This is a genomic window from Pseudomonas sp. LF020 (assembly GCF_053456425.1).
In genome coordinates, this window is the sequence record NZ_JBRFIX010000001.1 from 686,584 (window position 1) to 798,860 (window position 112,277).

General features: G+C 61.0%; 108 protein-coding genes, 6 tRNA genes and 2 pseudogenes (1 of these 116 running past the window's edge). 86 read left to right on the forward strand and 30 right to left on the reverse strand.

What is annotated here, in order from left to right; translation table 11 throughout:
- The 3 genes in view from ACU680_RS03210 to ACU680_RS03220 are tightly spaced (at most 1 nt apart) and all read right to left on the reverse strand, a layout consistent with a single transcriptional unit that may run on beyond the window.
- Positions 1-470, reverse strand: partial view of an ATP-binding protein gene (locus ACU680_RS03210; protein ID WP_448178624.1) — the start only. It extends 1,435 nt beyond the left edge of the window; only the first 470 of its 1,905 coding nucleotides appear in the window; its start codon is at positions 468-470; its stop codon lies beyond the left edge, outside the window.
- Entirely contained in the window at positions 467-1,399 is a 933-nt protein-coding gene (locus ACU680_RS03215) for an ABC transporter substrate-binding protein (RefSeq protein ID WP_448178625.1), read from the reverse strand. The genes ACU680_RS03210 and ACU680_RS03215 overlap by 4 nt, the downstream gene beginning before the upstream one ends.
- Position 1,400: 1 nt before the next feature.
- Positions 1,401-3,524, reverse strand: coding sequence for a TonB-dependent receptor plug domain-containing protein (locus ACU680_RS03220; RefSeq protein WP_448178626.1), 2,124 nt, complete (start codon positions 3,522-3,524; stop codon positions 1,401-1,403).
- A 196-nt stretch (positions 3,525-3,720) separates the two neighbouring features.
- Between ACU680_RS03220 and ACU680_RS03225 the strand changes: the two genes are divergently transcribed.
- The 9 genes from ACU680_RS03225 (at position 3,721) to ACU680_RS03265 (ending at position 11,753) form a co-directional block, all read left to right on the forward strand.
- Positions 3,721-4,746 (forward strand): NAD(P)H-dependent glycerol-3-phosphate dehydrogenase, encoded by a 1,026-nt coding sequence (locus ACU680_RS03225; RefSeq protein ID WP_448178627.1) that lies wholly within the window; start codon positions 3,721-3,723, stop codon positions 4,744-4,746.
- 18 nt (positions 4,747-4,764) lie between these two features.
- Positions 4,765-5,112, forward strand: coding sequence for a DUF4389 domain-containing protein (locus ACU680_RS03230; protein ID WP_448178628.1), 348 nt, complete (start codon positions 4,765-4,767; stop codon positions 5,110-5,112).
- Positions 5,109-5,561 carry a phosphohistidine phosphatase SixA gene (sixA, locus tag ACU680_RS03235; protein WP_448178629.1) on the forward strand — a complete coding sequence of 151 codons (453 nt, stop codon included), beginning with the start codon at positions 5,109-5,111 and terminating at the stop codon, positions 5,559-5,561. The genes ACU680_RS03230 and sixA overlap by 4 nt, the downstream gene beginning before the upstream one ends.
- Positions 5,562-5,721: 160 nt before the next feature.
- Positions 5,722-7,377: an AMP-binding protein gene (locus tag ACU680_RS03240; protein ID WP_448178630.1), complete on the forward strand. Its 1,656-nt coding sequence runs from the start codon at positions 5,722-5,724 to the stop codon at positions 7,375-7,377.
- 31 nt (positions 7,378-7,408) lie between these two features.
- On the forward strand, positions 7,409-7,852 hold the full coding sequence (locus tag ACU680_RS03245; protein ID WP_448178631.1) for a hotdog fold thioesterase: 444 nt from the start codon (positions 7,409-7,411) through the stop codon (positions 7,850-7,852).
- Between the two features lie 211 nt (positions 7,853-8,063).
- Positions 8,064-8,870, forward strand: a complete 807-nt coding sequence (locus ACU680_RS03250) for an alpha/beta fold hydrolase (RefSeq protein ID WP_448178632.1) — start codon at positions 8,064-8,066, stop codon at positions 8,868-8,870.
- Positions 8,867-9,721 (forward strand): alpha/beta hydrolase, encoded by an 855-nt coding sequence (locus ACU680_RS03255; RefSeq protein ID WP_448178633.1) that lies wholly within the window; start codon positions 8,867-8,869, stop codon positions 9,719-9,721. Before ACU680_RS03250 ends, ACU680_RS03255 begins: the two co-directional genes overlap by 4 nt.
- A 115-nt stretch (positions 9,722-9,836) precedes the next feature.
- Positions 9,837-10,643 (forward strand): DUF4892 domain-containing protein, encoded by an 807-nt coding sequence (locus ACU680_RS03260; RefSeq protein ID WP_448178634.1) that lies wholly within the window; start codon positions 9,837-9,839, stop codon positions 10,641-10,643.
- A gap of 69 nt (positions 10,644-10,712) precedes the next feature.
- Complete coding sequence (locus tag ACU680_RS03265; RefSeq protein WP_448178635.1) at positions 10,713-11,753, forward strand: AI-2E family transporter; 1,041 nt, start codon at positions 10,713-10,715, stop codon at positions 11,751-11,753.
- Positions 11,754-12,486: 733 nt separating this feature from the next.
- Here the strand turns inward: ACU680_RS03265 and xopAW are convergent.
- From xopAW to ACU680_RS03280, 3 genes are all read right to left on the reverse strand, one after another.
- Positions 12,487-13,341 carry a XopAW family type III secretion system calcium-binding effector gene (gene xopAW / locus ACU680_RS03270; protein WP_448178636.1) on the reverse strand — a complete coding sequence of 285 codons (855 nt, stop codon included), beginning with the start codon at positions 13,339-13,341 and terminating at the stop codon, positions 12,487-12,489.
- Positions 13,342-13,575: 234 nt separating this feature from the next.
- Positions 13,576-14,625: a sensor histidine kinase gene (locus ACU680_RS03275; protein ID WP_448178637.1), complete on the reverse strand. Its 1,050-nt coding sequence runs from the start codon at positions 14,623-14,625 to the stop codon at positions 13,576-13,578.
- Complete coding sequence (locus tag ACU680_RS03280) at positions 14,625-15,374, reverse strand: response regulator (protein WP_041073744.1); 750 nt, start codon at positions 15,372-15,374, stop codon at positions 14,625-14,627. Before ACU680_RS03280 ends, ACU680_RS03275 begins: the two co-directional genes overlap by 1 nt.
- A 295-nt stretch (positions 15,375-15,669) precedes the next feature.
- Between ACU680_RS03280 and pyrF the strand changes: the two genes are divergently transcribed.
- Positions 15,670-16,368, forward strand: coding sequence for an orotidine-5'-phosphate decarboxylase (gene pyrF / locus ACU680_RS03285; RefSeq protein WP_448178638.1), 699 nt, complete (start codon positions 15,670-15,672; stop codon positions 16,366-16,368).
- An 85-nt stretch (positions 16,369-16,453) separates the two neighbouring features.
- Here the strand turns inward: pyrF and ACU680_RS03290 are convergent, their stop codons facing one another.
- Positions 16,454-17,458: an NADP-dependent oxidoreductase gene (locus tag ACU680_RS03290; protein ID WP_448178639.1), complete on the reverse strand. Its 1,005-nt coding sequence runs from the start codon at positions 17,456-17,458 to the stop codon at positions 16,454-16,456.
- A 239-nt stretch (positions 17,459-17,697) separates the two neighbouring features.
- Here ACU680_RS03290 and ACU680_RS03295 point away from each other — a divergent pair, with 239 nt between their 5' ends.
- From ACU680_RS03295 to ACU680_RS03310, 4 genes and pseudogenes are all read left to right on the forward strand, one after another.
- Entirely contained in the window at positions 17,698-18,459 is a 762-nt protein-coding gene (locus ACU680_RS03295) for an SDR family oxidoreductase (RefSeq protein ID WP_367085384.1), read from the forward strand.
- Positions 18,460-18,652: 193 nt separating this feature from the next.
- Entirely contained in the window at positions 18,653-20,005 is a 1,353-nt protein-coding gene (locus ACU680_RS03300; RefSeq protein ID WP_367085383.1) for an aminotransferase-like domain-containing protein, read from the forward strand.
- A 264-nt stretch (positions 20,006-20,269) separates the two neighbouring features.
- Positions 20,270-21,172, forward strand: a pseudogene (locus tag ACU680_RS03305) (HAMP domain-containing protein); the annotation flags it as partial.
- Between the two features lie 315 nt (positions 21,173-21,487).
- A pseudogene (locus ACU680_RS03310) lies at positions 21,488-22,081 on the forward strand (methyl-accepting chemotaxis protein); the annotation flags it as partial.
- Positions 22,082-22,701: 620 nt separating this feature from the next.
- Here ACU680_RS03310 and ACU680_RS03315 read toward each other — a convergent pair.
- On the reverse strand, positions 22,702-23,460 hold the full coding sequence (locus tag ACU680_RS03315) for a hypothetical protein (RefSeq protein WP_045122196.1): 759 nt from the start codon (positions 23,458-23,460) through the stop codon (positions 22,702-22,704).
- Between the two features lie 384 nt (positions 23,461-23,844).
- Here ACU680_RS03315 and ACU680_RS03320 point away from each other — a divergent pair.
- The 6 genes from ACU680_RS03320 (at position 23,845) to ACU680_RS03345 (ending at position 24,466) form a co-directional block, all read left to right on the forward strand.
- Positions 23,845-23,920, forward strand: a tRNA-Glu gene (locus ACU680_RS03320).
- A 2-nt stretch (positions 23,921-23,922) separates the two neighbouring features.
- Positions 23,923-23,998 (forward strand) — tRNA-Gly (locus tag ACU680_RS03325).
- 104 nt (positions 23,999-24,102) lie between these two features.
- Positions 24,103-24,178 (forward strand) — tRNA-Glu (locus tag ACU680_RS03330).
- A gap of 3 nt (positions 24,179-24,181) precedes the next feature.
- Positions 24,182-24,257, forward strand: a tRNA-Gly gene (locus ACU680_RS03335).
- A gap of 55 nt (positions 24,258-24,312) precedes the next feature.
- A tRNA-Glu gene (locus tag ACU680_RS03340) sits at positions 24,313-24,388 on the forward strand.
- Between the two features lie 2 nt (positions 24,389-24,390).
- A tRNA-Gly gene (locus ACU680_RS03345) sits at positions 24,391-24,466 on the forward strand.
- 131 nt (positions 24,467-24,597) lie between these two features.
- Here the strand turns inward: ACU680_RS03345 and ACU680_RS03350 are convergent.
- The 4 genes from ACU680_RS03350 to ACU680_RS03365 form a co-directional block, all read right to left on the reverse strand.
- Positions 24,598-26,337 carry a dipeptidase gene (locus ACU680_RS03350; RefSeq protein ID WP_448178640.1) on the reverse strand — a complete coding sequence of 580 codons (1,740 nt, stop codon included), beginning with the start codon at positions 26,335-26,337 and terminating at the stop codon, positions 24,598-24,600.
- A 198-nt stretch (positions 26,338-26,535) separates the two neighbouring features.
- The gene (locus tag ACU680_RS03355; protein WP_096797798.1) at positions 26,536-27,174 is read right to left on the reverse strand and encodes a LysE family translocator; all 639 of its coding nucleotides are present in this window, start codon (positions 27,172-27,174) and stop codon (positions 26,536-26,538) included.
- Position 27,175: 1 nt separating this feature from the next.
- Entirely contained in the window at positions 27,176-27,946 is a 771-nt protein-coding gene (locus ACU680_RS03360) for a 2OG-Fe(II) oxygenase (RefSeq protein WP_007967561.1), read from the reverse strand.
- Positions 27,947-28,035: 89 nt separating this feature from the next.
- The gene (locus ACU680_RS03365) at positions 28,036-28,662 is read right to left on the reverse strand and encodes an alanyl-tRNA editing protein (protein ID WP_007967562.1); all 627 of its coding nucleotides are present in this window, start codon (positions 28,660-28,662) and stop codon (positions 28,036-28,038) included.
- A gap of 90 nt (positions 28,663-28,752) precedes the next feature.
- On the opposite strand from ACU680_RS03365, the gene ACU680_RS03370 reads away from it, so the two are divergent.
- The gene (locus ACU680_RS03370) at positions 28,753-29,751 is read left to right on the forward strand and encodes a LysR family transcriptional regulator (RefSeq protein WP_027612331.1); all 999 of its coding nucleotides are present in this window, start codon (positions 28,753-28,755) and stop codon (positions 29,749-29,751) included.
- A gap of 98 nt (positions 29,752-29,849) precedes the next feature.
- Here ACU680_RS03370 and ACU680_RS03375 read toward each other — a convergent pair whose 3' ends face one another.
- The gene (locus ACU680_RS03375; RefSeq protein WP_448178641.1) at positions 29,850-30,257 is read right to left on the reverse strand and encodes a PA2817 family protein; all 408 of its coding nucleotides are present in this window, start codon (positions 30,255-30,257) and stop codon (positions 29,850-29,852) included.
- A gap of 89 nt (positions 30,258-30,346) precedes the next feature.
- A complete protein-coding gene (locus tag ACU680_RS03380; RefSeq protein WP_448178642.1) occupies positions 30,347-32,794 on the reverse strand; it encodes an acyl-CoA dehydrogenase in 2,448 nt (815 codons plus the stop codon).
- 248 nt (positions 32,795-33,042) lie between these two features.
- On the opposite strand from ACU680_RS03380, the gene ACU680_RS03385 reads away from it, so the two are divergent.
- From ACU680_RS03385 to ACU680_RS03400, 4 genes are all read left to right on the forward strand, one after another.
- A complete protein-coding gene (locus ACU680_RS03385) occupies positions 33,043-33,702 on the forward strand; it encodes a transglutaminase-like domain-containing protein (RefSeq protein ID WP_448178643.1) in 660 nt (219 codons plus the stop codon).
- A 43-nt stretch (positions 33,703-33,745) separates the two neighbouring features.
- Positions 33,746-34,369 carry a glutathione S-transferase family protein gene (locus tag ACU680_RS03390; protein ID WP_123588805.1) on the forward strand — a complete coding sequence of 208 codons (624 nt, stop codon included), beginning with the start codon at positions 33,746-33,748 and terminating at the stop codon, positions 34,367-34,369.
- A 133-nt stretch (positions 34,370-34,502) separates the two neighbouring features.
- Entirely contained in the window at positions 34,503-35,435 is a 933-nt protein-coding gene (locus ACU680_RS03395; RefSeq protein ID WP_448178644.1) for an ABC transporter ATP-binding protein, read from the forward strand.
- On the forward strand, positions 35,432-36,211 hold the full coding sequence (locus ACU680_RS03400; protein ID WP_098965044.1) for an ABC transporter permease: 780 nt from the start codon (positions 35,432-35,434) through the stop codon (positions 36,209-36,211). Before ACU680_RS03395 ends, ACU680_RS03400 begins: the two co-directional genes overlap by 4 nt.
- A gap of 142 nt (positions 36,212-36,353) precedes the next feature.
- Here ACU680_RS03400 and ACU680_RS03405 read toward each other — a convergent pair whose 3' ends face one another.
- Positions 36,354-36,872: a DUF2062 domain-containing protein gene (locus ACU680_RS03405; protein WP_258675646.1), complete on the reverse strand. Its 519-nt coding sequence runs from the start codon at positions 36,870-36,872 to the stop codon at positions 36,354-36,356.
- A 136-nt stretch (positions 36,873-37,008) separates the two neighbouring features.
- Between ACU680_RS03405 and ACU680_RS03410 the strand changes: the two genes are divergently transcribed.
- From ACU680_RS03410 to ACU680_RS03455, 10 genes are all read left to right on the forward strand, one after another.
- On the forward strand, positions 37,009-39,222 hold the full coding sequence (locus ACU680_RS03410; RefSeq protein WP_448178645.1) for a DNA internalization-related competence protein ComEC/Rec2: 2,214 nt from the start codon (positions 37,009-37,011) through the stop codon (positions 39,220-39,222).
- Positions 39,223-39,333: 111 nt separating this feature from the next.
- Positions 39,334-39,969 carry a MotA/TolQ/ExbB proton channel family protein gene (locus tag ACU680_RS03415; RefSeq protein ID WP_003227083.1) on the forward strand — a complete coding sequence of 212 codons (636 nt, stop codon included), beginning with the start codon at positions 39,334-39,336 and terminating at the stop codon, positions 39,967-39,969.
- Positions 39,966-40,394, forward strand: a complete 429-nt coding sequence (locus tag ACU680_RS03420; protein ID WP_025112998.1) for an ExbD/TolR family protein — start codon at positions 39,966-39,968, stop codon at positions 40,392-40,394. Before ACU680_RS03415 ends, ACU680_RS03420 begins: the two co-directional genes overlap by 4 nt.
- Positions 40,394-41,404: a tetraacyldisaccharide 4'-kinase gene (lpxK, locus tag ACU680_RS03425; RefSeq protein ID WP_448178646.1), complete on the forward strand. Its 1,011-nt coding sequence runs from the start codon at positions 40,394-40,396 to the stop codon at positions 41,402-41,404. Before ACU680_RS03420 ends, lpxK begins: the two co-directional genes overlap by 1 nt.
- 21 nt (positions 41,405-41,425) lie before the next feature.
- On the forward strand, positions 41,426-41,611 hold the full coding sequence (locus ACU680_RS03430) for a Trm112 family protein (protein WP_003174668.1): 186 nt from the start codon (positions 41,426-41,428) through the stop codon (positions 41,609-41,611).
- Positions 41,608-42,372 carry a 3-deoxy-manno-octulosonate cytidylyltransferase gene (gene kdsB, locus ACU680_RS03435; protein WP_400764411.1) on the forward strand — a complete coding sequence of 255 codons (765 nt, stop codon included), beginning with the start codon at positions 41,608-41,610 and terminating at the stop codon, positions 42,370-42,372. The genes ACU680_RS03430 and kdsB overlap by 4 nt, the downstream gene beginning before the upstream one ends.
- On the forward strand, positions 42,372-42,836 hold the full coding sequence (locus ACU680_RS03440) for a low molecular weight protein-tyrosine-phosphatase (protein WP_400764413.1): 465 nt from the start codon (positions 42,372-42,374) through the stop codon (positions 42,834-42,836). Before kdsB ends, ACU680_RS03440 begins: the two co-directional genes overlap by 1 nt.
- The gene (gene murB / locus ACU680_RS03445) at positions 42,833-43,849 is read left to right on the forward strand and encodes a UDP-N-acetylmuramate dehydrogenase (protein WP_448178647.1); all 1,017 of its coding nucleotides are present in this window, start codon (positions 42,833-42,835) and stop codon (positions 43,847-43,849) included. Before ACU680_RS03440 ends, murB begins: the two co-directional genes overlap by 4 nt.
- A gap of 172 nt (positions 43,850-44,021) precedes the next feature.
- A complete protein-coding gene (locus tag ACU680_RS03450) occupies positions 44,022-45,002 on the forward strand; it encodes an XdhC family protein (RefSeq protein WP_448178648.1) in 981 nt (326 codons plus the stop codon).
- On the forward strand, positions 44,999-45,589 hold the full coding sequence (locus ACU680_RS03455) for a nucleotidyltransferase family protein (protein ID WP_448178649.1): 591 nt from the start codon (positions 44,999-45,001) through the stop codon (positions 45,587-45,589). Before ACU680_RS03450 ends, ACU680_RS03455 begins: the two co-directional genes overlap by 4 nt.
- 125 nt (positions 45,590-45,714) lie before the next feature.
- On the opposite strand, the gene rne is transcribed toward ACU680_RS03455, so the two are convergent.
- Positions 45,715-48,951: a ribonuclease E gene (gene rne / locus ACU680_RS03460; RefSeq protein WP_448178650.1), complete on the reverse strand. Its 3,237-nt coding sequence runs from the start codon at positions 48,949-48,951 to the stop codon at positions 45,715-45,717.
- A gap of 699 nt (positions 48,952-49,650) precedes the next feature.
- On the opposite strand from rne, the gene rluC reads away from it, so the two are divergent.
- The 3 genes from rluC to sppA are packed head-to-tail and all read left to right on the forward strand — an operon-like array spanning position 49,651 to position 52,276.
- Positions 49,651-50,613 carry a 23S rRNA pseudouridine(955/2504/2580) synthase RluC gene (gene rluC / locus ACU680_RS03465; RefSeq protein WP_007950779.1) on the forward strand — a complete coding sequence of 321 codons (963 nt, stop codon included), beginning with the start codon at positions 49,651-49,653 and terminating at the stop codon, positions 50,611-50,613.
- A complete protein-coding gene (locus tag ACU680_RS03470) occupies positions 50,600-51,265 on the forward strand; it encodes an HAD-IA family hydrolase (RefSeq protein ID WP_400764900.1) in 666 nt (221 codons plus the stop codon). Before rluC ends, ACU680_RS03470 begins: the two co-directional genes overlap by 14 nt.
- Positions 51,266-51,286: 21 nt before the next feature.
- Positions 51,287-52,276 carry a signal peptide peptidase SppA gene (sppA, locus tag ACU680_RS03475; protein WP_329696144.1) on the forward strand — a complete coding sequence of 330 codons (990 nt, stop codon included), beginning with the start codon at positions 51,287-51,289 and terminating at the stop codon, positions 52,274-52,276.
- Between the two features lie 118 nt (positions 52,277-52,394).
- Here sppA and ACU680_RS03480 read toward each other — a convergent pair whose 3' ends face one another.
- Positions 52,395-52,973 carry a Maf family protein gene (locus ACU680_RS03480; RefSeq protein ID WP_448178651.1) on the reverse strand — a complete coding sequence of 193 codons (579 nt, stop codon included), beginning with the start codon at positions 52,971-52,973 and terminating at the stop codon, positions 52,395-52,397.
- Positions 52,974-53,078: 105 nt separating this feature from the next.
- Here ACU680_RS03480 and ACU680_RS03485 point away from each other — a divergent pair, with 105 nt between their 5' ends.
- The 27 genes from ACU680_RS03485 to ACU680_RS03615 all read left to right on the forward strand — a co-directional run bounded on the left by ACU680_RS03485 (position 53,079) and on the right by ACU680_RS03615 (position 78,281).
- Positions 53,079-53,606: a YceD family protein gene (locus ACU680_RS03485; protein WP_003204262.1), complete on the forward strand. Its 528-nt coding sequence runs from the start codon at positions 53,079-53,081 to the stop codon at positions 53,604-53,606.
- Between the two features lie 13 nt (positions 53,607-53,619).
- The gene (rpmF, locus tag ACU680_RS03490; RefSeq protein ID WP_003179396.1) at positions 53,620-53,802 is read left to right on the forward strand and encodes a 50S ribosomal protein L32; all 183 of its coding nucleotides are present in this window, start codon (positions 53,620-53,622) and stop codon (positions 53,800-53,802) included.
- 4 nt (positions 53,803-53,806) lie between these two features.
- Positions 53,807-54,817 carry a phosphate acyltransferase PlsX gene (gene plsX / locus ACU680_RS03495; RefSeq protein WP_367085365.1) on the forward strand — a complete coding sequence of 337 codons (1,011 nt, stop codon included), beginning with the start codon at positions 53,807-53,809 and terminating at the stop codon, positions 54,815-54,817.
- Positions 54,818-54,939: 122 nt separating this feature from the next.
- Positions 54,940-55,878 carry an ACP S-malonyltransferase gene (gene fabD, locus ACU680_RS03500; protein ID WP_448178652.1) on the forward strand — a complete coding sequence of 313 codons (939 nt, stop codon included), beginning with the start codon at positions 54,940-54,942 and terminating at the stop codon, positions 55,876-55,878.
- Between the two features lie 16 nt (positions 55,879-55,894).
- Positions 55,895-56,635 carry a 3-oxoacyl-ACP reductase FabG gene (gene fabG / locus ACU680_RS03505; protein WP_027612356.1) on the forward strand — a complete coding sequence of 247 codons (741 nt, stop codon included), beginning with the start codon at positions 55,895-55,897 and terminating at the stop codon, positions 56,633-56,635.
- A 196-nt stretch (positions 56,636-56,831) separates the two neighbouring features.
- Entirely contained in the window at positions 56,832-57,068 is a 237-nt protein-coding gene (gene acpP / locus ACU680_RS03510; protein ID WP_003175607.1) for an acyl carrier protein, read from the forward strand.
- A 108-nt stretch (positions 57,069-57,176) separates the two neighbouring features.
- Complete coding sequence (gene fabF, locus ACU680_RS03515) at positions 57,177-58,421, forward strand: beta-ketoacyl-ACP synthase II (RefSeq protein WP_003227039.1); 1,245 nt, start codon at positions 57,177-57,179, stop codon at positions 58,419-58,421.
- Positions 58,421-59,236: an aminodeoxychorismate lyase gene (gene pabC, locus ACU680_RS03520; protein WP_367085363.1), complete on the forward strand. Its 816-nt coding sequence runs from the start codon at positions 58,421-58,423 to the stop codon at positions 59,234-59,236. The genes fabF and pabC overlap by 1 nt, the downstream gene beginning before the upstream one ends.
- A 3-nt stretch (positions 59,237-59,239) precedes the next feature.
- The gene (gene mltG / locus ACU680_RS03525; protein WP_448178653.1) at positions 59,240-60,436 is read left to right on the forward strand and encodes an endolytic transglycosylase MltG; all 1,197 of its coding nucleotides are present in this window, start codon (positions 59,240-59,242) and stop codon (positions 60,434-60,436) included.
- A 19-nt stretch (positions 60,437-60,455) separates the two neighbouring features.
- Positions 60,456-61,088, forward strand: a complete 633-nt coding sequence (gene tmk / locus ACU680_RS03530; RefSeq protein ID WP_007967603.1) for a dTMP kinase — start codon at positions 60,456-60,458, stop codon at positions 61,086-61,088.
- The gene (locus ACU680_RS03535; RefSeq protein WP_448178654.1) at positions 61,081-62,064 is read left to right on the forward strand and encodes a DNA polymerase III subunit delta'; all 984 of its coding nucleotides are present in this window, start codon (positions 61,081-61,083) and stop codon (positions 62,062-62,064) included. Before tmk ends, ACU680_RS03535 begins: the two co-directional genes overlap by 8 nt.
- Positions 62,065-62,106: 42 nt before the next feature.
- Complete coding sequence (locus ACU680_RS03540) at positions 62,107-62,463, forward strand: PilZ domain-containing protein (RefSeq protein ID WP_007967607.1); 357 nt, start codon at positions 62,107-62,109, stop codon at positions 62,461-62,463.
- 15 nt (positions 62,464-62,478) lie between these two features.
- The gene (locus ACU680_RS03545) at positions 62,479-63,270 is read left to right on the forward strand and encodes a TatD family hydrolase (RefSeq protein ID WP_448178655.1); all 792 of its coding nucleotides are present in this window, start codon (positions 62,479-62,481) and stop codon (positions 63,268-63,270) included.
- 458 nt (positions 63,271-63,728) lie between these two features.
- Positions 63,729-64,367 carry a TetR/AcrR family transcriptional regulator gene (locus ACU680_RS03550; RefSeq protein ID WP_007950805.1) on the forward strand — a complete coding sequence of 213 codons (639 nt, stop codon included), beginning with the start codon at positions 63,729-63,731 and terminating at the stop codon, positions 64,365-64,367.
- 137 nt (positions 64,368-64,504) lie between these two features.
- Positions 64,505-65,473 (forward strand): GTP 3',8-cyclase MoaA, encoded by a 969-nt coding sequence (locus tag ACU680_RS03555; protein ID WP_064588674.1) that lies wholly within the window; start codon positions 64,505-64,507, stop codon positions 65,471-65,473.
- 249 nt (positions 65,474-65,722) lie between these two features.
- Positions 65,723-66,328, forward strand: a complete 606-nt coding sequence (locus ACU680_RS03560) for a DUF4823 domain-containing protein (protein WP_007950810.1) — start codon at positions 65,723-65,725, stop codon at positions 66,326-66,328.
- A gap of 15 nt (positions 66,329-66,343) precedes the next feature.
- Positions 66,344-66,904 (forward strand): DUF1285 domain-containing protein, encoded by a 561-nt coding sequence (locus ACU680_RS03565; protein ID WP_007967615.1) that lies wholly within the window; start codon positions 66,344-66,346, stop codon positions 66,902-66,904.
- 192 nt (positions 66,905-67,096) lie between these two features.
- Positions 67,097-67,813, forward strand: a complete 717-nt coding sequence (locus ACU680_RS03570; RefSeq protein WP_096794885.1) for a FadR/GntR family transcriptional regulator — start codon at positions 67,097-67,099, stop codon at positions 67,811-67,813.
- A 132-nt stretch (positions 67,814-67,945) separates the two neighbouring features.
- Positions 67,946-68,821: an SMP-30/gluconolactonase/LRE family protein gene (locus ACU680_RS03575; RefSeq protein ID WP_448178656.1), complete on the forward strand. Its 876-nt coding sequence runs from the start codon at positions 67,946-67,948 to the stop codon at positions 68,819-68,821.
- Between the two features lie 270 nt (positions 68,822-69,091).
- On the forward strand, positions 69,092-69,910 hold the full coding sequence (locus ACU680_RS03580; protein ID WP_448178657.1) for an SDR family oxidoreductase: 819 nt from the start codon (positions 69,092-69,094) through the stop codon (positions 69,908-69,910).
- A 277-nt stretch (positions 69,911-70,187) separates the two neighbouring features.
- Positions 70,188-71,192, forward strand: coding sequence for a substrate-binding domain-containing protein (locus ACU680_RS03585; protein WP_401281569.1), 1,005 nt, complete (start codon positions 70,188-70,190; stop codon positions 71,190-71,192).
- Positions 71,193-71,225: 33 nt separating this feature from the next.
- Positions 71,226-72,770, forward strand: coding sequence for an L-arabinose ABC transporter ATP-binding protein AraG (gene araG, locus ACU680_RS03590; RefSeq protein WP_448178658.1), 1,545 nt, complete (start codon positions 71,226-71,228; stop codon positions 72,768-72,770).
- A 12-nt stretch (positions 72,771-72,782) separates the two neighbouring features.
- Positions 72,783-73,751, forward strand: coding sequence for an L-arabinose ABC transporter permease AraH (araH, locus tag ACU680_RS03595; RefSeq protein ID WP_027612371.1), 969 nt, complete (start codon positions 72,783-72,785; stop codon positions 73,749-73,751).
- Positions 73,752-73,981: 230 nt separating this feature from the next.
- Positions 73,982-74,695: a GntR family transcriptional regulator gene (locus ACU680_RS03600; RefSeq protein ID WP_007967625.1), complete on the forward strand. Its 714-nt coding sequence runs from the start codon at positions 73,982-73,984 to the stop codon at positions 74,693-74,695.
- Positions 74,692-75,690, forward strand: a complete 999-nt coding sequence (locus ACU680_RS03605; protein WP_448178659.1) for an ADP-ribosylglycohydrolase family protein — start codon at positions 74,692-74,694, stop codon at positions 75,688-75,690. Before ACU680_RS03600 ends, ACU680_RS03605 begins: the two co-directional genes overlap by 4 nt.
- 202 nt (positions 75,691-75,892) lie before the next feature.
- A complete protein-coding gene (locus ACU680_RS03610) occupies positions 75,893-77,359 on the forward strand; it encodes a purine-cytosine permease family protein (RefSeq protein ID WP_448178660.1) in 1,467 nt (488 codons plus the stop codon).
- Entirely contained in the window at positions 77,352-78,281 is a 930-nt protein-coding gene (locus ACU680_RS03615) for a PfkB family carbohydrate kinase (RefSeq protein WP_448178661.1), read from the forward strand. The genes ACU680_RS03610 and ACU680_RS03615 overlap by 8 nt, the downstream gene beginning before the upstream one ends.
- Before the next feature lie 124 nt (positions 78,282-78,405).
- Here the strand turns inward: ACU680_RS03615 and ACU680_RS03620 are convergent, their stop codons facing one another.
- The 4 genes from ACU680_RS03620 to ACU680_RS03635 all read right to left on the reverse strand — a co-directional run bounded on the left by ACU680_RS03620 (position 78,406) and on the right by ACU680_RS03635 (position 80,323).
- Positions 78,406-78,786 carry a Rho termination factor N-terminal domain-containing protein gene (locus ACU680_RS03620; protein WP_448178662.1) on the reverse strand — a complete coding sequence of 127 codons (381 nt, stop codon included), beginning with the start codon at positions 78,784-78,786 and terminating at the stop codon, positions 78,406-78,408.
- Positions 78,787-78,928: 142 nt separating this feature from the next.
- The gene (locus ACU680_RS03625) at positions 78,929-79,183 is read right to left on the reverse strand and encodes a hypothetical protein (protein WP_007961959.1); all 255 of its coding nucleotides are present in this window, start codon (positions 79,181-79,183) and stop codon (positions 78,929-78,931) included.
- A gap of 44 nt (positions 79,184-79,227) precedes the next feature.
- Positions 79,228-79,572 carry a hypothetical protein gene (locus ACU680_RS03630; protein ID WP_367085349.1) on the reverse strand — a complete coding sequence of 115 codons (345 nt, stop codon included), beginning with the start codon at positions 79,570-79,572 and terminating at the stop codon, positions 79,228-79,230.
- Between the two features lie 97 nt (positions 79,573-79,669).
- Positions 79,670-80,323, reverse strand: a complete 654-nt coding sequence (locus ACU680_RS03635; protein WP_448178663.1) for an HD domain-containing protein — start codon at positions 80,321-80,323, stop codon at positions 79,670-79,672.
- Positions 80,324-80,544: 221 nt separating this feature from the next.
- On the opposite strand from ACU680_RS03635, the gene ACU680_RS03640 reads away from it, so the two are divergent.
- A complete protein-coding gene (locus ACU680_RS03640; protein WP_007961964.1) occupies positions 80,545-81,024 on the forward strand; it encodes a GNAT family N-acetyltransferase in 480 nt (159 codons plus the stop codon).
- 3 nt (positions 81,025-81,027) lie between these two features.
- On the opposite strand, the gene ACU680_RS03645 is transcribed toward ACU680_RS03640, so the two are convergent.
- A complete protein-coding gene (locus ACU680_RS03645; RefSeq protein WP_448178664.1) occupies positions 81,028-81,501 on the reverse strand; it encodes a hypothetical protein in 474 nt (157 codons plus the stop codon).
- 190 nt (positions 81,502-81,691) lie between these two features.
- On the opposite strand from ACU680_RS03645, the gene ACU680_RS03650 reads away from it, so the two are divergent.
- The 5 genes from ACU680_RS03650 to ACU680_RS03670 all read left to right on the forward strand — a co-directional run bounded on the left by ACU680_RS03650 (position 81,692) and on the right by ACU680_RS03670 (position 86,863).
- The gene (locus ACU680_RS03650) at positions 81,692-82,681 is read left to right on the forward strand and encodes a 2-dehydro-3-deoxygalactonokinase (protein ID WP_448178665.1); all 990 of its coding nucleotides are present in this window, start codon (positions 81,692-81,694) and stop codon (positions 82,679-82,681) included.
- A 19-nt stretch (positions 82,682-82,700) separates the two neighbouring features.
- Positions 82,701-83,321, forward strand: coding sequence for a 2-dehydro-3-deoxy-6-phosphogalactonate aldolase (locus ACU680_RS03655; RefSeq protein ID WP_448178666.1), 621 nt, complete (start codon positions 82,701-82,703; stop codon positions 83,319-83,321).
- Between the two features lie 48 nt (positions 83,322-83,369).
- Positions 83,370-84,518 (forward strand): galactonate dehydratase, encoded by a 1,149-nt coding sequence (dgoD, locus tag ACU680_RS03660; protein WP_016770960.1) that lies wholly within the window; start codon positions 83,370-83,372, stop codon positions 84,516-84,518.
- A 176-nt stretch (positions 84,519-84,694) separates the two neighbouring features.
- A complete protein-coding gene (locus ACU680_RS03665; RefSeq protein ID WP_448178667.1) occupies positions 84,695-85,999 on the forward strand; it encodes an MFS transporter in 1,305 nt (434 codons plus the stop codon).
- Between the two features lie 60 nt (positions 86,000-86,059).
- Entirely contained in the window at positions 86,060-86,863 is an 804-nt protein-coding gene (locus tag ACU680_RS03670) for an IclR family transcriptional regulator (protein ID WP_448178668.1), read from the forward strand.
- Here the strand turns inward: ACU680_RS03670 and ACU680_RS03675 are convergent.
- The gene (locus tag ACU680_RS03675; protein WP_095668610.1) at positions 86,860-87,912 is read right to left on the reverse strand and encodes an NAD(P)-dependent alcohol dehydrogenase; all 1,053 of its coding nucleotides are present in this window, start codon (positions 87,910-87,912) and stop codon (positions 86,860-86,862) included. The two genes, ACU680_RS03670 and ACU680_RS03675, sit on opposite strands and share 4 nt — an antisense overlap.
- A 190-nt stretch (positions 87,913-88,102) precedes the next feature.
- Here ACU680_RS03675 and ACU680_RS03680 point away from each other — a divergent pair, with 190 nt between their 5' ends.
- Positions 88,103-88,993, forward strand: a complete 891-nt coding sequence (locus ACU680_RS03680) for an AraC family transcriptional regulator (RefSeq protein WP_007961974.1) — start codon at positions 88,103-88,105, stop codon at positions 88,991-88,993.
- 182 nt (positions 88,994-89,175) lie between these two features.
- Here the strand turns inward: ACU680_RS03680 and ACU680_RS03685 are convergent, their stop codons facing one another.
- Positions 89,176-90,840 carry an electron transfer flavoprotein-ubiquinone oxidoreductase gene (locus ACU680_RS03685; protein ID WP_448178669.1) on the reverse strand — a complete coding sequence of 555 codons (1,665 nt, stop codon included), beginning with the start codon at positions 90,838-90,840 and terminating at the stop codon, positions 89,176-89,178.
- 525 nt (positions 90,841-91,365) lie between these two features.
- Between ACU680_RS03685 and ACU680_RS03690 the strand changes: the two genes are divergently transcribed.
- The 10 genes from ACU680_RS03690 to ACU680_RS03735 all read left to right on the forward strand — a co-directional run bounded on the left by ACU680_RS03690 (position 91,366) and on the right by ACU680_RS03735 (position 100,807).
- Positions 91,366-92,115 carry an electron transfer flavoprotein subunit beta/FixA family protein gene (locus ACU680_RS03690; protein WP_003226982.1) on the forward strand — a complete coding sequence of 250 codons (750 nt, stop codon included), beginning with the start codon at positions 91,366-91,368 and terminating at the stop codon, positions 92,113-92,115.
- Positions 92,116-92,117: 2 nt separating this feature from the next.
- Entirely contained in the window at positions 92,118-93,047 is a 930-nt protein-coding gene (locus ACU680_RS03695; protein ID WP_007961977.1) for an electron transfer flavoprotein subunit alpha/FixB family protein, read from the forward strand.
- An 80-nt stretch (positions 93,048-93,127) separates the two neighbouring features.
- The gene (locus ACU680_RS03700; protein ID WP_448178670.1) at positions 93,128-93,949 is read left to right on the forward strand and encodes a substrate-binding periplasmic protein; all 822 of its coding nucleotides are present in this window, start codon (positions 93,128-93,130) and stop codon (positions 93,947-93,949) included.
- Between the two features lie 9 nt (positions 93,950-93,958).
- Positions 93,959-94,315, forward strand: a complete 357-nt coding sequence (locus ACU680_RS03705) for a DUF4398 domain-containing protein (RefSeq protein WP_177325746.1) — start codon at positions 93,959-93,961, stop codon at positions 94,313-94,315.
- Positions 94,312-95,124, forward strand: coding sequence for an OmpA family protein (locus tag ACU680_RS03710; protein WP_127648898.1), 813 nt, complete (start codon positions 94,312-94,314; stop codon positions 95,122-95,124). Before ACU680_RS03705 ends, ACU680_RS03710 begins: the two co-directional genes overlap by 4 nt.
- Before the next feature lie 201 nt (positions 95,125-95,325).
- The gene (locus tag ACU680_RS03715) at positions 95,326-96,765 is read left to right on the forward strand and encodes an aminotransferase-like domain-containing protein (RefSeq protein ID WP_003226969.1); all 1,440 of its coding nucleotides are present in this window, start codon (positions 95,326-95,328) and stop codon (positions 96,763-96,765) included.
- Between the two features lie 78 nt (positions 96,766-96,843).
- A complete protein-coding gene (locus ACU680_RS03720; RefSeq protein ID WP_448178671.1) occupies positions 96,844-97,335 on the forward strand; it encodes a translation initiation factor 2 in 492 nt (163 codons plus the stop codon).
- A 165-nt stretch (positions 97,336-97,500) separates the two neighbouring features.
- Positions 97,501-97,755, forward strand: a complete 255-nt coding sequence (locus tag ACU680_RS03725; protein WP_027612393.1) for a YkgJ family cysteine cluster protein — start codon at positions 97,501-97,503, stop codon at positions 97,753-97,755.
- A 41-nt stretch (positions 97,756-97,796) separates the two neighbouring features.
- Positions 97,797-98,402 (forward strand): START domain-containing protein, encoded by a 606-nt coding sequence (locus ACU680_RS03730; protein WP_367085336.1) that lies wholly within the window; start codon positions 97,797-97,799, stop codon positions 98,400-98,402.
- Positions 98,403-98,713: 311 nt separating this feature from the next.
- The gene (locus ACU680_RS03735; RefSeq protein ID WP_448178672.1) at positions 98,714-100,807 is read left to right on the forward strand and encodes an LTA synthase family protein; all 2,094 of its coding nucleotides are present in this window, start codon (positions 98,714-98,716) and stop codon (positions 100,805-100,807) included.
- A gap of 58 nt (positions 100,808-100,865) precedes the next feature.
- On the opposite strand, the gene ACU680_RS03740 is transcribed toward ACU680_RS03735, so the two are convergent.
- Positions 100,866-101,024: a DUF3309 family protein gene (locus ACU680_RS03740; RefSeq protein WP_169432680.1), complete on the reverse strand. Its 159-nt coding sequence runs from the start codon at positions 101,022-101,024 to the stop codon at positions 100,866-100,868.
- A gap of 321 nt (positions 101,025-101,345) precedes the next feature.
- Between ACU680_RS03740 and ACU680_RS03745 the strand changes: the two genes are divergently transcribed.
- The 3 genes from ACU680_RS03745 (at position 101,346) to csrA (ending at position 102,889) form a co-directional block, all read left to right on the forward strand.
- The gene (locus ACU680_RS03745) at positions 101,346-102,161 is read left to right on the forward strand and encodes an SDR family oxidoreductase (RefSeq protein ID WP_448178673.1); all 816 of its coding nucleotides are present in this window, start codon (positions 101,346-101,348) and stop codon (positions 102,159-102,161) included.
- Positions 102,162-102,224: 63 nt separating this feature from the next.
- Entirely contained in the window at positions 102,225-102,557 is a 333-nt protein-coding gene (locus tag ACU680_RS03750; RefSeq protein ID WP_007965651.1) for a YnfA family protein, read from the forward strand.
- A 146-nt stretch (positions 102,558-102,703) separates the two neighbouring features.
- The gene (csrA, locus tag ACU680_RS03755; RefSeq protein ID WP_223007747.1) at positions 102,704-102,889 is read left to right on the forward strand and encodes a carbon storage regulator CsrA; all 186 of its coding nucleotides are present in this window, start codon (positions 102,704-102,706) and stop codon (positions 102,887-102,889) included.
- Positions 102,890-102,893: 4 nt separating this feature from the next.
- On the opposite strand, the gene ACU680_RS03760 is transcribed toward csrA, so the two are convergent.
- The 5 genes from ACU680_RS03760 to mnmC all read right to left on the reverse strand — a co-directional run bounded on the left by ACU680_RS03760 (position 102,894) and on the right by mnmC (position 110,333).
- On the reverse strand, positions 102,894-103,121 hold the full coding sequence (locus ACU680_RS03760) for a YheU family protein (protein ID WP_003192759.1): 228 nt from the start codon (positions 103,119-103,121) through the stop codon (positions 102,894-102,896).
- A 202-nt stretch (positions 103,122-103,323) separates the two neighbouring features.
- Entirely contained in the window at positions 103,324-104,514 is a 1,191-nt protein-coding gene (locus ACU680_RS03765) for an osmoprotectant NAGGN system M42 family peptidase (RefSeq protein ID WP_448178674.1), read from the reverse strand.
- A 165-nt stretch (positions 104,515-104,679) separates the two neighbouring features.
- Positions 104,680-106,428: an N-acetylglutaminylglutamine synthetase gene (gene ngg / locus ACU680_RS03770; protein ID WP_103484706.1), complete on the reverse strand. Its 1,749-nt coding sequence runs from the start codon at positions 106,426-106,428 to the stop codon at positions 104,680-104,682.
- A 3-nt stretch (positions 106,429-106,431) separates the two neighbouring features.
- Positions 106,432-108,204, reverse strand: coding sequence for an N-acetylglutaminylglutamine amidotransferase (locus tag ACU680_RS03775; protein WP_448178675.1), 1,773 nt, complete (start codon positions 108,202-108,204; stop codon positions 106,432-106,434).
- Between the two features lie 149 nt (positions 108,205-108,353).
- On the reverse strand, positions 108,354-110,333 hold the full coding sequence (mnmC, locus tag ACU680_RS03780; protein ID WP_448178676.1) for a bifunctional tRNA (5-methylaminomethyl-2-thiouridine)(34)-methyltransferase MnmC2/FAD-dependent 5-carboxymethylaminomethyl-2-thiouridine(34) oxidoreductase MnmC1: 1,980 nt from the start codon (positions 110,331-110,333) through the stop codon (positions 108,354-108,356).
- Between the two features lie 355 nt (positions 110,334-110,688).
- On the opposite strand from mnmC, the gene pap reads away from it, so the two are divergent.
- Positions 110,689-112,203, forward strand: coding sequence for a polyphosphate:AMP phosphotransferase (gene pap, locus ACU680_RS03785; protein ID WP_329696181.1), 1,515 nt, complete (start codon positions 110,689-110,691; stop codon positions 112,201-112,203).
- Positions 112,204-112,277 lie beyond the last annotated feature (74 nt).

The following is a 112,277-nucleotide window of genomic DNA, read 5'->3' on the forward strand; positions in this document are numbered from 1 at the left end:
TCGTTGGACAGACCGACGATCACCCGGCCCAGATAGTCCTCGCTGGTCACGTTGTTGCTGGCCTTGGCGTCGTGGAAAAAATCGCTGTTGAGGGCGATCCGTTGCAGGCGCACCGGGGCCTGGAACACCTCGACCTGATGCGGGCGGTTGTGCGCGTCGGCGGCTTGTTCAACGTAGGCGAGAATCCGGTTGGCGCTGTCCTGCACTTCCAGAAAACGCACGTTGGGTGTGGCCAGGGTCGCTTTGAGCAGGCTTTCCAGCACTTCGTTGTTGCCGGAAATCACTCCGTATTCGGTGGCGGGCGCCAGTTGGTTGGCGATCAGTTGCCCGGTGTGATTGAGCTCCTGCCGTAAATCCTGAATTCGTACGAAGGTAAAGAAACTGATCAGCAGCAGCGTGAGCAGCAAGGCCGGGCCGAGGCTGATCAATTGCGTGCGGGTGTTGATGTCCCAGCGGCGACGCAGATTCATGGGTGGCTTTCTCCTTCAGCCAACTGGCGGGCAACAGACACTTCATCGATTGGCTCGATACCCAGTGAACGAGCGACCTGCGCATTACTTGAAACTTTGAAACGATCGGGGTAGAGCGTGCGCGGCCACGTTGCCGGCGGGCGATCCAGCAACTGGTCGAGGATCGCCAGCCAGTCAGGCTGATCGCTGTAAGTGCTGGCGAGGCTCCCTGCGCGTACGAACGCCGCGTTCGGCCCGACCAGCGCCACTTGCCGGGAGTAACTGCTCAGCAGCAGGTTTTTTGCGGTTTTCGGGTTGTACAGATCGGGATCGTCGAGGCCCAGCAACACATCACTGTTTCTCAGCACGCTTTGCAACGGGCGACTGTCCTGGGTGTTGTGCCAACGCTGGCTGACGATTTGCAGATTCAGCGGCTCTGCGGCGTGGTGCAGCTCCTTGAGCAGAAATTCGCTGTGCTGATCGAACAGCACGCCGACCCGCCGCACCTGCGGCAGAATCCGCCGAATCAGTTGCAGTTGCCGCCCCAACGGCGGGTCGCTCCACAACAGACTCAAGTGCGGCGGTTGTGCGCCACCCAGGCGTTGCCGCGCTTGCAATCGGCTGATGCGCAACACCAGCGTCGCCGGCCCCTGGGACTCCTGCAGGCGCCAGTCGAGGCTGGGCAGGTCGAGCAGAATCATTCGCAGGTTGCTCGGCAACTTGCCCGGCGTCGGCAGGCTGGCCAAAGGCTGGAACCGCACGTTGTCAGTGGGGCGTAGCTCGCTTAATGCCTGGACGAAGGCCTGCACGCCAGGGCTTTCTTCGGCGCCGGTCAACAGAATGTCGGCCGCTTGCACCGCCACGCCGTGCAGCCACGCGGTCAAAAACAGACAGACACCGGCCAGCCAGTGGCCAAGGGTTGGCGTCTTGTTCAGCGTGCCGTAGCGCACCCTAGAACTCCAGCTCGGCGCTGAAGTACAGCACCCGGCGTTCGTCGTAATTGTTGTCGACGAAAGTGGTCGGCTGGTTGTCGAGCCGCTGTTGCAGCACGCCGGCCAATTGCAGTTGCGCCTTGCCCAGCGGGATGCGTTTGGCGATGCGCGTGTCGACCCGTTCGAAGCGGTAGCCGTTGAGCGCGTTGTCGCCGTAATAGAACAGGGCGCTGTTCCAGCCGTGGCCCCAGTCGCGCAGCCAGCCGGCAGAACCGCTGTTGCGCGAGGTAAATTGCTGATCCAGCGGATTGCTCGCCTCGGCATCGACGTAGGCATAGGTCAGGCGCAAGCGATCGATCAGGCTCAGGCGCCAGTCGAGCTGGGTTTCGGTGCCGCGAAAGCGTGAGCTGTTGGCGTTGCTGGCGATGTACTGGTTGTTGCGCAGCGGCTCGCTGATCATCCCGGTGATTTCGTCGTAGAACAGCTTCACGTCCACGGCCAGCCCCAGCTCGGCGAAATAGCCGTTGTAGCCCAGTTCGCGCGAGCGCATGTGTTCCTGATCCAGATCACCCGGGCCACGGGTCTTGACGAAGTAGCGCGCCGAAGACTGACCGTAGGCCGAGGGGCGCAGGTTGCTCACCTGATAGCTCCAGTTGACGTTGTTCTCGAACATGTCCGGCGAACGGATCGCCTCCGAGTACACGGCGCGCAGGCCATGGCGCGGGTTGATCAGATAGTTGACGGCGAATCTTGGCGTCAGCGAGCTGCCGATCAGTTGAGTGTTTTCGAACATCGCGCCGCCCTGCAACAGCCAATGTTCACTGGCGCGCCACTCCAGTTGGCCGAACGCGCGCCAGGTGGTGTCGTCCAGCGTGCCGTTGAAGTAGGTCTCGGAGTCGGCCCGGTCGTAACGATAGTTCATGCCGCTGACCAGCCGCAGGCTGTCGGACAGACTGAGGGTGTCCTGCAATTCGAGGTCGTAGCGCGACTCGCGGGCGCTTTGATCGATGTCGCCGCACAGGGTCTGGCTGGCACCGTTGCGCCATTGATCCAGCACCTGATTGGCCAGGGCCATTTCCTGCGGCGTTCCGGCTTCCGGACCGGGGCCGGTGAAGCGGTTGATGTTGCGCGCCAGGCGTTCGGTGTAGTTCGGGTTGAGTTGCCACAGCTGGGTCAGTTGCGGGCTGAACGACACTTCGGCATCGCAGGCGCGCCACACCTGCTGGCGATCCCAATGCTGGGCCGAGCCTTGTATATAAAGGCTGTGTTCGGGGTTGATGTCGAGATTCCAGCGCACCGAGCCGGCGTAATCCTTGGCGACCACGTCGGAATTGTTCCCGGCAGCGGTAATCCCCGAGAACACCGGACGGTAGGTGTAGGGCCGCTGGTTGCTGCCGTCCTTGGCGTTGACCTGCCAGTCGAGGCTCTGGTTGTCGCTCAGGGTCTGGCTGACGGCGAGACTGAAGCGGTTCAAGCGACGGCTGTCGCGGTAATCGGCGCCGGTGCGGTCGCTGTCAAAACCGTCGTCCTCCTGGCCGGACAGCGACAGGCGCAGATCACCGCCGTTCCACCCCGTGCCCTGGCTGGCGTAGAAGTCGTTGATGCCGCGCTGGCCACGGGTGTACTTCAGGCGCGTGCCGTGGCTGTCCGCCGGGTTGCGGGTGATGATGTTGACCACCGCCATCAGTGCGTTGGCGCCGTAGCTGACGGTGTTCGGCCCACGGAAAACCTCGATGCGCTCGATGTCTTCCATGGCCACCGGAATGTCGCTCCAGTCCACCGTGGCCAGGCCTGCGCGGTACACCGAGCGGCCATCGATCAGCACCTGCATGCGCCGCGCTTCACTGGCATTGGTTCCGTGATAATTGACCGCCGCCTGATTGCCGTTGATGTTGCCGACCATCATCCCCGGCACCAGCCGCAGCAGCTCGCTGATGTCTCGTGCACCGCTGGCGTTGATCAGCTCACTGTCGAGCACGGTCATGCTCCCTGGCACTTCCGCCGGCGTCTGCTTCAGGCGCGTGGCCGTCAGCACCTGCGGCAGCGCGTCGCTGTCGACAAACAGGTCGTCCGCCTGCAACACCGGGCTGAACAGCAGCGCCAGCAGCAGCGACGAACGCGAGGGGGGAGAGCCAAAAGACACGACACAGCCTTGATCACAGAGAATTGGCGCGCATGTTAACCGAGGACAGTGACTTTTCCAGTCACGATGCTGGCATTTTCCTCGGGTTTATTGGTCTTCTTCCTACAAGTGTCGGTAATTGACGCGGGGGCTGGCCGCGCTTCGGTCGCCCCGTATAATGCCGACATCGCCACTGGTATGGATTAACGGATTGCATATGACTGAACAGCGCCCGATTGCGGTCCTGGGAGGCGGAAGTTTTGGTACCGCCGTGGCCAATCTATTGGCCGAGAACGGCCATCAAGTCCGGCAGTGGATGCGTGACCCCGAGCAGGCCGAGGCCATCCGGGTCAACCGCGAGAACCCGCGTTACCTCAAAGGCATCAAGATTCTGCCGGGAGTGACTGCGGTCACTGACCTACAGGCCACCCTCGATGCCTGCGAGCTGTGCTTCGTCGCGCTGCCGTCGAGCGCGTTGCGCACGGTGCTGGCTGCCCACGCCGAGCGCCTGAGCGGCAAGATGCTGGTCAGCCTGACCAAGGGCATCGAAGCCCACACCTTCAAACTGATGAGCCAGATCCTCGAAGAGATCGCTCCGCAAGCGCGCATTGGCGTGCTGTCCGGGCCGAACCTGGCGCGGGAGATCGCCGAGCACGCGCTGACCGCCACCGTGGTCGCCAGCGAAGACGAAGAGTTGTGCAAACATGTGCAGGCTGCGCTGCATGGTCGCACCTTCCGCGTTTACGCCAGTGCCGACCGCTTCGGTGTCGAGCTGGGCGGCGCGTTGAAAAACGTCTACGCGATCATCGCCGGCATGGCGGTGGCGCTGGAGATGGGCGAGAACACCAAGAGCATGCTGATCACTCGCGCCCTGGCCGAGATGACCCGGTTCGCGGTGAATCAGGGCGCCAACCCGATGACCTTCCTCGGTCTGGCCGGGGTCGGCGACTTGATCGTGACCTGCTCGTCGCCGAAGAGCCGCAACTATCAGGTTGGGTTTGCCCTAGGTCAGGGCCTGAGCCTCGATGAAGCGGTGTCGCGCCTGGGCGAAGTCGCCGAGGGCGTGAACACCCTGAAGGTGCTCAAGGCCAAGTCCCAGGAGGTTGGCGTGTACATGCCGCTGGTCGCCGGGTTGCATGCGATCCTGTTTGAAGGGCGCACGCTGGAGCAGGTGATCGGTCTACTGATGCGGGCCGAGCCGAAAACCGACGTCGACTTTATTTCCACCAGCGGTTTCAACTGATTCAACAGGAAGCGAGCCATGAACGATCCGAAAACCGAAGCCAAGTACGAATCCATCCTCCTGCGGGTGCTGTGGATGATCGTCTATGTGCTGGTCTGGCAAGTGGCGCAGTTCATCCTCGGCGCGGTGGTGCTGGTGCAACTGATCTATCGTTTGATTTACGGCGCGCCGAGCGCCAGCCTGATGAACTTCGGCGACAGTCTGAGCCAGTTCCTCGCGCAGATCGGCCGCTTCGGCAGCTTTCACAGCGACCAGAAACCCTGGCCGTTCGCCGACTGGCCAACCCCGCGTGCTCCGGAAGGCGAGGCGCCGCACGCCGTGCCGCCAGCCCCGCATCCGGTCCGCGATGAGGAACCCAAGCTATGAAACTCTGGGTATTGCGTCACGGTGAGGCCGTGCCTTACGGCTCGTGCCCCGACTCCGAACGGGCGTTGACCGAGCACGGTCGTCAAGAAGCCTTGAAGAGTGCGGCCCGGCTGATCGGCCAGCCGCTGACGGCGATCTATGCCAGCCCTTATCTGCGTGCGCAACAGACTGCGCAGATTGTCCGCGAGGCGCTGGGGTTCGAGCCGGAGATTCGCACGGTCGAATGGCTGACGCCGGAGACTGATCCGGACAAGGTCACCGATCAACTGGTCTCAGTGAGCAATGTGCTGCTGGTCAGCCACAACCCGCTGGTGGGCAATCTGCTGAGTTATCTGCAGCATGGTGCCGGGTATCCGCCGGAGAAGGTCGGCACCGCTGGCCTTGCCGAGCTGGAAAGCCCTGAATTGCTGATTGGCTCGATGACCCTCAACAGCCTCAAGCACCCTTAAAAGCAAAAGATCGCAGCCTTCGGCAGCTCCTACATTGTTCCGTGTAGGAGCTGCCGCAGGCTGCGATCTTTTGATCTTGTTTCTTTTGGTAAAAAATCCAACCAAGCACTTGCTTGGTTGACTACGCTTGCTCCAGACCAAAAAAACAGGAGCGAGTCGCATGTCTGCCGCATTCCGTTTGCCGCTGGACGTGTTCTACGAACGTGAGGCCCGGCACCCGCGCCAACGCTTTCTGGTGCAGCCTATCGGTGGCGGGCAGGTCGAGACCCTGACCTGGGCCGATGTCGGTCATCAGGCCCGTTGTGCCGCGCACTGGCTGCGCGCACGTGAATTACCGCAGGGCAGCCACATCGCGCTGATCTCGAAAAACTGCGCGCACTGGATCATTGCCGATCTGGCGATCTGGATGGCCGGGCATGTGTCGGTGCCGCTGTATCCCAACCTCACGGCAGACTCGGTCAATCAAGTGCTGACGCATTCGGAAAGTGTGCTGGCGTTCATCGGCAAACTCGATGACTGGCCGGGCATGTCCGCCGGGATACCGGCGGACATGCCCACCATCAGCCTGCCGCTGCATCCGCCCGGCGAGTTTGATTTCAGCTGGGACGACTTGCAGAAAAGCTCGCCGATCCGGGACGATCCGCGCCCGGCAGGCGAACAACTGGCAACCATCATCTACACCTCCGGCACCACCGGGTCGCCCAAAGGCGTGATGCACAGCTTTGCCAATCTGGGGTTTGCCACCACTCGCGGGACGCAGTTATTTGGGCTCAACGAGAACGACCGGCTGCTGTCGTACCTGCCGCTGTGCCATGTCGCCGAACGCATGTTCGTTGAGCTGGCCTCGATCTACACCGGGCAAACCGTGTTTTTTGCCGAAAGCCTCGACACCTTCATCACCGACCTGCAACGGGCACGACCCACCGCGATGTTCGGCGTGCCGCGGATCTGGACCAAATTCCAGATGGGCGTGTACGGCAAGATCCTGGCCAAGCGCCTGGATTTTCTGCTGGGTCTGCCATGGATTGGCAAGCGGGTCGGGCACAAGGTGCTGGCCGGGTTGGGTCTGGATGCATTGCGCGTGGCCCTGTCCGGTGCGGCGCCGGTGCCGCAGACCTTGCTCAGTTGGTATCAGAAGCTTGGCCTCGATGTGCTGGAGGTGTATGGCATGACCGAGAGTTGTGGTTACTCGCACATCTGTCTACCAGGCCAGTACAAACAGGGCTGGATCGGCAAGCCGTGCCCGGAGGTCGAGGTGCGCATCGATGAGTCCGGCGAGGTGCTGGTGCGCAGTCAGGCGAACATGCTCGGCTATTTCAAGGAACCGCAGAAAACCGCCGAAACCCTCACCGAGGACGGTTTTCTGCGTACCGGCGACAAGGGCGAACAGGACGCCGAGGGGCGCTTGCGCCTGACCGGGCGACTCAAGGAAATCTTCAAGACCAGCAAAGGCAAATACGTCGCCCCGGCGCCGATTGAAAACCGTCTGGCAGTGCATTCGCGGATCGAGCAGGTCTGTGTGGTCGGCGATGGTTTGAGTGCGCCGCTGGGCTTGTGCGTGATCTCCACCGTCAATCAGGACGAGGGGCGGGCCAGTCTGCATTCGAGCCTGGAAAAACTGCTGGAAGAGGTCAACGCCGTGCTCGACAAGCATGAACGGCTGCGGCGGCTGGTGGTGGTCAAGGACAGTTGGGCGGTGGAAAACGGCTTTCTCACGCCGACCTTGAAGATCAAGCGTAATGTCATCGAAGACACCTATGGTGCACGTTTTGAGGAATGGAGCGAGCGCAGCGAGGCGGTGCTGTGGCAGGATTGACTGACGATCAAAACAACAAAGGAAGCCTGCGATGACCTTGTGGCGCACCACTCCAAACATCGAGCAGTTGAACGCAATCCAGAAAAACACCATCGGCGAAGTGCTGGATATTCGTTTCGAGTCTTTTGACGACGAGTCGTTGACGGCGAGCATGGTCATCGACCACCGCACCCACCAACCCTACGGTCTGCTGCACGGCGGTGCCTCGGTGGTGCTGGCGGAAACCGTCGGCTCGATGGCCAGTTATCTGTGCATCGATGCCAGCAAGTTCTATTGCGTGGGGCTGGAAATCAACGCCAACCATTTGCGCGGTTTGCGCAGCGGGCGGGTGACAGCGGTGGCTAAATCGATTCACATCGGTCGCACCACGCACGTCTGGGATATCCGCCTGACCAGCGACGAGGGCAAGGCCAGTTGTGTGTCGCGCCTTACCATGGCGGTGGTGCCGTTGGGTGAGCAGCCGCCGCTGCGGTGATGATCTATAAGATCAAAAGATCGCAGGCTGCGCCAGCTCCTACATGGGATCGTATTTCAATGCAGGAGCTGGCGCAGGTTCGGGCCGCGATCGGACGATCTTTTGCTTTTCACGACATCTCCACCACCCTTTCTGGCAGTTATGGTCATTGCTGCGGCTCCTGGTCTTACGGACAATCAACATCACGTTTCCCGTTCATGGATAAGCCCGCATGTCGCAACCGATCTTTTTCGCCCACGCCAACGGCTTTCCCTCGGGCACCTATGGCAAGTTGTTCGCGGCGCTGGCGCCCGAGTACCGGGTCGCGCATCTGGAGCAGCATGCCCATGACCCGCGTTTCCCGGCGGACGACAACTGGTACAACCTGGTCGACGAACTGATCCACCATCTGCAGCAGCAGGATCAACCGGTGTGGGGCGTCGGCCATTCATTTGGTGGCGTGTTGCACCTGCACGCGGCGTTGCGTTGCCCTGAGCTGTATCGCGGCGTGGTGATGCTCGATTCGCCGGTGCTGACTCGCACTGACCAGTGGGTGATCCGCGCGGCGAAGCGCTTCGGGTTCATCGACAGACTGACCCCGGCCGGACGTACGTTGGGGCGGCGCGAAGAGTTCGCCGATCTCGACACGGCGCGCAGCTATTTTGCCGGCAAGACCCTGTTCCGCGGTTTCGATCCGGAATGCTTCGATGCCTATCTGCAACACGGATTGCATACGGTCGGTGGCAAGTTGCGTCTGCGCTTCGACCCGGCCACCGAAATCAGTATCTACCGCGGCGTGCCACACACCAGTCCGGGGCGCACACGCCAATTGCAGGTGCCACTGGCCGTGGTGCGTGGCCACAAGAGCCGGGTGGTCATGCGTCATCACAGCCGATTCGTCGGGCGCCTGCCGCAGGGTGAAGCGCTGAGCATGCCTGGCGGGCACATGTTCCCGCTCGAGCGTCCGCAAGACACGGCGCGCCTGCTCAAAGAGCTGTTTACGCGCTGGGAGCGCCGCCAACAGAAGGACTGCGCATGAGCCCGATCTTCGAAGAAGTGCGCCTGAGCCTGCCGCATATCGAACTGGCCGCGCATTTGTTCGGGCCCGAGGATGGTCTGCCGGTGATCGCCCTGCATGGCTGGCTCGACAACGCCAACAGCTTTGCGCGCCTGGCGCCCAAGCTCAAAAGCTTGCGCATTATCGCGCTGGACATGGCCGGGCATGGGCATTCCGGGCATCGGCCCAACGGCGCCGGTTATGCGCTGTGGGACTACGCGCACGACGTGTTGCAGGTCGCCGAGCAATTGGGCTGGAAGCGCTTCGGCCTGCTCGGGCATTCGATGGGCGCGATCGTTTCGCTGGTGCTGGCCGGGTCGTTGCCGGAGCGCATCAGCCACTTGGCGTTGATCGACGGGGTGATTCCTCCTACGGACAAAGGCGAAAATGCCGCCGAGCGTATGGGCATGGCCCTGCAAGCGCAGCTGGATTTGCGCGAGAAGCGCAAGCCGGTCTACAACACCCTTGATCGTGCCATCGAAGCGCGGATGAAGGGGCTGGTGGCGGTCAGTCGCGAAGCCGCGGAACTGCTGGCGCAACGCGGTTTGATGCCGGTGCCCGGTGGATATACCTGGCGCACCGACAATCGCCTGACCCTGCCGTCGCCGTTGCGCCTGACCCAGGAGCAGGCGATGGCCTTCGTTCAGCGTGTCACCTGCCCGGCGCAATTGGTAGTGGCCGTCGACGGCATGCTGGCCAAACATCCGGAGTTGCTGGAGCGTCTACCCTTTAGCCAGGAACAGCTGGCGGGCGGGCATCATTTGCACCTGAACGAGGAGTCCGGTGCCGACCTTGTCGCAGACTGTTTCAATCGCTTCTTCGCCATTCCTTGACTTGCACCGGGCAACTGTCGAGGCTGGGCGGGTTGAAATGGGAGACAAACACGATGGATTTCTATACCGCTGCGCCCCCGACCCGCCAAGCCATGCCGATCCGATGAGCCTGACTATGCGGTCACTCAGTCTGTTGGCGCTGTGCTGTTTCAGTTCCTTTTCGTTCGCCGCCGACGTGCCCGGCAGCCAGGATCTGCAGATCGTGCCGCGTCTGGCCGATGCACAGATCGTCGACTATCGCCCTCCCGTTGAGCTTGAGCGGATCTATCCACTGGGCTCGATCCGCAAGATCAGCGGCCAGTTGCGCTTTGACGGCCAGGTCACGGCGCGCGGCCAGACCACTTCGGTCACTTACGAGTTGCCGCCTGAGCATTCCGCCACCGAAGCCTTCACCGCCGCCCGCGAAGCCCTGCAAAAGCAGGACGCCGAGTTGCTGTTCTGGTGTCAGGCCCGCGATTGTGGCGAAAGCAGCCTGTGGGCCAATGAAGTGTTTGGCAACTCCAAGCTGTACGGTGCCGACGAGCAACAGGCCTATCTGCTGTTGCGTCTGGCCGCACCGAAGGACAATACCCTGGTGGCGCTCTACAGCATCACCCGCGGCAATCGCAAAGCCTACCTGCATGTCGAACAGTTCGAAGCGGGCGCGCCGCTGGGCGAGTTGTTGCCGACCTCGGCCACGCTGTTGCGACAGCTCAAAAGCACCGGTGAACTGGACTTTCCCAAGCTGACCGGGGATCCGGATGACACCTGGCTGCGGCTGATTTCCCGTGGCTTGAACCTCGACACCACCCAGCGCGTGACGATTGCCGGACCCAAGGCCGAGGCCTGGCGTCAGGCGCTGATCGGCCAGGGTGTGCGGGCGGCGCGGATGGAGGCGGGGAGCGTCGACGGCCCTGGCCTGCGCATCGATCTGTTGCGATAAGCTGCACCGGGCGTGCACGCGTGGCGTGTTCGCCTACTCTTTGACCGACTGACTTCTTCGAGACTTTACATGCTCAATAACGATCGGCTGTTGGTGCAAATCCTCCTGCTGGTGCTGTTCGGTGCCAGCCTGTGGGTGATGGCGCCGTTCTGGTCGGCGCTGTTCTGGGGCGCGGTGCTGGCGTTCGCCAGTTGGCCGCTGATGCGTCTGCTGACCCGCTGGCTCAATGGCCGCGAATCACTCGCCGCAGCTATTTTGACCCTGGGCTGGATGTTGCTGGTGGCGGCGCCGCTGGTGTGGCTCGGGTTCAACCTGGCCGATCACGTGCGCGATGCCACGGCGTTCATCAAGGATGTGCAGGTCGATGGTCTGCCGGAGGCGCCGGCCTGGCTCGGCAGCGTGCCATTGGTGGGCGAGCGGCTGGTCGGGGTCTGGAACAGCATTGATCAGCAGGGCGCAGCGCTGATGGTGTCGATCAAGCCGTATCTGGGGCAGGTCGGGAACTGGCTGCTGGCGCGCAGTGCGCAGATTGGCGGCGGGATTCTCGAGCTGACCCTGAGCATTGTCTTCGTGTTCTTTTTCTATCGCGACGGGCCGCGCTTGGCGGCATTTGTACACGGTCTGCTGGAGCGGCTGATTGGTGAGCGTGCCGGGTATTACATCGAACTGGTGGCCGGTACGGTGCAGCGGGTGGTCAACGGGGTGATCGGTACGGCGGCGGCGCAGGCGGTTCTGGCGTTGATCGGCTTTCTGATTGCCGGGGTTCCGGGGGCGTTGGTGCTGGGGATCGTGACCTTTTTGTTGAGTCTGATTCCGATGGGTCCACCGTTGGTGTGGATTCCGGCCACGGCCTGGCTGGCGTGGAAGGGCGAGTACGGGATGGCGGTGTTTCTCGGGATTTGGGGGACGTTCATCATCAGTGGCGTGGATAACGTGTTGAAGCCTTATCTGATCAGTCGCGGTGGGAACCTGCCGTTGGTGATTGTGTTGCTTGGGGTGTTTGGCGGGTTGATTGCGTTTGGGTTTATCGGGTTGTTTATCGGGCCTACGTTGTTGGCGGTGGCTTATAGTTTGTTGACGGATTGGAGCAAGAGTCAGGCTCGGGTCTAGGTTTGGCTTGGCGGCCTTTGGGCCGACCAGGTTCCTGGGGGTTTGGGTGAATATCCGTTTTTTTGGGTGTTGCGGCTGGCGGTTTCGCCCTTACGGCGAGTCACTTTTTACAAACGCCTAAAAAGTAACCCAAAACGCTTGCTCCTACGTTCGGCCCGCTCGCTGGGGCTCGGGGTCCCTTCGCTCCGGGATTGATCCGGGCGCAGCGCCTACGGTTTGCTTCGCTGCACCTCCTCTCGCTGTGTTTGGCTGCGCCAAACGGTCGCTGCGCTCCCACCCCCGGATCAATCCCTCCTCTCAGCCTTCCGATGTCGCCCGTAGGTCAAGATCAAGAGCTTTCGGCGAGCGGACACTCGGCCATTGAGTGGGGCGGCTTTGCCGCATGCGGTGCAAACAGTTCAAAATTGTGGGAGCCAGCCTGCTGGCGATGGCGGCCTTATAGCCGACCAATTTCCAACTGAATGCCTTCAATCCCTGTGGGAGCTGGCTTGCCAGCGATGACGGTCTTACAGCCGACCAATTTCCAACTGAATGCCTTCAATCCCTGTGGGAGCTGGCTAGCCAGCGATGGCGGCCTTACAGCCAACCAATCTCTAACTTCCTGTACTCGATCCAATTGTAGGAGTGAGCCTGCTCGCGAAGAGGCCTATAAGGCAACCAGCCTCTCACGGTCACACCCAGATGACCGTTCCCACACCACTGCATGGAAACGATCACTCGTCACGACATCAACTCAAGTCGCCACATTCAGGTACTTGCCCACCGGCGCAGCATTGTCCAGCGAATACTGCTTGCTCAAGTTGGCAATCATCCGGTTCAGCGCTTCGCTGGTGGTCTGGGTGCTGGCGTCCTGTTGTGCGTGCGGGCGTTCCCGACCTGCTTGTAGCGCCGCTTTCAGTTCGTCGCTGCTCACGTCGCCACTGCTGTCACTGTCGAGGACTTTGAGCAATGCGGCGCTGGTATCAGTGTTACTCGTCGAAGTGCTGTCGCTGCTTTGCAGCGCGCTGCTCAGTTCGGAGGCGCTGATGCTGCCATCGCCATCAGCGTCCAGTTGGCTGAACAGTTCGTCGCTGGAGGCGTGTTGTGGCGGTGGAGGCGGTGGTGGGGTCAGGCTGGCGGTGAGTTCGTCCTGGCTGACGGTGCCGTCCTTGTTCTTGTCCAAGGCCGAGAAGATCTGGTTGCTGTCGGCGCTGCTGCCGGCGCTGGTCAGGCCGTTGCTTAGTTCGTCGCTGCTGATGACGCCGTCGCCATCGGTGTCGAGGGCGCTGATCAGGGCGTCGGCGAGGTCGGTGTTGGGCGCTTGATCCTGCAGTGGCGGTGGGGGCGCCATGGCGCTCATTTCTTCGGCGCTGAGGCCGCCGCTGGCATCGCTGTCCAGATCGCCGAATTGTTTGCTCAGGTTGACCAGCAGGCCGTCGTCGGATTTCTGCGACAGAGCACTTTTCAGTTCGTCCTGATCCACCGCGCCGTCGCCATTGCTGTCGAGTTTGGCGAACAGCTGCTTTTGCAATTGCTGGCTGCGGGCGTTCTGGGTGGAGGTGCTGCTGGTGCTGGTATAGCTCGTGTAATTGCTGACGCTACTGATCATGGGCTCACTCCTTGGACTGTAAAACCGGTGGGTATACCGGCTTGTGCAGACTCAATGGGCAAGATGTCCTGGGTGTTTTGGCTTTGTACCGGTGGGTATACACGATGGAGTGAACACCACTGAAACCTGTGGGAGCGGGCTTGCTCGCGAAGGCGGCCGATCATTCAACACAGAAGTCGACTGACACACCGCTTTCGCGAGCAAGTCCGCTCCCACGGGGGATAGGTGTGTTTCTCAAGTGCGCGGTAGGCGGATGATTGCGGTCAAGCCGCCGCCCGGGGTTTCTTCCAGATTCAACTGACCACCCAGACGCTGCGCGGCTTCGCGGGCGATGGTCATGCCCAGGCCGACGCCGCCGGAGTTGCGGTTGCGTGAGCCTTCCAGGCGAAAGAACGGTTCGAACACCGCTTCGCGTTTGTCTTCGGCAATGCCCGGGCCGTGGTCGATCACGCGGATCAGCAGTTGCTCGCGTTGATCCTGCAGTTCGATGCGCGCCTGTCCGGCGTAGCGCAGGGCGTTGTCCATCAGGTTGTTGATGCACGAGCGCAGCGCCATCGGCTGCACCTGCAGCGGTGCGCAATGGCCGCTGACTTCAACGTCCGCGCCTTGATCCTGAGCGTTCTCGCACAACGATTCGACCAGCGCCTGCACATCCATCAACTGCAGGGCTTCGCTGGTGCGTTGTTCGTGCAGGTAGGTGAGGGTGGCGTCGAGCATGCCGATCATGTCGTTGAGGTCCTGGCGCATCTGGCCTTGCAGTTTTTCGTCGGCGATCTGTTCCAGGCGCAGCTTCAACCGCGACAGTGGGGTGCGCAGGTCGTGGGAGACGGCGCCGAGCATGCGTGCCCGTTGCTGCACCTGTTCGCGAATGCGTTGTTGCATCAGGTTGAAGGTGTGCGCCGCTTGCCGTGCCTCGCGCGGGCCGGACTCGTCCAGCGGCGGGCTGTCGAGGTTTTCGCTGAGGCGTTCGGCGGCGTCGCTCAGGCGCTGGATCGGCCGGCTGAGCAGTTTGGCGCCGTACCACGCAGCAATCATCAGCGAGATGAACTGGAAGGTCAGCGGCACCAGCGGCCCGCCGAACCACGGACGCGGCGGGCGATGGGCGAAACGCGGATCCGGCGGCGGCCGCTGGCCGTCGACGTCCTCGGTAAACTCCGGCGGGGGTGGCGGTGGGGGCGGGCCGTAGTGGTGAAACCAGGCAAAGGCCAGCAGGTGCGCCAGGACGATCGCCACGAACAGCATGCCAAACAGGCGGCCGAACAGCGTGTCGAAGCGCGCTCGCATCAGCCGATGTCCCGCGCGTCGAACAGGTAACCTTCACCGCGTACGGTTTTGATCAACTGCGGGGCTTTCGGGTCGTCGCCGAGTTTTTGCCGCAGGCGCGACACCAGCAAATCGATGCTGCGGTCGAACGCCTCGATCGAACGGCCACGGGCGGCATCCAGCAGTTGTTCGCGGCTGAGTACGCGGCGCGGGCGTTCGATGAAGACCCAGAGCAGGCGGAATTCGGCGTTGGACAGCGGCACCACCAGGCCATCGTCGGCAATCAATTGGCGCAGCACACTGTTCAGGCGCCAGTTGTCGAAGCGAATGTTGGCGCGCTGTTCGGTGCGGTCATCGCGCACGCGGCGCAGGATGGTCTGGATCCGCGCCACCAGTTCCCGGGGTTCGAACGGTTTGGCCATGTAGTCATCGGCGCCCAGCTCAAGACCGATAATACGGTCGGTGGGTTCGCAGCGGGCGGTGAGCATCAGGATCGGGATGTCCGATTCGGCGCGCAGCCAGCGGCACAGCGACAGGCCGTCTTCGCCGGGCAGCATCAGGTCGAGCACCACCACGTCGAAATGCTCGGCTTGCATCGCCTGACGCATGGCTGCGCCGTCGGTGACACCGCTGGCGTGGATGTTGAAGCGCGCGAGGTAGTCGATCATCAGCTCGCGAATCGGCACATCGTCATCGACGATCAGCGCACGGATGCTCCAGCGCTTGTCGTCTTTCTGCTCATCAGTCACGGTGGTCTGGGTGTTGTGCATGGGGCTGTTCATCTGCCAGTAGGCCGCCAACCACAAAGATGGGCTGCGAGGTGGTGGTTTCAGCATAGGCGTCCTGCCGTGAGGCGGGAAGTGCTGATGTAAGGACGTGTTGCGGCTGGCGAGGCTAGCGCGGGCGCTTGTTGGCGGCGTGTCGGTTGTGTATCGGGTTCGACACAATTGCACCGAGCGCTATGCTGATCACGTTTGCGGCGACGATTTACCGATCATCGGGTGCCGCGCTGGCGCCGCTTCCGCTACAATGCGCGCCGATTTCGACTTGCCTGAGAGCCCATCCATGTCCGCCTGCCAGACTCCTATCATCGTCGCCCTGGATTTCCCCACCCGTGACGCCGCACTGAAGCTGGCCGACCAGTTGGATCCGAAACTGTGCCGGGTCAAAGTGGGCAAGGAACTGTTCACCAGTTGCGCCGCGGAAATCGTCGGCACCCTGCGTGACAAGGGCTTCGAGGTGTTCCTCGACCTGAAATTCCATGACATTCCCAACACCACCGCGATGGCGGTGAAAGCCGCCGCCGAGATGGGCGTGTGGATGGTCAACGTGCATTGCTCCGGTGGTCTGCGCATGATGGCCGCTTGCCGTGAAGAGCTGGACAAGCGCAGCGGCCCGCAGCCGTTGCTGATTGGCGTGACCGTGCTGACCAGCATGGAACGCGAGGATCTGGCCGGTATCGGTCTGGACATCGAGCCGCAGGAGCAGGTGCTGCGTCTGGCTGCGCTGGCCGAGAAGGCCGGGATGGACGGTCTGGTGTGCTCGGCACTGGAAGCCACTGCGCTGAAGTCGGCCCACCCGTCGCTGCAACTGGTGACCCCGGGGATTCGCCCGGCGGGCAGTGCGCAAGATGACCAGCGCCGTATCCTGACGCCGCGTCAGGCGCTGGATGCCGGTTCCGATTACCTGGTGATCGGCCGCCCGATCAGCCAGGCGGCGGATCCGGCCAAGGCACTGGCGTCGGTCGTGGCCGAACTGACCTAAAAAGATCGCAGCCTTCGGCAGCTCCTACAGGGGTTATGTGAACACCTGTAGGAGCTGGCGCAGCCTGCGATCTTTTGATCTTGCTTCAGACCTTCAGCACCAACTTGCCGAAATTCTCCCCGCTGAACAATTTCATCAGCGTCTCCGGAAAGGTCTGCAGACCTTCGACGATGTCCTCCTTGCTCTTGAGCTGCCCCTTGGCCATCCAGCCGGCCATTTCCTGCGCGGCACTGGCGTACTGCGCGGCGTAGTCCATCACCACAAAGCCTTCCATGCGCGCACGGTTTACCAGCAATGACAGGTAGTTGGCCGGGCCTTTGACCGCTTCCTTGTTGTTGTACTGGCTGATGGCGCCGCAGATCACCACCCGGGCTTTCGGTGCCAGACGGCTGAGCACAGCGTCGAGAATCTCACCGCCGACGTTATCGAAGTACACGTCGACGCCTTTCGGGCACTCGCGCTTGAGTCCGGCCAGTACATCTTCGTGCTTGTAGTCGATGGCGCCGTCGAAGCCCAGTTCATCGATCAGGTATTTGCACTTGTCGGCACCACCAGCGATGCCGACGACCCGGCAGCCTTTGATCTTGGCGATTTGCCCGGCAATGCTGCCCACCGCCCCGGCAGCCCCGGACAGCACCACGGTGTCGCCAGCCTTCGGTGTGCCGACGTCGAGCAGCGCGAAGTAAGCGGTCATGCCGGTCATGCCCAGGGCGGACAAATACACCGGCAGCGGTGCCAGTTTCGGATCGACCTTGTAGAAACCTCTGGACTCACCGAGGAAATAATCCTGCACGCCAAGGGCGCCGTTGACGTAGTCGCCGACGGCAAAGCCCGGGTTGTTCGAAGCGATGACCTGGCCGACGCCCAGGGCGCGCATGACTTCACCGATTTCTACCGGCGGGATGTAGGACTTGCCCTCGTTCATCCAGCCGCGCATGGCCGGGTCGAGGGACAGGTATTGGTTTTTCACCAGGATCTGGCCTGCGCCCGGTTCGCCGACCGGGACTTCCTGATAAGTGAAGGTCTCACGGGTCGCTGCCCCCACCGGGCGTTTGGCGAGCAGAAACTGGCGATTGGTCTGGCTGGTCATGGCAGGCACTCGAACTGAATGAAGCCTTGTTGATAGACCCTCGAGGCCAATGCCGCAAGGTTGGCTGATACGGCGAATGCGCGATGATCCAGTGCAGTGATAGTCCCCCGGCAGCTTTTATCACTGCGATGCATGAAGGCATAAACAGCCTTCTGATAGTGCTGCCGTGGGGCGCGCGTCGTTGGCTATGCTGCCATTCTGCAAATCCCTCCTGCATCTCTCCCTTCGAGGACATAACAATGAGCATGACGTTTTCCGGCCAAGTGGTCGTAGTCACCGGAGCGGCCAACGGTATCGGCCGGGCGACCGCCCAGGCATTCGCTGCCGAAGGTTTGAAAGTGGTGGTGGCCGATCTGGACGCGGCAGGGGGCGAAGGCACGGTGGCGCTGATTCGTACAGCCGGTGGCGAAGCGACCTTCGTGCGCTGCAACGTTACTGTCGAAAACGAAGTGAAGAATCTGATGGACGAGGTGATCAATACTTACGGGCGCCTCGACTACGCCTTCAACAATGCCGGGATCGAAATCGAGCAAGGCAAGCTGGCCGACGGCTCGATGGACGAGTTCGACGCGATCATGGGCGTCAACGTCAAAGGCGTGTGGTTGTGCATGAAGTATCAGTTGCCGTTGTTGCTCGCTCAGGGCGGCGGGGCGATCGTCAACACCGCGTCGGTGGCGGGGCTCGGCGCGGCTCCGAAGATGAGCATTTATGCGGCGTCGAAACACGCGGTGATCGGCCTGACCAAATCGGCGGCGATCGAATATGCGAAGAAGAAAATCCGCGTCAACGCCGTGTGCCCGGCGGTGATCGACACCGACATGTTCCGCCGCGCCTACGAGGCCGACCCGAAGAAAGGCGAGTTCGCCAACGCGATGCACCCGGTCGGGCGCATCGGCAAGGTCGAGGAAATTGCCAGCGCCGTGCTGTATCTGTGCAGCGATGGCGCGGCGTTTACCACTGGCCATTCTCTGGCGGTGGATGGTGGCGTCACCGCCTTCTGATGGGTTGCCGCAAGACTTGAGAAAGCCCGCCTTGCTGCGGGTTTTCTTGTTGTCGCCCGTCAATTCCGCGAATCCGTTAAACAATGTGTATCAAATAGTTAGAACTGTCGCTTTTGACGGCTTTGTCGCACAGCCTGCAGGCCGTGGCTGTGATTTACTGCCGCCAGCAAAACGGACAGGAGTTTGCGTGCTCATGGAATTGAGAATTGACCGACTGGCAATGGTGCCGGTCGTACAGCAGATTGTTGATGGCATGACCGAGTGGATCTCCCGAAGTGGTGTGGCGCCGAGCACGCGGCTGCCCTCCGTCAGGCAGATTGCGCGCGCCAATCTGCTCAGTCAGTCGTGTGTGGCCGAGGCCTGCGAGCGGTTGGTGGCGCAAGGCATTCTGGCTCCCCGTCAGGGCGCCGGGTTCATGGTGGCCGCCCACGGCGGCGGGTTGGTCGGGATTGACTGCGAGCAAGTGGAGGACGGCTTGAAACTCGGCGAGGGTGGCTTGCCGCAAAGCTGGCGGGAGTCCGATGACTTGAGTTACGCGATCCGTCAGGTGGCCCGTACCGACATGGCCAGTCTGTTCAATTACAGCAGCCCGCTGGGTCTGCCGGCCCTGCGCGAACAGATCGTCAAACGCTTGAGGCTGATCGGCGTCCAGTCCCGAAATGAGCAGGTGCTGACGACCTCCGGTGCCAGCCACGCGCTTGATCTGCTCGTGCGCACGCTGTTCAAGTCCGGGGATTGCGTGGTGGTCGAAACCCCCGGGTACGCGCAACTGTTTGATTTGTTGCGCCTGCACGGGGTGCAGATGCTGGAAGTGCGTCGCACCCCGAGCGGGCCGGACCCCCAGGGCCTCGAAGCGCTGTTGCGACAGTTCCGGCCGGTGGCGATGTTCATCAACAGCCACCACCACAATCCCACCGGCTCCTGCCTGACCCTGGGCGTTGCACAACAGATCCTGCAATTGTGCAACGCCCACGATGTGCGCGTTATCGAAGATGATGTCTACGCTGACCTGCACAATGGTAATGGCACACGCCTGGCGGCACTCGACGAGCGAGTGATCTACATCGGCAGTTTTTCCAAGACCCTGAGCAGCTCGCTACGTGTCGGGTTCGTGTATGCCGAGCCGCCGCTGATAGCGCGTCTGGCGCGGGTCAAGATGATCAGCAGCATGGGCACCTCGAGTTTCAATGAGGCAGTGCTGGCCAGTCTTCTGGCCAATGGTGCGTATCGCAAAATGGTCCAGCGTCAGCGTCAGCGCCTGAACACTGATCGGATTGCCGCGTTGCAGGCGTTGGAAGATGCCGAATGGGAGGTTTTCGGCAAGCCGTGTGGCGGCCTGTTCATCTGGGCCCGGGCACCGCTGAGCGATCCCGCCCGTTTGCATGGGCAGGCGCAATGCAGTGGCGTGCGCCTGTGTGCTCCGGGGGCTTTCAGCCCCAGTGGCGAAGTCGGTGAGTGGCAGCGGATCAATGTCGCCTATGCCTGTGATCCACGGGCCCGGCAGTTTTTTCGCAGCACTCGCGTGAATCGACCTCAAGCGTTCTGAAAACGACGCGTGCGTAGCTTTTTGCCATTATTCCGACTCCAGAGACTTGTGCTGCTCCATGGCCGTTGCGAATCTTCGGCAACAGACTTTGGCAGGGGACTACGCGCAATGATTTCCGCCGTGCAAGGACGTTTTGCCAACCTCGGTATGGCGAAGAAACTGGGTATCGGGTTCGTGCTGGTGCTGCTGTTGACCGCGCTGGTGGCCGCCATCGGTGTCTGGTCCCTGCTGACCATCAGTCAGCGCTTCGATGGGCTGAAGCAGATGTCGTCGCTCAACAGTGCACTGCTCAAGGTGCGGCTGCTGGAGCAGGATTATGCGCTGCACAGCAACCCGAAAACCGTCGATGCCTTGCACGAAGGCGTAGACGCTTTGCTGGCTCAGGCGGCGCAGCTCAAGGCGCAGTCACCGGCCAACGTGGCGGTGATGGGCGATGTCGAGCAGGCATTGGGCGCTTATCGCAAGGCTTTCGATGAGTTTGTCTCGCTGACCCAGGCCAAGGATCTGGCGCTGGAAATGGCCAGTTGGTCGGTGTCCAGCGTGGCCAATAACCTGGATGTGCTGCAAGCCGGGCTGGCCGATGACGGCGCGTATACCTTGAAGGACACCGAGGGCAAGGACGGCGCGCAATTCATCGAGCAGGCCAGTCAGGTCAGCCAGGTGTCGCGGCTGATGCTGCAGGCGATGAACGAGGCGCGGATTCGTCTCGACCAGAGCCGCAAGGGCGATGCCGAGAGTGCCGGCAAGGGCAACATCGAGCAGGCCGCTCAGGCCCAGGCTCAGGCCGAGCAGTTGAAGACCACGGTCAAGGATGAGGGCTACCTGACGGTCCTCAATGAAGTGTCCGGGCACATCGCCGGTTTCAACGACAAACTCGCCGAGTACACCGGCCTGCTGGCCCAGGAAAAAACCGTCTACGAACAGTTGCACCAGCGTGCGTCGCAGGTGATGGAGCGCGTGGATCAGGCCTATGGCGCCGAGGACGGCGCGATGCAGGCGGAACTGAAGAAGAACTCCGCGTTGATCATCGGTTCTTCGGCGCTGGCATTGCTGGTCGGGCTGATTGCCGCGTGGGTCATCACCCGCTTGATTGTCGCGCCGTTGCGCAGCGTGATGCGGGTTGCACAGCAGATTGCGGCCGGGGATTTGAGTGCGAGGGTAGAGGTCACCCGGCGTGATGAAATCGGTCAACTGATGCTGGCGATGCAGCAGATGGGCACCGGGCTGAGCACGATCGTCAGCGGTTTGCAGGCGGGGATCGAGCAGTTGGCCAGTTCCGCGCAGTCGCTGTCGGCGGTCACCGAGCAGACCAACCTCGAGGTCAATAGTCAGAAGGAAGAGACCGAGCAGGTGGCCACGGCCATGAACCAGATGACCGCCACCGTGCATGACGTGGCGCGCAATGCCGAGGAGGCGGCACTGGCTGCGCAAACGGCGGATGGCAAGGTCGAAAGCGGTCAGCAGGTGGTGCGCCAGAGCATGGCGCGGATCGAGCAACTGGCGGACTCGGCGACGTCGGCCAGTTCGAGCATCGAAAGTCTCAGTGCGCAGATCCAGAACATCGGAACGGTGCTGGATGTGATCAAGAGCGTTGCCGAGCAGACCAATCTGCTGGCGCTCAACGCCGCGATCGAGGCGGCGCGGGCCGGGGAGCAGGGCAGGGGCTTTGCGGTGGTGGCCGATGAGGTTCGCGCGTTGGCGCGGCGTACGCAGCAATCGACCGAGGAGATCGAGCGGCTGGTCAGTGCATTGCGTTCGGCGGCGCATTCGTCGGTGCAGCAGATTCAGAGCAGTGGTGAATTGGTGAAGCTGGCGGTCAGTGATGCGCTGCAGACCGAGAGTGCGCTGGGCAGTATTGCGGCGGCGGTTTCGTTGATTCAACAGATGAATCAGCAGATTGCGGCGGCGGCCGAGGAGCAGAGTTCGGTGGCCGAGGAGATCAATCGCAGTGTGACGAGTATTCGTGCGAGTGCGGATCAGTCTTCGATGGCGATGCGGGGGAATGCGGTTTCGAGTGTTGAGCTGGCGCGGTTGGGGGGGGAGCTCAAGGGGATGGTTGGGCATTTTCGGCTTTGACGCTTTTGACTTGGCGGCCTCTGGGCCGACCAGGTTCTTGGGGTTTTGGGTGTATATCCGTTGCTTCGGGTGTTGCGGCTGGCGGTTTCGCCCTTACGGCGACTCCCTTTGGCAAACGCCCCAAAGGAAGCAAAGGTCTGGGCCCCGGCGTTCGGCCCTCGCCTAGGCTCGGGTTCCTTCGCTGCGGGATTCATCCGGGCGCATCGCCTCCGGTTTGCTTCGCTGCACCTCCTCTCGATGTGTTTGGCTGCGCCAAACGGTCGCTGCGCTCCCACCCCCGGATAAACCCCTTCACTCAGCCTGCCGAAGGGGCCGGCACGGCAAGATCAAGAGCTGCAGTCGAGCTAACGCTCATCCTGTGTAGGAGCTGCCGAAGGCTCGGGCCGCGTTCGGACGATCTTTTGATCTTGATCTTGATCTTGTGGGAGCTGGCTTGCCAGCGATGGCGGCCTGACAGCCGACCAGTCTCCAAATGACCACACCCATTCCAACTGTAGGAGTGAGCCTGCTCGCGATGGCGCCCTGAGAGCCGACCATTCTCTAACTGAATATTTTCAATGGCAGCCAGCCACCACCCACAAAAAAGCCACCTCTCGGTGGCTTCTCTCAACTCTCGATCATCAGTCGTAGATCACTTTCTTCTTCCAGTCCGCATCGGCTTCGACTTCTTTGAGGCCTTCGGTCAACTGGTTCACTTCGCCCTCAACCGGAGCAATCTTGTCCATGACCTGGGCATTGGCGCGGGCCAGGAGTTTTTCCAGGTATTGCAGTTGTTCCGCGTACATCTGCGGATCTTGCTGTTTGCGCAGGTATTGCACGCCGCGTTCGAAGGCGAGGCGGGCCTGGCCGGGTTGGTTTTGTTGCAGGGACTGTTGGCCGAGGTTGTTGAAGAATTCGATGTGCAGCAGGACCAGGATGTGGCGGACTTCCTTGATCCAGTGTTTGGCTTCGTTTGGTGGCAGGAAGCCGTCGTGGGCGGCGCGGGTGATCTGGCCGTGCAGGGCTTCGAGCAGAAAGCGGACGTCTTTGGCTTTGGCCTCGGTCAGGATCGGTGCCGGCGGGTTGTTGACCGGGATCGATTCGCCCTGGGCCACCAGTGCGCTGAGTTCGGTGATCCGCGCTTTCAGGGTAGCGCTGGTTTTTTCCAGGTTCAGCAGGCGCTGGCAGACGTTCAGCTCCAGTCGGGTCAGCAGCAGCTTGAGTGCCGGGGTCATGAACTGGCCGGGGAAGGTTTCGGTCAGTTCGCCGCAGCGGCGCAGGCGGTCGTTGAGTTCGACTTTGGTGCGGGCCTTCTCCAGTTTGTTGTTTTCCACCACATGGTTCATGTAGCCAATGGCGATCAGAATTGCGATCCCGGCTATGACTAGCAGGGTGATCATGAGTGGTGTCACCGGTAAGACCTCTTTATAGGGTTCGCATGCGAGTGTAGTGGCTGGACATTCAGGCGCCCAGCGCCGCTCGACGAGTTGATTCAGCAGCTTCTGTCTATATCGGCTGCACACTGCTTATATGAATGCTGGCGCGAGGTGCGCAGATTGCCATCATTGTGTTGCGGACTATAACGCCTTGGCGAGTGGCGGAATATAGGCGTCAATCGTCGGGCGATGGAAAAGTCCGAATGCTCCCGTAAAGCAGGTCGAAGTCATTGATTTAAATAAATTTATATTCGGGGGTTGACGACCTCCCAAACCATCCATAGAATGCGCGCCACTTGCAGCGTAAAGCACACAGCGAAACGCGGCAGGGAGTGAATGTTGTAGCGTGTCCCCTTCGTCTAGTGGCCTAGGACACCGCCCTTTCACGGCGGTAACAGGGGTTCGAGTCCCCTAGGGGACGCCAATGCGGGAATAGCTCAGTTGGTAGAGCACGACCTTGCCAAGGTCGGGGTCGCGAGTTCGAGTCTCGTTTCCCGCTCCAATTTTAAACAGCACTGCTTTCGGGCGGGGCTGAGTGAAACCAGAACCAAGTCTTCGGATGCGGATCTGGACACCGAAACACACACCATGTGTTCCGGGTAGCGTGTCCCCTTCGTCTAGTGGCCTAGGACACCGCCCTTTCACGGCGGTAACAGGGGTTCGAGTCCCCTAGGGGACGCCATTTGCGGGAATAGCTCAGTTGGTAGAGCACGACCTTGCCAAGGTCGGGGTCGCGAGTTCGAGTCTCGTTTCCCGCTCCAAATTCTAAAAGCGCCGCTCAGTGAGCGGCGTTTTTATTAGTGAAAGTTGTAGCCTGTCCCCTTCGTCTAGTGGCCTAGGACACCGCCCTTTCACGGCGGTAACAGGGGTTCGAGTCCCCTAGGGGACGCCATTGCGGGAATAGCTCAGTTGGTAGAGCACGACCTTGCCAAGGTCGGGGTCGCGAGTTCGAGTCTCGTTTCCCGCTCCAATTTCACAAAAACGCCGATCAGTGATGATCGGCGTTTTTGTTTGTGCAGCGTTTTGTACGCAACAAAAAAGGACCTTCGGGTCCTTTTTTGTTTTCACGTCAGGCCCGCTGAAGCACGGGCCTGTGCCTTATCAGAGCTTCGGTAGCTGGCCGACACGGCCCATCATTTCAGTGACGATCTGCAGGTCGAGCAGGAACTGGTCAACCGTCTTGAACTCGCCATCGGTATGCCCGGTGTATTTCACCTCAGGTCGCGCCAGGCCGAATTGCACGCCATTCGGCAGTTCATGTACCGAGGTTGCGCCGGCAGACGTGCCGAACTCGTGCTTCATGCCCAGATTTTCGGTGGACACTGCCAGCAGGGCTTTGACCCATTCGCCTTCCGGATTGCGGTACATCGGTTCGGCGATCGAGTAGGTGAAGTTCACGGCAACGTGGGTTTTCTTGCTCCAGGCCGCCAGCTTGTCAGCGATTTCTTTCTTCAGCACTTCTGGCGATTTGCCCTTCGGCACGCGCAGGTTGACTGCCAGTTTGAAGGCTTTGTCGTCCACGCCAACGTAGGTCAGCGAGGTGGTCAGCGGACCCATGAACGAATCGGAGAAGCCCACGCCGAGTTTTTTCCCCAGGTAATCCAGGCCCCAGTTGTTGGACGCATAGCGTGCAGCGTCGGTGATCTGGTTGTGCTTGAGCGCCACCTTGCCGTCGAGGCTGTTGATGAAGTCGAGCATCCGTGCGACCGGGTTGACGCCGGACTCGGGCTCGGAGGAGTGCGCGGACACACCGGTGACGCTCAGCTTGACGTCTTTGCCATCAACCTTGGCCGCGACTTCGAAGTCACCACCGTGTTTTTTTGCGTACTCGTTGCCGGCCTTTTGCAGGCTCGCCGCCAGTTGCTCGGGCTGGTCGCTGACGAGGGTCGCGACCGAAACCGATGGAATCTGGTTGGTTGCCAGGCCGCCGGTCATCGAGATGATTTCTGCGCCGCTGCCTTCAGCCTTGCGCAGCGGGAAGTTGGCCATGACCGTGCCGTAGCCTTTTTCGGCAATGACCACCGGGTAGCCACCGTCCAGCGCCATGTTGTAGTTCGGCGTCGGGTTGTGTTCGAAGTAGTACGGGATCGCGTCGCCGGTGGTTTCTTCGGTGGTGTCCACCAGCAGTTTGAAGTTGCGTGCCAGCGGCAGTTTTTCTTCCTTGATCACTTTCATCGCGTACATCGCGACGACGATGCCGTTCTTGTCGTCCTCGGTGCCGCGACCGTACATGCGGTCGCCGATCAGCGTGACTTTGAACGGATCGAGTTTGGTGCCGTCCTTCAGCACCCAGTTTTCCGGGGTGACAGGGACCACGTCGGCATGCGCGTGGATGCCCACGACTTCGTCGCCACTGCCGTCGAGGGAAATTTCATAGACGCGGTTGTCGACGTTGCGGAACTTCAGGTTGAACGATTCGGCGAGGTTCTTGATCTTTTCGGCGATCTTGATGAACTCCGGATTGTCGTGCTGGGCCACGCCTTCTTTCTGGAAGGTCGGGATTTCCACCAGTTCGCGCAGGGTTTCCAAGGCGGCTTTGCCGTACTTGGCGCGGGTGTAGATGCCCAGCAGGCGATTGATCTCGTTCTGCTGCTCGGCGGTCAAGGTCTTGTTGTCGAGAAAACCGTTGATCGCCGGGGCGAGGTTGTCGGTCTTGCTCAGATCGCTTTTCGCTACGGCACCGAGAAACTGACGAAAATCGCTGACCGTCGTATCGTTGAAGGTCTTGAGGATCGCAGCACTTTGCTCAGGGGTGATGTTGGCCTGGGCAGGCAGGGTGAACGACGAAAGACTGGCCAGAGCCAGGCTGGCAGCGGCCAGGCGCTTGAGAGAAAAATTCATTGCGGTGGGCATTCCTTTGCAGGCAGTTGAGAGGGAAGTGTTTGAAAGTTGAAACAAATCTTTTCCAAACTAACACCACGAAGGTGTTGAAGGGGAGTCCCTGAAGTGGGATCCGTCGCACAGAAATGCAAAAGCGGCGCACAAACGAAAAAGGCCCGATCGGCGTTCAACCGATCGGGCCTTTGCTCTGAACGCGGCTTACATCGACAACACCAGCCTGCCGGCGAACAGAATCAGGATCACACCCATGCTGCGCTCGAACCAATGGCCCATGCGCATGAACAGGGTCCGCACCCGGCTGCTGGAAAAAAACAGCGCGACGATCACGAACCACAGCGCATTGACGAAGCACATCCAGACACCGTACAGCGCCTGGATATTCAGCGGGGTGCTGGCGCTGATGATCGTGGTGAAGATCGCCAGGAAGAACAGCGTGGCTTTGGGGTTGGTGGCATTGGTCAGAAAACCGGTGCTGAACGCCTTGAACAGCGACTGCTCGACCAGCGGCTCGTCAGCGCTCTTTTCGCCTTCTAGCGTGGTCTTCGGTTTACTGCGGATCAGACTGATGCCGAGGTAGAAGATGTACGCGCCACCGATCACCTTGGCCACCGTCAGCAACCACGGCGTGGTGTGCATCAGGGCGCCAACCCCGAGCAAAGTGTAGAGAACGTGCACGGAAATGCCGGCGCCGATGCCCAGTGCGGTGCAGATGCCTACCAGTCGGCCGAAGCGTACGCTCTGGCGAATGGTCACGGCGAAGTCCGGGCCGGGAGCGACCACGGCCAGAAAGTGAATGGTGGCCAGCGCCAGAAACTCGCCCAGGTAGTTCGATAACATCTCAGCTCCAGAAGGTCAGGGGTGAAGCATTGCCGCGATAGCCGACAAAGAACGAAAGGCTCAGTCGCGGATCCGTTACGCCCGGGGTCACCGAGTGCATGCAGCGCGAATTGAACATGATGAAATCTCCCGGCTGCGGCCGCACTTCCAGGGTCGGTGGACCGAGCAGCGCCGGGTCGATGCCGTAACTGTCGCCACGCATCTGGTCGAACTGATCCGGGGTGATGTCGTCGTCCCACATCTGCAGTGCGCCGCCCTCGGTCGGCATGTTCAGGTACACGTTGCAGGCGAATTGCGCTTCCAGGCTGCGGGCCTGAAAGCTGTCCGGGGCGTCCTTGGCGAAAATGTCGTGGTGGGCGAGGAAGCACACGCCGGGTTTGACCACCCGCGACAGGCCGACATACATCTTGCGCCCATAGAGGTTTTCCAGATGTGCGCCGGCCGGCCATGATTCGTCGAGCATGCAGCGCAGAGTGTCGACCGGCGAGGAGTAGGGCGCACAGCGCTCGCGCAGTTCGGCGATGTTGCGGGTGGCGCGTTCGAAGTAGTCCTCGATCAGCAGCGGCTGATTTTCCGCCTCGTAAAACGCCATGCCGATGCGGCCGATGCTCGGCGCGTTGATGTAGCCCTCGAAGCCCGGAGCAAGAATCTTGTCGCCAATCTCGATCGCCAGCGGCTCGGGCAAGAAGCCTTTGACGCGGATGGCGAGGACTTCTTCGTTGGCCAGTTTTTTTATGCACGTCTCATCGAGACGCTCGACGTCTAGCATCATTGTTTTTAGGTCCATCTATCGATAGTCAACGGAACCGGCGAGTGCGGTTCCCCGGCGTCGAACGCTGCGCGGAGCAGCGTCCGAGATGCTTAATCCACGCTGTAGTGGACGGATAACGTGCCTTTCTTCTGCGAAAGCGAGGCGATCGTGACTGTGCCCAAATCCTTCAGGCTGCGTACATGGGTGCCACCGCAGCCATAGGCCGGCAGCTCGCCGAAGCCGATTTCCCGTGCGCCTTCGCGCAGCGAGGTCAGGCGCGGCAGATCGTGTTCGATCCACTGACTGATACCGTGTTGAACGGTTGGCGCGTCGACTTCCTGAGCGGCATCGCCCGGCTTGAATTGCACCCGGCCCTCGTCCGGCCAGTGGTGCGCCTTGATCGGCGTCCAGCCCATGGCCTGCAGGAAATGCCCGATCAGGTGCCCGGCCGAATGCATGCGGGTGTTGTAGCGGCGACGTTGTTCATCCACGTGAATACAGGTCATGCCGGGTTTTACCGGGCGATCGACGTAATGCACGATCCGGTCAGGTTCCTGCACCACGCGCAGCACCTGGCTTTCGCCAATCATGCCGGTGTCACAAGGCTGACCACCGCCTTGCGGATGAAACAGCGTGGCGCGCAGCACCACGGCAAATTCGTTCTCGTGGGGCGTGCAGTCGAGGACTTCCACATTAGCCTTGAGGTCATCACTATGGAAAAAGAGGCGAAGCGTCATATTCCATGCCCTTATTAAAGTGTCTGTTTTTATTATATGAATCGTGCAATAACGTGATAATCCGTTCAAACATCAAAGGACTTGTGCGCTGTGAGCATCAATCTTCCGCTGCCACTGCTTGGTGAAATGGCGATCTTCGTCAAGGTCGTGGAGACCGGCAGTTTTTCCGAGGCGGCCCGTCAGCTGGGCTCGTCGCCTTCCGCGATCAGTCGCAGCATTTCGCGGCTGGAAAAGGCCCTGGCCACGCGTTTGCTGCAGCGCACCACGCGCAAACTGCGTCTGAGTGACGGAGGCGAGGAAGTGTTCAAGCGTTGTCAGGAGATGGTCAGCGCCGCCAAGTCGGTGATGGAGATCAGCGGGCAGTTCACTCACGAAGCGGAAGGGCTGGTGCGGGTCAGTGTGCCGAAAGCGGTCGGGCGATTCGTGATTCATCCGCACATGCCCGAGTTTCTGCGGCGTTATCCGAAGGTCGATGTCGAGTTGCTGCTGGAAGACCGTCAGGTTGATCTGATCGACGATCATGTCGACCTGGCGATTCGTATCACTGACCGTCCGCCGGCCGGGCTGGTCGGGCGGCAGTTGCTGACCATCGACCATTTGCTCTGCGCCACCCCGCAATACCTGGCCGAACACGGTACGCCGACTCACCCGCATGACCTGCTGAATCACAGTTGCATCTATCTGGGGGAAACCCCGAGCGATGCGCGCTGGAAATTCAAGAAGGGCAGCAAAGCGGTGACCGTCGGCGTGCGTGGTCGTTATGCCGCCAACCATACCGGCGTGCGGCTCGGGGCAGTGTTGCAGCACATTGGTATTGGCAGCTTGCCGTATTTCACCGCGCGTTATGCGCTGGAGCAGAAGTTGATTGTGCAGGTGTTGCCGGAGTGGACGTTTCTCGCTTCCTACCATGGCGGCCTGTGGCTGCTGCATTCACCGACGCGTTATCTGCCGCCGAAGCTGCGAGTGTTCATCGATTATTTGGTGGAATGTCTGGAGAAAGAGCCGACGTTGAGCAAGCCGGGCAAGGCGGGGGCGCCGAATAATCTGGCGCTGGCGTATGAATTGCCGGAGAGCGAGGGGCTGCTTTAAAAGCAAAAGATCGTCCGAACGCGGCCCGAGCCTGCGGCAGCTCCTACACAATCCCTGTAGGAGCTGCCGCAGGCTGCGATCTTTTGATCTTTGGACGCTTAGTGCTTGCTGTCCTGGGCAGACATCGCCAGCAACTGTTTTTCCTGACTCCAGTCGAACGGTTCGTCGTTCTGTTCGGCTTCGTAGCGACGTTCTTCCAGTGCCTGATACAGATCGATTTCTTCATCAGACAGATAGTGCAGGCAGTCCCCAGCGAAGAACCACAGCAGATCCCGCGGAATCAGGTGGGCAATTTGCGGATAACGGGTAATTACTTGGGTCAGGATGTCCTGGCCCAGGTACTGGCTTTCGATCGGATTGATCGGCAGGGACGCCAGCAGTTCGTCAAAGCGCTCCAGGAACAAGGCATGGCTTTCTTCGGGAACCTGTTCGGCCTCACCTACGGCGACCAGGATACTGCGCAGGTGGTCGAGCAAAACCAGATGATCGGCAACGACGTTGGACACGAGATAAGTCCTCAAGAGCAAAACGGGCGCGGGAGTATAAAGCTCTCGCGCCCGTTTTTCACAAATAAACAGCTACACGGTCGTCAGCATCAGCGGACTTTGCCCTCAGCCTGCTTCAGTTCTTCCTTGTCGAAATCATCGACGTCGATCACTTTGCGGCGTGCCGCTTCGGCGTCGCGCAGGGTCTGCGCTTCCGCCGCTTGCAACACCCCGGCCTCCAGTGCGGCGTCGATGGCGTGTTCGCCGGCGACCGGTTTGACCTGACCGCTTTTCAGCGCCGTGTGCAGTTTCTTGTGCAGCGGTTGTGCGGCATTCAGCAGATCGCTGGCGTGTTGCAGAGCACCAACGGCATCGTCGGCGGACTGCGGGCGATAGCAGCCGGCGAGCAGTTCTTCGAGGGTCGGATCGCCTTTGGCCCGGCCGATCACTGCGGCGACTTCGGCACCGAGCTTGTCCGATGGGCCTTTGTGGCGACGGCCGAACGGGAACACGATCACTCGCAGCAGGCAGCCAAACACTTTGTTCGGGAAGTTGCTCAGCAGCTCATCCAGCGCCCGTTCCGACTGGCCGATGCTTTCTTCCATGGCCCAGCGGAACAGCGGCTCCATATGCGCCGGCGAATCCAGGTCGTGATAACGCTTGAGCGCAGCGGAGGCCAGATACAGGTTGCTCAACACATCGCCCAGACGTGCGGACAGGCGTTCGCGACGCTTCAGTTCGCCCCCCAGCAACATCATGCTGAAGTCGGCGAGCATGGCGAAAGCCGCTGCCTGCCGATTGAGGGCACGGAAGTAGCCCTGACTGATCCTGTCTCCGGGCGCATGTTCGAAGTGTCCCAGGCCCAGGTTCAGCACCAGGGTGCTGGCGGCATTGCTGACGGCAAAACCGATGTGCTTGAGCAGCAGGCCATCGAATTCTTTCAGTGCCTGTTCCTTGTCTTCACGGCCGGCGAGGGCCATTTCCTTGAGGACGAACGGATGGCAGCGAATGGCGCCCTGACCGAAGATCATCAGGTTGCGCGAGAGGATGTTCGCGCCTTCCACGGTGATGAAGATTGGCGCGCCGTTCCAGCTGCGCCCCAGGTAGTTGTTCGGCCCCATGATGATCGCCTTGCCGCCGTGCACGTCCATGGCGTGGGTGATGCACTCGCGGCCGCGTTCGGTCAGGTGATACTTGAGGATCGCCGACAGCACCGACGGTTTCTCGCCCAGATCCACCGCGTTGGCGGTGAGCATGCGCGCGGCGTCCATCATCCAGGCGTTGCCGCCGATGCGCGCCATGGCTTCCTGAATGCCTTCGAAGGCCGACAGCGGCACGTTGAACTGTTCACGAATCTGCGCGTATTGACCGGTCACCAGACTGGTGAACTTGGCCGCGCCGGTGCCGACTGCCGGCAGCGAAATCGAACGCCCGACCGACAGGCAGTTCATCAGCATCATCCAGCCCTTGCCGAGCATGTCCTGGCCGCCGATGAGGTAGTCCAGCGGGATGAACACGTCTTTGCCGGAGTTCGGGCCGTTCATGAATGCGGCACCCAGTGGCAGGTGACGACGGCCGATTTCCACACCCGGTGTATCGGTGGGAATCAGCGCCAGACTGATGCCGAGATCTTCCTTGTCGCCCAGCAGATGCTCCGGGTCATAGGCTTTGAAGGCCAGACCGAGCAGGGTCGCGACCGGACCGAGGGTGATGTAGCGTTTTTCCCAGTTCAGGCGCAAGCCGATGACTTCCTCGCCTTCCCACTGGCCCTTGCAGATGATCCCGGTGTCCGGCATGGCGCCGGCGTCGGACCCGGCCAGCGGGCCGGTGAGGGCGAAGCACGGAATGTCATCACCACGGGCCAGTCGCGGCAGGTAGTGATTGCGTTGTTCGTCCGTGCCGTAATGCAACAGCAGTTCGGCCGGGCCGAGGGAGTTGGGCACCATCACCGTGGAAGCGAGGTCGCCGCTGCGGGTGGCGAGTTTCATTGCCACTTGCGAGTGGGCGTAGGCGGAAAAGCCCTTGCCGCCGAATTCCTTGGGAATGATCAGGGCGAAGAAGCCGTGTTCCTTGATGTGGCTCCAGGCTTCGGGCGGCAGGTCCATCGACTGGCCGATCTGCCAGTCAGTGACCATCGCGCAGAGCTCTTCGGTCGGGCCGTCGATGAACGCCTGTTCCTCTTCGCTCAGTTGCGCCTTGGGATAGGACAGCAGTTTGTCCCAGTCGGGGCGGCCGCTGAACAGCTCGCCGTCCCACCACACGGTGCCGGCATCGATCGCGTCGCGTTCGGTCTGCGACATCGGTGGCAGGGTTTTCTGGAACCAGTTGAACAGCGGCGCGGTGAAGTGTTTGCGGCGCAGGTCAGGCAGCAGCAACGGTGCGGCAACTGCCGCAAGCACCACCCACAACACCAGCAGCAACCAGCCCGGGGCATGGCTGAAAATGCCCATCGCCAGCAGGTAAATGGCGACGATACCCAACGCGGGCAGGGGGGCGATGCGGCGGTGGGCGAGGTACGCCACACCGACGATCAGAACCAGTATCCACAACAACAGCATATGTAATCCTCCGTGAACCAAGGCAAACCGACCCTCCAGAGCTTAGACGGCATCTGTAAAACGGGGTGGTCAGAACCTGGTGATTGAACTCGTGGGAAACCCCGGATGGTTTTCGTAGGTTCGGTGGGCAACACCCGTGGGAAATCGTTCGCCGTTCCCGCGTCTTCGCGTGCATGTTTGGCCGAAACGTCGTTATCTCTGTGCTTGAGCTGTCGCTAGACTCGGGGCTCACCCAGGAGAACATCGTCATGCGCGAGTATCTGAGCCCCGGCCGCTTCATCGATAGTGACCACCCGGCGGTGGTGGAGTTCGCCGAACAACAGCGTGGTGCCAGCCGCGACCCGCTCGCGCAGGCGATCAGTCTCTATTACGCCGTGCGCGAAGCAGTGCGCTACAACCCGTATACCTTCAGCCTCGACCCGCAGACCCTGTGCGGCAGTCATGCGCTGGCGGCCGGGGAAAGTTATTGCGTGCCCAAGGCCACATTGCTGGCCGGGTGCGCACGGCATTGCGGCATTCCCGCACGCATCGGACTGGCCGACGTCAAGAATCACCTGTCGACCCCGCGTTTGCTGGAGTTGTTGCGCAGCGATGTGTTCGCCATGCACGGTTACACCGAACTGTTCCTCAACGAGCGCTGGGTCAAAGCTACGCCGGCCTTCAATCAGCAACTCTGCGAATTGTTCAATGTCGCACCGTTGGAGTTCGACGGGATCAATGACAGCGTTTTCCATCCGTACAACCGTGACGGCGCGCTGTTGATGGAGTATCTGGTCGATCACGGCCAGTTCGCCGATGTGCCGGAACAGTTCTTCTTCGAACACCTGGAAAAGTGCTATCCGCATCTGTTCGGCGATCAACAGGCGAGGGTGCTGGGCGATATGCAGAGTGATTTGAGTCGGGTCTGATCCGGCGTATGCTGCCTGCCCACTCACTTGAAAAGAGGCGGTCATGCTGAAGATCTGGGGACGGAAAAACTCATCGAATGTCAGGAAGCCGCTGTGGGCCGCCGAGGAACTGGGCCTGGCCTACGAGGCGATTGACGCGGGCGGCGCCTTCGGTGTGGTCGACACGCCTGAATACCGGGCGATGAACCCGAACGGCCGGGTGCCGGTGATCGAAGATGACGGCTTCGTGCTGTGGGAATCGAATGCCATCGTGCGATACCTGCTGGCCAGGCATGCACCGAACAGCGCCTGGTATCCGGCAGACCTGCAAGCCCGGGCCATCGCGGACAAGTGGATGGATTGGACCACCTCGAGTTTTGCCGGGCCGTTCCGCACCGTGTTCTGGGGCGTGTTGCGTACCCCAGCGGACCAGCAGGACTGGCCGGCGATCAACGCCGCAATCAAGGAATGCACCGCGCTGCTGGCCATGGCCGATCAGGCCCTCGCCAGCCAGCCGTACCTGTCCGGCAGCGAAATCGGCATGGGCGATATTCCGCTGGGCAGTTTCATTTATGCCTGGTTCGAGATGCCGATCGAACGCGCCGCGCAGCCGCATCTGGAAGCGTGGTATGCACGGTTGAAGCAGCGTCCGGCTTATCAGAAAGCAGTCATGACCGCGTTGACTTGATAATAACTATCGACACTCTTGACTGTACTTGTGTAGCGGCGGCAAGCACCATTGCGCTCATGCGCCGTGGTTGTTTTGTTCGCCGCCCGGCCCAATCTTTCCTTTTCTTCCCTTCTTGGTGCGTAAATCCGATATGAGTTCCGCTCTGTCCATCCGGCAGCTAACCAAAACCTACGGCAACGGGTTCCAGGCCTTGAGTGGTATCGATCTGGACGTCGCCGAAGGTGACTTTTTCGCCTTGCTCGGCCCCAACGGCGCCGGCAAATCCACGACCATCGGCATTCTCTCGACCCTGGTCAACAAGACCAGCGGCACGGTGAATATCTTTGGTCATGACCTGGACAAGAATCCCGCCGCGCTCAAGCGCTCGATCGGCGTGGTGCCCCAGGAATTCAACTTCAACCAGTTCGAAAAAACTTTCGACATCGTCGTGACCCAGGCCGGTTACTACGGCATCCCGGCGAAGATCGCCAAGGAACGCGCCGAGCAGTACCTGACCCAGCTCGGCCTGTGGGACAAGCGCGATGTACCGTCGCGTTCGCTGTCCGGCGGCATGAAACGGCGTCTGATGATTGCCCGCGCGCTGGTGCATGAACCGCGGCTGCTGATCCTCGATGAGCCGACCGCTGGCGTCGACATCGAACTGCGTCGCTCGATGTGGACGTTCCTCACCGAGCTGAACCAGAAAGGCATCACCATCATTCTCACCACGCACTACCTGGAAGAGGCCGAGCAGTTGTGCCGCAACATCGGCATCATCGACCACGGCACCATCGTCGAGAACACCAGCATGAAACAGCTGCTGGGCCAGTTGCACGTCGAAACCTTCCTGCTCGACCTGAAAAACGACTTGCACGCCGCGCCGCAATTGCTCGGCTATCCCGCGCGGTTGCTCGACGGCCATACCCTGGAAGTCCAGGTCGACAAATCCATGGGCATCACCGCGCTGTTCACCCAATTGGCGCAGCAGAAGATCGAAGTGTTGAGCCTGCGTAACAAAACCAATCGCCTCGAGGAGCTGTTCGTGTCCCTGGTGGAGAAAAATCTGTCGAAGGTGGCGGTATGAGTTCCGAGTTCCGCCCCAACCTCGTCGCCCTCCAGACCATCGTTTATCGCGAGGTCAAACGCTTCACGCGGATCTGGCCGCAGACCTTGCTGCCGCCGGCGATCACCATGGTTCTGTACTTCGTGATTTTCGGTAACCTGATCGGCAAGCAGATTGGCGGCATGGGTGGCTTCAGTTACATGGAGTACATCGTGCCGGGGCTGATCATGATGTCGGTGATCACCAACTCCTACGGCAACGTGGTCTCGAGTTTCTTCGGCAGCAAGTTTCAGCGTTCCATTGAGGAGCTGATGGTCTCGCCGGTGTCGCCGCACACCATCCTGATCGGCTTCACCATTGGCGGCGTGCTGCGCGGTTTGATGGTCGGGGTCATCGTGACCATTCTGTCGTTGTTCTTCACCCATCTGCAGGTGCATCACCTCGGCGTGACCTTGCTGGTGGTGATCCTGACCGCGACGATCTTCTCACTGCTGGGCTTCATCAACGCGGTGTTTGCGCGCAACTTCGATGATATTTCGATCATCCCGACGTTTGTGCTGACGCCGCTGACCTACCTCGGTGGGGTGTTCTACTCGATCACCTTGCTGCCGCCGTTCTGGCAGACCGTGTCGCTGGCCAACCCGGTGCTGCATATGGTCAATGCCTTCCGTTACGGCATTCTCGGGGTGTCGGATATCCGCATCGGCATCGCGATCACCTTCATGCTGGTGGCGACCGTGGTGCTGTACCTCGGTTGTGCGCGGTTGCTGGTGAGTGGGCGCGGGATGCGGACCTGATCCGAAACCGCGTCGCTGCCATCGCGAGCAGGCTCACTCCTACAGAAGGGCGTGTTCCTATGTAGGAGTGAGCCTGCTCGCGATGGGGCCTATTCAGACGCTACAAAAAAAACGGCCTCCCACTGCGGAGGCCGTTTTGCATTCAAGATTTGCGGCTTTTCTTGCGCCGCGCCCATTGCCGCGCCACCCACCAACGCCAGTACAGCATGACCGTGAAGTAGGCGAGGATGCCGAGTAGCAGCCCGCATACCACCGACCCGAGCAAAAACGGCTGCCACATGGTCGACAACTCTCCACTGATCCATTCCCAGGTCAACGAATCGGGCAGGGTGCGGGCGGGTACATTCATCAACCAGGCCCCGGTCTGGTACGTGCAGAAAAATACCGCCGGCATGGTGATCGGGTTGGTCAGCCAGACCAGGCTGACGGCAATCGGCATGTTGCCGCGCACGGTGATCGCCAGTGCCGCCGCCACCAGCATCTGCGCCGGAATCGGCAGGAACGCGGCGAACAGGCCGACGGCCATCGCCCGGGCCACCGAGTGCCGATTGAGGTGCCAGAGGTTCGGGTCATGCAGCAACTTGCCGAGAAAGCGTAAGGATTTGTGTTCCCTGATGCTCGTCGGATCGGGCATGTAACGTTTGAATAAGCGCCGGGGCATAAGGCTTCTCGGTCGGTTAAGGCGGCAAGTATGTCTGGATTCTACGAAGCGCCCATTCAGACTTTGTGACAATTGTTGACGACGACCCAGCTACGTACCCGCTAAGCCTAATGCAGGAACTCTCAAGGACGGGCTTATGCGCACAGGGATGATGGCGCTGGCAGTCGGTCTGCTGGTGCCGGTTTTTTTGCCGGTTTTACCGCCGGTCGGGTTGATGATGTTGTTACCGCTGGTGGGACTGATGTTGCTGCCGTTTCGCAGCTATCCCCTGGCGTTTCTGCTATTCGGTTTCACCTGGGCGTGCGTCAGTGCGCAATGGGCGTTGAATGATCGTCTGCCCGCAGCGCTTGACGGCGAAACCCGTTGGGTCGAAGGACGGGTGGTCGGCTTGCCGCAAAACAGCGAGGGCGTGGTGCGTTTCGAGTTGGCCGATGCCCGCTCGCGTCACGAGAAGCTGCCTTCGTTGATGCGCCTGGCGTGGTACGGCGGGCCGCCGCTTAACAGCGGCGAGCGCTGGCGGCTGGCGGTAAAGCTTAAGCGCCCGGTTGGTTTGCTCAATCCCGATGCCTTCGATTACGAGGCCTGGCTGTTGGCGCAACGCATTGGCGCGACGGGCACGATCAAGGACGGTCAGCGCCTTGCCGAGGCGAGTTGGGCATGGCGCGACAGCATTCGGCAGCGCTTGCTTGAAATGGACGCGCAGGGCCGGGGCGGTGCATTGGCGGCGCTGGTGCTCGGCGACGGCTCCGGGCTCAGTCGCGAGGACTGGCAGATCCTGCAGGACACCGGCACCGTGCATCTGCTGGTGATTTCCGGTCAACACATCGGGATGTTGGCGGCGGTGATGTATCTGCTGGTCGCCGGGCTGGCGCGTTTAGGGCTGTGGCCGCTGCGCTGGCCCTGGCTGCCTTGGGCCTGTGGGCTGGCGTTTGCCGCGGCGCTCGGTTACGGCTTGCTCGCCGGGTTTGACGTGCCGGTGCAACGGGCCTGCGTGATGGTCGGGCTGGTGTTGTTGTGGCGCCTGCGTTTTCGCCATCTCGGCGCGTGGTGGCCACTGTTGCTGGCATTCGATGCGCTGCTGTTGTTCGATCCGTTGGCCAGTTTGCGTCCGGGTTTGTGGCTGTCGTTCGCCGCAGTGGGGATTTTGATTTTCACCTTCGGCGGGCGGCTCGGCGCGTGGAAATGGTGGCAGACCTGGACTCGCGCGCAATGGCTGATTGCGCTGGGGCTGTGCCCGGTGTTGCTGGCGCTGAACCTGCCGATCAGCCTCAGCGGGCCATTGGCAAATCTGCTCGCGGTGCCGTGGGTCAGTCTGCTGGTGCTGCCACCGGCGCTGCTCGGCACGCTGTTGTTGCCGGTGCCTTACGTCGGTGCAGGCTTGTTGTGGCTGGCCGGTGGTTTGATCGACTGGCTGTTTCGCGGCTTGTCGGTGATCGCCGGGGCTTGGCCGGCGTGGATCTCGCCGTCGCTGCCGTGGTGGGTTTTGCTGCTCGGCAGTCTCGGCGCCTTGCTGTTGCTGTTGCCGCGCGGGGTGCCATTGCGACCACTGGGCTGGCCGTTGCTGTTGATTCTGCTGGCGCCGCCTCGCGAGCGAGTGGCCGAGGGCCTGGCCGATATCTGGCAGCTCGATGTCGGTCAGGGTCTGGCGATCCTGATCCGCACGCGTCATCACACGTTGCTCTACGACGCCGGTCCACGCTTTGGCGATTTCGATCTGGGGGAGCGGGTGGTGCTGCCGGCGCTGCACAAACTGGGGGTCGAGCGCATTGATTTGATGCTGCTCAGTCATGCCGACGCCGACCATGCCGGTGGTGCGCTGGCGGTATCGCGGGGCCTGAAAGTGACGCGGGTGATCAGCGGCGATCCGCCGGGGCTGCCCGCCATCCTGCGGGCCGAAGCCTGTGAAACCGGGCGCCAATGGCAGTGGGACGGCGTCAGTTTTCAGCTGTGGCAATGGTCGGCGGCCCATGACAGCAATCAGCGCTCCTGCGTGTTGCAGATCGAGGCCAATGGCGAGCGTCTGCTGCTGACCGGTGATATCGACACGGCTGCCGAACGGGTTCTGCTGGAGAGTCCGTTGGCGGTGCCGACGCACTGGCTGCAAGCGCCGCATCATGGCAGTCGTAGTTCTTCTTCGATGGCTTTGCTGCGGGCATTACGCCCGCATTCGGTGCTGATCTCCCGGGGGCAGGGCAATTCGTTCGGCCATCCGCATCCACTGGTGCTGGCGCGTTATCGCCAGCAAGGGCTGCGCATCTACGACAGCGCGCAGCACGGCGCCATTCATCTGCGCCTGGGCAGCTTTCAGGCGCCGTGGCTGATGCGTCAACAGCGGCGTTTCTGGCGTTGAAACACCATTGATCGCGGGATCGCCGAATGCGGCATCAGGTCGTCGGGGCGGCGGGTCTTAATCGCGAACCGGTATGGTAAAGTGGCGCACTTTTTCGAGGGGACTGTCACTGTGTGGGAATTGGTCAAATCCGGCGGCTGGATGATGTTGCCGATCATTCTGAGTTCCATCGCGGCCATGGCGATTGTCGCCGAGCGCCTGTGGACCCTGCGCGCCAGCCGCGTCACCCCCGAGCATCTGCTGGGCCAGGTCTGGGTCTGGATCAAGGACAAGCAGCTCAATAAAGAAAAGCTCAAGGAATTGCGCGCCAATTCGCCGCTGGGTGAAATCCTCGCCGCGGGTCTGGCCAACTCCAAGCATGGTCGCGAGATCATGAAGGAATGCATCGAAGAAGCCGCGGCGCGGGTGATTCACGAGCTCGAACGCTACGTCAACGCGCTGGGCACGATTGCCGCCATGTCGCCGTTGCTGGGCCTGTTGGGCACGGTACTGGGCATGATCGACATTTTCAGCGCCTTCACCGGTTCCGGCATGACCACCAACGCCTCGGTCCTGGCCGGCGGTATTTCCAAGGCACTGATCACCACGGCGGCGGGCCTGATGGTCGGTATTCCGTCGGTGTTCTTCCACCGTTTCCTGCAACGCCGCATCGATGAGCTGGTGGTGGGCATGGAGCAGGAAGCGATCAAACTGGTCGAAGTGGTGCAGGGCGACCGTGACGTCGATCTGGCCGGGGACAAAGCGTGAAATTCCGTCGCAAACCCCGGGAAACGATCGACATCAACCTCGCGTCGCTGATCGACGTGGTGTTCATCCTGTTGCTGTTTTTCGTCGTGACCACCACCTTCACCCGCGAAACCCAGCTGCGTGTCGATTTGCCGGAGTCGGTCAGCGGATCGCCGGCCGAAGACCAGCAGCTCAAACAACTGGACGTCGCGATCAGCGCCGAAGGCGTATTTTCGGTGAACAACAGGATTCTGCCGAAAAACGACCTGGCAACGCTGATGGAAGCCATGCAGAAAGAAGCCAACGGTGACACCAATATGCCGTTGTCGATCAGCGCTGACGGCAAGACCCAACACCAATCAGTGATCACCGCCATGGACGCGGCCGGCAAGCTCGGTTTCAGCCATCTGCGCATGACCACGGTCGAGGCGGCGCCCAAATCCTGATGAGCCTGTCCGATCGTTTGCTCGCCGCGTGGTATCAGGGGCATCCGGCCCTGACGCTGCTGCGGCCGCTGGAAATGCTCTACCGCCGCGTGGTGGTCAACAAGCGTCAGCGTTTTCTCGACGGTGAAGGCCAGATCTATCAGCCACCGGTGCCGTTAATCGTGGTCGGCAACATCACGGTGGGCGGCACCGGCAAGACACCGATGATCCTGTGGCTGATCGAGCATTGCCGCCGCGCCGGTCTGCGCGTCGGCGTGGTCAGCCGTGGCTATGGCGCCAAACCGCCGCAACTGCCGTGGCGGGTCGAGGCCGATCAAGGCGCCGATATCGCCGGTGACGAACCGCTGCTGATCGTGCAGCGCACCGGTGTGCCGCTGATGATCGATCCTGATCGCAGCGCGGCGGTCAAAGCGCTGCTCGCCAGTGAACCTCTGGACCTGATCCTCTCCGACGACGGCATGCAGCACTACCGCTTGGCGCGGGATCTGGAGCTGGTGCTGATCGACGCCGCCCGAGGCCTGGGCAACAAGCGTTGCCTGCCGGCCGGTCCGTTGCGCGAGCCGATCGAGCGCTTGCAAAGCGTCGATGGCGTGCTGTTCAACGGTGCCACGGCGGATCGCGAAGACGGTTTCGCCTTTCGCCTGCAACCGACGGCGCTGGTCAATCTGCGCAGCGGCGAGCGCCAGCCGCTGGCGCATTTTGCGCCCGGTCAAGCGGTGCACGCGGTGGCCGGGATCGGCAATCCGCAACGTTTCTTCAATACCCTCGAAGCGCTAGACTGGCGGGCAATCCCCCATGCGTTTGCCGACCACGCCGAATACAGCGTGCAGGCCTTGAATTTCACACCGTCATTGCCGTTGGTGATGACCGAAAAGGACGCGGTGAAGTGCCGTGCCTTCGCCGCAGACGACTGGTGGTATCTGGCGGTCGATGCCGTGCCGTCACCGGCCTTCGTGGCCTGGTTCGACACCCAGTTGATGCGCCTGTTGCCCGATCGTCTTTTGCCTTAACTCTTTATCCAGGGAATGTTCATGGACACCAAATTGCTCGATATCCTCGCGTGCCCGATCTGCAAAGGCCCGCTCAAGCTCAGCGCCGACAAGACCGAACTGATCAGCAAGGGCGCCGGCCTGGCCTATCCGATCCGCGACGGCATCCCGGTGATGCTCGAAAGCGAAGCACGTACCCTGACCACCGACGAGCGTCTGGATAAATGACCACTGCCTTCACCGTTGTCATCCCGTCGCGTTACGCCTCGACCCGCCTGCCGGGCAAACCGCTGCTGGACATCGCTGGCAAATCGATGATCCAGCACGTCTGGGAACAGGCGAGCAAAAGCAGCGCCAGCCGTGTGGTGGTGGCGACCGACGATGTGCGCATCGTAGAGGCGTGCAAGGCGTTCGGCGCGGAAGTGGTGCTGACCCGTGAAGACCACAATTCCGGCACCGATCGTCTGGCGGAAGTCGCCGCCAAACTGGGCCTTGCGCCGGACGCGATCGTGGTCAACGTGCAGGGTGACGAGCCGCTGATTCCGCCAAGCGTGATCGATCAGGTCGCGGCCAATCTCGCGGCCCATACCGAAGCGCGCATGGCCACCCTGGCTGAGCCGATCGAAGACGTGGAGACCCTGTTCAACCCGAACGTGGTCAAGGTCGTCAGCGACCTCAATGGTCTGGCGCTGACCTTCAGTCGCGCGACCTTGCCGTGGGCCCGCGATGCCTTCGCCAAGAGCCGCGAGCAGTTGCCGGAAGGCGTGCCGTATCGTCGCCACATCGGCATTTATGCCTACCGTGCCGGATTCCTCCAGGACTTCGTGAGCTGGGGCCCGTGCTGGCTGGAAAACACGGAATCCCTCGAACAACTGCGTGCCCTGTGGCACGGCGTGCGGATTCATGTCGCCGATGCGTTGATCGCGCCGCCAACCGGCGTCGACACCGTTGAAGACCTCGAGCGCGTTCGTCGCCTGCTGGAGGCCTGATGCGCGTTCTGTTCGTGTGCCTGGGCAACATCTGCCGTTCGCCCACCGCTGAAGGCGTGTTGCGTCACAAACTGCGTGCAGCCGGGCTGGCGGATCAGGTCGAAGTGGCCTCCGCCGGCACCGGTGACTGGCACGTCGGCAACCCGCCGGACAAGCGCAGCCAGGCCGCAGCCAAACTGCGTGGTTATGACCTGTCGGCGCAACGCGCGCAGCAGGTCAGCCGTGCCGATTTCGCCAGTTACGACCTGATTCTGGCCATGGACAACAGCAACCTGCGTAACCTCAAGGCTCTGCAGCCGTCCACTGGCAAGGCCGAGCTGGACCTGTTCCTGCGCCGTTATGCCGGTGTGGTCGATGAAGTGCCGGATCCGTACTACGACGGCGATCAGGGTTTCGAGCAGGTACTGGACCTGATCGAGGCAGCGTGTGACCAACTGTTGATCGAAGTGAAGGGCCGGTTATGAGTTTGCAGCTTCAATCACAGGTTTCGCTGAAACCGTTCAACAGTTTTGGCGTGGATGTGCGCGCGCAGTTGTTCGCCGAGGCCCACAGCGACGCCGACGTGCGCGAAGCCCTGGCCTATGCGACTGCCCATGATCTGCCGTTACTGGTGATCGGCGGCGGCAGCAACTTGCTGCTGACTGCTGACATTCCAGCGCTGGTGCTGCGCATGGCCAGCCGAGGCATTCGGCTGATCGACGACGGCGACCGCGTGGTGATCGAAGCCGAAGCCGGCGAGCCGTGGCATCCGTTCGTGCAGCACACGCTGGCGCAGGGTTTTTCCGGTCTGGAAAACCTCAGCCTGATCCCCGGTACTGTTGGCGCGGCGCCGATGCAGAACATCGGCGCCTACGGCGTCGAGATCAAGGACGTGTTTGCCGGCCTCACCGCACTGGATCGCGAGACCGGCGAACTGCGCGACTTCAGCCTGGAAGAATGCAACTTCGCCTACCGCGACAGCCTGTTCAAGCAGCAGCCGGGGCGTTGGCTGATCCTGCGGGTGCGCTTCAAGCTCGATCGTGTCGCGCACCTGCATCTGGAGTACGGCCCGGTGCGTCAACGCCTGACCGAGCAGGGCATCGAGCAACCGACGCCCACCGACGTCAGCCGCGCGATCTGCAGCATCCGCAGCGAAAAACTGCCTGATCCGGCAGTGCTCGGCAATGCCGGCAGTTTCTTCAAGAATCCTCTGGTATCAGCGGCGTTGGTCGAGCAGATCAAGGCGCAACACCCGGATCTGGTGGCCTATGCGCAGCCGGACGGGCAGATGAAACTGGCTGCCGGCTGGCTGATCGAGCGCGCTGGCTGGAAAGGTTTTCGCGAGGCCGATGCGGGCGTGCACAAGTTGCAGGCGCTGGTGCTGGTCAACTACGGCGCGGCCACCGGCCTGCAATTGCTGGATCTGGCGCAACGCATCCAGAAAGACATTGCCGAACGTTTCAATGTCGAACTGGAAATGGAGCCCAATCGCTATTGAGGCTACGCTTTCAAGCAGCACCCAGAGCCCTGCACGAATGGAAAGTGCAGGGCTTTTTTGTTGGTCGCAGGGTTGACGTAAACTGCCGGCCATAGCCGAAACCTTCTGCGGATGAACCCATGATTACCCTGAAATTTCAGGTCTGGCACTCTCAACAGCGGATATTCGCCTGATGGACAGCGCCGATCTCAACGTCCTGCGCAGCGTGCTCGAATGGCGCCGCGCCGGGCAGCGGGTGGTGCTGTTCAGTGTGGTGCAGACCTGGGGCACCGCGCCCCGGGCGCCGGGAGCGATGCTCGCGTTGCGCGAGGATGGCGTGGTGATCGGCTCGGTGTCGGGCGGTTGTGTCGAGGATGACTTGATCGCCCGCCTGCACGACGGGCGCATCACCAGCGACAGCCCGCCGGTGCAGCTGATTACCTATGGCGTCACCCGCGAGGAGGCGGCGCGGTTCGGCTTGCCCTGTGGCGGCACGCTGCGCCTGACCGAAGAGCGGGTCGCTGATCCGGCGTGGGTCGCCGAATTGCTCGCCCGCTGTGAAGCCCATGAGATTGTCGCCCGTGAGCTGAACATCGAAACCGGTGAGGTTGTGCTGTCGACGGCGAGCAAATCCGATGCGCTCGAATTCGACGGCAAGACTCTGCGCACCATTTATGGCCCGCGCTGGCGTCTGCTGTTGATCGGCGCCGGACAGCTGTCACGGTATGTGGCTGATATGGCCCGGCTGCTGGATTTCGAAGTGCTGATCTGCGATCCGCGCACCGAGTTCGCCTACGGCTGGGAGGAACACCATGGGCGTTTCGTTTCGGGCATGCCGGACGATGCGGTGCTGAGCATTCAGACGGACGAACGCACGGCCATCGTCGCGCTGACCCACGATCCCCGTCTGGATGATATGGCGTTGCTCACCGCGCTCGATTCGCCGGCGTTCTATGTCGGCGCACTGGGTTCGCGGGTCAACAGCCAGAAGCGCCGGGACAATCTGGCTCAGCTAGGCTTGTCAGAATCAGCCATTGCGCGATTGCACGGGCCGATCGGTCTGCACATCGGCAGCCATTCACCGGCGGAGATTGCCCTGTCGTTATTGGCGGAAATCGTCGCGATCAAGAACGGCGTCGAGTTGAAACAGAAGAAAGTCGTGGAGGGCGCATGAGTCGATCCATTGCAGTGATTGTGCTGGCGGCGGGCGAGGGCAGCCGCTTTCGCCAGGTTGCCGGTGCCGACAAGGACAAGTTGCTGGCCGATTGCACCGGGCGTGATGGCGCGGTGCGCTCGGTGATCGAGCAAGTGTTGCTGAATCTGCCGGCCAACCTCGACAAGCGGGTGCTGGTGACCACTGAAGCGCGGCCGCAGGCGATGCGCATGGCGCAGGCCTATGGCTGTGCGGTGGTCTCGATTGAATCGACCGGGATGGGTGACAGTATTGCGGCTGGCGTCGCAGCCTGCCCCGAGGCGGATGGCTGGTTGATCGTGCTGGGTGACATGCCGTTTATCCTGCCGTCGAGTATTGAGCGGGTGGCGGCGGCGATTGCCGAGGATGCGGTGAGTGTGCCGGTGCAGGAGGGCGAGTTCGGCCATCCGGTGGGGTTCGGGCGTTCGTTCGGGCCGGGGTTGCAGGCGTTGAGTGGTGATCGCGGCGCCAGGCCGTTGTTCAAGCAGGGGCGGGTGGTTGAAGTGGTGGTGGATGATCCCGGGGTGTTGTGGGATATCGATGTGCCTGAGGCGTTGGTGTTTAAATAAAAGCCAGATCAAAAGATCGCAGCCTTCGGCAGCTCCTACAGGGACTGCGATCTTTTGATCTTTTGAACGGCATAAAAAGCCCCGCCAGGTTTTCACCGGGCGGGGCTTTTTATTGGCTTTCGGAATCAGACGAGCGGTTTAGGCTCGTGCTCTTTTTCCTCGGCCGCTTGGTGATGCTCGACCGCGTCCTGAACGGAGCGTGGTGCTTCGGCGATGACCGACTCAACCACCGCTTCTTCAGTCACGGAAGCAGCAACCTCGACCACTTCAGCAGCCGGAGCAGCGGCGGCAGCCAGTTCGGCTTCCTTCTGCAGGCGCTCGGCTTCACGCTTGCGGCGACGCACTTCACGTGGGTCGTTTGGCGCACGGCCGTTTGGCGTCAGGGCGCTGACCGGAGGGGCTTCAACCACTGGAGCAGGCTCTTCGGCAACCACTGGCGCCTCGACGGCTGGCGCTTCTACCACTGGCGCTGGAGCAGGTGCAGCGGCTTCAACCACTGGCTCGGCAGCCTTGGCTTCTTCAACCACTGGAGCTTCAACAACCGGCGCTGGCGTTTCGGTGACAGCAGGCTCGGCAACCCAGTTGAACGCGGTCTGTTCTTCGCGAACTTCACGCACGGTTTCGGTCACGGTTTCAGCGACGGTTTCAGCCACCGGCTCTGCGGCCACGACGGACGCTTCAACGGCAGGTTCTGCAGCGGCTTCAACCTGAGGCAGCGTTTCTTGAACCGGTGCCACTTCGACTTCCGGAGCAGCAACCACTTCCACTGGGGTAGTGGCCTCAACAACCGGCGCTTCCACTGGAGCGGTTTCCTGAACAGCGGCGGTGGCGCGTTCGGCTTGCTCGTGAGCCTGTGCCTCGGCCGGAGCGCTGATCACGCTGCTGGCAACAGCGGCGGTCACGGCCAGGCCGGCAGCCAGATCGGCAGTGCTTGGTGCTGTTTCAGCGTTTTCGCCGGACTCGGACTCTTCCGAACCTTCGATCACGTTGCCGTTGGCATCACGCTGACGCTCGCGACGGTTGCTGCGACGACGCTGACCACGGGAGCGACGACGTGGACGATCGCCTTCGGCGTTGTCCTGACCGTCTTCCGGCAGTTGCTCTTCACCGGTGAGCACTTCTTCTTCGGCTACCGCAGCAGCCTGTTCGGCACGCGGTTGACGCTCTTCACGCGGTGGGCGCGGTGCGCGCTCTTCGCGTGGCTGACGGGCCGGACGCTCTTCTGCGACCACAGCGGCAGCAGCAGCGACTGGTGCAGCCGGAGCGGCGTCCAGTGGCTCGCGCAGTTCACGCACGCGCTCTTCACGCTCGCCACGTGGCTTGCGGTCTTCACGTGGCGCACGTGGTGCACGTTCTTCACGCGGAGCACGTGGAGCACGTTCTTCGCGGGCGGCTGGCGCCTCGGTGCGCGCCTCACGCGGCTCGCGAACTTCACGGGCTTCACGTGGCTGACGCTCTTCACGCGGCTCGCGTGGCGCGCGTTCTTCACGCGGTGCACGTTCTTCGCGCGGCTTGCGCTCTTCATCGCGGCGACCGTTACGGTTGCGGCTCTGCTGACGACCGTTGCGACGCTCTTCGTTGCGGGCCGGACGCTCGGTGGCCGGTTTTTCAACGACGACCGGAGCGGCTGGCTCTTCTTTGGTAGCGAACAGGCTGACCAGCGATTTCACCAGGCCCTTGAACAGGCTTGGCTCTGGCGCGGCAACCGGAGCCGGTGCAGCAGCGGCAGGCGCGGCGACTTCGGTTGGCACCGGCGCATTGGCGCGGGCCGGGGCAGTCTTGACCGCGGCTTCCTGGCGAACCAGGGTGCGGGTCGCAGCGGCTGGCTGGACTTCTTCGACTTCGGCAGCGGCCGCAGCGATTTCGTAGCTGGACTGGTTGGTCGCGGCTTCCGGGCTGTCGTCACGCAGCCGCTGAACTTCGAAGTGCGGGGTTTCGAGGTGATCGTTCGGCAGAATGACGATACGGGCACGGGTGCGCAGTTCGATCTTGGTGATCGAGTTGCGTTTTTCGTTGAGCAGGAACGCGGCGACCGGGATCGGCACCTGGGCGCGCACTTCGGCAGTGCGGTCTTTCAGGGCTTCTTCTTCGATCAGGCGCAGGATCGCCAGCGACAGCGATTCGACGTCACGGATGATGCCGGTACCGTTGCAGCGCGGGCAGACGATGCCGCTGCTTTCGCCCAGCGATGGACGCAGGCGTTGACGGGACATTTCCAGCAGGCCGAAGCGCGAAATGCGGCCGATCTGCACGCGAGCGCGGTCGGCTTCCAGGCATTCGCGGACTTTCTCTTCCACGGCGCGCTGGTTCTTGGCAGGGGTCATGTCGATGAAGTCGATGACGATCAGGCCGCCGATGTCGCGCAGGCGCAACTGACGGGCGATTTCTTCGGCGGCTTCAAGGTTGGTCTGCAGGGCGGTTTCTTCGATGTCGCTGCCTTTGGTGGCGCGCGCCGAGTTGATGTCGATGGACACCAGGGCTTCGGTCGGATCGATGACGATGGAGCCACCGGAAGGCAGTTCGACGACGCGCTGGAAAGCGGTCTCGATCTGGCTTTCGATCTGGAAACGGTTGAACAGCGGCACGCTGTCTTCGTACAGCTTGATCTTGCTGGCGTACTGCGGCATCACCTGGCGGATGAAAGTCAGGGCTTCGTCCTGGGCTTCAACGCTGTCGATCAGCACTTCGCCGATGTCCTGGCGCAGGTAATCGCGGATGGCGCGGATGATCACGTTGCTTTCCTGGTAGATCAGGAATGGCGCGGAGCGATCCAGCGAGGCTTCTTTGATGGCGGTCCACAGTTGCAGCAGGTAGTCGAGGTCCCACTGCATTTCTTCGCTGCTGCGGCCCAGGCCGGCAGTACGCACGATCAGACCCATGTCGGCGGGTGCAACCAGGCCGTTCAGCGCTTCACGCAGTTCGTTGCGCTCTTCGCCTTCGATGCGACGGGAGATACCGCCGGCACGCGGGTTGTTCGGCATCAGCACGAGGTAACGACCGGCCAGGCTGATGAAGGTGGTCAGGGCAGCGCCCTTGTTGCCACGTTCTTCTTTTTCGACCTGAACGATGACTTCCTGGCCTTCGCTCAGGACGTCCTTGATGTTGACGCGGCCTTCAGGGGCTTTCTTGAAGTATTCGCGGGAGATTTCTTTGAGGGGCAGGAAGCCGTGGCGCTCGGAGCCGAAATCGACAAAGGCAGCCTCAAGGCTTGGTTCGATGCGAGTGATACGGCCTTTGTAGATGTTGGCCTTCTTCTGCTCGCGTGCACCGGATTCGATGTCCAGGTCGTAGAGGCGTTGGCCATCTACCAGTGCAACACGCAACTCTTCGGGTTGAGTTGCGTTAATCAGCATTCTTTTCATGTAGTACCGTCGGTTTCCGGGCTGCCGGAAACGGCGTTCGGCACACACGACTTCTCACGGTCGGTGTCAGGTGCGTCGGGAGTGGTTGGCCATTCCCGTGTCCAGCGATGTCAGGCCAATTGGGCCGATATCGCGACGTACGCGTCCTGCTTGCTGTGGCTACTTAAGCACTCAGTCAGGAGGAGGAATCAACCAGCGGCTGTGGACGAGATGAAGCGTCTTGATAAAGCCTATTGCTACACAGTCCGGCGGTTGTGCATCTCCACCCTACACGTATCCCTGATAATTCGGGTGCTGCCGCGCGCAGAATCCGCAGCGGGTTGGCATTTACCGTGAGCTCCGAAAGGGGAGGTCACGCATCATGGCTAATTCAGGCGATGTTTCCGAAGCCTTCGCTCGGGGTCATCTGCAGCTGACTGCACTTTGTGAACTGGCCTCGAATATGTGCCTGTCAGGCGAGTGAAAACTCTGCTCGACGGTGTAATTCAGGCCTCATGTCACCTGCGCTTGTTACAACTGCAAACTCCACCGTTACGTAGCGAAAGCCCCGTAGGACGGCCTCGCGTCCTGGTGAATTGCGTTGGTCAGGGCCGGTTTTTGACCGTGGTTCCGCTGTCCAGGCCGCTTTTGGCGGCGTTCGCGACTATAGCAGCAATGATTAAGTGCTTCAATTCCATAAAAATTGTTATCATCCGCGGCATGACAACTACTGCCCCTTCGACTCCAGGCGTTCAACTGCTTGAAGTCTCGCCGGAGTATGCCGGCCAACGAATCGACAATTTCCTCCTTGCCCGGCTCAAAGGCGTGCCCAAGACCTTGATTTACCGCATTTTGCGTAAAGGCGAAGTGCGCGTGAACAAGGGGCGGATCAAGCCCGAATACAAGCTGCAGGCCGGCGATATCGTGCGCGTGCCGCCGGTTCGTGTGCCTGAGCGCGACGAACCGGTGCCACTGGCTCAAGGCCTGTTGCAGCGTCTGGAAGCCTCGATTGTCTACGAAGACAAAGCCTTGATCGTGATCAACAAGCCCGCCGGCATTGCGGTTCACGGCGGCAGCGGCTTGAATTACGGCGTGATCGAAGCCTTTCGTCAGTTGCGCCCCGATGCCAAGGAGCTGGAGCTGGTTCACCGTCTCGACCGTGACACCTCCGGTCTGCTGATGATCGCCAAGAAGCGCAGCATGTTGCGGCACTTGCACGCCGCTTTGCGCGGTGACGGTGTCGACAAGCGCTATATGGCGCTGGTTCGCGGCAACTGGGCGACCTCGATCAAGCAAGTCCGCGCGGCGCTCGGCAAGAGCAACCTGCGCTCCGGCGAGCGCATGGTCGAGGTTGACGAGGAGGAGGGCAAGGAGTCGGTGACCGTGTTCAAGGTCCTGCGTCGCTTCGGCGACTTTGCCACCCTGATCGAAGCCAAGCCGATCACCGGCCGCACTCACCAGATCCGCGTCCACACGTTGCACGCCGGGCACTGCATTGCCGGCGACACCAAGTACGGCGATGACGGTTTCAGCAAGGAAATCCGTGATCTGGGCGGCAAGCGCCTGTTTCTGCACGCCTACATGCTGACCGTGCCGCTGCCCGATGGCGGTGAACTCAAGTTGCAGGCGCCGGTCGATGAAATGTGGGCCAAGACCGTGGAGCGATTGAGTGCGCCCATCTGATTACAAACTGCTGATTTTCGATTGGGACGGCACGCTGGCCGATTCCATTCATCGGATTGTCGAGGCGATGCATTCTGCGTCCGCGCGTTCCGGTTTCGAGTTGCGCGATGATTTTGCCGTCAAGGGCATCATCGGCTTGGGCTTGCCCGAGGCGATCCGCACCTTGTACCCGGACATCAGTGATGCCGAGATGACCTCGTTTCGCGAGTATTACGCTGATCACTACATCGCGGCAGAAGCCGTGCCTTCGCCACTGTTCGAGGGTGTAGTCGAGTCGATGGCGTCGTTTCGCGAGCAGGGCTATCACCTGGCGGTCGCGACCGGCAAGAATCGTCGCGGACTGGATCGGGTGCTCAAGGCCAATGGCTGGGAAGATTATTTCGATATCACCCGCGCTGCGGACGAAACCGCAAGCAAGCCGCACCCGTTGATGCTCGAGCAGATTCTCGCGCATTGCGGCGTACGTCCTGAGCAGGCGCTGATGGTCGGGGATTCGTCCTTCGATCTGCTGATGGCGCGCAATGCGGGCATGGCTTCGGTGGCGGTTAGTTACGGTGCGCAGTCGATTGAATCGCTGCAGCAGTTTGAGCCGTGCCTGTCGATCGACCATTTTAGTGAGTTGCATGCCTGGCTGGGGCAGCAGGCCAAATAAGTTTTTTCTGGGGTGGACTGGATGACCGACGAATGGAAAGCACCGGCCAAGGCAAGTGCCGACGACGGTGACGCAAAGAGCTGGAAGCTGTTGGAGAAAACCCTGCTGGCCAGCGTGCAGGAGCAGCGTCGCTCACGGCGTTGGGGGATTTTCTTCAAGCTGCTGACGTTTGTTTATCTGTTCGTTGCGCTGATCCTGTTCACGCCGTTGATGGACATGGAAAAAAGCGCAACTCGTGGCCCGAACTACACCGCGCTGATCGACGTCACCGGCATGATTGCCGACAAGGAGCCGGCCAGTGCCGACAACATCGTCGGCAGCCTGCGCGCAGCCTTTGAGGACAAGAAAGTCAAAGGTGTGATCCTGCGGATCAACAGCCCTGGCGGCAGTCCGGTGCAGTCGGGTTACGTATACGACGAGATCAAGCGTTTGCGCGCCCTGCACCCGGATACCAAGGTGTACGCGGTGATTTCCGATCTTGGCGCATCCGGTGCCTATTACATCGCCAGCGCGGCGGATCAGATCTATGCCGACAAGGCCAGTCTGGTCGGCTCCATCGGTGTGACGGCGGCGGGTTACGGTTTTGTCGGCACCATGGACAAGCTGGGCGTCGAGCGTCGTACTTACACCTCGGGTGAGCACAAATCGTTTCTGGATCCGTTCCAGCCGCAGAAGCCTGACGAGACTGCGTTCTGGCAGACCGTGCTCGACACCACGCACAAGCAATTCATCAATAGCGTCAAGCAGGGTCGTGGCGATCGCCTGAAGGACAAGGAACATCCGGAGTTGTTTTCCGGGCTGGTCTGGTCCGGCGAGCAGGCGCTGCCGTTGGGCTTGATCGATGGTCTGGGCAATGCCAGTTCGGTGGCGCGTGATGTGATCGGTGAGAAAGAGTTGGTGGATTTCACCGTGCAGGAATCGCCGTTCGACCGCTTCTCGAAGAAGCTTGGTGCCAGTGTGGCTGAGCAGTTGGCGATGTGGATGGGGTTCCACGGGCCATCGTTGCGCTGATTCGCTGGTAGATCAAAAGATCGCAGCCTGCGGCAGCTCCTACAGGTTTCATGTCCGATCGCATTTTTTGCGGTGACATGAAACCTGTAGGCGCTGCCGCAGGCTGCGATCTTTTGCTTTAAGGGATTTGCACGCCCTCGGCCAGCAACATGTCGATCAGGCGAATCAGCGGCAGGCCGATCAGGCTGGTGGCGTCAGGCCCTTCGGTGGACTGAAACAGGCTTACGCCCAAGCCCTCGGCCTTGAAGCTGCCGGCGCAGTCGTAGGGTTCCTCCAGGTGCAGGTAGCGTTCGATACGCGCTTCGTCGAGCTGGCGCATGTGTACGGTGAACGGCACGCAGTCGACCTGGCAGTGGCCGGTCTGGCTGTTGAGCAAGGCCAGGCCGGTGAGGAAGGTCACGCTGGCGCCGCTGGCGGCCAGCAACTGCTCGCGGGCCTTGTCGAAGGTGTGTGGCTTGCCGATGATGCGTTCGCCGAGCACTGCGACCTGGTCCGAGCCGATGATCAGGTGAGCGGGGTGGCTGGCAGCCAGTGCCCGGGCTTTCTGTTCGGCGAGGCGCTTGACCAGTTCGATGGCCGATTCGCCAGATTGGTGGCTTTCGTCGATATCCGGCGAGCTGCAGACGAACGGCAGGCGCAGGCGGGCGAGCAATTCCCGGCGATAAGTCGAGCTGGAAGCAAGTAATAAAGGCAGCATTGGCGTCTCCTGAGGCAGGCGCGAATTCTAGCGGAGGCACGCAAGTGACGGACAGGGCACAATTTCCTTTGACATGGGTGGGGGCATCCCTATAATGCTGCGCCTATGTTGAATGACCCGATTCCACCTCACGTTGACCCGCGCAAATTGGCTGACCGTGGCACCACCCTTCAAGGTGAACTGCTGCTGGCCGATTTGAAGAGACTCTGCGACCCGCTTTCCGACGATGTCGGTACGGTGCAGGCCAAATTCGTTTTTGAACGAGATGAACGTAAATCTGTGGTGATCCACAGCTTTATCGACACCGAAGTCAAAATGGTTTGCCAGCGTTGTCTTGAGCTGGTCACCCTGCCGATCCACAGCGAATGCAGTTACGCTGTCGTGAAGGAGGGTGCGAATACCCAGTCGTTACCGAAAGGTTATGACGTGCTGGAACTGGGCGAAGATCCATTGGATCTGCAGTCACTGATCGAGGAGGAGCTTCTGCTCGCCTTGCCCATTGTGCCTGCTCATCATCCGGAAGAATGCCAGCAGCCGGCGGGAGCAGATGAACCCGAACCGAGCGAGGACGAGGTAACGCGGTCCAACCCGTTCAGTGTATTGGCGCAGTTAAAGCGTGACCCAAACGTTTAGGAGTTAATCAATTATGGCTGTTCAGCAGAACAAAAAATCCCGCTCTGCCCGTGACATGCGCCGTTCGCACGACGCTCTCGAGGCTAGCACCCTGTCTGTAGAAAAAACCACTGGTGAAGTTCACCTGCGTCACCACGTATCGCCAGAAGGCGTATACCGTGGCCGTAAAGTGATCGACAAGGGCGCTGACGAGTAATCACTTGTCTGCTCAAGTCATCGCGATTGACGCAATGGGCGGGGACTTCGGTCCCCGCAGCATTGTTCAGGCCAGCCTTGCTTGCCTTTCTGCTACGCCCTCGCTGCACCTGACCCTCGTCGGTCAACCCTCCCTACTTGAAGAACTGATCAACGGTCAATCGGCTGCCGATCGCGCGCGCCTGACGATTGTCCCGGCGTCTGAAGTCATCACCATGGACGAAAAGCCGACCCAGGCCTTGCGTGGCAAGCCGGACTCGTCGATGCGTGTCGCCCTGGAACTGGTGCGTGACGGCAAGGCTCAGGCCTGTGTCAGTGCCGGCAATACCGGTGCGTTGATGGCGCTGTCGCGTTTCGTGCTCAAGACCTTGCCGGGGATTGATCGGCCGGCGATGGTGGCGGCGATTCCGACGCAAAAGGGTTATTGCCAGTTGCTCGACCTGGGCGCCAACGTCGATTGCAGCGCCGAGCATCTGTTGCAGTTCGCGGTGATGGGCTCGGTGGCGGCGCAGACGCTGGGCATCGCCCGGCCGCGCGTCGCGCTGCTGAATATCGGCACCGAGGACATCAAGGGCAATCAGCAGGTCAAGCTGGCGGCGACGCTGCTGCAGGCTGCGCGCGGCATCAACTACATCGGTTTTGTCGAGGGCGATGGTCTGTATCGCGGCGAGGCGGATGTGGTGGTCTGTGACGGTTTTGTCGGCAATATCCTGCTCAAGTCCAGCGAAGGGCTGGCGACGATGATCGCCGCGCGCATCGAAGCCTTGTTCAGGAAAAACCTTGCTTCGCGCGTGGTAGGTGCTTTGGCCCTGCCATTGATGAAGCGCCTGCAGGCTGATCTGGCGCCGGCGCGACATAACGGCGCAAGCTTCCTCGGCTTGCAGGGTATCGTGGTGAAAAGTCACGGTTCGGCCGGGGTTCAGGGCTTTCAGAGCGCGATTCAGCGCGCGCTGATCGAGATTCAGGAGAACTTGCCCGAGCGCCTCCACGGTCGTCTGGAGGATCTGTTGTCTTAGGCGTTTTCGTCGGACAATGCTTAAATGTGACCGCCCGGTTCAAAGGGCCATCCAACTGTCAGTTTCTTGCGTCCCCCAGCGGGACGTCATTTTCGACGACAAGATCATTAGGGGCTTGTTACATGTCTGCTTCCCTCGCATTCGTCTTTCCAGGACAGGGTTCGCAGTCCCTCGGCATGCTCGCCGAGCTGGGCGCGGAATATCCGTTGATCCTCGAAACCTTCAAAGAAGCCTCTGAGGCTCTGGGCTATGACCTGTGGGCACTGACCCAGCAGGGCCCGGAAGAGCTGCTCAATCAAACCGACAAAACCCAACCGGCCATTCTGACCGCTTCGATCGCCCTGTGGCGTCTGTGGCTGGCTGAAGGCGGCGCGCGTCCGGCATTTGTTGCCGGTCACAGCCTGGGTGAATACAGCGCACTGGTTGCTGCCGGCAGCCTGAGCCTGGCGGACGCGGTGAAGCTCGTTGAGCGCCGTGGCCAGCTGATGCAGGAAGCCGTTCCGGCCGGGCAGGGCGGCATGGCTGCCATCCTCGGTCTGGAAGACGCTGATGTGTTGGCAGCCTGCGCCGAAGCGGCGCAAGGCGAAGTGGTCAGTGCGGTGAACTTCAACTCGCCAGGCCAGGTAGTGATTGCCGGTGCCAAGGCTGCCGTCGAGCGCGCCATCGAAGGCTGCAAGGCCCGTGGTGCCAAGCGTGCCATGCCGTTGCCGGTGAGCGTACCTTCGCACTGCGAGCTGATGCGTCCGGCTGCCGAGCGCTTTGCCGAATCCATCGCCGCCATTAACTGGCAGGCGCCGCAGATTCCGGTGGTACAGAACGTCAGCGCGCAAGTGCCGGCCGATCTGGAAACCCTCAAGCGTGATCTGCTCGAACAACTGTACAAGCCGGTTCGCTGGGTTGAATCGGTTCAGACGCTGGCGGCCAAAGGCGCTACCAGTCTGGTCGAATGCGGCCCGGGCAAAGTGCTGGCCGGTCTGAACAAACGTTGCGCCGAAGGCGTTTCGACTTCCAACCTCAATACCCCAGACGCTTTCGCTGCCGCCCGTGCAGCGCTGGCCTGAATCAGGAGAAACTTGCATGAGTCTGCAAGGTAAAGTTGCACTGGTCACCGGTGCAAGCCGCGGTATCGGCCAGGCTATCGCACTGGAACTGGGTCGTCAGGGCGCCATCGTTGTTGGCACCGCGACCTCCGCCAAGGGTGCCGAGGCGATTGCTGCCACGCTCAAGGAGCACGGCATTCAAGGTACCGGCCTGGAACTGAACGTCACCAGCGACGAATCCGTTGCCGCCGTGATCGCGAGCATTCAGGAGCAGTTCGGCGCGCCGGCGATTCTGGTCAATAATGCCGGCATCACCCGCGATAACCTGATGATGCGCATGAAAGACGATGAATGGTACGACGTGATCGATACCAACCTGAACAGTCTGTATCGCCTGTCCAAGGGCGTTTTGCGTGGCATGACCAAGGCGCGCTGGGGCCGAATTATCAGTATTGGCTCGGTGGTGGGTGCCATGGGCAACGCAGGCCAAGTAAACTATGCAGCCGCCAAGGCCGGTCTGGAAGGTTTCAGCCGTGCAATGGCGCGTGAAGTCGGTTCGCGTTCGATTACGGTCAACTCGGTAACCCCAGGGTTCATCGACACCGATATGACCCGCGAACTGCCGGAAGCACAGCGTGAAGCCTTGCAGACGCAGATTCCGCTGGGCCGTCTGGGACAAGCTCAAGAGATCGCTTCGGTGGTCGCTTTTCTTGCATCCGACGGTGCGGCATACGTCACTGGGGCTACAATCCCGGTGAACGGTGGGATGTACATGTAAGTAAAATGTGACGGATTGCTTCAAAAAAATGTCATACGAGCTGTCTAAAATCCGTTATAAAGCTGCAATCTATTTATAGGCAGAGGGCCGCAGGGTTTGAGGAGTGAAGCTTTCAGTTGAAAAGCTGAAAAGCCTTTCTATACACTTACCCACTGGCCAGCTGCCTGAATTTGTCCATTAGGAGTGAAAACAAGGTATGAGCACCATCGAAGAGCGCGTCAAGAAAATCGTTGCCGAGCAACTGGGCGTTAAAGAAGAAGAAGTGGTCAACACTGCTTCCTTCGTTGAAGACCTGGGTGCCGACTCCCTTGACACCGTTGAGCTGGTGATGGCTCTGGAAGAGGAATTCGAGACCGAAATCCCTGACGAAGAAGCTGAGAAGATCACTACTGTACAAGCTGCAATCGACTACGTTACTAGCCACCAGGCGTAATAGTTTGTAATCGTTGTCTGCTGTCATGGAAAAACCGCACTGCCATCATGGCGTGCGGTTTTTTCTTTAGGCCTGATGCAAAGTCGTCATTTGAAAAAGGAGAGTGCTGTGTCGCGTAGACGCGTCGTAGTCACCGGTATGGGTATGTTGTCGCCACTGGGCACGGATGTGCCGAGCAGTTGGCAGGGCATTCTGGCTGGCCGCAGTGGCATTGGTCTGATCGAACACACCGACCTTTCTGCCTATTCCACCCGTTTTGGCGGCTCGGTAAAGGGCTTCAATGTCGAGGAATACCTGTCGGTCAAGGAAGCACGCAAGCTCGACCTGTTCATTCAGTACGGTCTGGCCGCGGGTTTTCAGGCTGTTCGCAATGCTGGTCTGGAAGTCACCGACGCCAACCGTGAGCGCATTGGCGTGGCCATGGGTTCGGGCATCGGCGGTCTGACCAACATCGAAGAAACCAGCCGTACCCTGCATGAGACGGGCCCGCGTCGAATCTCGCCATTCTTCGTGCCAGGCTCGATCATCAATATGATTTCCGGTTTTCTGTCCATCCATCTGGGTGCACAGGGGCCGAACTACGCCATTTCCACTGCCTGTACCACCGGTACGCACTGCATTGGCATGGCCGCGCGCAACATCATGTACGACGAGGCCGACGTAATGATCGCCGGCGGCGCCGAGATGGCCGCGTGCGGTCTGGGCATGGGCGGCTTCGGCGCGTCCCGTGCGCTGTCGACCCGCAACGACGAGCCGACCCGCGCCAGCCGTCCGTGGGACAAGGGCCGTGATGGCTTCGTGTTGTCTGACGGTGCCGGTGCATTGGTACTCGAAGAACTTGAACACGCCAAGGCCCGTGGTGCGACGATCTATGCCGAGCTGATCGGCTTCGGCACCAGTGGCGATGCGTTCCACATGACGTCACCACCCGCTGATGGTGCTGGTGCAGCGCGCTGCATCACCAATGCCCTGCGCGATGCGAAGATCAATATCGACCAGGTGCAGTACATCAACGCCCACGGTACCTCGACCCCGGCCGGCGACCTTGCCGAAGCCAACGCGATCAAGACCGTGTTCGGTGATCACGCCTACAACCTGGCGGTCAGCTCCACCAAGTCGATGACCGGTCACCTGTTGGGTGCGGCGGGCGCGGTCGAGGCGATCTTCAGTGTGCTGGCGATCAATAGCCAGGTGGCCCCGCCGACCATCAACCTCGACGAGCCGGATGAAGGCTGCGATCTCGACTTCGTGCCGCACACTGCGCGCAACATGGATATCGACGTCGTACTGTCCAACTCCTTCGGGTTTGGCGGCACCAACGGCACGTTGGCGTTCCGTCGGTTCGCCGGTTGATGGACAGCTGGGTCGACGGTCAACCGGCTGACGCTCTGTCGCTGAAAGATCGCGGCCTGGCTTACGGCGATGGTCTGTTCGAGACCATTGCCGTGCACGGCGGCCAGCCGGTATTGCTGGAGCGTCATTTGACGCGTTTGGCCGAAGGTTGCTCGCGTCTGGCCATCTCGGCCGATATCGAACTGGTTCGCAGCGAGCTGCTGGCTTATGCCGCGGCAATGGGCGAGGGCGTGCTCAAGCTGATCCTCACCCGAGGTGATGGCTTGCGTGGCTATGCGCCCGATCCTGCGGCGCAGGGCCGGCGCATTCTGCAAGGCAACCCGCCTGCGGCTTATCCTGCCGTGCATGGCGAGCAGGGCGTGCGTCTGTTTCCCTGCGTCACGCGGTTGTCGAATCAGCCATTGCTGGCCGGGCTCAAGCATCTCAATCGTCTGGAGCAAGTACTTGCCCGCGCCGAATGGCACGACAGCGAACACGCCGAAGGCTTGATGCTCGATCAGGCCGGGCGGGTCATCGAAGGCGTGTTCAGCAACCTGTTTGTGGTGCGCGACGGCGTATTGATCACCCCGGATCTGAAACGCTGCGGCGTGGCCGGTGTGATGCGTGCTGAAATATTGTTTCAGGCCGAGTCATTGGCCATCCCCAGCCAAATCACCGACATCAGCCTCGAACAGCTGCAATGGGCTGATGAAGTCTTTATCTGCAACAGCGTGTATGGCGTCTGGCCGGTACGCGCCTACGCTGCACTGAGCTGGCCGGTTGGCCCGCTCACCCGTAAACTGCAGACCATTGCCCGCGCGCTACTGGATGCCTGATTCGTGAGACGTAAACTCTTGCTGCTGCTGGAAACCGGACTGGTTCTGGCAGGGCTGCTGATGGGCGCCAGCGCCTGGAAAATTCATTCGGCGCTGGAACAGCCCCTGAACATCACGCAGGAAGAACTGCTGGATGTGCCGAAAGGCTCGACGCCGACCCGTACCTTCCTTGAACTTGAAACCGATGGAGTCATCAAGGACGCCTTCTGGCTGCGCATCTACTGGCGCTTCAACCTGGCCGGCACGCCGATCCATAGTGGTGAATACCGCATGCAGCCGGGCATGACTGTCAACGGTCTGATCGACTTGTGGAAACGTGGTGAAGTGGTGCAGTACAGCCTGACGCTGGTCGAGGGCTGGAATTTTCACCAGGTCCGCGCCGCACTGGCCAAAGATGAAAAGATCGAGCAGACCCTCAAGGGTTTGAGCGACAGTGAGGTGATGGAGAAAATCGGTCATCGCGGATTGTTCCCCGAGGGTCGATTCTTCCCGGACACTTATCGCTTCGTGCGGGGTTTCTCCGACGTCGACTTGCTGAAGAAAGCCTATGATCGTCTCGATGAAGTGTTGGCCAAGGAGTGGGAGAACCGCTCGGCCGATGCACCGTACACTGAACCTTATCAGGCGCTGATCATGGCCTCGCTGGTGGAAAAGGAAACCGGTGTGCCGCAGGAGCGGGGGCAGATTGCCGGCGTGTTCGTGCGCCGCATGGCGCTGGGCATGCAGTTGCAAACCGACCCGACCGTGATCTACGGCCTGGGCGATCGCTACACCGGCAAGTTGACCCGTGCTCATCTCAAGGAGCCGACACCCTACAACACCTATGTGATTCCCGGATTGCCGCCGACGCCGATTGCCATGGTCGGCCGCGAGGCGATTCATGCCGCGCTGAATCCGGTGGAAGGCAACAGTCTGTATTTTGTTGCCCGTGGCGACGGTAGCCATGTGTTCTCCGATGATCTGGATGCGCACAACAGCGCGGTGCGCGAGTTCCAGCTCAAGCGCCGCGCCGATTACCGCTCCAGCCCGGCCCCGGCGAATGCGCCGGCCGCTCCGGCCACGGCGACGGAGGAAACGATTCCTGCTGCCTCTCCGGATACCGCACCTGAAGCGTTGCCACAGGTTCCCGCTCAGGAACCTGCACCGACACCGGCTCCTGCTGCCGAGCCCGGCGCGACCGCACCGCAAAACGCGCAATGACTTTGATGAAGGACTGCCTGTGACTGGCTTGTTTATTACCCTGGAAGGCCCGGAAGGCGCCGGCAAGAGCACCAACCGCGAATACCTCGCCGAGCGCCTGCGCGCCGAAGGTGTCGAAGTGGTGCTGACCCGCGAGCCCGGCGGTACGCCACTCGCCGAGCGCATCCGCGATGTGCTGCTGGCCCCGGCCGATGAAGTCATGAACCCCGACACCGAGCTGCTGCTGGTGTTCGCCGCACGCGCTCAGCATCTGGCTGAAGTGATTCGCCCGGCACTGGCTCGCGGCGCGGTGGTGCTGTGTGATCGCTTTACCGACTCGACGTACGCCTATCAGGGCGGCGGTCGCGGTTTGTCGCTGGAGCGCATTGCCGCGCTGGAGACGTTCGTTCAGGGCGACCTGCGTCCGGATCTGACGCTGATTTTCGATCTGCCGGTGGAAATCGGCCTGGCCCGCGCCAGTGCCCGTGGCCGTCTGGACCGGTTTGAGCTGGAAGGCCGGGCGTTTTTCGAAGCGGTACGCAATGCGTTTCTGCAGCGCGCAGAAGCCGATCCAGCGCGCTATGTGCGCATCGATGCCGGTCAGCCATTGGTCAAGGTTCAGCAATCGCTGGATACTCTGATTCCGAACTTGCTGGAGCTGATTCGTGGCTGAGGCCTATCCATGGCAGGACAGCCTCTGGCAGCAACTGGCCGGACGTAGCCAGCACGCCCACGCGTACCTGCTGCACGGCCCGGCCGGGATCGGCAAGCGCGCGCTGGCCGAGCGTCTGATGGCCAGCCTGCTGTGTCAGCGTCCGACGCCGGAGGCGTGCGGTGAGTGCAAATCCTGCCTGCTGCTCAAGGCCGGCAGCCACCCGGACAACTACATCCTTGAGCCGGAAGAAGCCGACAAGGCGATCAAGGTCGATCAGGTCCGTGATCTGGTCAGTTTCGTGGTGCAGACCGCGCAACTGGGCGGGCGCAAGGTGGTGCTGATCGAGCCGGTGGAGTCGATGAACATCAACGCCGCCAACGCTTTGCTCAAGAGCCTTGAGGAGCCCTCCGGCGATACGGTGCTGTTGCTGGTCAGTCACCAGCCGAGCCGTTTGCTGCCGACGATCAAGAGCCGCTGCGTGCAGCAGGCATGTCCGCTGCCGGGCGAGGCCATGAGCCTGCAATGGCTGGCGCAGGCGCTGCCGGAGTGTTCCGAAGACGAACGCATCGAATTGCTGACGCTGGCAGCCGGTTCGCCACTGGCGGCGGTCAGTCTGCAGTCCCAGGGCGTGCGCGAACAGCGGGCGCAGGTGGTCGAAGGGGTGAAGAAGCTGCTCAAGCAGCAGCAATCGCCGACGCAACTGGCCGAGGAGTGGAAAAACATTCCGATGCTGCGCCTGTTCGACTGGTACTGCGACTGGTCGAGCCTGATCCTGCGCTACCAACTGACCCAGGATGAAACCGGCCTCGGTCTGACCGACATGCGTAAAGTCGTGCAGTACCTGGCGCAGAAAAGCGCCCAGGGCAAAGTCCTCGATATTCAAGACTGGATTCTCGCCCAGCGGCAGAAAGTCCTGAGCAAAGCCAACCTCAACCCGGCACTGCTGCTGGAAGCGTTGTTGGTGCAATGGGCGGGATTGCCTGGTCAAAGATAAGAATGTGTACCTAGACTCTGAACATCAGCAGTGGAGGTCAACATGAATGAAGCCATCAGCCCCGGGCCGCGTAACGGCATCCTGTCCCTGACGATCAAGGACAAATCGGTGCTGTACGCCGCCTACATGCCGTTCATCAAGAACGGTGGCCTGTTCATCCCGACCAACAAGAGCTACAAGTTGGGCGACGAGGTGTTCATGCTGCTGAACCTGATGGACGAGGCGGAGAAGATTCCGGTGGCCGGCAAGGTCGCCTGGATTACCCCCAAAGGCGCCCAGGGCAACCGTGCAGCCGGCGTCGGCGTGCAATTCAACGATGGCGACAACACCGCCCGCAGTCGCATCGAAACCCATCTGGCCGGAGCACTGAAATCCGACCGTCCCACTCATACGATGTAAGTTGCAGTCTCTTTTATGCTCGTAGATTCCCATTGTCACCTTGATCGCCTCGACCTCGCCGCCCATGACGGCTCGCTGGATGCTGCGCTCGTTGCAGCTCGCCAGCGCGGGGTAGGGCACTTTCTGTGCATCGGCGTGAGTGCCGACAACGCCGCCGACGTCAAAGCCCTCGCCGAACGCTATGACGACGTCGATTGCTCGGTCGGTGTGCATCCGCTGGATGTGCAACCGGGCGCGGCGCCGGCGCTGGACTGGCTGCTGCACGAGCTCAACCACCCGAAAGTGGTGGCGATCGGTGAAACCGGTCTGGATTATCATTACGAACCGGAAGCCGCCGAGCTGCAGCAGGCCTCCTTCCGCCTGCACCTGCAAGCGGCGCAGCAGACCGGCAAACCGGTGATCATCCACACCCGTGGCGCCCGTGCCGATACCCTTGAGCTGCTGCGAGAAGCGGCGTTGCCCCAGGCTGGTGTGCTGCATTGCTTCACCGAAGACTGGGACATGGCCAAAGCGGCGCTGGACATGGGTTATTACATTTCCCTGTCGGGCATTGTCACCTTCCGCAACGCCGACGCTCTGCGCGACGTGGCGAGCAAAGTGCCGGCCGATCGCCTGCTGGTGGAGACCGACTCACCGTATCTGGCGCCGATCCCGTATCGCGGCAAGCCGAACCTGCCGCAGTACGTGCGCGAAGTCGCGGAGTTTCTGGCGATGCTGCGCGGTGAGAACTACGAACGTTTCGCCGAGCAGACCACCGAGAACTTCAAGCGCCTGTTCCCCTTGGCGAGTGTTAAATCCGCCATGTAGGAGCTGCCGAAGGCTGCGATCTTTTGATGTTGATTTTTAAGATTCAAAATCAAAAGATCGCAGGCTTACGGCAGCTCCTGCAAGTGTGATGTACGTAATGACAGGGGTTTTTCAGCAAATTCCGGGCAAAAAAAACCCGGGTTCTGGGGGGTGAATCCGGGTTAAGACCATTAGGAGTAAAACAAAGGCACGCGGTCCCTTGGTACCTTTACCGGCGCGGCACTTGGGGGAGATGCCGGCCGACAGTTCAAGTATTGATCAGTCTGGCGTTCAGTCCAGTTAGCCGGTCGGGGTTTTTAAACAAATTTGGAATACGGGCGCTTCAGTTGAGTTCTCATTGAGCCCCAAGCGTTCGCAAAATGAACAAGAAACACAGATATGGTCGGATGATCCGTGCATTTTTGCGCAAGTTAGGCATAATACGCGGCTTCGAATTTTGACCCTTCAGACCTTTTCTTATGCACAAAGAACCTCGTAAGGTCCGTGAGTTTCGTCGCCGCGAGCAAGAAATTCTCGATACCGCGCTCAAGCTGTTCCTCGAACAAGGTGAAGACAGTGTCACCGTCGAGATGATTGCTGATGCCGTGGGTATCGGCAAAGGCACGATCTACAAGCATTTCAAATCCAAGGCCGAGATCTATCTGCGCCTGATGCTCGATTACGAGCGTGATTTGAACGAGCTGCTGCATTCGGCCGATGTCGACAAGGACAAGGAAGCGCTGTCCCGTGCCTACTTCGAATTCCGCATGCGCGACCCGCAGCGCTACCGCCTGTTCGACCGTCTTGAAGAGAAGGTCGTAAAAGGCAATCAGGTGCCGGAAATGGTCGAGGAGCTGCACAAGATCCGTGCCTCGAACTTCGAACGCCTGACCTTGCTCATCAAGGGCCGGATCAGCGAAGGCAAGCTCGAAGACGTGCCGCCATACTTCCACTACTGCGCGTCCTGGGCGCTGGTGCACGGCGCGGTGGCGCTGTATCACTCGCCGTTCTGGAGCAATGTGCTGGAAGATCAGGAAGGTTTCTTCCAGTTCCTGATGGACATTGGCGTGCGCATGGGCAACAAGCGCAAGCGCGACCCGGAAACCCCGAGCAGCTGAATCATTCAGCGGCCTTATTGCGCCATGATTTCGCTACATGACGCAGTACCGCAGGAATATACTCAGGCATAGGGCTTGCTAAAACTTGATTTGTGAGTCAAGTTTTAGCGGCTCGAAATTCTATCGCCGGAGTGATCATGATCGTTGACCGTCAAGGCAGGCGTTTTCGCAATTTGCGCATCAGCCTGACCTCAGCCTGCAATTACGCCTGTACCTACTGCGTGCCCAACGGCAAGCGGCTGGTGGCTGCGCAGGATGAACTGTCGGCCGAGGCCATGGCACGCGGCGTGGCGTATCTGATCGAAGCCGCCGGCATCGAACGCTTGCGCATCACCGGTGGCGAGCCACTGGTCAGCCCCAAACTCGAATCTTTCATGAGCGCCGTCGGCAAGATGGGCCTGGAAGACATCAGCCTGACCACCAACGGTCAACTCCTGGCGAAGAAGCTGCCGCTGCTGGTGGACGCCGGTCTGCGCCGGATCAACGTATCCCTCGATACCCTGGATGCCGGCGCGTTTCGCAGCATCGCCCGTGGCGGCGATCTGGCGACCGTGCTCGATGGCATGGACCAGGCGAAAGCGGCGGGGCTGAAGATCAAGGTCAACATGGTGCCGTTGCGCGGGCAGAATCTGGATCAGGTGATGCCGCTGCTCGATTACTGCCTGGAGCGTGGCTACGAGCTGCGTTTCATCGAGCTGATGCGCATGGGCCACCTCGCCACCGACTCCAATGCCTTCCTGCAACAGTTCGTCAGCCTGCAGCAACTGCTGAGTCTGATCGGCGAGCGCTACGAGTACGCCCAGGCTGATGCGCCAGTGGATGCCACGGCCGTGCGCTATGCGATCCCGGGCGTAGGCCATTTCGGCGTGATCGCCAACGAAAGCGTGCCGTTCTGCCGGACCTGTTCGCGCTTGCGTCTGTCGTCGACCGGCTGGCTGCATGGCTGCCTGTCGTCGAGCAATCGCCACTATGTCGGTGATCTGCTCGACAAGCCGCGTCATCAGGCATTGCCGGCATTGCAGCGTTTGCTGGTCAAGGCGTTGGGCGACAAGCAGGAAGTGGCGTTCTCCGGTGGTGCGACGGTCATGAAGATCATCGGCGGCTGAACTGGCTTTTGTGGCGAGGGAGCTTGCTCCCGCTGGGTTGCCAGTCAACCCGAAATCCATTCATGTCAGCTCGTCCGGCTTACTCTAAATCCCGGATTTTCGAGCGCGGCGCCGCCGAGCGGGAGCAAGCTCCCTCGCCACAAATACCTTATTTCAAATCGGATACCTGCGCAGTTACAAGGACTGGCGCAAAAGCTGCATCCAACGGCCATTCGCCGGTTTTCCGTCACCGGCTTCTGGAGGATGAGGATGCGTAGCCTGGTTTTGCTGCTGGCCGTTTTGGCGCTTGGCGGCTGTATGACTGTCAGCGATATGGCCGAAGGCACTCGCTATCAGATGAGCGACGCGGGGCTGCTGGATCACAGCGACAGCCGTCGGGTGAACAATTTCCGCATTCAGCCGGACTCGTTCATCTACATCGCCCAAGGTTCATTCGCACCGCCGGGTGGCTCCTACCCACGGCCGAACGTGGTGGCTGAAGAAGCGTTCAAGGGCTTTGTCGAATACTTCCCGATGGTCCGCCGCGCCCGTGCCCCGGAAGGTCTTGACCAAGCGATGGGCGAAGCTCGAGATGCCGGCGCGCACTACCTGCTGTACACCCGCTTCGCCAAGGCTGACGACCGCATCGGCAACTCTGACGAATGGCTCGATCAGGAAGCCGTGGATCGCCTGGGCATCGACGGCGGGGTGATTCAGATCATGTTGATCGAGACCAGCACCCAGTATTTGATTGATACTGCGCGCATCAAGAGTCGTGGCGGTTTACTGACGTTCCACGATAACAAGCCGGAAGACCTGATCGGCCCGCCGCTGGCGCAATATGCGCGCAGCCTGTTGGGGGTCGGCGACCAATAAACCAAGGAGTACGCCATGAGTGGACCGCAAAAAGCCAATGACCTGTTGGGGCAGATCCCCAAAACCAAAGGCCTGCCGCCGGTGCACTTGTGGAACCCGGACTTCTGCGGCGACATCGACATGCGCATCGCCCGCGACGGCACCTGGTATTACCTGGGCACGCCTATCGGGCGCAAGCCGATGGTCAAGCTGTTCTCCACCATCATCCGCCGCGACGGCGATGATTATTTCCTGATTACCCCGGTCGAGAAGGTCGGGATCAAGGTCGACGACGCGCCGTTCGTGGCGATTGCCGTGGAAGTGGAAGGCGAGGGCGAGGCGCAGGTCCTGCGTTTCACCACCAACGTTGAAGAGACCGCCGAGGCCGGGCCGGAACATCCGATCCGCGTCGAGATCGACCCGACCACTCAGGAACCTGCGCCTTACGTGCATGTGCGTACCAACCTCGAAGCGCTGATTCACCGCAATGTGTTTTACCAGCTGGTGGAGCTGGCGGTCAGTCGTGAAATCGACGGGCAGCGCTGGCTCGGTGTGTGGAGCGGTGGCGAGTTCTTCCGCATCGGCCTCGAGCCTTAAACACAAATCACTGTGGGAGCGAGCCTGCTCGCGAAGACGGTAAGTCAGTCGATACTTAGGTTGATTGATACACCGCTTTCGCGAGCAAGCTCGCTCCCACATTGGTTTTGAGAATCACCTTAAAATCCCGATTGACTGTTAATCATATGATCATTAGCGTGGACACCCATCGCGATCCGCTTTGAGGTGTCCATGTCCAGCAGCTTTCATGCGTCAACGGTCGATTGGCTGGGCAGCTGGATTGCCGCTGGCCAGGTCAAGCCGGGGCAGGCGATCAAGGTCGAGGCGGATCTGGGCGAGCAGTTAGGTGTCAGCCGCACCGTGATCCGCGAAGCGATCAAAACCCTGGTTGCCAAAGGCATGCTCGAAGTCGGGCCGAAAGTCGGTACCCGCGTGTTGCCGGTGCGGCGCTGGAACCTGTTTGATCCGCAAGTCGTCGGCTGGCTCTCACGCAACGGCCTGCCGGAAAACTTTGTTGATGACCTGCTCGACCTGCGCCGTACCATCGAACCGATGGCTGTGCGCTGGGCCTGCGAGCGCGCCAGTCTGGAGCAGATTCACGCGGTGCAACTGGCCTACAACGCGTTGGAGCGGGCGGTCGACAGCGGCATCGACTACAACCGTGCCGACCAGTCCTTCCACGAATGCATTCTGGCCGCCAGCCACAACCAGTTCATCGAGCAAATGGTCCCGGCCCTCGGCGCCTTGCTCGCCGTGTCGTTCGAAGTCTCCGCCGCCGACCCCGATGAACTGCGTCGCACCTTGCCGATCCACAAGGACATGGCCGACGCCATTGCTGCCCGTGATTCAGCGCGCGGGGTGTGGGCCTGCATGACCTTGATCGACAACGCAGACCTTGCGATCAAACGCTTTTACCCGCAGGTGATGGCCGACAAAAAAGCCAGCTGAAAACACAAATCCCCCTGTGGGAGTGAGCCTGCTCGCGATAGCGGTGGGTCAGTCACAATCGTCGTCACTGACCCACCGCTATCGCGAGCAGGCTCACTCCTACAGTTAAAACAACAACATGAAGGATTCAATATGCCGTTGACCGCCGTAACCCAACACCGCGCCAAGCTCGGCGAAGGGCCATTCTGGGACGCCCCGACCCAGGCACTGTACTGGGTCGATATCGCCGGCAAGCAGGCGCTGCGGCTGATCGGCAACAACGTGCAGATCTGGCAGATGCCCGAGCACGTTTCCGCCTTCATCCCCTGTGCCAGCGGCGATGCGCTGGTGACCCTGAGCAGCGGCGTCTATCGTCTGGATCTCGATTCACCGGGCCTTGAGCCACGCCTGACACTGTTCTGCATCGCCGACCCGCAACCGGGCAATCGGCCCAACGAAGCGCGCTGCGACGCTCAGGGTCGGCTGTGGCTCGGCACCATGCAGAACAACATCGGCGACCACGGCGAAGACCTGCCGATTGAGCGTCGTTCCGGTGGCTTGTTTCGCATTGATCCCGACCAGCGCGTCACGCCATTGCTGCGCGGCCTGGGCATTCCTAACACGCTGTTGTGGAGTGATGAGGGCACCAGACTGCTGTTCGGCGACAGCCTCGACGGGGCGCTCAATCGCTATTTCATTCACACCGATGGCAATCTGGATAACGCCGAGATCTGGTATGGCCCTGACCAGAATGGCGGCCCGGACGGATCGGCAGTCGACGCCGAGGGTTATGTCTGGAACGCCCGTTGGGACGGCAGCTGCCTGCTGCGTCTGACGCCGGACGGCAAGGTCGACCGCAAAATCGATCTGCCTGTCAGCCGGCCAACCAGTTGCGTATTCGGCGGCGAAGACCTGAAAACCCTGTACATCACCAGCGCCCAGAGTCCGCACAACCATCCACTGGATGGCGCAGTCCTGTCGATGCGCGTCGATGTGCCGGGCAAACTCTGCACACGATTTGCTGGATAAATCCCAAAATATGGGATGCAAAATTATATATTGAGATTATTTGTCGGTCGGGTTTATAGTCGGCTCCAGCAGTAACACGCACTCACACTTAAAAAGAACAAAACAGGTGAAGTGATGCAGCGAACCTCTATCGCACTCCTCAGCGGAGTCAGCGTCTCGCAACGGCCCGGCGTCGCTCGCCGCGCCTGCCTGTTTCGTTTTCACAGTCTTCCAGACCGGACATCGGCAGATGCCCGGTTTTTTTGTGCTGACGAACAGGAGTCCTGATCCATGGCTGAACCTCTTTCTTTGCCGCTGGTGCCCGCGCCGCCGAAGGGTGAGCGTTTGAAAAACAAAGTGGTGCTGCTGACCGGCGCCGCTCAAGGCATCGGCGAGGCGATCGTTGCGACCTTCTCCTCGCAGCAGGCCAGACTGGTGATCAGCGATATTCAGGCAGAGAAGGTCGAGAAGGTTGCCGCCCACTGGCGCGACAAGGGCTACGACGTGCAGGCGATCAAGGCTGACGTCTCGCGCCAGCAGGACTTGCACGCCATGGCCAGACTGGCGGTTGAGCTGCACGGGCGCATCGACGTGCTGGTCAATTGCGCCGGGGTCAACGTGTTCCGCGATCCGCTGCAAATGACCGAAGAAGACTGGCGTCGCTGCTTCGCCATCGATCTGGACGGCGCCTGGTACGGCTGCAAAGCCGTGTTGCCGCAGATGATCGAGCAGGGCGTCGGCAGCATTATCAACATCGCCTCGACCCATTCCAGCCACATCATTCCCGGCTGCTTCCCGTATCCGGTGGCCAAGCACGGCCTGCTTGGGCTGACCCGGGCGCTGGGTATCGAGTACGCGGCGAAGGGCGTTCGGGTCAACGCTATCGCCCCGGGCTACATCGAGACGCAACTCAACGTCGATTACTGGAACGGTTTTGCCGATCCGCACGCCGAGCGTCAGCGCGCATTCGATCTGCACCCGCCAAAACGCATCGGCCAGCCGCTCGAAGTGGCGATGACCGCCGTCTTCCTGGCCAGCGATGAAGCGCCGTTCATCAACGCCTCGTGCATCACCATCGATGGTGGGCGCTCGGTGATGTACCACGACTGAGTGGATCGGGTTTCAGGCGGTGAACTCCGCGTGAAATCCAATCATCATATGATATGACTATTTTCAAAAGGCTTTGCAGCAGTACGTGTCACGCCACCACACCTGTGGCGAGGGAGCTCGCTCCCGCTCGGCTGCGCAGCAGTCGTAAATTCGGGCTGCGCGGTGTGTTTGATTGACCGAGGTAACCGGTTTCAGGGCCGCTTCGCAGCCCAGCGGGAGCAAGCTCCCTCGCCACAAACTGTTTAATTTGCTCAAAAAAATAACAAGGAGTCAGCTTATGAAACGTCGTTTCGGGATTCGTACCCTGTGCAGTGCCGCCCTGGCGGTCACCGCGTTCAGTCTGAGCAGTTCGCTGCTGGCTGCCGATGCCGTGAAAATCGGTTTCCTGGTCAAGCAGGCTGAAGAGCCGTGGTTCCAGACCGAGTGGGCCTTCGCCGAGAAAGCCGCCAAGGACAAAGGCTTCGAACTGATCAAGATTGCCGTTCCAGACGGCGAGAAAACCCTCTCGGCCATCGACAGCCTCGCCGCCAACGGCGCCAAAGGCTTCGTGATCTGCCCGCCGGACGTCTCGCTCGGCCCGGCGATCATGGCCAAAGCCAAACTCAATGACCTCAAAGTGATCGCCGTCGACGACCGTTTCGTCGACGCCAACGGCAAGTTCATGGAAGACGTGCCGTACCTCGGCATGGCCGCGTTCGAGGTCGGCCAGAAGCAGGGCAATGCGATGGTCGCGGAGGCGAAGAAACGCAACTGGGACTGGAAAGACACCTACGCGGTGGTCAACACCTACAACGAACTCGACACCGGCAAGAAGCGCACCGACGGTTCGATGAAGGCGCTCGAAGACGCCGGCCTGCCGAAAGACCACATCCTGACCGCCGCGCTGAAAACCCTCGACGTACCAGGCAGCATGGACGCCACCAACTCGGCGCTGGTCAAGCTGCCCAGCGCAGCGAAGAACCTGATCATTGGCGGCATGAACGACAACACGGTGCTGGGCGGCGTGCGCGCCACCGAAGCCGCCGGGTTCGCTGCGGCCAACGTGATTGGCATCGGCATCAACGGCACCGACGCCATCGGCGAGCTGAAAAAGCCCAACAGCGGTTTCTTCGGTTCGATGCTGCCAAGCCCGCACATCGAAGGCTACAAGACCGCCGAGATGATGTACGAGTGGGTCACCACCGGCAAAGAGCCGCCCAAGTACACGGCGATGGACGACGTCACCCTGATCACCCGCGAGAACTTCAAGCAAGAGCTGGAAAAAATCGGCCTGTGGAATTGATGGCTGCTCGATCGGTGTGAAGAGGTGACTCAGATGCACGCGCAAGTACAGACACATGCAAACAGCAGCGGCGGCAGCCTGCGTTTCAACGGGATCGGCAAAACCTTTCCCGGGGTCAAGGCGCTGGACGCCATCAGCTTCGTCGCCCATCCGGGGCAGGTACACGCCTTGATGGGCGAGAATGGCGCCGGCAAATCGACCCTGCTGAAAATCCTCGGCGGCGCCTACATTCCCAGCAGTGGCGAGTTGCAGATCGGCGAGCAGACCATGGCCTTCAAGTCGACCGCCGACAGTATTGGCAGCGGCGTCGCGGTGATTCACCAGGAGCTGCATCTGGTGCCGGAAATGAGCGTGGCCGAGAACCTGTTTCTCGGCCATCTGCCGGCCAGTTTCGGCCTGATCAATCGTGGCGTGCTGCGCCAGAATGCCCTGGCCTGCCTCAAAGGGCTGGCCGATGAAATCGATCCGCAGACCAAGGTCGGGCGCCTGTCGCTCGGCCAGCGACAACTGGTGGAAATCGCCAAGGCGCTGTCCCGTGGCGCGCATGTGATCGCCTTCGATGAGCCGACCAGCAGCCTCTCGGCGCGCGAAATCGACCGTTTGATGGCGATCATCAGCCGCCTGCGCGATGAGGGCAAAGTGGTGCTCTACGTCTCCCATCGCATGGAAGAAGTGTTCCGCATTTGCGATGCGGTGACGGTGTTCAAGGACGGTCGTTATGTGCGCACCTTCGATGACATGAGCCAGTTGACCCACGATCAACTGGTGACCTGCATGGTCGGCCGCGACATTCAGGACATCTACGATTACCGCAGTCGTCCACGCGGCGCGGTGGCGTTGAAGGTCGACGGTCTGCTTGGCCCGGGGCTGCGTGAGCCGGTGAGTTTCGAGGCGCACAAGGGCGAAATTCTCGGCCTGTTCGGCCTGGTCGGGGCCGGGCGCACCGAACTGTTTCGCTTGCTCAGCGGGCTTGAACGCAACACCGCCGGACGCCTCGAACTGCGGGGGCATGAATTGAAGTTGCGCTCACCGCGCGACGCGATTGCCGCCGGGATCCTGCTGTGCCCCGAGGACCGCAAAAAAGAGGGAATCATCCCGCTGGCCAGCGTTGCCGAGAACATCAACATCAGCGCGCGCGGCGCCAATGCCAACCTCGGCTGCCTGCTGCGCGGACTGTGGGAGAAGGGCAACGCCGACAAGCAGATCAAGGCGCTGAAAGTCAAAACCCCGCACGCCGGGCAGCCGATCAAATTCCTCTCCGGCGGCAATCAGCAGAAGGCCATTCTCGGGCGCTGGCTGTCGATGCCGATGAAGGTGCTGCTGCTCGACGAGCCGACTCGCGGCATCGACATCGGCGCCAAGGCCGAGATCTACCAGATCATCCATAACCTGGCCGCCGACGGAATTTCGGTGATCGTGGTGTCCAGCGACCTCATGGAGGTGATGGGCATTTCCGACCGCATTCTGGTGCTCTGCGAAGGCGCGCTGCGCGGCGAAGTCAGCCGCGACCAGGCCAATGAATCCAACCTGCTGCAACTGGCTTTGCCGCGCCATCGCGCTGACGGCGTGGCGAACTGAGAGGTGAACATGATGACCATCCAAAACAAGGCGCTGCCGACTCCCCGCAAACCGCTGGACCTGCGGCGCTTCCTCGACGACTGGGTCATGCTGCTGGCGGCCATCGGTATCTTCGTCGCCTGCACGCTGCTGATCGATAACTTCCTATCGCCGCTGAACATGCGCGGGCTGGGTCTGGCGATTTCCACCACCGGCATTGCCGCGTGCACCATGCTGTATTGCCTGGCGTCGGGGCACTTCGACCTGTCGGTGGGTTCGGTAATCGCCTGCGCCGGGGTGGTGGCGGCGGTGGTGATGCGCGACACCAACAGCGTGTTCCTCGGCGTCAGCGCGGCGCTGGTGATGGGCCTGATTGTCGGGCTGATCAACGGCATCGTGATTGCCAAGTTGCGGGTCAACGCGTTGATCACCACGCTGGCGACCATGCAGATCGTCCGGGGCCTGGCCTACATTTTTGCCAACGGCAAAGCGGTGGGCGTGTCGCAGGAGTCGTTCTTCGTCTTCGGCAACGGTCAGTTGTTCGGCGTGCCGGTGCCGATCCTGATCACCATCGTCTGCTTCCTGTTCTTCGGCTGGCTGCTGAACTACACCACCTACGGGCGCAACACCATGGCCATCGGTGGCAACCAGGAAGCAGCGTTGCTCGCCGGGGTGAACGTTGACCGGACCAAGATCATCATCTTCGCCGTGCACGGTGTGATCGGCGCGCTGGCCGGGGTGATTCTCGCTTCGCGCATGACCTCCGGGCAGCCAATGATCGGCCAGGGTTTCGAGCTGACGGTGATCTCGGCATGCGTGCTTGGCGGGGTGTCGCTGAGCGGCGGGATCGGCATGATCCGCCACGTGATTGCCGGGGTGCTGATTCTGGCGATCATCGAGAATGCGATGAACCTGAAGAACATTGATACGTTTTATCAGTATGTGATTCGCGGTTCGATTTTGTTGCTGGCCGTCGTCATCGACCGCCTGAAACAACGCTGATTCTAACTGGCGAAGCATAATTTTGTGGCGAGGGAGCTTGCTCCCGCTCGGCTGCGCAGCAGTCGCAAATCCGGACAGTGCGGTGTGTCAGACTTATCCTTGTCGCCGGTTTTGGGGCCGCTCCGCAGCCCTGCGGGAGCAAGCTCCCTCGCCACAGTGATGCATTCCTTCTGTCCGAACCCTTAAAAACTCCTTGCCCGCCCTCATCCGTTTCGGGTATCACTTTGTACATGATTAGACAGGTACGATTTGACAAGAAACAACGGGTGGTCGACGAGCTCGTCCGGCGCATCGAAAGCGGCCTCATGGAGGACGGCTTTCTGTTGCCCGGCGAGCATCAGTTGGCTCAGGAATTCAACGTCAGCCGTGGCACGTTGCGTGAGGCGCTGGCCGAACTGAAGCGGCGCAATTACATCGCCACGCAAAGCGGGGTCGGCTCGATCGTCACGTTTGACGGTGTGGTGCTCGATCAGCGCAGCGGCTGGGCGCAGGCGCTGGCCGACAGCGGGGCGCTGATCAACACCGAAGTGTTGCGCCTGGAAGCCGTTACCCGACCGGATCTGCTCTCGCGCTTCGGCACCGACCAGTTCATCACCCTCGACCGACGCCGGCGTTCCAATGACGGCACGCTGGTCTCCCTCGAACGCTCGCTGTTGCCGGCCACCGGAGGCCTGGAAAGCCTGCCGCGGGTCGGTCTTATCGACAACTCGCTGACCATCACTCTGGCCGCCTACGGCTACATCGGCGAGCGCGGCGATCAGTGGATCGGCGCCGAACCGCTGAATGCCGTGGACGCCGAGCTGCTCGGTCGCGCAGAAGGCACTGTGTTTCTCAAGGCCTTGCGCACCACTTACGACCGGCAAAACCGTTTCATGGAGCAGGTCGAAAGCCTGCTCGACCCGGTGCATTTCCGTCTGCACCTGCAATTTGGAGAACAGAAATGACCGCGCTCAACCGTGCCCTCGGTGCGTTTTATGGCCTGGCCCTCGGTGATGCGCTGGGCATGCCGACGCAATCGCTGAACCGCGAAACGATCAAGACCCGCTTCGGCCACATCACCGATCTGCAGGACGCCGGTCCTTTGCAACCGATCGCTGCCAATATGCCCAAAGGCTCGATCACCGATGACACCGAACAGGCGATTCTGGTCGGTCAGTTGCTGGTCGAAGGCAAAGGCCGGATCGAGCCGGCAGTGCTTGCCCAACGGCTGATCGAGTGGGAAGCCGAGATGCAGGCCAAGGGCTCGCAGGACCTGCTCGGCCCATCGACCAAACGCGCCATTGAAATGATCCTCGCCGGCCACTCGCCGGAAGAAGCCGGGCGCTACGGCACCACCAACGGCGCAGCGATGCGCATCACCCCGGTGGGCATCGCCGCAGACGTCGCTGATCCCGAGCGTTTCATCTTGGCCGTGGTGCAGGCCTGTCAGGTCACCCACAACACCACGCTGGGGATTTCCAGCGCGGCGGCGGTGGCGGCGGTGGTTTCGGCCGGGATCAACGGCATGGACCTGGGCGAGGCGTTGAACCTCGGCCAGCAGATTGCGCAACAGGCCGAGGCACATGGTCACTGGGTGGCCGGCGGACGCATCGCTTCGCGCATCAGTTGGGCGCGCAGCATCAGCGTCGACAGCGACAAGGCGTTGCTGGCGGATCTGCTGTACGACGTGATCGGCACGTCGGTGGCTTCGCAAGAGTCGGTGGTGGTCTCGTTCGCCCTGGCGCAGCAAGTGGCGGTCGGCGAGATGAGCGCGTTCGATGCGTTGTGCATGGCCGCCAGCCTGGGCGGTGACACCGACACCATCGCGGCGATTCTCGGCGCCATGCTCGGGGCCTGCCTGGGCCTTGAGAGCTGGCCGGCGCCGATGATTGCCACGGTCAAGGCGGTCAATCATCTGGAGCTTGAACCGTTGGTGCAGGGGCTGTTGAGCCTGCGTTGACCACATAACTGTGGCGAGGGAGCTTGCTCCCGCTGGGCTGCGAAGCGGCCCCAAACCCTGCCGGCACCCTGTGTCAGACATACCCCATTGTCTGGATTACGACTGCTGCGCAGCCGAGCGGGAGCAAGCTCCCTCGCCACAAGAGCAATAAATTTTGCGTCATTGCCCACAACCACAATAAAGGCAAACAGGAGCACTGTTCATGAGTTCATCAAACGCCGGGCCAAGCGCCGGGCAACTGGAAACCCGGGGCATCGAGCCGGTGCCGGAAGCCGAGTGCAACGGTCATCCGCTGCAACTGTTCTGGGTCTGGTTCGCCGCCAACATTTCCATTCTCGGCCTGCCGCTGGGTGCCACGCTGGTGGCGTTTCGCGGGCTGGCGATCTGGCAGGCGATCATCGTTGCCATCGTCGGCGCCGCCGGTTCGTTCGCCGTGGTCGGGATCATCTCGATTGCCGGTCGTCGTGGCCGTGCGCCGAGCCTGACGTTGTCGCGAGCGATCTTCGGTGTACGCGGCAATATCGGCCCGACGCTGGTGTCGCTGATGTCGCGTCTGGGCTGGGAAACGGTCAACACCACCACCGCCGCGTTCGTGCTGCTGTCGCTGTGTTCGATCCTGTTCGGCTCGCCGGTTGAGGCGAAGAGTGCGCCGGTGCTGACGCTGATCTTCATCGCCATTTTCGTGCTGCTGACCCTGTCGGTTTCCGGCCTCGGTCACGCCACCTTACTGTTGATCCAGAAGTGGGCGACCTACGTGTTCGGCGCGCTGAACATTCTGGTCGGCGGCTTCCTTTGCGCGACCATCGACTGGAGCGCGGTGTTCAACGCCACACCCGCCCCCATGAGCGCGATGATCATCGGCATCGGCACCATGGCCGCCGGCACCGGGATCGGCTGGGCCAACGCCGGCGCCGACATGTCGCGCTATCAGCACCGCAGCGTCAAGGCGGTGCGGCTGGTCGCCTCGGCGGCGTTCGGTGCGGGGATTCCGCTGGTGCTGCTGATCACCCTCGGCGGTCTGCTGTCGGTGGGCAACAATGACCTGGCGTCAGCGACTGACCCGATCGTGGCAATCCGCGACATGCTACCGACGTGGATGGCCGTGCCGTACCTGATCACCGCGTTCGGTGGTCTGCTGCTGTCGAACAACCTCTCGGTGTACTCGGCCGGTCTGACCACGCTTACCCTCGGTCTGAAGGTCAAACGCGTCTACGCAGTGGTGGTCGACATCGTGGCGATCTTCGCCGGCTCGATCTACTTCATGTTGATTGCCGACAGCTTCTACGGCCCGTTCATTACCTTCATTTCGCTGCTGGCGGTGCCGATCACTGCGTGGGTCGGGATCTTTGTCGTCGATCTGATTCACCGTCACTACTACAGCCCCAAAGACTTGCTCGACGTCAGCCCGAGCAGCGCCTACTGGTATCGCGGCGGCATCGAGTGGCGCGCGTTCGGCGCGTGGGCGATTGCCATCGTGCTCGGTTTCAGTTTCACCACCATCGGCACCACCGCCGAAAACGTCTGGTTCAAGGGCTTCCTGTCTGACTCGTGGCTGGGCCACAACGGTCTGGGCTGGATCGTGACCTTCGTGGTGGCCGGTGGCATTTACTGGGTTCTCGGTGGGGCGAAAGATCGCCGCGCCGCGCAAGGCGAGAATGCTCATGCCTAAGATGTTGCACACCGGCCAGGTCATCATCGACCTGGTCATGGCCGTGGATCAGCTGCCGCAAATCGGCGGCGATGTGCTGGCGCAGTCTGCCTCTTTCGAGGCCGGTGGCGGTTTCAACGTGATGGCCGCAGCTGTGCGCAACGGTTTGCCGGTGGTCTATCTCGGTCGTCATGGCACCGGGCGTTTTGGTGATCTGGCGCGTCAGGCGATGAACGCTGAAGGTATTCAAATCGGCATCCAGACGTCTGCGCAGCGCGACACCGGGATTTGCGTGGCGTTGACCGATGCGTCGACCGAGCGCAGTTTCATTTCCTACATCGGCGCTGAAGGCGAAGTGACACAGGACGACCTGAACAGCGTGGCCGCCGAGGCGGGCGATTATGTCTACGTCAGCGGCTACAGCCTGCTGCATGCAGGCAAGGCGCAAGCTTTGCTGGACTGGACGCTGGCGCTGCCAGAGGTGATCAGCGTGGTGTTTGATCCGGGCCCGTTGGTGGAATCGCCGGACTCGGCGTTGATGCAGGCGCTGTTGCCACGCATCGATGTGTGGACCAGCAACAGCGTGGAGGCGTTGCGGTTTACCGGGGCTGCGGACATTGCGGCGGCCCTGGATCGCCTCGCCGAGCATCTACCGAAAGACGTGCTGATGGTGGTGCGCGACGGGCCGCAGGGGTGCTGGATTCAGCAGGCTGGCGAGCGTCGGCAAGTGCCGGGGTTTGCCGTGAAGGCAGTCGACAGCAACGGCGCGGGTGATGCTCATGCCGGAGTGTTCGTCGCCGGATTGGCGCAGGGTTTGAATGCGCTTGAGGCGGCACGCCGGGCGAATGCGGCGGCGGCTTTGGCGGTGACGCGGTGGGGGCCGGCGACTGCGCCGGGGGCGGCTGAGGTGGATGGGTTTATCCGCGAAGTCTGCGGCGATTGATCTGACGCTTTCGCTGGCAAGCCAGCTCCCACAGGTTTACAAGGTGAAACGCAAATTTGTGTACCCCGGAATCCCTGTGGGAGCTGGCTTGCCAGCGATAAGGCCATCAGCCTCACAACAAATATCAACCGGCCTTGCGCAACGCCGCAATCAACTCATCCTTGCGCATCGAAGAGCGCCCGGCGATATTCTTCGCCCGCGCCTCTTTCCTCAGACTGTCCACGGTCTGCGTCTCGCGCGATGCCTTGCTGTCGCGCGCATGCCCTTCACGACTGGCTACCGCACGCCGCGATGATTCCTTGCGATCTTCGGATTTGGCACTCGCCGGTTTCCTGCGCCCCGAACCGCCAGCCTTTTCGCCGCCGCCCGACTGTTTGTTCACCGTCGCCCAAGCCCGCGTTTCGGCCTCGTCCTTGGACAGGCCTTTGTGCTCGTAGCTGTCTTCGATGTGTTCGGCCTTGCGCTTCTGTTCGGCGGTGTATTTGTCTTTACTTCCACGAGGCATGGGATTTCTCCTTGCATCAGTAGATGGGTTTCTTGTGTAGGAGCTGCCGAAGGCTGCGATCTTTTGATTTTAAAAAACGAGATCAAAAGCTCGCAGCCTGCGGCAGCTCCTGCACGATCATGCGTTCACACAACCACAGCTTCTAGACATCCAGCTTTCGCGCCGCTTCGACGCCCGCCGCACTGAGCTTGATCGGCAGATTCAACGAGTGTTCGCCGGCCTCGTTGCAGGTCACATGACCATGGTGGATCAGCCCGCGATCCTGCAGGGCGGCGAGGGCGCTGGCCACCACTTTCTCACCGCGATAGTTGTCCAGCACCTCTTTGCCCAGTCCGCTTGGATGGGCGTGCAGCAGGCGAGTGAGGACTTCTTTTTCCAGGTTTTTATCGACGTTCATGGTTACCTCTTCATGGATGTGAATAGGACGCTCGCGTCGGCGAACTACTGGCCGGCACCTTCAGAGCCCGAGCCACCGGTGGTGGTTTTCGAGCCGATGCCGGGGCCGGCGTTATCGGGTGTGGCGGGGGAGTCGGGGGTGTTCATGCCACCCTGGCGACCGGGATCACTGCCTTGGGTACGGGGATCGGTGCCGGTGGCAGGTGGCTGGTTGATCAACGGAACGCCGGAGCCATCGGTGTTCATGCCCGGGGCGCTGTTAATGGCGGGAGCGCGTGGCGACGGAACCGGATCGGTAGGACCGGTGCCTGCTGCGGTGGTAGACGCGGCGAAAACCGCAGGACTCAGCAGGGCGGCGAAGACGAGGGCAGTCAACCTTGACGGGATCATAGGGCTTCTCCAGTGATTGAATTCCTTACCTGTCGTTGGTCTGCCCCTGGATTGGATTGGTGCCTGATGAACGACGAACGGTCGAGACACAGGGTCATCAGTCGAGGCCGATTTCTTCCTTGAACTGCTCCATGAAACCCTTCAGGCGCTGATGGCGGATCTGCGCCAGACGCTGACCGATTTCGGTCTGAAAACCGTCGGCGAGGTGCAGCAGTTTGGTCTGGAAGTGGTCGAGGCAGAAACGTGTGTCGTTGTAGTCGCGCTCCCTGGCTTCAGGGTCGAGCGGGTCGTACAGCGCACTGCCCATGCGCCCGGCGACGTAAAAGGTGCGGGCCACGCCAAGCATGCCCAGCGAGTCGAGACGGTCGGCATCCTGGACGATTTTTGCTTCGAGGGTCAGCGGGGTGATGTTGACGGAGAAACTGTGGGCTTCGATAGCGTGGGTGACGGCGGCGATTTTGCTGGCGGACCAATCCAGTTCCGCCAGCACGTTGGCAGCTTTCTCTGCGGCGAGGCGCGAAGCCTGCGAGCGCTGGGGCGAGTTCTTCTCGACGGACACGCAATCGTGCAGCAATACCGCGGCGAGCAGCACTTCAAGGTCACCGCCTTCCTCGACCTGAAAGGTCCGCACGTTGTGCCAGACCCGTTGCAGATGCGCGAGGTCATGGGCGCCGTCGTCGGACGGCTCCAGAGCGTGGGGCAACAACTTGGCGGCGAGTGAGGTGAGCGGCGCAAAAGCAGTGGCGTTCATGAACATCCTTGCAGACTTACCCAAATTTTGATGCCCATGATACTGCTGTGGTGAGGGGATTTATCCCCGATGGAGCGCGATGCACTCCGGTTTTTCAGGGCTGCTGCGCAACCCATCGGGGATGAATTCCCTCACCACAAGGTTCTCTACCAGGTTTGGCATGTGACGAGCGCCGCCCACGGCTTTAGTATGGCGCTTTCCATTTCCGACAAGGCCCGTCCATGACGATCGAAATCCGCCCGGCGACCCCCAGCGATGCGCCGCAAATCCTCGCCTTTATCACCGAACTGGCAGATTTCGAAAAGGCTCGCCACGAAGTGATCGCCAGCGTCACCGACATCGAGCGCAGCCTGTTCAGCGAAGGCGCGACCGCCCACGGCTTGATCTGCCTGCGTGACGGTGTGCCGATCGGTTTTGCGGTGTTCTTCTTCAGCTATTCGACGTGGCTCGGCAGCAATTGCCTGTACCTTGAAGACCTCTACATCACCCCTGAACAACGCGGCGGCGGCGCCGGCAAAACCCTACTGCGGCATCTGGCGAAAATCGCCTGCGACAACGACTGTGGGCGCTTCGAATGGAGCGTGCTGGACTGGAACACCCCGGCCATCGAATTCTACAAATCTCTCGGCGCACAGCCGCAGGAAGAGTGGGTGCGCTATCGCATGGATGGCAAGGTGTTGCGCGAGTTTGCCGAGGGATGATCCTCAGGGCGTCGAGGTGGTTTTGGCTGTTTCATCATCAGTCATTTCCCAATTGCCGCTCAGCAACCCATCAAGTGTCTTTCGCACGGAAATCTTGAAAGCCCCGGCCTTCTCTTCATCGAAGGCCGCTTTCCAGTAGGTGTAGCCCTGACTGAAATCCGGAATCTGCGCCGTCTCTCCCACGCGACGAGTCAGGCTGCGCTGCAAAGCCTCGGCGTGGAAAGGCAGGTGGGGCATTGCGGTGAACTCGCCTCCGGTGACCGGGTTGATCATCCGAATGCCATCAACGCGGATATGCACGACGGTGCCGTAGTGCGGATAGCTTTCGATTTTGAGGATGGTCAAGGTCGAGGCTTCTTCACCCGGCCGGGTGTTGTAAGCCCAGATATCACCCTCCTTGATAGCGGGCAAGGCGCTGGCGATCGCCGCGAAGCAGAGTGCGCTGCAGAGCAGTAACGCCTTTAAAGCGGTTTTCATTTTTTCTTCCTTGAACCTGTCGAGAGCGGTCGTCGCGTGAATGGGATCGGCATTTTAGAGATTTGGCGAAGAAACGGCTGTTACACTTGTAAATCCCATAATATGGGAATGATATTTATATATTGAGATTTTCCTGCGCCCAGGTTTATAGTCCCTCGCACTCACTGCCAAAAACAAAACAGGTGAAGCGATGCAGGCGCAATTGATCGCACTCGACTGGGGGACGACCTCATTACGTGCTTACAAACTCGCGGCCGGTGGCGTGGTGCTGGAGCAGCGTGCGCTGTCGTCCGGGATCATGCAGTTACCGAAGACGCCGCGAGTCATCAACGGTGGTGAATGCGCCGACGGTTTTGAACTGGCCTTCGAAGAGGCGTGCGGCGACTGGCTCAATGCGCAGCCGGATTTGCCGGTGATTGCCTGCGGCATGGTCGGCAGCGCCCAGGGCTGGCGCGAAGCGGCCTACTGCGAAACGCCGGCGAACGTCGCCAATCTCGGAAACTCCCTACAAACGGTTGTCAGTGTTCGCGGCGCGCGGGTGCATATCGTGCCGGGTGTGATTCAACGCTCACGCCTGCCCAACGTGATGCGCGGTGAAGAAACCCAGGTCCTCGGCGTGCTGCAGAACCTGTCGACCGAGGCGGGCGGCGATCTGTTGATCGGTCTGCCGGGCAGCCATTCCAAGTGGGTCGAAGTGGTCGAGGGCTGCATCACTCATTTCGATACTTTCATGACCGGCGAAGTGTTCGCCGTGCTCAGTGAACACAGCATTCTCGGGCGTACCCAGCAACAGGGTGCGGCGTTCGACGGGCTGGCGTTCGACCGTGGCGTGCAAGTGGCGCTGTCGGCGGACGGCGAACTTGGCGTGCTTTCCACATTATTCAGTGCCCGCACTCTTGGCCTGACCGGCGAACTGGCGCCGACGGCGCAAGCGGATTACCTCTCCGGCCTGATGATTGGCCATGAGCTGGTAGCGCTTGCCGCAGCCCAGCGGCGTCGACGCAACAGTGCGCATCTGCCCTCGATCATCCTCATTGGCAACGCGCAACTCTGCGCCCGCTACAGCCGTGCGCTGGACGCCTGCGGTTTCGCCCGGGTGGCGCTGGCCGAGCAGGCCACCGAGCGCGGCCTGTGGCAACTGGCGCTGGCCGCCGGACTGCTCGATTCCTCATCCCGTTAACCCTGACTGGAGGCCTGACATGCTCAAGCAAGCACTGGCACAAAATGGTCTGATCGCGATCCTGCGTGGCCTGCATCCGCAGGAAGCCGCAGCGGTCGGAGAAGTCCTGTATGCCGCGGGATTTCGCGTCATCGAAGTACCGCTCAATTCCCCGTCGCCGTACGAAAGTATCCGCATTCTGCGTCAGACCTTGCCCGCCAATTGCCTGATCGGTGCCGGCACGGTGTTGACCCCGGAGCAGGTCGAGTTGGTGAAAGCTGCCGGCGGCCAGGTGATCGTCATGCCGCACAGTGACGCCAAAGTGCTGCGCGCAGCGAAAGCGGCGGGGTTGTACCTGTCGCCGGGTGTCGCCACACCGACCGAAGCCTTTGCGGCGCTGGAGGAGGGCGCGGACATTCTCAAGCTGTTCCCAGCCGAGCAGATGGGCCCGGCGGTGGTCAAGGCGTGGCTCGCGGTGTTGCCTTCCGGGACGGTGCTGGCGCCGGTCGGCGGGATCACCCCGGACAACATGCAAGCATTCATCGACGCTGGCGTGAAAGGTTTCGGCCTCGGTTCCGGACTGTTCAAACCGGGCATGACGGTTGAGCAAGTGGCGGCCAATGCCAAGGCCTACGTGGCTGCCTGGAAGGCCCTTCGCTGAGATTTATCCGGCGCTGCGTGCGCTGCATCTAACAAGAGAGACAAGCAGATGAAAATCACCAAACTCACCACCTTCATCGTCCCGCCGCGCTGGTGCTTCCTCAAGGTCGAAACCGATGAGGGCGTGACCGGTTGGGGCGAACCCGTGGTCGAAGGCCGCGCCCACACTGTCGCCGCTGCCGTTGAGGAATTGTCCGACTACCTGATCGGCAAAGACCCACGCAACATCGAGGACATCTGGACCGTGCTGTATCGCGGTGGCTTCTACCGTGGTGGCGCGATCCACATGAGTGCGCTGGCCGGTATCGATCAGGCGCTGTGGGACATCAAGGGCAAGGCCCTCGGCGTCTCGGTCAGCGATCTGCTCGGCGGTCAGGTGCGCGACAAGATTCGCGTGTATTCGTGGATCGGTGGCGACCGTCCGGCCGATACCGCACGCGCCGCGAAGGAGGCGGTGAGCCGGGGTTTTACCGCCGTGAAAATGAATGGCACCGAAGAGCTGCAGTTCCTCGATACCTTCGAAAAAGTCGATCTGGCCCTGGCCAACGTGGCTGCCGTGCGCGATGCCGTCGGGCCTAACGTCGGCATTGGCGTCGACTTCCATGGCCGGGTGCACAAGCCGATGGCCAAGGTGCTGATGAAGGAACTCGATCCGTACAAGCTGATGTTCATCGAAGAACCGGTGCTCAGCGAAAACTACGAAGCGCTGAAGGAGCTGGCGCCGTTGACCAGCACGCCGATTGCCCTCGGTGAGCGGCTGTTCTCGCGCTGGGATTTCAAGCGGGTGTTGAGCGAAGGCTACGTCGACATCATCCAGCCCGATGCCTCGCACGCCGGCGGTATCACCGAAACCCGCAAGATCGCCAACATGGCCGAAGCCTACGATGTGGCGCTGGCACTGCATTGCCCGCTGGGGCCGATTGCGCTGGCGGCGTGCCTGCAACTGGATGCGGCTTGTTACAACGCGTTTATCCAGGAGCAGAGCCTGGGCATCCATTACAACGAGAGCAACGATTTGCTCGACTATGTGAAGGATCCGCGGGTGTTCGACTACGACCAGGGCTTCGTGAAGATTCCGAACGGGCCGGGGCTGGGCATCGAGATCAACGAGGAATACGTGATCGAACGCGCCGCCGTCGGCCACCGCTGGCGCAACCCGATCTGGCGCCATGCCGATGGCAGTTTTGCCGAGTGGTGAGTGCCTTCTGACCCCCCACAATTCCCCTGTGGGAGCTGGCTTGCCAGCGATGACGGCGGCACATCCGGCATTGATGTGACAGATGCACCGCTATCGCTGGCAAGCCAGCTCCCACAGGGTTCGGCGCAAGTTTTACGACTGTCCTCAAATAATCATAAGAAGAGGCACCCCCCCCCATGCCACCGCAAACCCTCACCGGGCAGGCGTCTTTAGTCACGCCCAGCCGCAAGCGGTTTTTCATCATGGTGCTGCTGTTCATCACCGTGGTCATCAACTACCTCGATCGCAGCAACCTGTCGATTGCCGCGCCCGCGCTGACCAGCGAACTGGGCATCGATCCGGTGCACGTCGGGTTGATTTTCTCCGCATTTGGCTGGACCTACGCCGCGATGCAGATCCCCGGCGGCTGGCTGGTGGATCGGGTGCCGCCGCGCATCCTCTATAGCATCGCGCTGCTGCTGTGGTCGCTGGCCACGGTGATGCTCGGCTTTGCCGCGAGTTTCATTGCGCTGTTCGTGCTGCGCATGGTGGTCGGCGCGCTGGAAGCGCCGGCCTATCCGATTAACAGCCGCGTGGTCACCACCTGGTTTCCCGAGCGTGAGCGAGCCACGGCGATTGGTTTCTACACCTCCGGGCAATTTGTCGGCCTGGCGTTTCTGACCCCGGTGCTGGCGTGGCTGCAACATGAGTTCGGCTGGCACATGGTGTTCGTCGCCACCGGTGCGGCGGGGATTGTCTGGGCGGCGATCTGGTACGCGGTGTATCGCGAACCGCGGGACTTCAAGGGCGCCAACGACGCGGAGATCGACCTGATCCGCGAGGGCGGCGGACTCGTAGACATTCAAGCGCAAACGGCCAAGGCCTCGTTCAGTTGGACCGACCTCGGCATCGTCCTGAGCAAACGCAAGTTGTGGGGCATCTACCTCGGCCAGTTCTGCCTGAACTCGACGCTGTGGTTTTTCCTGACGTGGTTCCCGACCTACCTGGTGAAATATCGCGGCATGGACTTCATCAAGTCCGGGCTGCTGGCATCACTGCCGTTTCTGGCCGCGTTCATTGGCGTGCTGTGTTCGGGGTTCTTTTCCGACCTGCTGATCCGCCGTGGCTGCAGCGTGGGCTTCGCGCGCAAGTTGCCGATCATTGGCGGACTGTTGATTTCCACCTCGATCATCGGCGCCAATTTTGTTGAATCGACGCCGCTGGTGATTGCCTTCCTCGCGCTGGCGTTTTTCGGCAACGGCCTGGCGTCAATCACCTGGTCGCTGGTCTCGACCCTAGCGCCGGCACGCTTGCTCGGTTTGACTGGCGGGGTGTTCAACTTCATCGGCAACCTGTCGGCAATTGCCACGCCGATTGTCATCGGACTCCTCGCCAGCGGTGATTCGTTTGCTCCGGCGATCACCTACATCGCGGTTCTGGCGCTGATCGGTGCATTGTCCTACGTGCTGCTGGTGGGCAAGGTCGAGCGTATCGAGTTGTAGTGGTCAGCGTCGGGCGACCATAATGCCGCCCGTTCCCTCGCTCAACGGTAAAGGCTGGATATGCAGGAAGACGCCCCGGAAAAAACCAAGGACGCCGTACCCACCGGCACCCAGACCCTGCTTCGCGGGCTGGGCGTGGTGCAGGCGGTGGCCAGTGGCGCCCGCGATCTGAAAGAGATTGCGCGACTGATCGGCACCACGCGCAGCACCACCCATCGTCTGGCCAGTTGCCTGGTGGACGAACGTTACCTGCGCGTGGTGCCGCAAATCGGCTATCTGCTGGGGCCGAAGCTGATCGAGCTGGGGTTTCAGGCGCGCGAAGAGTTGCCGCTGGTGAGCCTGGCCGCGCCCTATCTGGATGAGTTGTCGGCGCTGACCGGGGACACCGTGCATTTAGGGATTCGTGAGGGCGACGAGGTGTTGTACCTGCTGAAGAATCCGGGGCGTAACGGCCCGGAAATGCGCTCGCGAGTCGGCCACCGCATGCCGTTGGCACGCACCGGGATCGGCAAGGCCTTGATGCTCGACGATGCGCCGCAGGATTGGCAGCGCTTGTACGACATCAGCCTGCCGGCGGGTGGGAAAAGTCAATTCTGGCCGCAGCATCCCCAGCAATCGTGGGAGCAGCTCGAGCAGCGCATGACCGAGTACGTGGCCGGCGGCTACGCCTTCGATCTGGAAGACAACGAACCGTCGATCCGCTGCGTGGCGGCGCCGATTCGTGATGCGAGCAAGCGCATTGTCGCGGCGATCAGTATCGCCAGCACCGTGCCGTACATGCCGCTGGAAAAAATGGCCGAGCTGATCCCCCTGATCAAAGGGGTCACAGCCCGGCTCTCGGCAGAACTCGGTCTGAAGGTTTAAAGCTTCAGCGTCGCCATGTCGATCACGAAGCGATACTTCACATCACCGGCAATCATCCGCGCATAGGCCTCGTTGATCTGGCGGATGTCGAGCATTTCGATGTCGCAGGTGATGTTGTGCTCGGCGCAGAAATCCAGCACTTCCTGGGTTTCGGCAATGCCGCCGATCAACGAACCGGCCAGCACGCGACGGCCCAGCACCAGGTTGGCAGCGTGCACGGGCGGATCGATCGGTTCGATCAGGCCGACCAGAATGTGCACGCCATCAAAGCGCAGGGTTTGCAGGTACGGATTGAGATCATGCTGCACCGGAATGGTGTCGAGCAGGAAATCGAAGCGGCCTGCGGCGGCAGCCATCTGCTCGGCATCGGTGGAGACGATCACATGATCGGCGCCCTGACGACGACCTTCCTCGGCCTTGCTCGCCGAACGGGTGAACAGCGTGACTTCCGCGCCCAGTGCCTTGGCAAACTTGATGCCCATGTGGCCGAGGCCGCCCATACCGAGAATCCCGACCTTGTCGCCGGCCTTGACCCCGTAATGCTTGAGCGGCGAGTAGGTGGTGATGCCGGCGCAGAGGATCGGCGCGGCGCTGGCCAGATCCAGCTTTTCAGGAATGCGCACGACGAAGTGTTCGCTGACCACGATGCTGTCCGAGTAGCCGCCCATGGTGTTGCTGCCATCGACCCGGTCCGGGGTGGCGTAGGTCATGGTCGGGCCTTCGAGGCAGTATTGCTCAAGGTTCTGCTGGCAGGCGGCGCAGGTGCGGCAGGAGTCGACCATGCAGCCAACGCCGACCAGATCGCCGACTTTATGTTGAGTGACGTTCGCACCGATGGCAGTGACTTTGCCGACGATCTCATGGCCAGGCATCAGCGGATAAACCGCGATGCCCCATTCGTTGCGCGCCTGGTGGATGTCGGAGTGGCAGACGCCGCAGTACAGGATCTCGATCGCCACGTCGTCAGCGCGTGGGCTGCGGCGTTCGAATTTCATCGGGGCGAGGGGAGTGGTGGCCGATTGAGCGGCATAACCGATAGCGGTGTACATGAGAAACCTCGCAGAAGCAGTGACAGGTGAGGTGGCGCATTCTGGGCGCCGTCTGCCGTTGCGGCCATGACGATTCCTCCGGGTCTCATGCCTAATCCTCCGGCATGCGGGTCTGGGCAAGCGCATTGGCAAAAGGATCTGCGATGATGCTTGCATGCCTTTTTCCGTGACTTTTTTGAAGACCCCTCCGATGCAGTTGACCCGTCACCTTGATGCCAATGCCACGCTGGTTTCGCTGATCGAGCCGCTGGCGCTCTGCGATGGTTACAGCCAGACCGGGTTGCCCGGCGTGCAGGTGTTGCGCGCCAGTTGTGACGTGGCGCGTGGCCCGCACATTTATGAGCCGAGCCTGATGATCATCGCCCAGGGCAGCAAACTGGCGTTCCTCGGCCCGCGCACCATGGAGTACGGCGCTGGGCATTACCTGATTCAGGCGCTGCCGGTGCCGTTCGAGTGCGAAACCTTTGCCTTGCCGGATGCGCCGTTGCTGGGGGTGTCGGTAGCGATCGACCGGGTGCTGCTCGGTGAATTGGTGCTGGCCATGGGGCTGGCGCCGGGGCGGCACATTCCGGCGCAGACACCGGAGTCGATGACCTCGGTGGTGCTCGACGATGACATGCGTGGCTGTGTCGAACGTTTGCTGCGCTGCCTGCACGATCCGCTGGAGCGGCAGATTCTCGGGCCGGCGCGGGTGCGTGAATTGTTGTTCACCGCGCTGCGCGGGCCGCAGGCCGATGTGTTGCGCGCGCTGGTGGAGCAGCAGGGGCAGTTCGCCCGGGTCGCAGCGTCGATCAGCCATCTGCATGCGCATTACACCGAGCCGCTGAATGTCGAGACTCTGGCCAGTTGCGCGAACATGAGCGTGTCGTCCTTCCACGAGCACTTCAAGCGCAGCACGCTGCTGTCGCCGGTGCAGTATCTGAAGCGCCTGCGCCTGCTCAAGGCGCAGACCTTGCTGGTCGCCGAAGGGCTGGGCGTGGCGCAGGTGGCGCATCGGGTGGGGTATCAGAGTACGTCGCAGTTCAGTCGTGAGTACAAGCGCTACTTTGAGCGCAGCCCGGGGGATGAGCGCGTTGCCTGACAGTTCGCGTAACTCTGTGGGAGCTGGCTTGCCAGCGATGGCGGTGATCCAGGCAGCCAAGATGTCGACTGACACGGCCCCATCGCTGGCAAGCCAGCTCCCACAGGGGGTGATGTGATGCATTAAATTTTGGGCAACAAAAAGGCCCCCATTTCGGGAGCCTCGTTGTTCAGCGATTCGACCTACATGTTCGGGTAAGTCGGGCCGCCAGCGCCTTCCGGCGTGACCCAGGTGATGTTCTGCGAAGGGTCCTTGATGTCACAGGTCTTGCAGTGCACGCAGTTCTGGGCGTTGATCTGGAAGCGTTTTTCGCCGTCTTCCTTGGTGATCACTTCGTACACACCGGCCGGGCAGTAGCGCTGCGCCGGTTCGTCGTACATCGGCAGGTTGCGACTCAGCGGAATGCTCGGGTCGGTCAGCTTCAGATGGCAAGGCTGTTCTTCTTCGTGGTTGGTACCGGAGATGAACACCGAGCTCAGTTTGTCGAAGCTGAGTTTGCCGTCCGGCTTCGGATAGTCGATCTTCTTGCAGTCGGCCGCCAGTTTCAGGCAAGCGTAGTCCGGCTTGGTGTCATGCAGGGTGAACGGCAGTTTGCCGCCGAAGATGTTCTGGTCCAGCCAGTTGAAACCACCGCCGACAATCGCGCCGAACTTGTGGATCGCCGGGCCGAAGTTACGGCTGGCGAACAGTTCGTCGTAGAGCCAGCTCTTCTTGAACGCGTCGACGTAGGAAGTCAGCTCTTCAGTGCCATCCTTTTCGGCGAACAGGGCGTCGGCCACCGACTCGGCAGCGAGCATGCCGGACTTCATCGCGGTGTGGCTGCCTTTGATCTTGGCGAAGTTCAGGGTGCCGAGGTCGCAACCGATCAGCGCGCCACCCTTGAAGACCATTTTCGGCAGCGAGTTCAGGCCACCTTTGCAGATGGCGCGGGCGCCGTAGCTGACGCGTTTGCCGCCTTCCAGGTATTGCTTGAGCACCGGGTGATGCTTGAGGCGCTGGAACTCGTCGAACGGCGACAGGTAGGTGTTGCTGTAGGACAGGTCAACGATCAGACCGACCACCACCTGGTTGTTTTCCAGGTGATAGAGGAACGAGCCGCCGGTGTTTTCGGTGCCCATGATGTCCAGCGGCCAGCCGGCGGTGTGTACGACCAGGCCTGGCTGATGTTTGGCCGGGTCGATTTCCCAGATTTCTTTGAGGCCGATGCCGTAGTGCTGGGCGTCGGCATCGCTGTCGAGGTTGTAGCGCTTGATCAACTGCTTGCCGATGTGCCCACGGCAACCTTCGGCGAACAGCGTGTATTTGCCACGCAGTTCCATGCCCGGGGTGTACAGGCCTTCTTTCGGATTGCCTTCGCGGTCGACGCCCAGATCACCGGTGATGATCCCGCGCACGATGCCGTTTTCGTCGATCAAGGCTTCCTGAGCGGCGAAGCCCGGGTAGATTTCCACACCCAGGTTCTCAGCCTGCTGGGCCAGCCAGCGGCACAGGTTGCCCAGGGAAATAATAAAGTTGCCTTCGTTGTGCATGGTCTTGGGCACAAAGAAGTCAGGAATCTTCTGCGCGCTGTCGGCGTTTTTCAGCACGAAAATATCGTCGCGGGTGACCGGGGTGTTCAGCGGGGCGCCGAGTTCTTTCCAGTCCGGGAACAGTTCATTCAGAGCGCGTGGTTCGAACACGGCACCGGAAAGGATGTGTGCGCCGACTTCGGAGCCTTTTTCGACCACGCAGACGCTGATTTCCTTACCGGCTTCGGCGGCCTTCTGCTTCAGACGGCAGGCGGCGGACAGGCCAGCGGGGCCGGCACCGACGATGACCACGTCGAATTCCATGTATTCGCGTTCCACAGGCTATCTCCTACTCAAGGCTCAACAGTTTTTTTTCTAATTTGGAGGTTCGGTGTCGTATCCGTTATTGCCTTTACGTTAACGTCAAGGGTAATAATGGGCAAACCACCTTTCTCTCTAGGCGGCGCATTATATCTACACCACTCCGAGCGTCCAATACAAACGTTTGTTTGAATCGGCTCCAGCCCAGAGAAATCAAAGAAGCGCGGCTTATGAACGGCCATTTTGCCGTATTGACCGGAATAGGCGTTCCGGTCAAGATACGGGCGGTTTTGCGCTCGCCGTAGGCAGACTGGCGGTTTCAAGAGCACCTCTAAAGACAGGGCACAGGCAGTACAAGGTGATGCGCAGCGCGAGTCTGGCGCGCAGTTTACACACCGTGCGAATCAATGACCCGTTGGTCACCACCGACGAACGGTCATCGGCCCCAGCCGGCGTTTTTAGAGGTGCCCTTGTGCCCGATGAGCATCATCCGCCAGGTTCGCCTAGGCGACTTTCTTTTCACCGGAGAGTAACGAGGAATCCATGAAGGTTCTTGTAGCTGTCAAACGCGTTGTGGATTACAACGTCAAGGTCCGCGTCAAGGCGGACAATTCCGGCGTAGACCTCGCCAACGTCAAGATGTCGATGAACCCGTTCTGCGAAATCGCAGTGGAAGAAGCTGTACGCCTGAAAGAGAAAGGTGTTGCGACTGAAATCGTCGTCGTCTCCATCGGCCCGTCCACCGCTCAGGAACAGCTGCGTACTGCACTGGCTCTGGGTGCCGACCGCGCCATCCTCGTCGAATCCGCTGAAGACCTGACTTCGCTGGCCGTGGCCAAGCTGCTCAAGGCTGTGGTCGACAAGGAACAGCCTCAACTGGTGATCCTGGGCAAACAGGCCATCGACAGCGACAACAACCAGACCGGCCAGATGCTCGCTGCACTGAGCGGCTACGGTCAGGGCACATTCGCTTCGAAAGTCGAAGTGTCCGGCGACAGCGTTGCCGTGACCCGCGAAATCGACGGCGGCGCGCAGACCGTTTCGCTGAAACTGCCGGCCATTGTCACCACCGACCTGCGTTTGAACGAGCCGCGCTACGCGTCCCTGCCAAACATCATGAAAGCCAAGAAGAAGCCTCTTGAAGTGCTGACTCCGGACGCTTTGGGCGTTTCCACCGCCTCCACCAACAAGACCCTGAAAGTCGAAGCGCCAGCTGCACGCAGCGCGGGTATCAAGGTCAAGTCGGTGGCTGAACTGGTCGAGAAACTGAAAAACGAAGCGAAGGTAATCTAAAAATGACTATCTTGGTAATCGCTGAACACGACAACAAAGTTCTGGCCCCGGCCACACTGAATACCGTGGCTGCTGCTGCCAAAATCGGCGGCGACATCCACGTTCTGGTTGCAGGCCAGGGCGCTGGCGCCGTGGCTGAAGCCGCTGCGAAAATCGCTGGTGTGAGCAAAGTCCTGAACGCTGACAATGCCGCTTACGCGCATCAGCTGCCGGAAAACGTTGCGCCGCTGGTTGCAGAGCTGGGCAAGGGCTACAGCCACATCCTGGCTGCCGCCACGTCCAACGGCAAAAACATCCTGCCGCGCGTTGCCGCTGCACTGGACGTTGACCAGATCTCCGAGATCATCTCGGTAGAAAGCGCCGATACTTTCAAGCGTCCGATCTACGCCGGTAACGCTATCGCTACCGTGCAATCGACCGCTGCGATCAAAGTGATCACCGTGCGTGCCACCGGTTTCGACCCGGTTGCCGCTGAAGGTGGTTCGGCGGCTGTTGAAGCGGTTGCTGCGGCGCACGACGCCGGCACTTCCAGCTTCGTCAGCGAAGAACTGGCCAAGTCCGATCGTCCTGAGCTGACCGCTGCCAAGATCGTCGTTTCCGGCGGCCGCGGCATGCAGAACGGTGACAACTTCAAACACCTGTACGCCCTGGCCGACAAGCTGGGCGCAGCCGTGGGTGCTTCGCGCGCTGCGGTCGACGCAGGTTTCGTACCGAACGACATGCAGGTCGGTCAGACCGGCAAGATCGTTGCGCCACAGCTGTACATCGCCGTCGGTATCTCCGGCGCGATCCAGCATCTGGCCGGCATGAAAGACTCCAAAGTGATCGTCGCGATCAACAAGGACGAAGAAGCGCCGATCTTCCAGGTGGCCGATTACGGTCTGGTGGCGGATCTGTTCGAAGCGGTACCTGAGCTGGAGAAGCTGGTCTAATCCGGCGGCTTCACTTATAAAGAGCCCGGCCTTGTGGTCGGGCTTTTTTTTGTCTCGAATTTGAGTGGGAGTGTTTTGCCATGGATCTGCGCCGCTGGCTGTTATCGGGATTGATCCTCTTGCCGGGCATGGCTGCGGCCGCCGGCAAATGCGAGCGCCTCGTCGTCACCGGCAGCCCGGATGCGCCGCCGTACCTGTGGCAGGATCCGCAGAATCCCAAGCAGTTGATCGGCGCCAGTGCCGACCTGTTGCAGCAAGTGGCCAAGGATCTGGGGATCAAGGTCGAGCTGCTCTACGCCGGCAAACGCGCGCAGGCCCTCGATGAAGTGCGCAGCGGGCGCATGGACATGCTGGCTGACACACCGCTGATGTTCAATGAACTGGAAAACCTCGACTACATCTATCCGCCGTTGCTGGAAAACGACTACCTGGTATGGACGCGCAAAGGCTCGACGCTGATCTACAGCGAAGCCAAAGACCTGCACGGGCACACGGGCGGGATGTCGGAAAAGTCTCGAATGACCCAGGCATTCGGCACTTTCGCCGAGCAGAATCTGACCCTGACGCGGACGGCAAACATCACCCAGGCCTTTCAGAAACTTCTGCTGGGTGAAGTGGAATATGTACTCGCCGGTCGCTACTCGGGCATGGCCGCCGCGCAGGCATTGGGCATGGCCAATGATCTGCTGGCCTTCGAGCAACCGATCGACCGACCGGGACTGTTCCTCGCGGTTTCGCACAACTCGGCCTGCAACGATCCGTGGTTGCGCGGACAGCTCGCTAAAAAGATGACAGAATTGCCCGCGTCCGGACTGACCGAAGCCGCGCTGCAACGCAACATCGAGCGCTGGAAGGTTCAGCAGCAACAGCCGCAGCCACCTGTCAGTGCCCCAAAACAGTAGGGATTCTTAGTGAGTATTCGACCTCTTTTCGCGGCCATGGCCGTTCTGGCCCTGGCCGGCTGCGCCAACGATCCTGCGCCCATTGAGCAAATGCGCCTGACCGAGCAGGCCATCACCCAGGCCAAGGCTGTCGGTGCGACCGCCGATGAAATGCCGGAAATGAAACTGGCCGAAGACAAGTTCAACCGGGCCAAGGGCAACATGACCGACGAGTCTTACAAGAACGCGCGCATGCGTTCCGAACAGGCCGAGCTGGATGCACGTCTGGCCGAAGCCAAGGTGCTGACGCAAAAGAGCGAAGAGCAACTGAACGTGCTCAACACCCGCATCATCCGTCTGCGCAAGCAACTGGGAGATGCCCAATGAGCCTCAAGTCCAAAGCCCTCGGCGGGTTGATTCTGGCCGGTTGCGCAAGCCTCTACGGTTGCGCCGGTCAACACAGCGAAGCCGCCTTGCAACAGGCCAGCAGCGACTTCCAGAAGGTCAAGGAAGATTCCAACGTGCTGCGTATCGCGCCCAAGGACGTGATCCGCGCCGGTGAATCGCTGGCCCGTGCCGATCGCCTGTCGACCTATTGGGGCAGCGGTTGGGACGTCGCGCATTACGCCTACCTGAGTCAGCGTTACAGCGAAATCGCCCGCGAACACACCAATCTGGTGCTCAACGAAGAGCGCGCGGCGAAGCTGGAGCTGGAGCGCCAGCGCCTGCAACTGGCCCTGCGCGAGTCCAAACTGCTGAGCGTGCAGCAGCAGGGCAAGTGGCTCGAAGAACAGATCGTCGCGCTGGCCACCACGCAAACCGATCGCGGTCTGGTCATGACCTTGGGGGACGTGCTGTTCGACACCGGCGAAGCGGAGCTGAAGAACTCGGCCAACCGCGTGGTGTTGAAGATCGTGCAGTTCCTGCAGCTCAACCCGAAACGCGTGGTGCGCATCGAGGGTTACACCGACAGCACCGGCGGCAAACAGGAAAACCTCAAGCTGTCGCGTGATCGCGCGCAGGCGGTGGCCGATGTGCTGATGGACCTCGGGATTGAGGACAAGCGCATTCAGGTCGAAGGTTACGGCGACGAGTACCCAGTGGACGCCAACGCTTCCGAGCGCGGGCGGGCACAGAACCGTCGGGTGGAAATTGTGTTCTCCGACGAAAAAGGCCAGCTCGGCGCCGCCCGCTGAGGGCTGCGTCTCTGGAAAGCCCGGCCTGTCATGCAGAGCCGGGCTTTTTTACGTCTGTCGAATAGCACGCAAATCCGTAGAGTTGTAGCTGACACTGCACTGTATGGTCGACTATGGTGGCAACTGTCCCAGTACACTTCTAAACTGTTCCGGTATTGTTTCACACAAGAATAAAATGCCCGTGAAATCGAGTGCTGCGTCATGACCAACCTCTTGCTCTATCAACGTATTGCTCAACAACTGGCGGAAGACATCCGGCGTGGTGTCTATCAGCCCGGAGAACGCGTGCCGTCGGTGCGCAAGATGAGTTCGCAGCTCAATGTCAGCCATGCAACGGTGTTGCAGGCTTACGCCAATCTCGAAGATCAGGGCCTGATCCGTGCGCGGCCGCAGTCCGGTTACTACGTACACCAGACCCCGGCACTAACGGCGCCGACGCCGGACATCGCCCGGGTCGAACGGCCAGGCCTGGTCACCCGCGCCAGTATCATTCAGCAAGTGTTGGTCGAATCCCGGCGCGAGGGGGTTTTCCCGTTGGGCGCGGCAGTGCCGAGCGTTGACTATTTGCCGGTGCGCGCATTGCATCAGCAACTGGCCAAAGTCACTCGTTTCCATAGTCCTCGGGCATTCAGCTACATGTTCAGCCCCGGGTTCGAACCGCTGCGCCGGCAAGTGGCGATCCGCATGCGCGACGCCGGGGTCGTGGTCGATCCGTCAGAAGTGGTGATCACCCACGGTTGTGTCGATGCGCTGCAGATGTCGCTGCGGGTGCTGACCCGTCCAGGTGATCTGATCGCCGCCGAATCGCCAACCTATTACGGCTTGCTGCAACTGGCCGACCTGCTGGGCCTGAAAGTGATCGAGATCCCCAGCGACCCGGCCACTGGCATGAGCCTCGAAGCGCTGCAACTGGCGGCCAACCAATGGTCGATCAAAGCGTTGGTTCTGACCACTCGCCTGAGCAATCCACTGGGCGGCACCATGCCCGAAGAGCGGCAGAAGCAACTGCTGCGTCTGGCCTCGGATTTTGATATCCAGATCGTCGAAGACGACATCTATGGCGAGTTGATGTTCGAACAGGGCCGCACCAAAGCCCTCAAAGCCTACGATCGACTGGATCGGGTGATCTACTGCTCGAGTTTCTCCAAGACATTGTCGCCGGGCGTACGCGTCGGCTGGATGATTGCCGGCAAGTATCAGCAGGAAATCCAGCGTCTGCAGACTTTCACCACGCATTCGGCGTGCAGTGTCACGCAGATGGCGATTGCCGCTTATCTGGAAAATGGCGGTTATGACCGGCATTTACGGTACATCCGCCAGGAATACCGAAAAAACCTCAGTGCGTTCCAGCTGGCGGTGCAGCAGTACTTCCCCGAAGGCACGCAAATGACCCGGCCTACGGGCGGTTTCATCCTCTGGGTGAGTCTGCCGGGCAGGGTCAATACCCAGGAATTGCACGTGCGCGCCTTGCAGCAGGGCATCAGCATTGCACCGGGGCTGATCTTCAGTAATACCGAGCAGTTCAATCACTGCATTCGCCTGAACTGCGGCACGCCGTGGAATCGCGAGGCGGAAAGGGCGCTGATGACCCTCGGTTTGCTGGCGACCCAACTGTGTCAGGAAACCGCTGGCGGTTTCTGAACGAGCGGCGCGTCATGCTTGTCTTGTGACGCTCAACAGGCGAGCATATGGCCCTCTGCCGTTAGTGTTGTGGGGCTCATGAAAGCGATTTTGCCTGCTGCCTGGATTTTGCTTGGTGTGTTGACGATGGGCGATGCGCCCGGTGTCATGGCAGCCGCCGTTCAGGAAAAGCCTGCGGCGTCAGCTCCGGCGAGTAAAACCGCCAGCAGCAAAGCCGTTGCGGACAAGAAAGCTCAGGTTAAAAAAGCCCCGCAAAAGAAAGTCGCCCCGCTGAAGAAGCGGCCCCCGATTGCCTCCAAGTCGAAACCGGCCAGTGAAGTGGTGAAAACCAAACTGCCGCCGGCCAAGCTCGATCTGAGCCTGCCCAAGGACATGGTTCAGCAACTCAAACCCGCCGGCACCGTGTCGCTGCCCAAGCACGAGGCGATCTTGCCGCAGATGTTCGGCGAGAAGAACAGCGGCTTCCAGCTCAACGGCCGCCTGCTCAGCAACGAAATGCAGTTGCAGCTGCGCAACGAAGAGCGCCGCGAAGTCGAAGGCGCTGCGCTGGATTTCGAGTTCAAGCAATAAATTCAATCGATCCGTGACCCGCGAACCAGACGCTTTGTCGGAGACTGGTCAGTCACATTCAGTTATCGGTAAAAACCCCGGTTCAGGGAATTTGAAACAACCGTTTTAGCGGTTACTCTGTCCGTGTCTCTTTAACACATTGCCCGTCGCGAGGACTTGCTCGTCATGAAATGCCGTGAAGGCTGTGGCGCTTGCTGTATTGCCCCTTCCATCAGCTCTGCCATTCCGGGCATGCCCAACGGCAAACCTGCCGGCGAACGTTGCGTGCAACTCTCGGTCGAAAACCTGTGCAGCATTTTCGGCCAGCCGGAGCGTCCGGCGGTCTGTTCAGGATTCGCCGCCGATGTCGAAGTCTGCGGCAGCAGCTCCGAGGAAGCGATCAGGTTGATCGGCTGGTGGGAGCAGATGACGGCGGCGTGATGTGTCAAACGAACGGAACTTCAACAATAAGGAATAAGACTATGGGTTCGCTGCATCGTATCGCTGTGTTGTGTGGTTTGACGGCTGTGCTGGTTACTTCGGTTGCTCAGGCTGAGGACTGGAAAGTCGCCAAGGAGCAGGACGGGATCAAGGTCTCGCTGGCCGAAGTGCCGGGTTCCGATTACAAGTCCTATCAGGGTGTTGCCTTGATGAAGACCACCGTTGCCAAACTGCGTGCCTTGCAGGAAGACGTGTCCGGAGCCTGCGCCTGGATTCACGAGTGCAAAACCCAGAAACTGCTCAAACACGAAGGCGATCAGAGCTGGACCTACACCCAGTTCAATACGCCGTGGCCAGTCACCCCACGCGATTCGGTGCTGCACGTCACCACCGTTGAAGGTGCCGATGGCAGCCTGACCCGCAACCTCGAAGGCGTGCCGAAGTACATTCCCGAAGAGAAAGGCTTTGTCCGTGTCGCTCAGGTCAAAGGCTTCTGGAAGTTCGTGCCCAAAGGTGATCAGGTTGAAGTGACCTATCAGGTGCACACTGAACCAGGCGGCAGCGTGCCAAGCATGATTGCCAACAAGTTCGTGGTCGATGCTCCCTTCAACACCCTTAAAGCCCTGAAAGAACGCGCTGAGAAGTAATCTTCGCGCTCACAGCAAAACGCCCCGACCGATTCGGGGCGTTTTTGTTTTGTCGTTATATTGTGTTTCCAGATATGCGTTGGACGAAATTTTCACAAAGTGTTCCAGACAATTCGCCCGCGCAGCCCCGCTTGTCCGTATCCGAATGCTTGCATGAAAGAGTCGGGCAGGGCGGCAGTAATCAATGGCAATGCTGCCGTTGATCGTGCAACATTTGCGCACCGCGCACGCCCCGGGGCCTGGAATGGCCAATAGAGGGCATGGCGCCGCTGTATTTTGCAACTTCAACTTCCAATGGGTCCTAAAACGACATGGCAAACCCGGACGCCCTGAATCAGCAGCGATCTTCCACTCGCCTGCTGCAACCGACCGTCAAATCGCATCTGGCCTACACACTGTTGTGTGCCCTGGTCATGATGGTGATGTTTTCCGTGCTGCGCCTCGCGCTGCTGGTCTACAACCGCGAGATGATCCTCGATACCCCGGCTTCGACCTTCCTCGAAGCTTTCGCCAATGGCCTGCGTTTCGACCTGCGCCTGGTGGTCTATGTCTGCGTTCCGCTGGTGCTGGCACTGTTCAGTGCCCGGGCGATGGCTGCTCGCGGGTTCTTCCGTCTGTGGCTGACCGTGGCGTCCAGCATCGCGCTGTTCCTCGGTCTGATGGAAATGGACTTCTACCGTGAGTTCCACCAGCGCCTCAATGGCCTGGTGTTCCAGTACGTAAAAGAAGACCCGAAAACCGTGATGAGCATGCTCTGGTACGGTTTCCCGGTGGTGCGCTACCTGCTGGCGTGGGTCATCGGCACCGTGATCCTGACCCTGGCGTTCAAGGGCGCCGATCGTGCGACCCGGCCACGTGGCCCGTTCAGCGGCGGCAACGTCGGCACCCGTCAGGTGGCGCCGTGGTACACCCGCCTCGCGGTGTTCGTGGTCTGCCTGCTGATCTGCGTCGTGGCCGCTCGTGGCACCCTGCGACAGGGCCCGCCGCTGCGCTGGGGTGACGTGTACACCACCGAATCGAACTTCGCCAACCAGCTCGGCCTCAACGGTACGCTGTCGCTGATCGCCGCTGCCAAGGACCGCATGGGCGAGGATCGCAACAACATCTGGAAAGCCACCCTGCCGCAGGAACAGGCGCAGAAAGTGGTGCGCGAGATGCTGGTGATGCCGGACGACAAACTGGTCGATGCCGACATCGCTGCCGTGCGTCGTGACTACACGCCACCGGCCGACAAGACTCTGCCGATCAAGAACGTAGTCGTGATCCTGATGGAAAGCATGGCCGGGCACTCGGTCGGCGCTTTGGGCGCACCGGGCAACATCACGCCGTATCTCGACAAACTGTCGAAGGAAGGCCTGCTGTTCGACCGCTTCTTCTCCAACGGTACGCACACCCACCAGGGCATGTTTGCGACCATGGCGTGCTTCCCGAACCTGCCGGGCTTCGAATACCTGATGCAGACTCCGGAAGGCAGCCACAAGCTCTCCGGCCTGCCGCAACTGCTCAGTGCGCGCAAGTATGACGACGTGTATGTCTACAACGGCGACTTTGCCTGGGATAACCAGTCGGGCTTCTTCAGCAACCAGGGCATGACCAACTTCGTGGGTCGTAATGACTTCGTCAACCCGGTGTTCTCCGATCCGACCTGGGGCGTGTCCGACCAGGACATGTTCGACCGTGGTCTGGTGGAATTGAAGGCGCGGGAAAACGGCAAGCCGTTCTATGCGCTGCTGCAGACCCTGTCCAACCACACGCCGTATGCGTTGCCGACACCTTTGCCGGTGGAGCGCGTGACTGATCGCGGCAGCCTCAACGAACACCTGACCGCCATGCGTTACGCCGACTGGGCACTGGGTCAGTTCTTCGAGAAGGCGCGCAAAGAGCCGTACTTCAAGGAAACCCTGTTCGTGATCGTCGGTGACCACGGTTTCGGCAACGAGCGCCAGATCACTGAAATGGACCTGGGCCGCTTCAACGTGCCGATGCTGATGATCGCCCCGGGCATTCAGGAGAAGTTCGGTACCCGTGACCACACCGTGGGTACGCAGATCGACATCGTGCCGACCATCATGGGCCGTCTGGGCGGCGAAGTGCGTCACCAGTGCTGGGGCCGCGACCTGCTGAACCTGCCGGAAGGCGATACCGGTTTCGGTGTGATCAAGCCGTCGGGCAGCGAGCAGACCACCGCCATCGTCACCGCCGACCAGATCCTGGTGCTGCCGAAAGAGAAGGAAATGGCGCCGAAGATTTACCAGTACCAACTGGGCGCGAACCCTTCTGCCGAAATCATTCCGGACGCACCGCGTACCGCCGAACTGAAGCTCAAGCTTGAAGCGTTCCTGCAAACTGCGACCAAGAGCCTGATGGACAACACTGCCGGTGTGATCAACGGCAAGCCGGACTGATAAAACCGCTGCATAAAAAAAGAGGCCCCTGAGGGCCTCTTTTTTTTGTCTTGGGGTTTTATATCCTGCCAAGTAACAGCAAGACCAACAGCACCACCAACACCACACCGATAATGCCCGAAGGACCGTAACCCCAACTTCTGGAGTGCGGGAAGACCGGCAGACCACCGATCAGCAACAGGATCAGGATAATGATAAGAATTGTGCCCATGTCGATTTCCTTGTTGATAGTGTTCGAGAAGTCTTGGTGTTCAAGGGCGACTGGAGGCTAACTAATTCCAGACGGCTTACAAATTCCGACCGGTGCGCGTGAAAGAAAATTCAATGTTTTTTTAATGTATTTGGTCCGCAGGCTTATTTCCTTTAAGCGCAAGATCAAAAGATCGCAGCCTTCGGCAGCTCCTACAGGAATCGGTGTAGGAGCTGCCGAAGGCTGCGATCTTTTGATCCTGTATTCAGCAATCTGATGGAGCGTGGGATAGCCGGGATCCTTCGCTACACTCCGCGCATCTCCTACGAAACAACAAGGCTGTCTGCTATGCAAAATCGCATGATGATCACCGGTGCGGGCTCAGGTTTAGGACGCGAAATCGCGCTGCGCTGGGCGCGTGAAGGCTGGCAGCTGGCCTTGTCCGACGTCAGCGAACCTGGCCTGCAGGAAACCCTGAAGCGGGTGCGCGAGGCCGGTGGTGACGGTTTCACCCAACGTTGCGACGTGCGTGATTACAGCCAGCTCACTGCGTTTGCTCAGGCTTGCGAAGTGAAGCTCGGCGGCATCGATGTCATCGTCAACAACGCCGGTGTGGCGTCCGGCGGATTCTTCAGCGAACTGTCGCTGGAGGATTGGGACTGGCAGATCGCGATCAACCTGATGGGGGTGGTCAAGGGCTGCAAGGCGTTCCTGCCGCTGCTCGAACAGAGCAAAGGCAAGATCATCAACATCGCTTCGATGGCTGCACTGATGCAAGGCCCGGCCATGAGCAACTACAACGTGGCCAAGGCCGGTGTAGTGGCGTTGTCGGAAAGTTTGCTGATCGAACTGGCGCAGCAGGAAGTCAGCGTACATGTGGTCTGCCCGTCGTTCTTCCAGACCAACTTGCTCGACTCGTTCCGTGGCCCGACGCCGGCCATGAAAGCCCAGGTCGGCAAGTTGCTGGAAAGTTCGCCGATTACGGCTGCCGACATCGCTGACTATATCTACCAGCAAGTGGCCGCCGGCGAATTCATGATCCTGCCGCACGAGCAGGGGCGCATGGCCTGGGCGATCAAACAGAAGAACCCGCAACTGATCTACAACGAAATGACCAGCATGGCCGATAAAATGCGCGCCAAGGCCAGACAAACCAACGGCTGAACTTGCCCGAAGGGTGTCGCGTCGTTAGGGTGGCCGCAATGGTCACCCTGTCGAGACACATCAATGCTCAATTACCTGTGGTTTTTCCTCGCGGCGCTGTTTGAAATCGCCGGCTGTTTCGCCTTTTTCATGTGGCTGCGTCAGGGTAAAAGTGCCCTGTGGGTGATCCCGGCGCTGCTCAGCCTGACCCTGTTCGCCCTGTTGTTGACTCGCGTGGAAGCGGCTTACGCCGGGCGCGCCTATGCCGCGTATGGCGGGATCTACATCGTCGCGTCGATCGGCTGGCTGGCGGTGGTCGAGCGGGTGCGCCCGCTGGGTTCGGACTGGATCGGCGTGGCGCTGTGCGTGATCGGCGCCAGCGTGATCCTGTTCGGACCGCGATTTACTGCCGCTTGAGGCGAGACTGTTTAGCCATTTGCAGGAAATGTCTGAAGGGCGCAGCGACTCAGGATGTAGGGCAAGACTGAATTGCGCGCGACCCATTGTAGAGCGCGTGCCCACCGCGCATCTTCAGGGCTGGTTAACCCTGAAGGACGAACTCCATGCTTGTACTCAGCCGTGTTGTGGGCGAGTTGATTTCCATCGGTGACGACATATCCGTGCGCGTGTTGTCAGTCAACGGTTCCAGTGTGCGCTTTGGTGTCGAGGCGCCGCAGAAGGTCAATGTGCACCGCTCTGAAGTCTACGAGCGGATCCAGCGCAAACAGATCACTGAAAAGGTTCGCTGAGGTCTCAGTCGAACAGATGTTTGGGCACATCGTGTTTGAGCATCAACTGGCATTGCTCGCTTTCCGGATCGAACACGATCAGTGCCTGACCTTTGGTCAGCGCCTGGCGCACGCGCAACACGCGGGTCTCCAGCGGTGTGTCATCACCGTTGTCGGTGCCGTCGCGGGTGACGAAATCCTCGATCAGGCGGGTGAGGGTGTCGACTTCAAGAGCGTCGTAGGGAATCAGCATGGGCACCTCGGCTAAATCAATGGCGGGATGCTACGGCGATTGGTGGCTGGCTGCCAGTTTTGTGTGGGCAGTATCGGCCCTATCGCTGGCCAGCCAGCTCCCACAGGGTTTGATGGTGTACACAGATAAGTGATCCACCCCGAAAACTGTGGGAGCTGGCTTGCCAGCGATGGGGCCAGGCCAGCCACCACAGAACCCCGGATCAACTGTCGGAACGCTGCCCCACCAGACTGTCCACCGACGGCACCCGCGTATCGCTCTCCATCTGCGTGTCATGCTCGATCTGATGACTGAAGCGATCCAGCGAAGCATTGGCCGGCGCCGCATCGCTGGCAAATACCGGCGGACTCAGAATGTACGCCCCGAGCAAACGACTGAGCGCCGCGAGACTGTCGATGTGCGTACGTTCATAACCATGGGTCGCGTCGCAGCCAAAGGCGAGCAGGGCGGTGCGGATATCGTGTCCGGCGGTCACCGCCGAATGCGCATCGCTGAAGTAATAGCGAAACAGGTCACGGCGCACCGGCAGATCGTTTTCCCCGGCCAGACGCAGCAAATGCCGGGACAAGTGATAGTCGTAAGGCCCGCCGGAATCCTGCATCGCCACGCTCACCGCGTGTTCGCTGGAATGCTGGCCGGGTGCGACCGGTGCGATGTCGATGCCGACGAATTCGCTGACATCCCACGGCAATGCCGCCGCCGCGCCGCTGCCGGTTTCTTCGGTGATGGTGAACAACGGGTGACAGTCGATCATCAATTCCTGACCGCTGTCGACGATGGCCTTGAGCGCGGCGAGCAATGCCGCCACACCGGCCTTGTCATCGAGGTGTCGGGCGCTGATGTGGCCGCTCTCGGTGAACTCCGGCAGCGGGTCGAACGCCACCACGTCGCCGACGCTGATGCCCAGCGAGTCGCAATCGGCCTTGGTCGCGCAGTAGGCATCCAGACGCAGCTCGACGTGATCCCAGCTGATCGGCATCTCGTCAACGGCAGTGTTAAACGCGTGCCCGGAGGCCATCAGCGGCAAAACGCTGCCGCGAATCACGCCATTGTCGGTGAACAGGCTGACCCGGCTGCCTTCGGCAAAACGGCTCGACCAGCAACCGACCGGCGCCAGGGTCAAGCGACCGTTGTCCTTCACCGCACGCACGGCGGCGCCGATGGTATCCAGGTGCGCGGAGACAGCGCGGTCAGGGCTGTTTTTCTTGCCCTTGAGCGTGGCGCGAATGGTGCCGCGCCGGGTCATTTCGAACGGGATGCCAAGTTCTTCCAGACGCTCGGCGACGTAACGCACGATGGTGTCGGTGAACCCGGTAGGGCTGGGAATGGCGAGCATTTCCAGCAGGACTTTTTGCAGGTAGTTCAGATCCGGTTCGGGGATGTGTGTGGTCATGGAAACTCCTGATGAGTTGAGGCGCATCGATGGTTTCGATGAGGGAATTTGTGTTGCCTGTCAGGGCCTCATCGCTGGCAAGCCAGCTCCCACAGTGATTGGGCACACCGGTAAACCTGTGGGAGCTGGCTTGCCAGCGATGGGGCCGGTTCAGGCTCTACATGATCAAGAAACAGCCGGCTGACTGTGCGGAAACAACAGATCGACAAACCGCTCCGCCGTCGGCTGCGGCTCATGATTGGCCAATCCCGCGCGTTCGTTGGCTTCGATAAACACGTACTCCGGCTGATCCGCCGCCGGCACCATCAGGTCGAGGCCAACCATCGGAATGTCCAGCGCCCGCGCTGCACGCACCGCTGCATCGACCAGGGTCGGGTGCAGAATCGCCGTGACGTCTTCCAGCGTGCCACCGGTGTGCAGATTGGCCGTGCGGCGCACGAACAGATGCTCGCCCGCAGGCAGGATGCTGCTGTAGTCATAACCGGCGGCATGCAAGGTGCGTTGGGTTTCGTGATCCAGCGGGATCTTGCTCTCGCCGCTGGTGGCCGCTTGCCGACGGCGACTTTGAGCTTCGATCAACGCACCGATCGAATGGTGCCCGTCGCCGACTACTTCGGCGGGACGGCGAATGGCTGCCGCCACTACTTCAAAACCGATCACCAGAATCCGCAGGTCGAGGCCTTCGTGGAAGCTTTCCAGTAGCACGCGGCTGTCAAAATGTTTGGCGGCTTCGATGGCTTGCTGCACCTCCTCGATGCTCTGCAAATCCACCGCCACGCCTTGACCCTGTTCGCCGTCGAGCGGCTTGACCACCACCCGCTGATGCTCGTCGAGAAACGCCAGGTTGTCGTCGGCGTTGCCCGCCAGTTGCTGCGAGGGCAGCTTCAGGCCGGCGGCTTTCAACACTTTGTGGGTCAGGCTTTTGTCTTGGCACAGACTCATGCTGATTGCGCTGGTCAGGTCGCTCAGTGATTCGCGGCAGCGCACTCGGCGCCCGCCGTGACTGAGGGTGAACAGCCCGGCTTCGGCATCGTCCACCTGCACGTCGATGCCACGGCGATGCGCTTCCTCGACGATGATCCGCGCGTAGGGGTTGAAGTTGGCTTCCGGCCCGGGCCCGAGGAACAGCGTCTGATTGATGCCGTTCTTGCGCTTGATCGCGAAGGTTGAGAGATTGCGAAAACCGAGCTTGGCGTAAAGATTCTTGGCCTGACGGTTGTCATGCAGCACCGACAGATCCAGATAGCTCAGGCCGCGACTCATGAAGTGCTCGATCAAATGCCGCACCAGCACTTCGCCGACACCGGGCCGCGAGCACTGCGGATCCACCGCCAGGCACCACAGGCTGCTGCCATGTTCCGGATCGTTGAAGGCTTTCTGGTGATTGAGGCCCATGACGCTGCCGATCACCGCGCCGCTGTCTTCATCTTCAGCCAACCAGTACACCGGACCGCCCTGATGATGCGGGGTCAGTCGTGTGGCATCGATCGGCAGCATGCCGCGCGCCTGATACAGCAGGTTGATCGCCTGCCAGTCTGCTTCGCTTTGCGCCCGACGGATACGGAAGCCGCGAAACACCCGGGTGGCCTGGCGGTAATCGCTGAACCACAGGCGCAGAGTGTCCGATGGGTCGAGAAACAGTTGCGTCGGTTCCAGACCGAGAATCTGCTGCGGTGCGGCGACGTACAGGGCGATATCGCGTTCGCCGGGCTGCTCGTTGAGCAGTTCCTGTGCCAGCGTCGCCGGGTCGGGAAAGGTGTGACCGATCAGCAGCCGGCCCCAGCCGCAATGCACGGCAATGGGGTCGGCACCGAGTTCGCTGCCGTCTTCGGCCAGACGCGCCTGCAAGCGTTCATACGACGGTGTCTGACCGCGTAACAGGCGTTGGTTGATCGCCGTGGCGTGAGGTTTCATCAATCAGATTCCTTGTTCACTGAGCCACAGGTTCAGGGCCGCCAGTTGCCACAGTTTCGAGCCGCGCAATGGCGTCAGTTGGCCTTGCGGATCAGTCAGCAGTTTGTCGAGCATGGCCGGGTTGAACAGGCCGCGATCCTGACTCGGATCGAGCAGCAGCTCACGCACCCAGCTCAGGGTGTCGCCCTGCAAATGCTTGAGGCCCGGTACCGGGAAATAGCCTTTCTTGCGGTCAATCACTTCACTCGGGATCACCAGCCGCGCCGCTTCTTTCAACACCTGTTTGCCGCCATCGGGCAGCTTGAACTGGCCGGGAATTCGCGCCGACAGTTCAACCAGTCGATAGTCGAGGAACGGCGTGCGCGCTTCCAGACCCCAGGCCATGGTCATGTTGTCGACACGTTTGACCGGGTCGTCCACCAGCATCACCGTGCTGTCCAGACGCAGCGCTTTATCGACCGCAACCTCGGCGCCGGGTTGGGCAAAGTGCTCTTTCACGAAGTCGCCGGCCGCGTCATTCGCGGTCAGCCATTTCGGCTGTACGGTGGCCGCATAGTCGTCGTAGCTGCGGTCGAAGAACGCCGCGCGATAGGCCGCGTACGGATCGGCCGCGCCATCAACTTGCGGATACCAGTGATACCCGGCGAACAACTCGTCCGCGCCCTGACCGCTTTGCACCACTTTGCAGTGCTTGGCCACTTCGCGGGACAACAGGTAAAAGGCGATGCAGTCGTGGCTGACCATCGGCTCGCTCATCGCGCGGAATGCGGCGGGCAGTTGCTCGATGATCTCTTTTTCGTCGATGCGCAATTGATGGTGTTGCGTGCCGTAGTGTTTGGCGATCAGATCGGAATACTGGAATTCATCGCCACGCTCGCCGCCGGCATCCTGGAAACCGATGGAAAAGGTCGACAGGTTCTCCACGCCGACTTCACGCAGCAAGCCAACCAACATGCTCGAATCGACACCGCCGGACAGCAGCACGCCGACATCCACCGCCGCCCGTTGACGGATTGCCACGGCTTCGCGGGTGCTGTCGAGCACGCGGTCGCGCCAGTCTTCGAGGGTCAGGTTTTTCTCGTCGTCGTGCGGGCCGTAGGGCAGGGTCCACCAGGTTTTCTGTTCGGTGCGGCCATCGGCTTCGACGCGCATCCAGGTCGCTGGCGGCAGCTTTTCGATGCCCGCGAGCAAGGTGCGTGGAGCAGGCACCACCGCATGGAAATTCAGATAGTGATTGAGCGCCACCGGATCGAGGATCGGGTTGATGTCGCCGCCCTTGAGCAGCGCCGGCAGGGCCGAGGCAAAGCGCAAACGCTGGCCGGTGCGCGACAGGTACAAAGGCTTCACGCCGAGACGGTCACGGGCGATGAACAGACGCTGGGCATCGCGCTCCCAGATGGCGAACGCGAACATGCCGTTGAGTTTCGGCAGCAGCGCTTCGCCCCAGGCGTGGTAGCCCTTGAGCAGCACTTCGGTGTCGCCACCGGAATAGAAGGCATAGCCCAGCGCTTCGAGCTCGGCGCGCAGTTCCGGGAAGTTGTAGATCGCGCCGTTGAAGGCCAGGGACAAGCCCAGTTGGCTGTCGATCATCGGCTGCGCCGAGCCGTCCGACAGGTCCATGATTTTCAGGCGACGATGGCCCAGGGCAATCGGCCCTTGGGCATGGAAGCCCCACGCGTCGGGGCCGCGAGGGGCCAGGTGATGGGTGATTCGCTCTACCGCTGCAAGGTCTGCAGGTTGATGATCAAAACGTAACTCGCCAGCTAATCCGCACATAAAGTCCTTACCGGTTTTTCCGTTGGGGAGGGGTCATTCAAGTCTGGCCAAAATGGCCGGTACTCAGAAACTGACCCGCTGCAGATGTGGGAGTTTTAGAACGATGAGTTATAAGCGGGGGCGACTGACCAGCGGCCAGTCGCGATTTTTCATTTGCCGCGAATCAACGTACGCAGCGCGAAACGGTTGGGATGGCAGGCCTCGGCGACGCTTCGGGGCAGCGGCAGCGGCTCGTTGTCCAGCCACGCCGCGAGCAGTTCGCCAGACAGCGGCGCGGTGATCAGCCCGCGTGAACCGTGGCCGCTGTTGACGTACAGGCCATCGAGCCATGGGCAGGCGATGTCCGGCACTTGTCGCGCATCCTTGCTCAACACGGCGTAGGCCTGAGTGAAGGCTGCGCGGTCGGCCAGCGGGCCGACGATCGGCAGATAATCGGGACTGGTGCAGCGGAATGCGGCGCGTCCCTCCAGAGTTTCCGTGGGCAGTTGATTGATGTGCAGGCGCGCTACCAGGTCGCTGGAGATCTCTTCGAGCATCGCCAGATTGCCCAGGTGCTCGGCGGTGGTCGGGGTCAGGTCGTCGCTGTTGAAGTCGAAACTCGCACCCAGCGTGTGTTCGCCCAGGCGTGCCGGGGCGACATAACCTTCGGCGCAGACCACGGTGCGCAGCGCCCGGCTCTCGGCGGTTTGTGGCAGGCGGGTGATCTGTCCGCGAATGCGTTTGAGCGGCAGCTCGGCACTTTGCGCGAAGCGTTTGATCTCCGCCGCGCCGGCCAATATCACCACCGGCGCGCTGGCGAGCACGCGCTCGCCGTCGAGGGCTTGCCACTGACCTTCGACCTTGCGCAGTTCCAGCACTTCGTGATGCTTGAGCAGTTCGATGTTTGCTTGCGCGGCTTGCGCCTGGCACAGCGCGGGTGGATGCACCCAGCCTCCTTCGGGGTAGAACAGCCCGCCGTGTGCCAGCGCAATCCCGGCTTGGATTTCGGCTTGCGGCTGATCAAGCCAGTGCACCAGATCTTCCGGGAATGCCGCGGCCAGTTGCGCCTGACGCTCGGCTTCCTTGGCATTGAACGCCAGTTGCAGCACGCCGCAATCGTCCCAGTCGGTGCCGCGTTGCAGGGTTTCCAGCAGACGACGGGTGTAGCCGAAGCCGCTGACGATCAGTTGCGACAACGCAGTGCCGTGGGCCGACAGCTTCAGGTACAGCACGCCCTGCGGATTGCCCGACGCTTCCTGTGCCACGGCCGCGTGACGCTCCAGCAGACTGACTTGCCAGCCGCGCGCCGCGAGGCTGGCAGCGGTCGCACAACCGGCCAGCCCGGCGCCGATCACCAGTGCGCGACGTTCACCGGTCAGCGGGGCAGGGCGGGCGAACCACGGTTTGTCCGGCAGCGGTGGCGCGACGTCCTGCGGCCAGCCGAGAAACTCGCCGCGCAGGATCTCCCACTTGTGGCCGATGCCCGGGGTGCGTTTCATCTTGAACCCGGCCGCGTTGAGCAGACGCCGCACCCAGCCGGTGCTGGTGAAGGTGCTGATGGTCGAGCCGGGCGCCGCCAGTCGCGCCAGTTCGGCGAACAGTTCAGCGGTCCACATGTCGGGGTTTTTCGCCGGGGCGAAACCGTCGAGAAACCACGCGTCGATCTGCGCATCGAGTTGCGGCAGTTGCTCCAGCGCATCGCCGATCAGCAGCGTCAGCGTGACCCGACCGTTGCCGAGGACGATCCGCTGAAAGCCCTGATGGATCGCCACGTAATGCTTGAGCAACTGATCGGCCAGAGGCTTGAGTTCCGGCCACAGGGCCAGGGCCTGTTGCAGATCCGTCGGGCTCAGCGGGTACTTTTCGACACTGACAAAATGCAGCCGCGCACCGGCCACCGCGTGCTGCTCGAACAGCTGCCAGGCGCAGAGAAAATTCAGCCCGGTGCCGAAGCCGGTTTCGCCGATCACCAGCCGCCCGTGCGCCGGCAACGCGGCAAAACGCTCGGCCAGACGGTTCTGTTCGAGGAACACGTAACGGGTTTCATCCAGCCCCGACTGGTCGGAAAAATACACGTCATCGAACACCCGCGAGCGCGGACGTCCGTGGTCATCCCAGTCGAGTTGGGCGTGGGGCAATACAGGTTTCATGGCAGGCTCGGCAACGACAAGGCGGCCATTCTAGCTGAATGGGCGCGGGGTGCTTGATCCATGGCAAGGCTGGGTTGAGGGGGTTCAAGGAAAATTCACTGTTTGTGGCTGAAAGTGAGCTTTTCTGTGGCGAGGGAGCTTGCTCCCGCTCGGCTGCGCAGCAGTCGTAAAGCCGGCGCACGCGGTTTAACTGGAGTAACCGGGGTGAAAGGTTTTCGGGTTGCTGCGCAACCCAGCGGGAGCAAGCTCCCTCGCCACAGGGGTTCGTCCCTTCTGCTTGTTGTGGTGGGGAATTTCTGCCCTGCATCTGTGCCCAATCCGCTAGTCTTGCTGAATCCTGGAAGGAGCCGTCCCCATGTTTGAATCCGCCGAAATCGGCCATGCCATCGACAAAGAGACTTACGACGCGGCGGTGCCTGCACTGCGCGAAGCGTTGCTCGAGGCGCAGTTCGAGTTGCAGCAGCAGAAGCGTTTTCCCGTGATCGTCCTGATCAACGGCATCGAAGGCGCGGGCAAGGGCGAGACCGTCAAGTTGCTCAACGAGTGGATGGACCCGCGCCTGATCGAGGTGCGCACCTTCGATCAGCAGACCGATGAAGAACTGGCGCGGCCACCGGCCTGGCGTTACTGGCGGATGCTGCCGGCCAAGGGGCGGATGGGGATTTTCTTTGGCAACTGGTACAGCCAGATGCTCCAGGGGCGAGTTCACGGTCTGTTCAAGGATCCGCGTCTGGATCAGGCAATCAACGCCGCCGAGCGTCTGGAAAAGATGCTCTGCGATGAAGGCGCGCTGATCTTCAAGTTCTGGTTTCACCTGTCCAAGAAACAGATGAAGGCTCGCCTCAAGGCGCTGGCCGACGACCCGCTGCACAGCTGGCGCATCAGCCCGCTGGACTGGCAGCAATCGCAGACCTACGACAAGTTCGTCAAATACGGCGAGCGCGTGCTGCGCCGCACCAGCCGCGACTACGCGCCGTGGCACATCATCGAAGGCATGGACGCCAACTACCGCAGCCTGGCGGTGGGCAAGATCCTGCTCGAAGGCCTGCAGAATGCGCTCAAGCGTGCGCAGGTAGAGACTGAGGAGGTCAACGCCGCACCGCTGGGCACGGCGGTCGATCAACTCAATCTGCTCGACAGCCTCGACCTCAATCAGCGGCTGGAAAAGAAAGACTACGAAGAACAACTGATTACCGAGCAGGCACGGTTGTCCGGGCTGATGCGCGACAAACGCATGCGTCGCCATGCACTGGTGGCGGTGTTCGAAGGCAACGATGCGGCGGGCAAGGGCGGGGCGATTCGCCGGGTGGCGGCGGCGCTCGATCCGCGTCAATACAATATCGTGCCGATTGCCGCGCCGACCGAGGAGGAACGTGCGCAACCGTATCTGTGGCGCTTCTGGCGGCACCTGCCGGCGCGGGGCAAGTTCACCGTGTTCGATCGTTCCTGGTATGGCCGGGTGCTGGTCGAGCGGATCGAGGGCTTTTGCAGCCCGGCCGACTGGCTGCGGGCCTACAGCGAGATCAACGACTTCGAAGAGCAGATCGCCGACGCCGGGGTGATCGTCGTCAAGTTCTGGCTGGCCATCGACAAGGACACGCAAATGGAGCGTTTTCAGGCCCGCGAAGAGATCCCGTTCAAGCGCTTCAAGATCACCGAGGACGACTGGCGCAACCGCGACAAGTGGGACGCCTATCGCACGGCGGTCGGCGACATGGTCGACCGCACTAGCACCGAGATTTCGCCCTGGACCCTGGTCGAGGCCAATGACAAGCGCTGGGCGCGGGTCAAGGTGCTGCGCACGATCAACCGCGCGCTCGAGGAAGCCTTCGAGAAATCCGACAAGCACGCGAAAAAACACAAGCACTGAGCCATGGACACGCATACGCGGGGTGAATGATTGTCGCGGTCGGCGGCGGGCTGGACTTATCCTCGGTTCACTCT

What these genes read in the sequence shown, in the direction of transcription:
- ACU680_RS03225 (WP_448178627.1), top strand. Translation starts at nt 3,721, where the DNA reads ATGACTGAACAGCGCCCGATTGCGGTCCTGGGAGGCGGAAGTTTTGGT.
- ACU680_RS03230 (WP_448178628.1), top strand. Translation starts at nt 4,765, where the DNA reads ATGAACGATCCGAAAACCGAAGCCAAGTACGAATCCATCCTCCTGCGG.
- sixA (WP_448178629.1), top strand. Translation starts at nt 5,109, where the DNA reads ATGAAACTCTGGGTATTGCGTCACGGTGAGGCCGTGCCTTACGGCTCG.
- ACU680_RS03240 (WP_448178630.1), top strand. Translation starts at nt 5,722, where the DNA reads ATGTCTGCCGCATTCCGTTTGCCGCTGGACGTGTTCTACGAACGTGAG.
- ACU680_RS03245 (WP_448178631.1), top strand. Translation starts at nt 7,409, where the DNA reads ATGACCTTGTGGCGCACCACTCCAAACATCGAGCAGTTGAACGCAATC.
- ACU680_RS03250 (WP_448178632.1), top strand. Translation starts at nt 8,064, where the DNA reads ATGTCGCAACCGATCTTTTTCGCCCACGCCAACGGCTTTCCCTCGGGC.
- ACU680_RS03255 (WP_448178633.1), top strand. Translation starts at nt 8,867, where the DNA reads ATGAGCCCGATCTTCGAAGAAGTGCGCCTGAGCCTGCCGCATATCGAA.
- ACU680_RS03260 (WP_448178634.1), top strand. Translation starts at nt 9,837, where the DNA reads ATGCGGTCACTCAGTCTGTTGGCGCTGTGCTGTTTCAGTTCCTTTTCG.
- ACU680_RS03265 (WP_448178635.1), top strand. Translation starts at nt 10,713, where the DNA reads ATGCTCAATAACGATCGGCTGTTGGTGCAAATCCTCCTGCTGGTGCTG.
- xopAW (WP_448178636.1), bottom strand. Translation starts at nt 13,341, where the DNA reads ATGATCAGTAGCGTCAGCAATTACACGAGCTATACCAGCACCAGCAGC.
- ACU680_RS03275 (WP_448178637.1), bottom strand. Translation starts at nt 14,625, where the DNA reads ATGCGAGCGCGCTTCGACACGCTGTTCGGCCGCCTGTTTGGCATGCTG.
- ACU680_RS03280 (WP_041073744.1), bottom strand. Translation starts at nt 15,374, where the DNA reads ATGCACAACACCCAGACCACCGTGACTGATGAGCAGAAAGACGACAAG.
- pyrF (WP_448178638.1), top strand. Translation starts at nt 15,670, where the DNA reads ATGTCCGCCTGCCAGACTCCTATCATCGTCGCCCTGGATTTCCCCACC.
- ACU680_RS03290 (WP_448178639.1), bottom strand. Translation starts at nt 17,458, where the DNA reads ATGACCAGCCAGACCAATCGCCAGTTTCTGCTCGCCAAACGCCCGGTG.
- ACU680_RS03295 (WP_367085384.1), top strand. Translation starts at nt 17,698, where the DNA reads ATGAGCATGACGTTTTCCGGCCAAGTGGTCGTAGTCACCGGAGCGGCC.
- ACU680_RS03300 (WP_367085383.1), top strand. Translation starts at nt 18,653, where the DNA reads ATGGAATTGAGAATTGACCGACTGGCAATGGTGCCGGTCGTACAGCAG.
- ACU680_RS03315 (WP_045122196.1), bottom strand. Translation starts at nt 23,460, where the DNA reads ATGATCACCCTGCTAGTCATAGCCGGGATCGCAATTCTGATCGCCATT.
- ACU680_RS03350 (WP_448178640.1), bottom strand. Translation starts at nt 26,337, where the DNA reads ATGAATTTTTCTCTCAAGCGCCTGGCCGCTGCCAGCCTGGCTCTGGCC.
- ACU680_RS03355 (WP_096797798.1), bottom strand. Translation starts at nt 27,174, where the DNA reads ATGTTATCGAACTACCTGGGCGAGTTTCTGGCGCTGGCCACCATTCAC.
- ACU680_RS03360 (WP_007967561.1), bottom strand. Translation starts at nt 27,946, where the DNA reads ATGATGCTAGACGTCGAGCGTCTCGATGAGACGTGCATAAAAAAACTG.
- ACU680_RS03365 (WP_007967562.1), bottom strand. Translation starts at nt 28,662, where the DNA reads ATGACGCTTCGCCTCTTTTTCCATAGTGATGACCTCAAGGCTAATGTG.
- ACU680_RS03380 (WP_448178642.1), bottom strand. Translation starts at nt 32,794, where the DNA reads ATGCTGTTGTTGTGGATACTGGTTCTGATCGTCGGTGTGGCGTACCTC.
- ACU680_RS03385 (WP_448178643.1), top strand. Translation starts at nt 33,043, where the DNA reads ATGCGCGAGTATCTGAGCCCCGGCCGCTTCATCGATAGTGACCACCCG.
- ACU680_RS03390 (WP_123588805.1), top strand. Translation starts at nt 33,746, where the DNA reads ATGCTGAAGATCTGGGGACGGAAAAACTCATCGAATGTCAGGAAGCCG.
- ACU680_RS03395 (WP_448178644.1), top strand. Translation starts at nt 34,503, where the DNA reads ATGAGTTCCGCTCTGTCCATCCGGCAGCTAACCAAAACCTACGGCAAC.
- ACU680_RS03400 (WP_098965044.1), top strand. Translation starts at nt 35,432, where the DNA reads ATGAGTTCCGAGTTCCGCCCCAACCTCGTCGCCCTCCAGACCATCGTT.
- ACU680_RS03405 (WP_258675646.1), bottom strand. Translation starts at nt 36,872, where the DNA reads ATGCCCCGGCGCTTATTCAAACGTTACATGCCCGATCCGACGAGCATC.
- ACU680_RS03410 (WP_448178645.1), top strand. Translation starts at nt 37,009, where the DNA reads ATGCGCACAGGGATGATGGCGCTGGCAGTCGGTCTGCTGGTGCCGGTT.
- lpxK (WP_448178646.1), top strand. Translation starts at nt 40,394, where the DNA reads ATGAGCCTGTCCGATCGTTTGCTCGCCGCGTGGTATCAGGGGCATCCG.
- ACU680_RS03430 (WP_003174668.1), top strand. Translation starts at nt 41,426, where the DNA reads ATGGACACCAAATTGCTCGATATCCTCGCGTGCCCGATCTGCAAAGGC.
- kdsB (WP_400764411.1), top strand. Translation starts at nt 41,608, where the DNA reads ATGACCACTGCCTTCACCGTTGTCATCCCGTCGCGTTACGCCTCGACC.
- ACU680_RS03440 (WP_400764413.1), top strand. Translation starts at nt 42,372, where the DNA reads ATGCGCGTTCTGTTCGTGTGCCTGGGCAACATCTGCCGTTCGCCCACC.
- murB (WP_448178647.1), top strand. Translation starts at nt 42,833, where the DNA reads ATGAGTTTGCAGCTTCAATCACAGGTTTCGCTGAAACCGTTCAACAGT.
- ACU680_RS03450 (WP_448178648.1), top strand. Translation starts at nt 44,022, where the DNA reads ATGGACAGCGCCGATCTCAACGTCCTGCGCAGCGTGCTCGAATGGCGC.
- ACU680_RS03455 (WP_448178649.1), top strand. Translation starts at nt 44,999, where the DNA reads ATGAGTCGATCCATTGCAGTGATTGTGCTGGCGGCGGGCGAGGGCAGC.
- rne (WP_448178650.1), bottom strand. Translation starts at nt 48,951, where the DNA reads ATGAAAAGAATGCTGATTAACGCAACTCAACCCGAAGAGTTGCGTGTT.
- rluC (WP_007950779.1), top strand. Translation starts at nt 49,651, where the DNA reads ATGACAACTACTGCCCCTTCGACTCCAGGCGTTCAACTGCTTGAAGTC.
- sppA (WP_329696144.1), top strand. Translation starts at nt 51,287, where the DNA reads ATGACCGACGAATGGAAAGCACCGGCCAAGGCAAGTGCCGACGACGGT.
- ACU680_RS03480 (WP_448178651.1), bottom strand. Translation starts at nt 52,973, where the DNA reads ATGCTGCCTTTATTACTTGCTTCCAGCTCGACTTATCGCCGGGAATTG.
- ACU680_RS03485 (WP_003204262.1), top strand. Translation starts at nt 53,079, where the DNA reads ATGTTGAATGACCCGATTCCACCTCACGTTGACCCGCGCAAATTGGCT.
- rpmF (WP_003179396.1), top strand. Translation starts at nt 53,620, where the DNA reads ATGGCTGTTCAGCAGAACAAAAAATCCCGCTCTGCCCGTGACATGCGC.
- fabD (WP_448178652.1), top strand. Translation starts at nt 54,940, where the DNA reads ATGTCTGCTTCCCTCGCATTCGTCTTTCCAGGACAGGGTTCGCAGTCC.
- fabG (WP_027612356.1), top strand. Translation starts at nt 55,895, where the DNA reads ATGAGTCTGCAAGGTAAAGTTGCACTGGTCACCGGTGCAAGCCGCGGT.
- acpP (WP_003175607.1), top strand. Translation starts at nt 56,832, where the DNA reads ATGAGCACCATCGAAGAGCGCGTCAAGAAAATCGTTGCCGAGCAACTG.
- pabC (WP_367085363.1), top strand. Translation starts at nt 58,421, where the DNA reads ATGGACAGCTGGGTCGACGGTCAACCGGCTGACGCTCTGTCGCTGAAA.
- ACU680_RS03540 (WP_007967607.1), top strand. Translation starts at nt 62,107, where the DNA reads ATGAATGAAGCCATCAGCCCCGGGCCGCGTAACGGCATCCTGTCCCTG.
- ACU680_RS03545 (WP_448178655.1), top strand. Translation starts at nt 62,479, where the DNA reads ATGCTCGTAGATTCCCATTGTCACCTTGATCGCCTCGACCTCGCCGCC.
- ACU680_RS03550 (WP_007950805.1), top strand. Translation starts at nt 63,729, where the DNA reads ATGCACAAAGAACCTCGTAAGGTCCGTGAGTTTCGTCGCCGCGAGCAA.
- ACU680_RS03555 (WP_064588674.1), top strand. Translation starts at nt 64,505, where the DNA reads ATGATCGTTGACCGTCAAGGCAGGCGTTTTCGCAATTTGCGCATCAGC.
- ACU680_RS03560 (WP_007950810.1), top strand. Translation starts at nt 65,723, where the DNA reads ATGCGTAGCCTGGTTTTGCTGCTGGCCGTTTTGGCGCTTGGCGGCTGT.
- ACU680_RS03565 (WP_007967615.1), top strand. Translation starts at nt 66,344, where the DNA reads ATGAGTGGACCGCAAAAAGCCAATGACCTGTTGGGGCAGATCCCCAAA.
- ACU680_RS03570 (WP_096794885.1), top strand. Translation starts at nt 67,097, where the DNA reads ATGTCCAGCAGCTTTCATGCGTCAACGGTCGATTGGCTGGGCAGCTGG.
- ACU680_RS03575 (WP_448178656.1), top strand. Translation starts at nt 67,946, where the DNA reads ATGCCGTTGACCGCCGTAACCCAACACCGCGCCAAGCTCGGCGAAGGG.
- ACU680_RS03580 (WP_448178657.1), top strand. Translation starts at nt 69,092, where the DNA reads ATGGCTGAACCTCTTTCTTTGCCGCTGGTGCCCGCGCCGCCGAAGGGT.
- ACU680_RS03585 (WP_401281569.1), top strand. Translation starts at nt 70,188, where the DNA reads ATGAAACGTCGTTTCGGGATTCGTACCCTGTGCAGTGCCGCCCTGGCG.
- araG (WP_448178658.1), top strand. Translation starts at nt 71,226, where the DNA reads ATGCACGCGCAAGTACAGACACATGCAAACAGCAGCGGCGGCAGCCTG.
- araH (WP_027612371.1), top strand. Translation starts at nt 72,783, where the DNA reads ATGACCATCCAAAACAAGGCGCTGCCGACTCCCCGCAAACCGCTGGAC.
- ACU680_RS03600 (WP_007967625.1), top strand. Translation starts at nt 73,982, where the DNA reads ATGATTAGACAGGTACGATTTGACAAGAAACAACGGGTGGTCGACGAG.
- ACU680_RS03605 (WP_448178659.1), top strand. Translation starts at nt 74,692, where the DNA reads ATGACCGCGCTCAACCGTGCCCTCGGTGCGTTTTATGGCCTGGCCCTC.
- ACU680_RS03610 (WP_448178660.1), top strand. Translation starts at nt 75,893, where the DNA reads ATGAGTTCATCAAACGCCGGGCCAAGCGCCGGGCAACTGGAAACCCGG.
- ACU680_RS03615 (WP_448178661.1), top strand. Translation starts at nt 77,352, where the DNA reads ATGCCTAAGATGTTGCACACCGGCCAGGTCATCATCGACCTGGTCATG.
- ACU680_RS03620 (WP_448178662.1), bottom strand. Translation starts at nt 78,786, where the DNA reads ATGCCTCGTGGAAGTAAAGACAAATACACCGCCGAACAGAAGCGCAAG.
- ACU680_RS03625 (WP_007961959.1), bottom strand. Translation starts at nt 79,183, where the DNA reads ATGAACGTCGATAAAAACCTGGAAAAAGAAGTCCTCACTCGCCTGCTG.
- ACU680_RS03630 (WP_367085349.1), bottom strand. Translation starts at nt 79,572, where the DNA reads ATGATCCCGTCAAGGTTGACTGCCCTCGTCTTCGCCGCCCTGCTGAGT.
- ACU680_RS03635 (WP_448178663.1), bottom strand. Translation starts at nt 80,323, where the DNA reads ATGAACGCCACTGCTTTTGCGCCGCTCACCTCACTCGCCGCCAAGTTG.
- ACU680_RS03640 (WP_007961964.1), top strand. Translation starts at nt 80,545, where the DNA reads ATGACGATCGAAATCCGCCCGGCGACCCCCAGCGATGCGCCGCAAATC.
- ACU680_RS03645 (WP_448178664.1), bottom strand. Translation starts at nt 81,501, where the DNA reads ATGAAAACCGCTTTAAAGGCGTTACTGCTCTGCAGCGCACTCTGCTTC.
- ACU680_RS03650 (WP_448178665.1), top strand. Translation starts at nt 81,692, where the DNA reads ATGCAGGCGCAATTGATCGCACTCGACTGGGGGACGACCTCATTACGT.
- ACU680_RS03655 (WP_448178666.1), top strand. Translation starts at nt 82,701, where the DNA reads ATGCTCAAGCAAGCACTGGCACAAAATGGTCTGATCGCGATCCTGCGT.
- dgoD (WP_016770960.1), top strand. Translation starts at nt 83,370, where the DNA reads ATGAAAATCACCAAACTCACCACCTTCATCGTCCCGCCGCGCTGGTGC.
- ACU680_RS03665 (WP_448178667.1), top strand. Translation starts at nt 84,695, where the DNA reads ATGCCACCGCAAACCCTCACCGGGCAGGCGTCTTTAGTCACGCCCAGC.
- ACU680_RS03670 (WP_448178668.1), top strand. Translation starts at nt 86,060, where the DNA reads ATGCAGGAAGACGCCCCGGAAAAAACCAAGGACGCCGTACCCACCGGC.
- ACU680_RS03675 (WP_095668610.1), bottom strand. Translation starts at nt 87,912, where the DNA reads ATGTACACCGCTATCGGTTATGCCGCTCAATCGGCCACCACTCCCCTC.
- ACU680_RS03680 (WP_007961974.1), top strand. Translation starts at nt 88,103, where the DNA reads ATGCAGTTGACCCGTCACCTTGATGCCAATGCCACGCTGGTTTCGCTG.
- ACU680_RS03690 (WP_003226982.1), top strand. Translation starts at nt 91,366, where the DNA reads ATGAAGGTTCTTGTAGCTGTCAAACGCGTTGTGGATTACAACGTCAAG.
- ACU680_RS03695 (WP_007961977.1), top strand. Translation starts at nt 92,118, where the DNA reads ATGACTATCTTGGTAATCGCTGAACACGACAACAAAGTTCTGGCCCCG.
- ACU680_RS03700 (WP_448178670.1), top strand. Translation starts at nt 93,128, where the DNA reads ATGGATCTGCGCCGCTGGCTGTTATCGGGATTGATCCTCTTGCCGGGC.
- ACU680_RS03710 (WP_127648898.1), top strand. Translation starts at nt 94,312, where the DNA reads ATGAGCCTCAAGTCCAAAGCCCTCGGCGGGTTGATTCTGGCCGGTTGC.
- ACU680_RS03715 (WP_003226969.1), top strand. Translation starts at nt 95,326, where the DNA reads ATGACCAACCTCTTGCTCTATCAACGTATTGCTCAACAACTGGCGGAA.
- ACU680_RS03720 (WP_448178671.1), top strand. Translation starts at nt 96,844, where the DNA reads ATGAAAGCGATTTTGCCTGCTGCCTGGATTTTGCTTGGTGTGTTGACG.
- ACU680_RS03725 (WP_027612393.1), top strand. Translation starts at nt 97,501, where the DNA reads ATGAAATGCCGTGAAGGCTGTGGCGCTTGCTGTATTGCCCCTTCCATC.
- ACU680_RS03730 (WP_367085336.1), top strand. Translation starts at nt 97,797, where the DNA reads ATGGGTTCGCTGCATCGTATCGCTGTGTTGTGTGGTTTGACGGCTGTG.
- ACU680_RS03735 (WP_448178672.1), top strand. Translation starts at nt 98,714, where the DNA reads ATGGCAAACCCGGACGCCCTGAATCAGCAGCGATCTTCCACTCGCCTG.
- ACU680_RS03745 (WP_448178673.1), top strand. Translation starts at nt 101,346, where the DNA reads ATGCAAAATCGCATGATGATCACCGGTGCGGGCTCAGGTTTAGGACGC.
- ACU680_RS03750 (WP_007965651.1), top strand. Translation starts at nt 102,225, where the DNA reads ATGCTCAATTACCTGTGGTTTTTCCTCGCGGCGCTGTTTGAAATCGCC.
- csrA (WP_223007747.1), top strand. Translation starts at nt 102,704, where the DNA reads ATGCTTGTACTCAGCCGTGTTGTGGGCGAGTTGATTTCCATCGGTGAC.
- ACU680_RS03760 (WP_003192759.1), bottom strand. Translation starts at nt 103,121, where the DNA reads ATGCTGATTCCCTACGACGCTCTTGAAGTCGACACCCTCACCCGCCTG.
- ACU680_RS03765 (WP_448178674.1), bottom strand. Translation starts at nt 104,514, where the DNA reads ATGACCACACACATCCCCGAACCGGATCTGAACTACCTGCAAAAAGTC.
- ngg (WP_103484706.1), bottom strand. Translation starts at nt 106,428, where the DNA reads ATGAAACCTCACGCCACGGCGATCAACCAACGCCTGTTACGCGGTCAG.
- ACU680_RS03775 (WP_448178675.1), bottom strand. Translation starts at nt 108,204, where the DNA reads ATGTGCGGATTAGCTGGCGAGTTACGTTTTGATCATCAACCTGCAGAC.
- mnmC (WP_448178676.1), bottom strand. Translation starts at nt 110,333, where the DNA reads ATGAAACCTGTATTGCCCCACGCCCAACTCGACTGGGATGACCACGGA.
- pap (WP_329696181.1), top strand. Translation starts at nt 110,689, where the DNA reads ATGTTTGAATCCGCCGAAATCGGCCATGCCATCGACAAAGAGACTTAC.